The organism is Ruegeria sp. L12, assembly GCF_056531745.1.
Genome location: NZ_JBQFMH010000009.1, coordinates 1 through 110388 on the forward strand (window position 1 = coordinate 1; position 110388 = coordinate 110388).

The window sequence follows — 110388 nt, forward strand, 5'->3', positions numbered from 1 at the left end:
GCCGCGCGTTCCGCGCGGCGCCTTTTTTCTTGTGACACCGTTGCGATGAAGCCAACCGCGCCGCGCCTTGGCGCGGCGCCCGGCCCAACGCTGTAAACCCCCTCGTCAGAGGGGGCTTTCAGGGGCGGGAGCCCTTATGCGTTGACGATGTCCTCGGCCGCGACAAAATCGAGACCCAGCGCAACACCGACCGCTTCATAGGTCAGCTGACCTGCGTGGACGTTCAGACCTGCCAGCAGGTGCGGGTCGTCCTGGCAGGCTTTTTTCCAGCCCTTGTTTGCCAGTGCCAGCATGAACGGCATGGTCGCGTTGCCCAGAGCGATGGTCGAGGTGCGCGCAACCGCGCCCGGCATGTTGGCCACGCAGTAGTGCATGATGCCATCGACCTCATAGATCGGGTCTGCGTGGGTGGTGGCCTTCGAGGTCTCGAAGCAGCCGCCCTGGTCGATGGCGACATCCACCAGAACCGCGCCGGGTTTCATGGTCGACAGCTGTTCGCGGGTGATCAGCTTGGGTGCTGCCGCGCCGGGGATCAGAACCGCGCCGATTACCATGTCGGCATCCTGAATCAGCTCGGCAGTGGCGCCTGCGGTCGAGTACTGGCTTTTGAAAGTGCCGCCGAACACGTCGTCCAGATAGCGCAGGCGTGGCAGCGAGCGGTCCAGAACGGTGACATCCGCGCCCATGCCGGCTGCGATCTTGGCTGCGTGGGTGCCGACGACACCGCCGCCGATCACGATGACCTTGGCCGGACCAACACCCGGAACGCCGCCCATCAGAACACCACGGCCGCCATTGGCCTTTTGCAGAGTCCACGAGCCGACCTGCGGGGCCAGACGGCCCGCAACCTCGGACATCGGCGCCAGCAGCGGCAGGCCGCCACTGCGGTCGGTCACGGTTTCATAGGCGATCGCGGTGCAGCCCGAGGCCAGCAGGTCATGGGTCTGATCCGGATCGGGAGCCAGGTGCAGATAGGTGAACAGCAGCTGACCTTCGCGCAGCATCTTGCGCTCACCCGCCTGCGGTTCCTTGACCTTGACGATCATGTCAGCAGTGGCGAACACTTCTTCTGCGGTGTCGACGATGCTGGCACCCGCCGCTACATAGGCGTCATTGTCAAAGCCCGCGCCCAGACCGGCGCCGGATTGGATGATCACCTCGTGACCACGCGCCACCGCTTCGCCAGCGGCGTTCGGCGTCATGCCGACGCGAAATTCCTGGGGTTTGATTTCCGTTGGGCATCCGATTTTCATGTGAGATCTCCTCCGTTCACAATTTGCACAAATTATGGGCAAACCGCAGTGCAATTTTTGTGAAACCCCACTTGCCAAACGAGAAATATGTGGGAGATTATCCTAACTTCTTTCAATTCTATGCAATGGATGTGCGCAGATGACATTGGACGCGACCGATCGAAAGATTCTGGCGGCGCTACAGCGCAAAGGACGCATGTCCAATGCGGATCTGTCGGAACAGGCAAACCTTTCGCCTTCGGCCTGCCACCGGCGGGTGCAGCGGCTTGAGGCGGACGGCTACATCAAGGACTATGTCGCGTTGCTGGATGCGCGCAAACTGAACGTGCCGACAACCGTCTTCGTCGAGATCACCCTGCAGGGACAGGCCGAGGAGGTTCTGGAGGCTTTCGAGAAAGCCGTTGCGCGCATACCGGATGTTCTGGAATGCCATCTCATGGCAGGCACGGCGGATTACATCCTGAAAGTGGTTGCCGAAAACACCGAGGATTTTGCCCGCATTCACCGGCAATATCTGTCCCGTCTGCCGGGCGTGGCGCAGATGCAAAGCTCGTTCGCGCTGCGGACCGTGTTCAAGACGACCGCATTGCCGGTCTGATGGCTCAGGCCGGGCCGGGATAGGTAAACAGCAGCAGGTGCGCCATGTTGAATCCGAAATGCATCAGCACTGGCACCCATAGACGCCCGGTCGCGAAGTAACCCAGACCACAGGCAAACCCGAGAAGGGCGGCGAAGGCTACCAGCATTACGCCACCCGCCGCATGGGCGAGGCCAAACAGCAGACTGCTCGCCACAATGCCTGCCACGGGTCCAAGCCATGTGGCGATGACGGATTGTAGATAACCGCGAAAAAACGCTTCTTCGGTCAGGCAGGTCATAAACAGATTGGACAGTGCGAATACCAGCCACCACTCGGGCAGGCCGGGTTCGGGATCAACGGCTCCGGACACTACAGCCACGACCAGCAATATGGGCAACAGCCCCAGCCCGGCCAGAAGCGGCGCGATTTTGACGGCATGCCCGGCGCGCAGCATGGCGGGCCAGGCCAGCGCCACCGCGAAAAAGATCATCGGTTTGTCCAGATTGACATACATCGAGAACGGGCGACTCAGGGGGCCTGACTGCACCTGATCGAGTGCCAGCGGGTTGTGCACCCCGGGCAACACATGAAGGGCCAGAGCGATGCTCCACCCGATAAGGGCAAGATGGCCCGCCCAAAGCAGAGCGCCCTTCAGGCGGTACATCTGAGAGGCCCCGAGCAAGCCCGCAAGGATCATCAGCGCAGCGCCCCAGCTCAGCAGCCCCTGTGTCAGAGCCACCGTGCCAAATATCGCAAGCAGAGTGATCGCGATCTTGTGCCTGCCGCTTAGCAGGCTGATCTGGGCCGCAATCAACACCAGCCAGGGCCATAGCACGGGCAACAGGATTACAGCATGGCTCATGGCATCCTCCGATTACGATTGGCCATTGATGCGAATACCCGGACAGGAAAGACAAGTGCCGAAATTCCGGGCATCTTGGCCCAGATCCGGCATCCGTTCGCGTTGCGGCAATTCAAACGCTTGTAACCTGTGAGAGACCGCGCCAAAATCCGGGTTCCGGAGACCTCGCACGCCGTCGCACGTTTATTCAACAGTTGCAGCAGACGGTGACATCCGCCGGTTACACAGCCCAGATATTGTCCGGTCCCGGTGAATTGTAAGGAGCAGACCTTGGCCTACGAAAATGACCGCGCCCCCAAAGACTGGCTGGAAGCTGAGCTGGAAGACTCGCTGGACGAGGATATCGAGATTGAATTCAGTGAACCCATGCTGTCGATGGAAGTCCGCAAGATCTATAAGGATCAGCACCCCGATATGCTGGACCGCCAGGTGTATTTCCGCAACCTTCTGCGCCTGCAGGCCGAACTGATCAAGGTGCAGGACTGGGTTGTGCATACCGGGGCGAAGGTCTGCATCCTGTTCGAAGGTCGCGACAGCGCGGGCAAGGGGGGCGTGATCAAACGGATCACGCAACGCCTGAATCCACGTGTGGCACGTGTGGTGGCCTTGCCCGCTCCAAGCCGCCGGGAACAAAGCCAGTGGTATTTTCAACGCTATGTGCCGCACCTGCCAGCGGCGGGCGAGATCGTGTTCTTTGACCGGTCGTGGTACAACCGCGCCGGTGTCGAGCGGGTAATGGGGTTTGCCAACGAAGATCAGGTCGAGCAGTTCTTTCAGGACGTTCCCGAATTCGAGCGCATGTTGGTACGGTCCGGGATCATCCTGTTGAAATACTGGTTCTCGATCACGGATGAAGAGCAGCAATTGCGATTCCTGATGCGCATCCACGATCCGATGAAACAGTGGAAACTGTCACCGATGGATCTGGAATCCCGTATCCGATGGGAGGCTTATACCAAGGCCAAGGAAGACATGTTCTTCCGCACCAATATCTCAGAGGCGCCATGGTATATTGTCGAAGGCAACGACAAGAAGCGCGAACGCCTGAACTGTATCGAGCATCTGCTGACCAAAATTCCGTATGATGACGTTCCGCAGGAAAAAGTGACGCTGCCTGACCGGCGCTATAACCCGGAATATGAACGGCGCATCCTGCCTGACGATCTTTACGTACCGAAAATCTACTAACAAAAACAGGGCGCTTTAAGCAAAGCGCCCTGTTTTGATTCTGTCTGGCATTGACGAGGTCAGAAGATGAAGTCGCCTCGATCCAGATCCGACAGTGATGTATCCTCAACGACCAGATAGTTGCCCAGCCCATCGCCGATCACGACGTCGTTTCCGGATTCGTATATGTGGTTGTCTGTGAGGTCCCTGAAGCTGGAGATCGCGTCAGTCTTACGCAGATCAATCAGATCCGAACCACCGAAATCGGTGATGCGATCTGTTCCTGTGCTGAAAACAAACTGATCCGCGCTGTTGCCGCCGGTCAGAACATCATTCCCGGATCCGCCCGACAATTTGTCCCGGCCATCGCCACCATTCAGGGTGTCGTCGCCATCTTGGCCCCACAACTTGTCATGTCCAGAAGACCCCGACAACGTATCCGCATCATTGCCGCCTTTAATCCGATCGTCGTGCCTGCCTCCGTAGATCACGTCCTGGCCATCATTTCCGTAGAGCTCGTCTTCGCCGTCGCCACCGTACAGCCGGTCGTTGCCAGCGCCACCTTTGATATTGTCGTGCCCTGAGTTTCCGGACGCTCTGTCATCCCCTTGCCCGGAACGGAGTTTATCATTGCCAGCTTTGCCCGTCAGCGTGTCGTTGCCTTCTGAGCCGTGAAGTTGGTCGGCTTTTGAGGAGCCCGTAAGGATATCGTCTCCATCCCGCCCAACGAGCTTACCTGCGACTCCTTTTCGCAGAACCAGCCAGTCATCACCATCAGTCCCAGTTCTGTCTCCTGAGACAATGATTTCAACCGGATCGTCGCTGGCGGGTGGTTCGGAAGGACTCGGTGGCGGGGGCGTGTCGCCGCCGCTTCCGCCGCCTGAATCGCCCGTATCCAACTGAAGCGGTGCGGACGTGCGGGCGAAATTCTGTGTCACGATGATGGCGTCCCAGCCGTCAAAGTTCCCTGTTTCGATACCGATACCGATGACTGTCACATCCGGATTCAGGATGTTGGCGCGATGGCCGGGGCTGTTCATCAGAGAATCGTGAAGGTTCTGTACATCATCTGACAAGCCTGGCTCGCCCCGTATGCTTTGCCAGGCAATGTTTTCGGCCCAGGTCCAGCTGCCGCTGAACTGAAAACCCGCATCGCGCATGCGGTCCCCCGCGCTGGATCCTCCGGCGCCCGTATGGCTGAAATTGTCGGTTCGCAGCATCCAATCGCTATGATCTTCAGCCGATTCGTTGAGCCGGAGCTCCAGTTGCACAGGATTAAGGCCGCGCGAAGTGCGCTCGGCATTGATCAGTGCAAGCATCTGGCGCTCTAGGTCGCTCGCAATGGACATGAGTGGGTCTCCGGTAGGGTGGTGCTAAGTTGCAGCGACCTTAGTGGCGAAAATTTGGCGACAGAAAGTCACAATTTTGCCTTTAAGCGGCGTTGGCGGTTTGTCACCAATAGTTGATTGTGCTTGTGCAGAAAGCCGCGCATTCACCCGGTTTGCAGCAGGTGAATTGAGTGCATTTGGTTCTGACACCGTGCGGCGATACGGTGGCGCGAGGCAGACTTACTCCGCCTCACGCCCCAGTCAGTGATCAGCCGAAATCGAAATTGCAGTTCATCTCGACGAAGAAGACATTGTCGAAATCATCGGTTGTGTCTTCCACCACGGTTTCGACAATTTCCACCGTATCTTCGACAATATCGTTGCCCAGCATCAGATCGAAGTCATCCATTTCGGGCGTGGAGTCTGCCATTTGCGGTGGGGTCCAGTCGAACTGATCAAGACGAGCCTGCAGCGCGTCCACGAAGGCCTGGATTTCGGCCAGGAACGCCTGAACGTCAAAGTATCCGGGTGCGGGCAAGTCCTCTTCTGTGGTATCGCCCCCGGGCATTTCCGGCATCGGGTCTTCTACTTCGGTGACATCCGCCTCTGGCGCGTCGTCTTCGACGGGGTCTTCGACATCTGTCACATCGGTCTCGGGCGCCTCGGGTTCCGGGTCTTCCACCTCTGCCACCGGAGTCTCGGGCTCGGGTTCTTCCGTTTCGGTCACATCCGTATCCGGGGTCTCGTCCGCAGGCTCTTCGGTCTCGGTCACATCCTCGTTCGGCGTTTCGTCTGCCGGTTCTTCCGTCTCAGTGACGTCGGTGTCCGGGGTTTCCTCCGACGGTTCCTCGGTTTCCGTAACATCCGTATCGGGTGTTTCGACCACCGGTTCTTCGGTCTCGGTGACGTCGGTGTCGGGGGTTTCGGGTTCCGGCGGGGTGACAACCTCTTCCTCTGGCTCGGCAACCTCGTCGATCGGAGGGGTCACGGGCAGGGTGCTGTCGGTGGTATCCAGCATGACCTCAGCCTGAGTGGTGGCAAAGTTCTGGGTGACCATGACCGCATCGAAGCCCTGCATGTCGCCGGATTCGATCCCGATGCCGATATACCGGAAGTCAGGGTTCAGGATATTGGCGCGATGCCCGGGGCTGTTCATCAGGTTCTGGTGTAGCTGAGCCACGTCATCGCTGATGCCGGGCGCGCCGCGCTCCGACTGCCAGGCGATGTTTTCGCCGGTGCGCCAGCGACCTTCCAGATCGAACCCGGCCGCTTGCATGCGCTGGGTCGCGGTCGAACCGCCCTGACCCGTGTGGCTGAAGCGGTCGGTTTCCAGCATCCAGGCGCTGTGGTCTTCGGACGATTCGTTCAGTTGAGTCTCAAGTTGCAGGGGTTCCAGCCCGCGGGATGTGCGCTCTTGGTTGATCAGCGCCAGCATTTCCCGCTCGACCGTGCTTGCTGTCGACATCAGTGCCTCCGTTTTGTTGTGTCTGAGTGGACGGCCTCAGATACCGGGGGCAGGACTGACGTTGATAGAGGAGCAGGCCGGATAGGCGTTTTTCGGCGACGGAATGCAACCACACAGCGATTCGCTGCGCTGTAAAATGCCGACCGGGTGAGGCCCGCGAAAATCGGCGGGTTGTCGCGTTGGTCGTGCCGGGAAATCGGCGGAATCGCCCGCCCTGAAAACGACAAACCCCCGGGCAGGGCCTCGGGGGTCGTCAAATAGTGTCATCCAAAGCTGGACGAGTCGCGGTACGCTCTTAGAGCAGACCTTCGCGCTGGGCTTTCTTGCGTGCCAGTTTACGGGCACGGCGGATCGCTTCAGCTTTCTCGCGCGCTTTTTTCTCGGACGGTTTCTCGAAATGTTGCTTCAGCTTCATTTCACGGAACACGCCTTCGCGCTGCAGCTTTTTCTTCAGGGCACGAAGCGCCTGATCGACGTTATTGTCGCGAACACTAACCTGCATGTGGTTGTCACCACCTTTCTAGATAGAGTTGCAAGGAAATTGCAGGAAGTGGCCGTATAGCAAAGCGCCTCTAACTTGTCTAGTACTGGCCTTGGAACCCGGAGAACCGACATGACCGCCACTTATGAAGACACCAAAGCGCAGCTTCTGAACGCGATTCTGGACCATGTGCCGTTTGACGGCTGGTCGGAAACCAGCTTTTGCGCGGCGATTGCCGATTGCGATCTGGATGCTGGGCTGGCCCGCGCCATCTGCCCGCGCGGTGCTGTCGATCTGGCGCTGGCCTTTCATGCGCGCGGCGACAAGGCAATGCTTGAACGGATCAGGGCCGAGGATCTGAGCGGGCTGAAGTTCCGCGACAAGATCGCCGCCGCGGTGCGGTTCCGCCTGCAGGCGGTGGAAGACAAAGAGGCGGTGCGCCGGGGCGTGACCCTGTTTGCCTTGCCGATCCATGCCGCCGATGGGGCCAAGGCGGTCTGGGGCACCTGCGATCTGATCTGGAACGCTTTGGGCGACAGCTCGGACGATGTGAACTGGTACACCAAACGCGCGACGCTTTCTGGGGTGTATTCCGCGACCCTGCTGTATTGGCTGGGCGATGACAGCTCGGATTATCAGGCGACATGGGAATTCCTGGATCGTCGGATCGAAGGTGTGATGCAGTTCGAAAAGCTCAAGGCGCAGGTGAATGGCAACCCGCTGTTGAAGCCTTTCCTCGCCGTGCCCAACTGGCTGGCGGGGCAGGTGAAGGCACCAGCAAAAATGCCGGAAAATCTGCCCGGTTCGCTGTCCTCGGGAAAATAGCCTCGGCACGCGCACTTGTCGCTGGGCCTCTGCGCGACCGCCTGCTAGGCATTGGGCAAAGGAGAATTGCCCATGACCCAGACGATGCGCGCTGTCGAGATCACTCAGCCGGGTGGCCCGGATGTTCTGCAACTGACCGAACGCCCGATACCGGAACCGGCCGAAGGTCAGGTGGTTCTGAAGGTGGCTTATGCCGGTGTGAACCGCCCGGATGCGTTGCAACGGGCCGGGGCCTATGATCCACCTCCGGGGGCCAGCGATTTGCCCGGGCTGGAAGCCTCGGGCGAGGTCGTTGCGATCGGTTCGGGTGTGGAAGGTCCGGCCGTGGGCGATCAGGTCTGCGCACTGTTGCCCGGCGGCGGCTATGCCGAATACGTTGCCACACCCGCCGCGCATTGCCTGCCGGTGCCTGCGGGCATGGGCCTCAAAGACGCCGCCTGCCTGCCCGAGACCTTCTTTACCGTCTGGTCCAATGTCTTCACCCTTGGTGGCTTGAAACCGGGGGAGCGGTTTCTGGTCCATGGTGGTTCAAGCGGTATCGGTACGACTGCCATTCAATTGGCAAATGCCTTTGGTGCCCGAGTGTTTGCCACGGCGGGCTCGGCTGAAAAATGCGAGGCTTGCGTGAAGTTGGGCGCGGAAAAAGCGATCAATTACCGTGACGAGGATTTCGTGGCCGCGATGCGCGTCGAAGGCGGCGCGAACCTGATCCTCGACATGGTGGGCGGCGACTATATTCCCCGTAACATCAAGGCGCTGGCCGAGGATGGGCGGCTGGTACAGATCGCCTTTTTGCAGGGGCCCAAGGTTGAGGTCAATTTTGCCCTGATGATGGTCAAGCGTCTGACCCTGACCGGCAGCACCCTGCGGCCGCAAAGCGATCTGGCCAAGGCGCGGATTGCGCAGGACCTGCGCGAGGCCGTCTGGCCCCTGCTTGAGGCAGGGAAAGTCGCGCCGGTGATGGATTCCGAGTTCGATCTGGCCGATGCCGCCGCCGCCCATGCGCGGATGGAAAGTTCCGGCCATATCGGCAAGATCGTTCTAAAGGTCGCTGGCTGATCCTGCGTTCGGGCGGTCAGGCGACAGCCCGACGATACAGGTGCCATGTGGCATGGCCGAGAACCGGCATCACCACGATCAGCCCCAGCAGCATCGGCACCGATCCCAGCACCAGCAAGGCGGCCACGATGGCGCCCCATGTCAGGATCACGCGCGGGTTGTGCCGCAATACGCGGACCGAAGTGACAACGGCCACCGGCACGCCCACCTTCTTGTCCAGCAGCAGCGGAAAGCTGACCACGCTCAGCGCCAGTGCGACCAGCGCGAACAGGAACCCCGTGGCGGTTCCGATCAGGATCATCGCCCAGCCCGCGCCTGTGGTGAACACTTCGGTGAGGAAGATCATAAGCGAGGCCGGAGGCTCGGGCCCGAGTGTCTGCGCATAGATCGCCTGCGCGACCATCAGCCAGATCAGTAACAACATGACCAGATAGAACCCCAGCGCCAGAATGGCCCCGAAAGACGGGGATCGAAACACCCCGAACGCGTCCAGCCAGTGGACCTCGCCACCCTGTTCCCGCTTGCGGCTGATTTCATAAAGCCCGACCGCTGCAACCGGTCCGACCAGAGCAAAGCCCGCGATCAGCGGTGCCAGCAACGGTACCATGTCCTTGTTCAGCCCGATCCCGAACATCAAAAGCCCGGCAATCGGGTAGATCAGGACCACGAAAACCGCGTCCGCACGGGTTTCCAGAAAATCCTCGTAACCCGCCCTCAGGCAGGCACGCAGGTCTTGCAGGGTCAGCGTATGTACCACCGGCATTGCGTTGGTGTCCGCACTGCCGATTTCGCTGACCGATTCTGCAACGTGGTCGCTGGTGGCCCGCATCTGACGGGCGACCCAGCTGACAGGGTTACCAATTGTCTTGTCCATCATCATCCCCTCTTTGGCATGGGTGCGCCGCGGGATGTATCCGGTGTGGCGAAGGCTCGTGACCGGATCAGCCGGCAACGTCTTGTGATAGTATAGCACATCTTGCAAAAACTTGCCCGATCACCCTTGCGCGACCGCAAGGATTGCCCTGTCGCGCAGGCGTGTTAGCTTTGTTTCAACAGGCAAGGGAGGCAGTCATGCAGCAAACAGCACGCACCGTGGTCATACACGAAACCGGCGGGTCAGAAGTTCTGCGGGTCGAGGATCGCCCACTGAGTGAACCGGGTCCGGGCGAGGTCCGTATCCGGCATCACGCTTGCGGGTTGAACTTCATCGATGTGTATCAGCGCAGCGGGCTTTATCCGCTGGATTTGCCCCACGCTCTGGGCATGGAAGCTGCGGGTGTGATCGAGGCAGTTGGCGAAGGCGTCACCCATCTTGTACCCGGCCAACGGGCCGCTTATGCGGCCGGACCGCCGGGGGCTTATAGTGAAGCACGCGTGATGCCCGCCGCGCAGGTCTGTCCGCTGCCCGAAAACATCTCGTTCCGGACTGCCGCGGCGATGATGCTGAAGGGTATGACGGTGGAATATCTGTTTCACCGCACCACGCCGTTGCGGCGCGGGGATACGGTGCTGTTTCATGCCGCTGCGGGCGGGGTGGGGCTGATCGCCTGCCAATGGGCGAAATCCGAGGGGATCACCCTGATCGGCACCGCGGGGACCGATGAGAAATGCAGCCTTGCGCAATTCAACGGGGCCGCCCATTGCATCAACTACCGGACCCAGAATTTCGTGCAGCGCGTGGCCGAGATCACAGGCGGCAAGGGCGTGGATGTCGTGATGGACTCGATCGGCGCGGATACGTTCGAAGGGTCGCTGAATTGCCTGAAACCGCTGGGCATGATGGTTTCGTTTGGCAATGCCTCGGGGCCGGTTCCGCCTTTTGATCTGGGGATGCTGGCCCAGCGGGGATCACTGAAGATCACTCGTCCGACGCTGTTCACCCATATTGCCGATCATGCGGTCTGTCAGGCGATGGCGCGGCGGCTGTTTGGCAAGGTGGAAGGGCGTGAGGTCAAAATCCATGTCGACCAGCATTTCCCACTGGATCAGGTGGCCGAGGCCCATCGCGCCCTTGAGGCGCGTCAGACCACCGGCAGTACGATACTGGAGCCTTAAAAGGCTGAGCCCGGCAGCCGCGCCGGGCTCGATAGGCTGACCTCAGAACCGGTAGGCCACGCGCAGTTGGAACGTGGTGGCGTCCACATCCACTCCGTTTGAATTGAAATCGTCGAACTCGTGATACAGCAGCTCTCCGCCGACGCTGATATTGGGCGCCACGATCTGTTCATAACCTGCGCCGATGAACCAGCCGTTGTCACTGCCCAGCGTATCGGTATCCGCGTCTGCATAGCCTGCGGTCCCGTACAGTAACCCTTGCGGGTTCACCTTGTAACCGGCGCGCGCCTTGATGCGCCAGACGCTCTCGACCGTGGCGGCACCCGAAAGGTCCACATCGGTCCAGTCATAGTCGAATCCGCCCCCGACAACCCAGTCGCCCAGGTCATAATCATAACCCAGAATGATACCACCGATCACGCCGTCCCCGTCGACGCCGGACAGGTCGGTGTCGATATCGGCATAGCCCAGCTGGGCACCGCCATAAAACCCGGTCCAGTTGCCCGAGGCTTGCGCCATCGCCGATCCTGCCGCCAAGGTCGCGACAGTCGTGAACACTACCAGTTTAGCTGTCATCTTATTAGTCCTTTCGCTCAAGGTCCGGCCGCGGCGGGTCAGCCGCGCGGCCATATACCGACAGATACGACCCGGCCTTTGGACCGGATCATCACGTAATCATCTATTCCGAACTGAATGCGCGCAGACTGATGTGCCAGATGCCGCTGGCCCGTTGAAACCGGACACTTATCTGCTGTTTCAGATAGGTCCTGCGCTGAGGTCTTCAAACGGCAAACGGCGGCGGATGCGATCCGCCGCCGAAGCGCAGTAGTCTATGAGCGGTTTACTGCTCTTGCAGTTCCGCAGGGGTCTTGCTTGCGATTTCTTTCCAGTTGGCGTCAGCGCGTTCGTTGAAGCCCGGGATGTCGCCTTCCCAGCGTTCCTGAATGTCGGCCGACAGGTTCAGGTACAGCTTGTCGTCAACGATTTTCCAGTAGTTCGGGTCACCGTCGAACTTGAAGCCCATCGCGGTGCCGAAGGCGCAGTAGCCGCCATATGCGGGCAGGTATGCCTCTGGGTTCGCTTCGAAGGCTGCTTTGTTTTCTTCCGAAGCAAAGCGGTACAGTGCTTCATTGTGCAGCGCGGTGATCTTGTAGCTGCCTTTGGTGGCTTCGCCGACGGTGAAGTAGGCAACCGGGTCATAGCCCTGCAGCGCCAGACCGGTCGAGCTTGCGTTCAGTTCAACGCCAGCGGCCAGAGCGGTGCTTGCGACGGCAACGGACAGTGCGACACCGCCGATGAGGGATTTGAACTTGTTCATTGTGTTCACCTTTCGTGAATAGGCTCGCGTTCGAGCAACTCAATTTTGCTCCGGCGAACCGGATTTGTTTTTGCGAAGCCGGTAATTGGCTGTCACAGCACCCAATTGGGCAGTGCTCTGTTCACGTTCAAAGCAATCAATTGTGATTGTGCGCGCGCGAATAGAACCTGTTCATTCGCGCACGTCAGGGACCAGGGCCAGAACGAAGGCGGTCACCTTTTCGGCGGGCATCTCACAGGGGCGCAGCAGGGGGCCGCTGCGCTGTGTCAGATAGAGGTTCAGGCTGATATAGTCCGGCCCGCCAAGCTGATGCGCGACCAGTTTATGCGACTTTCCGCCCGCCATGATCTGATGCGACACCACATAACGCCGCTGCTCGGCGGTGCCCGTAAAGGTGCCCGCAGGCAGATGGGCCAGCGCGTTTGCGACGCGATCCGAGAGGGTCACGATTTTCCGATTTTGGGTTCGGTCCCGGCTTTGATCCGGGCCAGATTGGCGCTGTGCCGCCAGTAGATCAGCAGGGTCAGCACGATCCCGAGTATGAAAGTGCTGCCATCGGTCAGCAGCATAATCCATGCCGTGGACAATGCCGCTGCGGCCAGGGCACCAACAGATGAAATGCGCCAGATTGCGACGGCCACCAGCCAGGTTGCGCAGCAGGCAAGACCAACGCGCCAGTCCAGTGCCAGCCAGAGCCCGATGAACGTGGCGACGCCCTTGCCGCCCCTGAACCCCAGCCAGACCGGAAAGCAATGGCCGATGAAGGCGGTCAAAGCGGCGATCTGTGCCGCGTCCTCTCCGGCCAGCGCCCGTGCCAGCAACACTGCGACGGCCCCCTTTGCCGCATCCAGCAGCAGGGTCAGCGCCGCCGCTGCCTTGTTGCCGGTCCGCAGCACATTGGTTGCGCCGATATTGCCCGACCCGATATTGCGCAGATTGCCCAGCCCCATCACCCGGGCAATGACCATGCCAAACGGGATCGATCCCATGAGATAACCCAGAGCCGCCCACAGGATCAGTTGGGTCATGGTGCTGTCGATGAAGGGCATCAGGCTCTCCGGTAGATTTCTTTTCCGGCCACGTAGGTTGCGGTGACCTTACCCTGCATCCGCTGCCCGTCAAACGGTGTGTTCTGCGATTTCGATTTCAGGGCAAACCGGTCCAGCACAAAGGGCACATCCGGGTCGAACAGCACAAGATCGGCAGGCGCGCCCTCGGCCAGTCGGCCACTTTCCAGACCCAGCCGTTTCGCCGGGTTCAGCGCCATGGCGCGGAACAGGGTCGGCAGGTCAAGCTGTTCGGAATGATACAGCCGCAGCGCCGCGGGCAGCAGCGTTTCCAGCGCCACCGCGCCCGAGGCCGCCTCTTCGAACGGCAGGCGCTTGCTTTCCTCGTCCTGCGGGGTGTGCATCGAACTGATTATGTCGATCAGCCCGGTCCGCACAGCCTCGATCACGGCCTGCCGGTCATCCTCGGACCGTAGCGGCGGCTTGACCTTGAAGAAGGTGCGATAGTCGGCCACGTCCAGCTCATTCAGCGTCAGATGATGGATCGAGGTTCCGGCTGTGATGTCCAGACCGTTGCGCTTGGCACGCTCCAGCGCCGGCAGGGCGCGGGCGGTTGTGATCTGGTCTGCGTGATAGGCGGCCCCGGTCATTTCCAGCAGCGCAATGTCCCGGTCCAGACCCATCCGTTCCGCCATGGGTGAGACTGCAGGTAGCCCGCGCAGCGCGGCGAACTTGCCGCTGGTGGCGGCGGCCCCGGCGCTCAGCCCCGGTTCCTGCGGATGCGCAATCACCAGTGCGCCGCAGGACTTCGCATAGGTCAGGGCGCGGGATAACACCTTGGTATTGGTGACGACGTGGTCGCAATCGGTGAACGCCACGGCGCCTGCGTCCTGCAGGAACCCGATCTCGGTCATTTCACGCCCTTCGCGCCCCTTGGTCAGAGCAGCCATCGGTAACACGTTGACCGGCGCATCCGCCTGCGCACGCCGGGTCGCGAATTCCAGCGTTTCGGGCGTATCGACCGAGGGCAGCGTATCGGGGCGGGTGACGATGGTGGTGACCCCCCCGGCGGCTGCCGCAAGACCCGCTGATTTGTAGCTTTCCTTATGCCGCTCGCCGGGTTCGCAGACCTTGACGCCGATATCGACGATGCCTGGGGCCAGACAGTGCCCACCGCAATCAATGACCTGCGCGTCTGAGGACGGGGCTTCGCCGTCGCCGCGCGCCGCGATCCGGCCATCGGAGATTTGCAGCCAGCCCGTGCTGTCCGTGCCTGCCTCGGGGTCGATCAGGCGGGCATTGGTGAAAACTACAGAAGTCATGTCGAGGCCTCTCGGGCTTGGGTCAACGCCTTCAATGCGGCATCGGTATCGGATAGATGGTCAAACGAAAAAAGCGGGTGGCGGCTAAACGCGATCGCCCGGCGTGATTTTGAGAAATTCAGGAAAGGGCTGATTTTCAGATGTTTTGACCTGACTGATTTGTTGAACTCCCAAGCTTTGCTTGTGGTTACAACATATACACGTTGAGACCGGAGAAATCTGTCTGCCCAAAGGAAAAACACATATCCAACAGTGCAGAACAGAATTTTCCAGAAATCCTGAGGCGCCTCAATAATCCAGGGGCTGATGATCCAGACGATCAACAAAAGCGCAATCCCGGCCTTGTAGAGCAGAGCAAGACGAGGCGGAAAATACCCCTGATCAGATTGCCCGACCCACAAAACCTCTTCGGTTTCGGGTATGTTCCTGCGCCACCATTCCCCACTCATCCGATGACCCTTTCGATCGCGGCTTTGGCGGCGGCGGGGTTCGCCTGGTATTTGATCAGGTGTTTGTCACCGCTTTTGGTGACGATCTGGACAAAGCTGCCCATGATGTTGACGGATTGAATCTGGTTCAGCGCCACCTTGTGCGGACCGGGGCCAGAGAGGGTGGTGTCGGTCATTTCCCACGTTGCGGTTAGCTCTTCCGAGGCCAGATACCATGCGCGAATGCCGACAGCGGCCAGACCGGCAGGTGCGCCGGTCCAGACATAAGGATTGCCGATCAGCCAGAGCACCACCATCGCGCCTGCCATCGCAAAAGCGGCCAGCCAGGTATTGGTGCGAATATAGGACCCCTTGTCGGGGGTAAAAGTCACAGGATCAGCCACAGGGCACCTCCGACGGCGATCAGGATCAGCAGGGCAACCACGAATGAACCGATGCGGCGCGGTTGGTCTCCGACCAATGGGATCTGTTGGGCCGAGAACGGTTTGGCGCTGTCGGTCTCGATTGTGCCGCCAGTCCAGTTTGTGGCCTCTTCGGTGAACAGGCCGATCAGGCGCAGGCGCGGATCAAGCGACAGGGTTGCCGGTCGGCCACCAAACGCGGCGCTGCGCACGACCATCACCCAGCCGTCAACGGCCTCAAGCGTGGTGCGATCCAGTTGGTCCTCGGAGACACCGCAGCCTTCACTCAGATAGCCATAAAGCCCGAGGTCTTCGAGGTCGACCACAGGGAAGATGTCGATCTGCTCGGGGTCCAGCCCCTTAACGCCCAGCACCTGATCAGCGGCGCCCGGCTCGCGCAGGAAATTCGCCTCTTCCGGGCGCATGTCCAGCGCGAACAGGCGGATCACGCCGCGTTCATGGGGGGCGATGGTCAGGTCGCTCATGCGGGCTCTTGCAGGTTGCGCGCCAGCAGGTCCATGGCGGCCATGCGGACGGCAACGCCCATCTCGACCTGTTCCTGAATGACCGACCGGTTGATGTCGTCGGCCAGCGTGCCGTCGATCTCGACCCCGCGGTTCATCGGGCCGGGGTGCATGACGATGGCGTCCGGCTTGGCCAGCGCCAGCTTTTCGGCATTCAGCCCATAGCGGTGATAATATTCACGTTCGGAGGGGATGAACCCGCCGTCCATCCGCTCGCGCTGAAGGCGCAGCATCATCACGACGTCGACGTCCTTAAGACCCTCGTTCATGTCGTCATAAATCTCGGCCCCGAATTCGGCGAACTGAGACGGCACCAGCGTCGGCGGGCCGATCAGCCGGATGCGGTTTTCCATCTTGCCCAGCAGGATCAGGTTCGACCGCGCCACGCGCGAATGTGCCACGTCTCCGCAGATCGCGATGTTCAGGCGGTGCAGGCGGCCCTTGGCACGGCGAATGGTCAACGCGTCCAGCAGCGCCTGAGTCGGATGCTCATGCCGTCCGTCGCCCGCGTTCAGCACGGCACAGTTCACCTTCTGCGCCAGCAGATCCACCGCGCCGGAATGCGGATGGCGTACCACCAGCAGATCGGGATGCATCGCGTTCAGCGTCAGCGCCGTGTCGACCAGCGTCTCGCCTTTTTTGATCGAACTGGCCTGCATCGCCATGTTCATCACATCCGCACCCAGCCGCTTGCCTGCAATCTCGAAACTGGCCTGCGTGCGGGTCGAGTTTTCAAAGAACATGTTGATCTGCGTCAGCCCTGACAGCACGTCCGAATGCTTGGCCGATTGCCGGTTCAGGTCGACATATGTCTCGGCCAGATCAAGAATGGCGGTGATATCGGATTGCGACAGATGCTCGATGCCAAGAAGATGACGATGGGCGAAACGCATGGGCGGGCTCCTGTCTGACAATCGGACCGCTTATAGGAAGCCACGCGGGCAGAGGCAACCTAAGGTTCCGACCCTTCGGGCAGTTTCTCGCATCCACCCTCGGGCAGGCATTGTTCGCCGGGTTTGCACCATTTGCCATAGCCGCAGTCGATGGCCTTGATCGGCACACATCCCTGATGCGTTGAGCATTTGAAGCCCGGGCGGCATTGCGATCCGGTTTCTTCGCACAGAAACCATCCGGGGCGCGAGCATCCGCCCTCCGGCAAGCAGGATGAGCCGGGCCCACAGGTCCGGCCATCCGCGCATGTGGTGGCCGGGGCGGGCTCGAAGTCCGGTGTGGTGCGTTCGCATTCTCCGCGTCCGTTGCAGAAGCTGCCTCCGGGGCAATCCAGACGCGAGGTGCATTTGTTCACCCCCGCAGGCGCGCAGCGGGTGCCGCCCGCGACGCAACGTTCGAACGGGCCGCAGGTGCGCCCGCCGCCGCAATAGGTGTGGCCGGGCGGGATACAGCGGCCATCAAAGCTGCAGCGTTGACCAGCGGGGCAGCAATTGCGGCCGCATTGCAACTGACCGGCGCGGCATTGACCATGCCGGTCGTGAAAGCTCGCCTGCGCCGGGTCGCTGACGGGGGTCAGCAACAGTCCGACTATTAGGATTCGCAGGATCAACAGCATGAATATCCGCATGGTCGACCCGTGCAGGGGCTGTGGCAAGGTCTATTCGCTTTCCCTCGATCAAAAGCTGGTTAGATTGAGGGGTATGGAATCGGGCATGGACTATCATACCGCGCGGGCGCTGCTGGAATGGCAGATCGAGCTGGGCGCAACGGATGCGATCGCGGATGCGCCGATCGACCGCTACGCGTTGCCGGACAAAGCGCCGAAGGCAAAGAAGCCCGCTGCGGCCAAGGCGGCATCTGCACCCGAGGCGCCTGAAAAGGTCGATCCGGCAGAGGTTGCGCGACACGCAGCGAAATCGGCCGGGTCGCTGGGCGAATTGCGTGCGGCAATGGAGTCCTTCGGCCTGTGCGATCTGAAGCGCGGTGCGCGGCAATTGGTGTTTGCCGATGGCACCCCCGGTGCGCGGGTGATGATCATTGGCGAGGCACCCGGTCGCGAAGAGGATCGCGAGGGCAAGCCTTTTGTCGGGCGCGCCGGGCAATTGCTGGACCGCATGCTGGCGGCGATTGATCTGGATCGGCGCGAGAGTGTTTATATCACTAACGTCCTGCCGTGGCGGCCGCCGCAAAACCGCGACCCCAAGCCGGAAGAGATCGGCATGATGAAGCCGTTCCTCGAACGCCACGTGGCCTTGGCCAAACCCGAGGTGCTTGTGGTGATGGGCAATATCAGCTGTCAGGCCGTGCTGGGCAAACGCGGCATCACGCGGCTGCGGGGCAACTGGGATCAGGCGCTGAACCTGCCGGTGATCCCGATGTTCCACCCGGCCTACCTGCTGCGGCAACCGCAGATGAAACGTCAGGCCTGGGCCGATCTGCTGGACCTGCAAGCGCGGCTGAGGGCCGGGGCATGAGGGTTCTGGCATTCTCTGATCTGCACATGGCGCGCAGCCGGGCCGCCGATCTGGTGGCCGCCAGCACCGAGGCCGATCTGGTCATCGGGGCCGGAGATTTCTGCAACGGGCGACAGGGATTGGATGAGGCGATGGGTATGCTCTCGGGCATAACCGCGCCGCTGGTTCTGGTGCCGGGCAATGCCGAAAGCGCCGAGGAACTTGCAGCCGCCGCGCCGGATGGTGCGCATGTTCTACATGGGACGGGTATGACCTTGGACGGTCTGCGCCTGTTTGGGCTGGGCTATGGTGTGCCTGTGACGCCCTTCGGCGACTGGTCCTGCGATCTGACCGAGGGAGAGGCGGCAGAGCTGCTGGACCGCTGCAACGCTGCGGATATCCTGATCGTGCACTCTCCGCCGAAAGGCCATGGCGATACCACCTCGCAAGGACTGTCCGTAGGGTCGGTGGCGGTGCGGGATGCGGTGGAACGGCTGCAGCCCGACCATGTCTTTTGCGGGCATATCCACGACAGCTGGGGATATCGCGGCACAATCGGTCGCACCCAGATCGCCAATCTGGGCCCGAAAGTACATTGGTTCGAGGTGAGCATTTGATCGAAACGGTTACGCTGCTGGCTTTTATCCCTGCCGCGCTGGCGCTCAACATGACACCCGGCGCGGATATGATGTTCTGTTTTGGTCAAGGCTTGCGCGCGGGTCCACGCCCTGCGCTTGCCGCAAGTGCCGGGGTCTCCGCTGGCGGAATGGTACATGTTCTGATTGCCGGTCTCGGCCTTGGTGCAGCGGTGGCGACCCTGCCGTGGCTGTTCGATATGATCCGCTGGGTCGGTGTGGGTTATTTGCTTTATCTCGCGTGGGGTGCGTTCAGGAACGGTGCGATCTCGGCCGACGCTTCGAACCGACCCACGCGTTACGCGTTTCGGGATGGAATGCTGGTCAATCTGACCAACCCCAAGGTCATTCTGTTTGTGCTTGCCTTCATCCCGCAATTTATCGACCCGGAGAAGGGTTCGGTGCTGGCGCAGTTTTTGATTTATGGAATCATACTTGGTGTTGGCGGGTTTGTGGTGAACGGGCTCGTCGGCATTTTCGCCGGGGGTGCGGGACGGATGCTGATCGGCAATCCGCGCGCCTCGCGAATTCTGGGCTATGTCACCAGCGGGATTTTCACAGCCCTGGCTATCCGGCTCGCAATTATGGAAAGGTCCTGACGCCACATGTCACGCATTGACGAAAGCATGGAGTTCATACCCGTCCGTATCGCGGTTTTGACCGTATCGGACACCCGCTCGCTGGACGAGGACCGCTCGGGGCAGACCCTTGTCGATAGGATCGAAAAGGCAGGCCATTCGGTGGCCGATCGCAAGATCATCAGGGATGAACGCGCCGAGATTGCGGATCAGCTGCGCACTTGGGTGGCCGATCCGGGGATCGACGTTGTGATCTCGACCGGCGGCACCGGCCTGACGGGCCGCGATGTGACGGTCGAGGCGCATCGCGATGTCTATGAGAAAGAGATCGAGGCCTTTGGCACCGTGTTCACCATCGTGTCGATGGAAAAGATCGGCACCTCGGCAGTGCAATCGCGCGCCACGGGCGGCGTGGCGGGCGGGACCTATCTGTTTGCGCTGCCGGGCAGCCCGGGTGCCTGCAGGGACGCATGGGATGCGATTTTGGAAAAACAGTTCGATTATCGCCACCGGCCCTGCAATTTCGTGGAAATAATGCCCAGATTGGACGAACACCTGCGACGGAAGTAGACTGGTTCTGCGTTTAACGCATCATAACCGCTTTGTGGCTTGGCATTTTTTGCGACCCGGCTACCTTTGCGGTAGGCAGCATATGCGACCTGAGGGTAACGACCGATGCGATTTCTGCGGCAAAGCCTTGTTGGGGTGTTTCTGGCGTTTCTGACGCTGGGCCTGTTGCTTGTGGCCGCACAGATGATCTCGGGCGCGGTGCAGGATGTGCTGGCCAAGGACAAGCAACCTCCTGAGGCGCGGGAACGTATCTTTGCCGTCACCGTCCGCACCGCCGAACCGGAAACCGTCACCCCGCAACTGGAAGCGTTCGGCCAGATTCAAAGCCGCCGACGGCTGGAACTGCGTGCCGCTTTGGGCGGGCGTGTCGTGTCATTGGCGGAAGATTTCGAAGATGGCGGCACCGTGACAGCGGGTGAGCTTCTGGTTGAACTGGACCCTGCCGATATGCAATCGGCATTGGACCGTGCCAAATCCGATCTTCTGGATGCCCAGTTTGAAGAGCGCGATGCCGAACGCTCACTGCTGTTGGCGCAGGACGAGTTGAAATCGGCCGAGGCGCAGGCCGAACTGCGCGACCGGGCGCTGCAACGTCAACAGGACCTGCAGACGCGCGGCGTCGGGGCTGCTGCCAGCGTGGAAGAGGCGGAATTGGCCGCTACATCAGCCCATCAGGCGGTTCTGGCCCGCAGGATCGCTTTGGCGCAGGCCGAATCGCGCGTGGATCAGGCCACCACGCTGTTCGCCCGCGCCCGCATCGCGCTGGAAGGGGCCGAGCGCGATCTGGAAGACATGACGATCCATGCCGCGTTTAATGGGACACTGACCGGCGTCACGCTGGTCGAGGGGCATCTGGTGGCCGCGAATGAAAAGCTGGCGGAACTGGTGGACCCCAACGCGCTTGAGGTTGCCTTCCGGGTTTCGACCGCTCAGTTCGTGCGGCTGCTGGATGCGCAGGGTGCTTTGATCGCGGCACCGGTTACCGTCTCGCTTGAGGTCACCGGAGCGGACCTGACCGCCACGGGCCGGATCAGCCGCGACAGCGGTGCAGCGGGCGAAGGGCAGACCGGGCGTCTGATCTATGCCCGCCTCGACGACGCGCCCGGCTTCAAGCCGGGGGATTTCGTCACCGTTTCGATAGAGGAACAGCCGCTGGAGAATGTGGTGCGGCTGCCGTCCTCGGTTCTGGATGCCATGGGCAATGTTCTGGTCCTTGGCCCGGATGACCGGCTGGAGCTTTTGGCCGTGCAACTGATCCGCCGTCAGGCGGACGAGGTGTTGCTGCGCGGCGACGGTCTGGAAGGTCGGGAGGTGGTGGTCGGACGCACCCCTCTGCTCGGTTCCGGTGTGCGCGTGCGGCCCCTTCGGATCGAGGCCAGCGCCGAAATTGATCCGGGGCTGGTCGAGCTTTCGGATGAAAAACGCGCGCAGCTTGTCGCGCAGGTCGAAGCCAGCGATGCGATGTCGCAAGAAGACAAGGCGCAGGCATTGGGTCAGTTGAGCGCAGCAAAGGTTCCGGCATCCCTGGTGCGCCGTCTTGATGACAACCGGGCCGGGGGCTAGGCGTCATGATCCGCGACATTCCCAGTGCGGCGGGTGGTATCCTGAGCTATTTTACCCGGCACCGCACGGCGGCCAATCTGTTGCTGCTGGTCATGTTGGTGCTGGGCATCGCGGCGATCCCGAACATGAGGGCGCAGTTCTTTCCAGATGTGATCCTTGACCGTGTCGATGTGAATGTCGAATGGGAAGGGGCAGGCCCTGAGGATGTCGATAACGGCATCGTCCAACTGCTCGAACCGGCGCTGTTGGCAGTCGAAGGCGTGGCCAGCACTGAATCGACCTCGCGCGAAGGGTTGGCGCAAGTTCGGTTGGAGTTTGAGCCCAACTGGGACATGTCCCGCGCCGTCGAGGAAGTGCGGACCGCCGTCGACGGCGTCACCAATCTGCCTGAGGATGCTGAGGAACCGACGATCCGGCGCGGGGCTTGGCGCGATCGCGTCACGGATGTTGTCATCACCGGCCCCATCGAAGCCGAGCAACTGGCCAAGTTCACCGATGAACTGATCAGCCGCCTGTTCGCGGTTGGCGTCACACGCACCACGATCCGGGGTCTGGCCGCGCCGCGCGTGGTGGTCGAAGTGCCCACGGCGCAACTCATCGCCAATGATATCTCGCTTTCGGATATTGCAACGGCCATTGCTGCCGAAGTCACGGCAAACCCTGCGGGCGATGTCACGGGCGCCAATGCGCGGATTCGGACGGGGGTTGAAAAACGCACCCCGGAAGAGATCGAAGGCATCGCCCTGCGCAACTTCGACGATGGCTCGAAGCTGGTTGTGGGCGATGTGGCGCAGATCCGGATCGAAGGGGTGACGCGCAACCGCAGCTATTTTGTGGGCGACAATCCGGCGATGTCGATCCGCGTTGATCGCTCCAATCTGGGCGATGCCATCGGAATTCAAAGTGATGTCGAGGATGTGGTGGCCGAGATACAGGCCAGCCTGCCCGAAGGCATCACGGTCGAGCTGATCCGAACCCGCGCACAGGCCATCACCGACCGTCTGGATATTCTGGTGGACAATGGCCTGGTCGGGCTCGGGCTGGTGGTCTGCCTGCTGTTTTTGTTCCTCAACGCCCGGATCGCCTTTTGGGTGGCTGCCGGTATTCCGGTGGCGATGTCGGCGGCAATTGCGCTGATGTATCTGGGCGGGCTGTCGATCAACATGGTGTCGCTGTTCGGTCTGATCATCACGCTGGGCATCGTGGTGGACGACGCCATCGTGGTGGGCGAGCACGCCGATTTCCGCGCCCGCCGTCTGGGTGAGGCCCCGATGGTCGCTGCCGAACGCGCCGCCCGCCGCATGGCGATGCCGGTTTTTGCGGCGACCGTCACCACCGTCATTGCCTTCTTTGGCCTCACCGCAATCGGCGGCCGGTTCGGAGAGTTGATCCGTGACATTCCTTTCACCGTCATTGCGGTCCTGATCGCCTCGCTGATCGAATGTTTCCTGATCCTGCCGAACCACATGGCCCATGCCATCACCCATTCGGCCAAGGAACATTGGTATGACTGGCCCAACCGCATCGTTAACCGGGGCTTCCGCTGGGTGCGCGATCACCTGTTCCGCCCGCTCGTCGCCTGGGTCGTCTGGGCGCGCTATGTGGTGGTTGCCCTGATGGTGGTTATTCTGGCCAGTCAGCTTGCGCTGTTCATCCGGGGTGACGTGAACTGGCGGTTCTTCAACGCGCCGGAACGCGGCTCGGTCACCGGCAACTTCATCATGGTTGAAGGGGCCACCCGCGCGGAAACGCTGGAAATGATGCGCATGGTGCAGCAGGCCACCGAAGAGCTGGGGCAGGTCTACGAAGAACGTCATGGCCGCAACCCCATCGAATATGTTCTGGCCGAGGTCGGCGGCTCTGCCGGGTACGGCCTGCGCGCGGCGGACGGCAAGGATGGCGATCTGCTGGGCGGTATCTCGATCGAGCTGATCGACGCCGATCTGCGCCCCTATTCCAGCTTTGAATTTGTGGGTGAGCTGCAGGATTTCGTGCCGCGCCACCCGAAGGTTGAATTGCTCAGCTTCCGGGGCTGGCGCTCGGGTCCGGGCGGTGATGCGATTGATGTGGAGTTCTTTGGGGCGGATGTGAACACGTTGAAATCCGCATCCGAGGACCTGCAGGCGGCACTATCGAAATATCCCGAGGTCTCGGCGCTTGAGGATAATCTGGCTTACGACAAGGAAGAGTTCATTCTGGACCTGACCGCACAGGGCGAAGCGCTGGGCTTCCGGATCGAGGCGCTGGGCCGTGTGCTGCGAAACCGGTTGAACGGGATCGAGGCCGCGACTTTCCCCGACGGCCCCCGCAGCGCCGAAATCCGCGTGGAGCTGCCCGAAGGTGAGCTGACCGCCGATTTCCTGGAACGCACGCTGATGCGGACGCCCGATGGCGTCTATGTCCCACTGGCCGACATCGTTTCGGTCGAGCGCAAGTCGGGCTTCTCGACGGTCCGGCGTGAGAACGGGTTGCGGGTGATCTCGGTGAACGGTGACATTTCCGAGGACGATCCGGCGCAGGCCGCCGAAATCGCCCGTGCCATGCGCGAAGAGATTCTGCCCGATATTGCCGCCAAACGTCAGGTCGACTGGCGTATGGCGGGCCTGAGCGAGCAGGAGGACGAGTTCCTGTCCGAAGCCCGTACCGGTCTGATCCTGTGCCTGACCGGAATCTATCTGGTGCTGGCCTGGGTCTTTGCCAGCTGGACGCGGCCTTTGGTGGTGATGGCGATCATACCCTTTGGCCTCGTAGGCGCGATCTGGGGGCATTACCTGTGGGGCGTGCCGCTGAGCATGTTCACCGTTGTCGGCCTGCTGGGCATGACCGGGATCATCATCAACGATTCGATCGTCCTAGTGACCACGATTGACGGATATCAGCAGGAACGCGGGCTGGTGCCCTCGATTGTCGAAGGCACGGCGGACCGGTTGCGCCCGGTTATGCTGACCACTCTGACCACAGTGCTGGGTCTGACGCCGCTGATGTACGAAAGCTCGCAACAGGCGCAGTTTCTGAAACCGACCGTGATTACTCTGGTCTACGGGCTGGGCTTCGGAATGGTGCTGATCCTGCTGCTGGTGCCTGCGCTACTGGCCATCCTGAACGACATCTCGCGCCCGATGACATCGATGCGCCGCGCCCTGCGGGCACCGGATCGGGTGGTGCGTGTCGCTGTGCGCGCAACCGGCGCGGCACTGGCGATCTGGCTGGGCGTTTCGATGATCTGGCCTGCCGTAACCGGCGCGCCGATGGCGATACTGTCCCGCTTTTATCCTGCCGCCGAAGGTCCGGGCGTGTTGCAGATGGGCTTTGGTGTATTCGTGGCCGGTGGCGCGTTGATCCTGCTGTTGGCTATGGTGCTTTCCAGCCTGTTCTATGCGCGCCTGTCAGGGCGCGCCGAGGCCTGATTGCGCCATCGCGAGCTGCAGCAGATCGGGCACGCGGTCACTCATCGGAAGGTCTCCAGCAGCGATCTGATCGACGGGAAACCACTGCGCGTCCCGCGCGTCGTCAGCCGCTACTGGCGTGCCCGAGACATAACGGCACGCGACCCCGACCAACAGGTAATGCGCACGGATCAGCTCTGCGTCATCACGCAACAGCAGATCGAGATTGTCGAGATAGGCCGTCGGTTCGGCGATCACGCCGGTTTCTTCCCGCAATTCCCGGGCGGCAGCATCCAGAACGGTTTCGCCCCATTCCACGTGACCGCCGGGAAATCCCCACAGCCCCGCATCGGGCTGTTTGTTGCGCTGCACCAGCAACACCTGAGCGTCAAGCACGACCACGGCCAGAGCGCCGATTTTTGGGGTCTGACCCATCCGCTCAGCCCGCGCTGCAGCCTTGGATATCGACCGCGTGGTTGGCCCCGAGCACGGTGATCCGCACCTCGGACCGATCCAGTGCAAACGGCCCACCCGAGGCGCTGATGACCTCGGAACTTGCAATCAACGTGTTGCCCTGTCGGCGGGTCTCGGGCTGCGATGCCCAAAGCGTCGGGTTGCCCGGTTCGATCACGGCAAACTCGGCACCGCCCGCCGAGGGCATGGTGATCCGCGCCTCGATCTGCATTCCGTCCGCCGTGGGTGTCAGATGACAGGTTGCACCCGCCACACCGGCCTCACGCTCGGAAAACGGGCGTTGGGCGAGGGCCGCGGCGATGGCCGGATTGCGCCCGGCTGTGGCGTCCAATGTGTGATCGAAATCCAGCCGTCCCGGCACGCAGACATCCTTGCAGACGCCCAGATCCATCTCACCGCGCAGACGCACGGGTTTGGCGGGGTTTCTGGGCGTGATCTCGATCGGCAGGACCAGTTGATCCTCATACCCGACCGAGCGCAGCCCGTTCTGATCGAATACATGCGGCGCGGGCCATGTGATGGCGATATCCGCAACATTGCCGGACCTGTTCCAGTCGAATTGCGGCGGAATGCCCGCATCGCCCGGTGCACGCCAATAGGTCTTCCACCCGTCCTTCAGCGTGAGGCGCAATGCACCCTGATAGGTGCCCTTGGCGGTTTTGCCCCCATCCAGCACCTCAAGCTGCACCAGATTGTCGACCCCTTGCGCAACGGCAGGAGCACCAATGCAAAGGCAGGCGGCCAAGACTGCCGCAGTGGAGTTCCAAAGCGTTTTCATACCCAGAACATGCGCATTCCGGGCGTGAATGCCAAGTCACGTTCCGGATACCCGGCTGAAATGCACGGAAATCCCGGCTGATCCCTTGCCATTCCGCCTTCCGCAGGGTCATTCTAGGTTCATCCTATGGCGCAAGAGATGTTTGCTGATGGACCTTACGGGAAAACTGTTGATTGCGATGCCCGGCATGGGCGATCCACGATTCGAGCATTCGGTCGTTTATATCTGCAGTCATGGCGACGATGGCGCGATGGGCCTGATCGTGAACAAACCCTCGGACTTGCGGATCAAGACTCTGCTGGAACAGCTCGATATTCCTTGCCTCATTCCCGTGGTGGGCGAACGTCTGGTGCAGTTCGGCGGCCCGGTCGAGATGTCGCGTGGTTTTGTCCTGCACAGCTCGGATTACGAAGCGAACCTGCATTCGATGCGGATATCGGATGATTTCAGCATGACCGCAACGCTGGATGTGCTCGAAGATCTGGCCTCGGGCAAGGGGCCGCTGAATTCGATGCTGACGCTGGGCTATTCCGGCTGGGGCCCCGATCAGCTTGAGGATGAGATCGCGATGAACGGCTGGTTGACCACCGAAGCGACCTCGAAACTGGTCTTCGACGTGCCCGATGATGAGAAGTGGGAGGCCGCCCTGGCCACGCTCGGGGTTGATCCGCTGTCCCTGTCTGCCAGCGCTGGCCGCGCCTAGTCGCGCGGAGCCGCCGCGCGGCGCAGACGGTCGTTGATGGCTGCGCCCAATCCATGGTCCGGTATCGGCGACACAGCAATCGGCCTGCCGGTTTCGTTCAGCGTGTGCAGCGCTGCGAACAGATTGGCGGCAGCCTCGGGCAGGCTGCTGGTTTCCGACAGGTTCAGATCGCAGTCGAGCGGACCAAAGCCCAGCAACACCTCATCCCCTTGCCGCGACCCGGCGTTCAAACGGACCGGCGCATCCGGTGCGTAATGGGATTGCAACTGTCCCGGTGCGGTCAGCAGATCACCCGGCTGATGGTGGTGCACCTTCGTCTGTAGCATCTCTTCGATCTGTTCCAGAGCTACCCCTCCCGGGCGCAGCAGAGCCGGAGTGCCAGTCAGACCGACGATGGTGGATTCAAGCCCGACACCGCAGGGGCCATCGTCCAGAATGGCCGCAATGCGCCCATCCAGTCCCGCCCTGACATGCGCCGCCGTGGTCGGGCTGATCTGGCCCGAGGGGTTGGCCGAAGGCGCGGCCACCGGGCCATCGAACGCCGCCAGCAAGGCGCGGGCGGCGGGATGTGCGGGCACGCGGACGGCCAAAGTGTCCAATCCGGCGGTGACCAGCGATGATATCCCGTGGTCGGCGCGCAGCGGCAGCACCAGCGTCAGAGGACCGGGCCAGAAGGCTTGCGCCAATTGCTCGGCCTGATCTGTCCATTCGACGAACCGCTTCGCAGTCTCGGTCGAGGCGACATGGGCGATCAGCGGGTTGAAGCTGGGCCGCCCCTTGGCCTCATAGATCGCGGCCACAGCCTCGCCGTTCCGTGCATCACCGCCCAAGCCATAGACGGTCTCGGTCGGAAACGCGACCAGCAGCCCCTGCCGCAACAGGTCGGCGGCTTTGGCAATGCCATCGGCATCTGCGGAAAGGTCTTGGGTGCCGAGAAGGGTCATTAGTCGTGACGCCGCGTTTTGGTTGCTTGCAGTTCAGGTAACGGTAGGTAATCGTGCCAGCCCAGATGAATACCGGCGTGGGGTCGGGATTCCAACCCCATGCAACACACATGCCAGACTCAGAGGGAACCCATGCCCTATCGCGCCCCGATCTCAGACTATGAATTCCTGTTCCGCAACGTGATCGGTTTTGACCAGATCGCCGCGACCGAGAAGTTCTCGGACGCCAGCGAAGACGTGGTCAGCGCCATTCTGACCGAGGCCGGGAAGCTGTGCGAAGAAGTCATGGCCCCGCTGCAGCGCCCCGGCGATCTGGAACCCGCCCGGCTGGAGAATGGCGTATTGCGCACCTCTCCGGGTTATGCCGAGGGCTGGAAGGCCATCGCCGAGGGCGGCTGGATCGGCATCAGCGGCGATCCCGAATATGGCGGCATGGGTTTGCCCATGACCATGACCACTGCGGTGAACGAGATGATGAGCGCCGCCTGCCTGTCGCTGCAGCTGGCCCCGCTGATGACGCAGGGCCAGATCGAGGCGCTGGAGCATCATGCGAGCGACGCGTTGAAAGCGCTCTATCTACCCAAGATGATGGCGGGGGAGTGGTCGGGCACCATGAACCTGACCGAACCGCAGGCCGGATCGGATGTGGGGGCGCTGACCTCTAAAGCCGAGGATAACGGCGACGGCACCTATTCGGTGACCGGTCAGAAAATCTATATCTCCTGGGGCGATAACGACTTTACCGAGAATGTCTGCCATCTGGTTCTGGCCCGTCTGCCCGATGGCGTGCCGGGGACCAAGGGGATTTCGCTGTTTCTGGTGCCCAAGTATATCCCTGATGAGAACGGCAATCCCGGCGTGGCCAATGACCTGAAGGTGGTGTCGCTGGAGCACAAAATGGGCCTACATGGCTCGCCCACCTGCGTGATGCAATATGACGGGGCCAAAGGCTGGCTGGTCGGCAAGGAACATGGCGGTATGGCCGCGATGTTCACCATGATGAACAACGCCCGTCTGGGCGTTGGTGGTGAGGGCGTCGGCGTGGCCGAGGGTGCCTATCAGCACGCGCTGGCTTATGCGTTAGAGCGCAAGCAGGGCAAGACGCCCTCGGGTACGATCATCGACCACGCGGATGTACGGCGGATGCTGATGAGCATGCGTGCAGATGTGTTTGCCGCACGGGCGATCATGCTGGCCAATGCCGCCGCGATCGACATGGCGCAAGCCACGGGTGAGGCCGATTGGGCTGCACGGGCGGCCCTGCTGACGCCGATCTGCAAGGCGTTCGGGACCGAGACCGGCATGCGTGTGTCCGAGACCGGGGTGCAGGTACATGGTGGTATGGGCTTCATCGAAGAAACCGGCGCCGCGCAGTATTACCGCGATGTCCGTGTGACCGCGATCTATGAGGGCACCAACGGCATTCAGGCGATGGACCTGGTGGCCCGCAAGATGATGGACGGGGGCGAGGCGGCCTCGAACTTGTTGGATGAGATCGAGGATCAGGCCGAAAAAGCCCGTGCCACGATGCCGGAACTTGCCGGTCCGGTCTGGGAAGCCTCCGAGTCGCTTCGGGAAGCAACCGAATGGCTGGTCGCGCAATCGGACATGAACAATCGCTTTGCCGGTGCGTCGGCCTATCTCAAAGCTTTCGCGCGGGTGCTGGGTGGGCATTATCACCTGTCGGCGGCTCTGGCCGACCCCGATGGACCGCGCGCCAAACTGGCCCGTTACTATATCAACGCGCTGCTGCCCGAACACACCGGTCTGCTGGCGCAGGCGCAGAACGGGGCGGATGACCTCTATGCGCTCGGCGCCGATGAGTTGGCAGTCTGATGGACGGCGAGGGGCCTCAGGTGATGCGCTATCCGTGGCAGGAACCGCCCGCGCCCGGCGAATGGGTCGAGGTTGCGGAAGGGGTCCTGTGGATCAGGCTGCCCCTGCCCATGGCGCTGGATCACGTGAATGTTTACGCGCTGGATGATGGCGACGGCTGGACGGTGGTCGATACTGGCCTGTCGTCGAAGAAAACGCGCGGCATCTGGCAGGCCCTGATGGAAGGACCTTTGGCCGGTAAGCCCGTCCACCGGGTGGTTGTGACGCACCATCATCCCGATCATGTGGGCAACGCTGGCTGGTTTCAGTCCGAGCATGGCGCCGAACTGGTGACCAGCCGCACCGCATGGCTGTTCGCACGCATGTTGACGCTGGACGTGCAGGAGAACTGGCCCAAGGAAACACTGGACTACTATCGCAGCGCCGGGATGGATGCGGATGTGCTGGCGGGCCGGATGGCTGAACGTCCCTTCAACTTTGCCGACACCGTCTACCCCATGCCGCTGGGCTTTACCCGCATCAAGCAAGGCGATGTGATCCGTATGGGGGGCCGCGACTGGGATGTTCACATGGGCAATGGCCACGCGCCCGAACACTGCACCTTCTGGAGCCGCGACGACAATCTGGTGCTGACCGGGGATCAGATCCTCAGCTCGATCAGCTCGAATCTGGGCGTCTACGCTACTGAGCCGATGGCTGATCCGGTCGCCGACTGGCTGGAAGCCTGCGAGCGTCTGCAACCTCTGGCCCGGCCTGATCATCTGGTGCTGAGCGGGCACAAGCTGCCCTTCACCGGGTTGCCGATCCGGATGCGTCAGTTGATCGACAATCATCACGGCGCATTGGATCGTTTGCTGAACGACCTCGATCAGCCCAAAACCGCCGCTGACTGCTTTGCCCCGCTGTTCAAGCGCCAGATCAAGGGAGGTGAATACGGCCTCGCGCTGGTCGAGGCGGTTGCACATATGAACCATCTCTACCACATTGGAGCAGTCACCCGGACGCGCCGCGCGGACGGGGCGTGGGAATATCAGCGCAAAGGGTAGAGCGATGCAGGACCAGATCGAAACCTCAGCCGAGGCGGCGGAATCCGCGGCGTTGCCACGATGCTACGAAGTACACGCCAACCCGAATGCGGCCTCGGGCAACAAGGACCTGCCCAAGCCATTGCAAAAACCGGTCGAAACCAAAAGCCCGGCGCAATGGGCTTATGAGCGGCTGATCATGTATATCCAGAACTTCGAGAAAACGCTGGATGGCGATCAAGAGGTTGCCATGGGTTTCACCGGCGGTGATGCCGGTGTGATGCGGATCGAGGGCATGGGCTATTTCGACCCCGATGTCATCACCTTCTACGGCTCGGATGGCGGTGGGGCCAAAACGCAGTTGGTGCAGCATGTCAGCCAGTTGAACGTGATGCTGCGCGCCCTGCCCAAGACGGTCGAGGATAAACCGGCCAATCGCATCGGATTCCGGCTGGCGGCTGATCTGGAAGACAGCTAACGCGCACCCTTGCAATTCACGCTTTCGCAGCCTTGAATGAGATCACCATTCAGGAGGGTGCTGCGTGACCAATTTCTCAGCCGTTACAAACGCCTATCGCGGCGCATGGGCGCGGCGGCGTGTCTTTGTGCCGGTTTATCTGGCGGTGCGTTTGCTGCTGGTCGCGCTGATCACGCCGGGCATCGCCATCGCCGTCAATCTGGCCGTTTCCCTGTCGGATCAGGCGGCGCTGACGGATCAGGACATCGCCATGTTCCTGCTGTCGCCCGCGGGCTTCATCGCGGCGGTCGTGGTGCTCAGCCTGTTTCTGCTGGCCGAGGTCTTTGTCTTCTCGGTCATGGCCGGATCGCTGCGCATGGGTGAGAGTGACCCGTGGCGCGCGGGCAGTGCCTCGATCCGGCTGATCCTGACGCGCCTGCCTGCGCTGTTCGGCTTTGCGGCGCGTTTCATACTGCGCGTGCTGGTGCTGGCGCTGCCGTTTGTGGCGGTGGCAGGCGTGATTGCGTGGTGGACGCTGACAGAATACGACATCAATTATTACCTTACCTTTCACCCCCCTGCCTTCTGGGTAGCGGTGGTGCTGATTGGGATTGTCATGCTGAGCCTGGCCTGGGTGCTGATCCGCAGGCTCTCGGCCTGGGCGCTGGCGCTGCATCTGGTGTTGTTCGAAGGTTGCAAACCCGCCGAGGCATTTGACAGCAGCGCCGAACGCATGCAGGGCAGACGTGGCCGGCTGAAGATCGAACTGGCCCTGTGGCTGCTGCTGCGCGTCGCCATTGCGTCGTTTATCGCGCTTGTCGTCGGCGGGCTGTTCGGCCTTGTGCCATTGCAGGGGGCAGCCAATTTGCGGTTTGCCCTGATCTACAGCCTGATCATCGCAGGCCTCTGGTCGCTGGCCGGGCTGGTTCTTGCGGCGATAGCGCTGGGCGCGCTGGCGGTGCTGCTGGACGGTTTCTTCGACACTCAGACCCGCGAGGTGCCGCACCCCGAACCCGGCAATCTGCGCGCGCCGCTTTATGCGGTGGTCGGTGGTGCGCTTGTTGCACTGGTGATCGGGCTCTGGTCCGGGCAGGAACTGCTGGAACGCGTTCAGGCGCCGGATCATGCCGACGTCATAGGCCACCGGGGCGCTGCGGCGATACGGCCGGAAAACACTATGGCAGCGGTATTGAAAGCGATTGAGGATGGTGCCGATTGGGTCGAGATCGATGTGCAGGAGACCGCAGACGATGTGGTCATAATCGCTCATGACAGCGATTTCATGAAACTGGCGGGCGTGCCGCTCAAGGTGTGGGGCGCGACCATGGAGGATGTGGCCGAGATTGATATCGGCAGTTGGTTCGGCCCGGAATACGCCTCGGAACGCACGCCGACACTGCGCGATGTGCTGCAAGCCGCAAAAGGTAAGTCCAAGGTCATCATCGAGCTGAAATATTACGGCCACGACGTCGATCTGGAAAACCGCGTTGCCGAGATCGTCGAAGAGCTGGAGATGCAGGAAGACATCGCCACCATGTCGCTGAAATATCCGGCGGTGCAGAAGATGAAAGCGCTGCGCCCCGAGTGGCGGGCAGGGGTGCTGGCGGCGACGGCGATTGGCAATCTCTCGGGGCTTGAAGGCGATTTCGTGGCCGTAAACGCGGCAACGGTTTCGCCGGGCCTGATCCGCTCGGTCCATGAGGCTGGCAAGGATATCTATGTCTGGACGGTGAATGACCCGCTGCAGATGTCGGCCATGGCCTCGATGGGTGTTGATGGGCTGATCACCGACCGTCCGGCGATGGCCCGCGAGGTGCTGCGAGTCCGCGCCGAGATGGGTCCGGGCGAACGGCTCATGCTGTGGCTGGCGACCACATTCGGCCTGTCCGTCGATAAGCCCGAGATGCGCGATGAGAGCCCTTAAGTTTGCCGCCATTCTGGCTTGTTGCGCGCTGCCTGCTGCCGGGCAGGATCTGATGCGCGGTGTTGAAATACCCGCGCACCGGGCGTTGATGAGCTCGATCGAAGACGCTGATCTGACCCCGTTCGAAACGGATGGCTGTTCGGGCGGCTTGTCGTCAAGCTGGCGACTGGTGGCCGAGACCTTCCCCAAGTTCAGCCTGCTCTACGAGGCGCACCCGCCCTGGGAATATTGCTGCGTCACCCATGACCGCGCCTATCACAATGCAGGTGGCGCGTCGCAGGCCGAGGCCAGCTTTGACGCTCGCCTCGCCGCCGATGACGCCCTGCGCGCCTGTGTCAAAGATCATGGCGTGACCTATGCCGAGGAATATGCCGAACGCTACGACATGACACCGGATCAGATCCGATCCGTCCATTCGATCACCGCCGAGGCGATGTATCTGGCCGTGCGCTTTGGTGGCGGCCCCTGCAGCGGACTGCCATGGCGCTGGGGGTTCGGCTATCCCGGATGCTCGGTTTTTGCCTCACCTGTGCGCGAATGACGTCGTGACAGGCCCTGCATTTTGCATTATCCAACATCTCAAACACGCGAATTGGGATTCTTAGACACATGGCTGATCACAAGCACGGCGAGATGGACATCACCGTTCAGACCAAAACCTTTGACGGGTTCATCAAGTTCACCACCTGGTGTGTGGTGGCGATCCTCTTCCTTTGCATTTTCCTGGCTGTCTTCGCGTCGTAATCCCGGATTAAGGCGCCCGACCCGTGTTTAGGATTCTGTTAGCCTGCCTGTTGGCAGTGACCGTCGCAGGCTGCGCCGGATCGCAACGCCCGCAGGCCGATCCGTCCGAGATTGTCGCCCGATCCTATCGCGATCCGGGGCCATCGACGCTGACGCTTTATACGATGATCAATACGCGCACCGGCTCGGGTGCGCATACCTCGTTGATGATCAGCGGCAGCGAGCGGGTGATCTTCGACCCTGCCGGGTCCTTCCGGGCCGATGTGGTGCCGATCAAGGATGACGTGCTTTATGGCATCACTCCGAATGTGGAACGCGCCTATCGCAGCAGCCACGCGCGCGAGACGCATTACGCCCGCATCCAGACCATCCAGGTGACACCGCAACAGGCCGAAATTGCGCTGCAACTGGCCAAGCAGATGGGTCCGGTGGCAGGGGCATATTGTGCCAACTCGACCGCGCAGCTGCTACAGCAGGTGCCGGGGTTCGAGCAGATCAGCACCACCTTCTATCCGGTGAAACTGTCCGATCAGTTCGGTCATGTCCCGGGCGTTGTCACCACGGAATACCGCGAGAGCGACTCGGCTGATCTGCAGCAGGGGCTGGCGGAGAACAACGCGCGGCTCAATCAGCTCGAAGCGACCTCAACCAACTAGATAGAGCAGACCATAGAGCGTGGCGGCCCCGGTAAAGATCGCGGCCAGCACGTTCTTGGTGACATATCCCACCGAAAGCGCCACTGCAGCCGCCGCCATGCGCGGCAAGTCCGGCTGCCCATCGGTGGCCGAAGGCCAGACCACCAAGGGCGCGATCAGGGCGGGGATGATGGCCACTGCGGTATAACGCAGGTGGCGCAGCAGCCATGGCGGCATCGGGCGATCTCCGACCAGACCGATGAAGGTGAAGCGCAGAAGATAGCTGCCGATGGCCAGACCTATGATGATGATCCAGATGGTGATGGGGTCGATCTGCGTCATGGCTTGGCCCGCTCCAGCATCAGTTCGGCCTGTGCGCCCGCGACCATGCCCGCCGCACCCGCGATCAGCAGACCAAGATTGAATGGCACCGCAACGGTCAGCAAGGCCACCACGATGGCGACCAGCGCGGCAACCACATGGGCCAGCGTGCGCATCATCGGCCCGATCATGGCCAGAAACGTGATCGGCAAGGCAAAATCCAACGCCCAGCTTTCCGGTATTTGCGCCCCCAGAACCGCGCCCAGATAAGTGCCCAGAATCCAAAGCGGCGTGATCGGTGTGACGGTGCCGACGAAATAGGTCATGCGCTGGGGCACGGTCATGTCAGGCTCTTTCTCGAATCGAACGATCGAGCAGGCATAGGATTGATCGACGATCAGATAGGCCGCGCAGGCGCGCTGCCACAGCGGCGCCGCCCCCAGATAGGGCGTCAGCGAGGCGGAATACATCGCCACCCGCAGGTTCACCGCCAGCGCCGAGATCAGAACGATCACCGTAGGCGTGTTGTCCTGCAGCAACTGCAACGCGGTGAATTGCGCGGCACCGGCAAAGACGGTGGCGGAAAAGGCCAGGGTCTGCACGACATTCAGCCCGGCCTCGGTGGCAAAAACGCCGAACAGCAGGCCGAAGGGCATGGCGACGAACACGAACGGTGTGCCGTCCCGAAAACCTTTCCAGAAGTATGACTTGGATGTGGCAGAGGCCATGGCTAAATCCTATGGTGACGCCAGCAGCAGTAGACGTCTTGGGAAAGGGTTGCAATTGGCCACCGAAATCGACCTGTCAGACTACCTCATCGCGCCCGATCCCGGTGCCGCCCGCCTGACCCGTGCGGTCGAAGGTGTGGATCAGAATGGTGAGCACAGCCAGATCTCGGTGGTCGAGGAGCGCCCGCTGACGATTTTCCTGAACGCGCAAGAGATCGTGACCGCGATGACCATCGGCGATTATCCTGAGTATCTGGCGCTGGGCTTTCTGCGCAATCAGGGCATGTTGCTGGCGGATGATCAGATTACCCGCGTCGATTACGACGACGATCTTGAAACGGTGGTCGTGCGCACCGCGCGCGAGACCTCGTATGAAGACAAGCTGAAGAAAAAGACCCGTACCAGCGGGTGCGCTGTTGGCACCGTGTTCGGAGACATGATGGAGGGGCTGGAGGATGTGCGCCTGCCGCAGGTCCCGGTCCGGACCTCGTGGCTGTATGATCTGGCGGCCAAGATCAACCGCACCCCGTCGTTATATCTTGAGGCCGGGGCGATCCACGGCACGGTGCTGTGCCACAAGAACCGCCCGCTGGTCTACATGGAGGACGTGGGCCGCCACAACGCCGTCGACAAGATCGCCGGTTGGATGCTGTCCGAAGGGGAAAAGGCAGAGGACAAGATACTCTACACAACTGGTCGCCTGACCTCGGAAATGGTGATCAAAACGGCGATGATGGGCATCCCCGTGCTGGCGTCCCGTTCCGGCTTCACTGCATGGGGCGTTGAGATCGCCCGCGAGATCGGCCTGACCCTGATCGGCCGGATGCGCGGGCAGCGGTTCGTGTGCCTGTCGGGTGAGGACCGGCTGGTCCGCGACGTCGATCCGGCGACCGTGGCGGTCGAGGACAAGAAACATCGACGGAAGAGTGCTGATGTCTGACAGCGCGAGAAACCCCCTCGGCATCATCCTTGCAGGCGGGCTTGCCACCCGGATGGGCGGGGGCGACAAGGGGCTGCTGCGGGTCGGTGGCCAAAGCCTGTTGTCTCGTGTGATTGACCGGCTGGGTCCACAGGTGGGCGGGCTGGCGCTGAATGCAAACGGTGATCCCGCGCGCTTTGCCGATCTGGGCTTGCCGATTCTGCCGGATACGGTTGAGGGGTTCGCGGGGCCTCTGGCCGGAGTGCTGGCGGGCCTCGACTGGGCGGCGGCGCAAGGGGCTGATTGCATTGTCACCGCAGCCGCCGACACGCCGTTTTTCCCGCGCGATCTGGTGGCGCGGCTGACACAGGCTGCAGAAGGACAGGCGCATCCTCTGGTTCTGGCCACCACTCGGCGCACCGGAGAAGAGGCGCTGAGGTCCGGTGGGCGCAGCAAGGTCAACCGGCACCCGACTTTCGGCCTCTGGCCCGTGGCGCTGCGCGACGATCTGCGGGCGGCGTTGAATGACGGGTTGCGCAAGGTGGTCCTGTGGACCGACAAGCATGGCGGGCGCGAGGCGCTGTTTTCCGCCGACCCGTTCGATCCGTTTTTCAACATCAACACGCCTGAAGATCTGAGCCGGGCGGAAATGCTGCTGGAGCAGGCATGAGGGTCTACGGCGTCACAGGCTGGAAAAACGCGGGCAAGACCGGGTTGATGGAGCGGTTGGTGGCCGAGATCGCCGACCGTGGCCTTTCCGTGTCCACCATCAAACACGCGCATCATGCGGTCGATGTCGACCAGCCTGGCACCGACAGCTATCGCCACCGCATGGCGGGCGCGTCCGAGGTGCTGCTGGCCTCGGGGCAGCGCGTTGCATTGATGCAGGAGTTGCGCGGCGCGCCGGAACCTGCGCTGTCAGATCTGCTGACACGCCTCTCGCCGGTGGATCTGGTGCTGATCGAAGGTTTCAAGCGCGAGGCGCATCCCAAGATCGAGGCGTTTCGGGCTGAGGCGAACAACCCTCTGATCGCCCGGGACGATCCGACCATCCACGCGGTGGCGAGCGATATGCCATTGGATCTGGATCGCCCGGTTTTCGATCTGGACGATACTGCCGCCATCGCGGACTTTATCCTGAACGAGGTCGGATTATGAGCAAACCGGACATTACCCCGCCGCCGCTGCGCAACGACTGCTTTGCGCTGCCCGCCGGGGTGAACTGGACGCCGGTCGATGATGCCTTGGCCCTGTTGCGGGATCGGTTGACGGTGGTGACCGGGATTGAAACCGTGCCTCTGATGCAGGCCGCCGGTCGCATTCTGGCCGAAGATGTGATCGCCAGGCGGTCGAACCCGCCGCTGCCGAATACGGCGGTGGATGGCTATGGCTTTGCCGGAGCCGTGCCCGAGGGGCCTTGCATTCTGCCGCTCATCGAAGGCCGCGCGGCTGCGGGTATCCCGTTCGACGGGACAGTCCCGCAAGGCCATGCGATCCGGGTTCTGACCGGGGCCGCTCTGCCCAAAGGGGTCGAGACGGTCATTCTGGAAGAGGATGTGACGGTTCAGGACGGCCACATCGCCTTTCACGGTCCGTTGAAACAGGGTGCCAACGCCCGAAAGGCAGGGGAAGACGTGACCGAGGGGGACGTCGCTCTGGTCGCGGGGCGGCAGGTGACTCCGGCGGATCTGGCGCTGATGTCCGCGATCGGTGTTCGTGACGTCCCGGTCCGCAAGGTGCTGCGTGTGGGCGTCTTGTCCACAGGCGATGAACTGGTTGAACCGGGGGAGCACGCCGGTCCGGGGCAGATCTACGATGCCAACCGCCCCATGCTGCTGTCGCTGATCGCGCGTATGGGGTTCGAGGCGGTCGATCTTGGGCGTGTGCCCGATGACCGGGCCGCGCTGAAACAGCGGCTGGACAACGCGGCGGCGCAGGCGGATGTGATCCTGACCAGCGGCGGAGCGTCAGCGGGGGATGAGGATCACGTCTCGGCCCTGCTGCGCGCGGCGGGGGCGATGCAGGAATGGCGCATTGCGTTAAAGCCAGGGCGGCCTCTGGCGTTGGGCCTGTGGCAGGGGATGCCTGTGTACGGCTTGCCGGGTAATCCTGTGGCGGCGCTGGTCTGTACTCTGATTTTCGCCCGCCCGGCGCTGAGCCTGATGGCCGGGGCGGGATGGCAGGAGCCGCAAGGCTTTGACGTGCCCGCCGCGTTTGAAAAGCACAAGAAACCGGGACGTCGCGAATACCTGCGCGCCCGTATCCGAGAGGGCCGGGTCGAAGTCTTCCGGTCTGAAGGGTCAGGCCGGATCAGCGGCCTCAGCTGGGCCGAGGGGTTGGTCGAGATCGAAGATGGCGCGCGCCACATTCAGCCAGGCGATCCGGTGCGCTTCATCCCCTATGGCAGCTTTGGGCTTTAGTCGAACGTTCCTGCCACGCGACCGACCAGCATGAAGGCCCGCGCTGTGCGGGTTTCGCCCAGCGCAGTCAGTTCAGCGTCGCTGGCCTCGGGTTCGAAATCCGCGATCATGTGGTCGAAACGGCGCAGGAAGTGGTGGGCGGCATCACGAAAGATCGGGTCCTGTTTCATCCGCGCCGCCGTCAGTGCCAGCGATGACCGGTCGCGGATGCCACCCAACGTGGCCACCGCTCGTCCGCGCTCGCCATGCGCAAACTGCCGCCAGATCTCAGGGCGGGCCATGTCTGGGCGCAGGTCGTCCATATAGATCCCCTCCTGGCTGAGAAGGGTCAGAACATCCTGCGAGGCCTGCACCAGCTTTGCCGCCTTACGATCCTTCAAGGCAAGCCACAGGGCATTGAAGCCTTCCTTGTCATCCTGCGTTTCAGGAAAGTTCAGCGCCCGGATGAAGACATCCCGCGCCAGCGGCGGTGCAATCTCTTCGGCCAAGGTGCCCAACGCCAGCGAGGTCTGGTTGGCAGGCTCGGAAGACGACTTTCCGGCGCGCATCGGCTCGGCCCGATTGGTCGAGAAGGTTGCCAATGCGCTTTCGGTCTTTTTGGCGGTCTCGGCGATTTCGTCCAGCTTTTTGCCCACGGTCGGTTCATAGGTGCTGGCCGCGCGCTGTTGCTGGGTGACATAGCTGTTGCGGATGGCGTCGATCGCGGTCTGCAGCCGGGCGCTTTCCTCGCGCATGATCCGGCTGGCGCGCATCGCCAGAGCGGCGACCCAGATCATCGCCACCGGCAGGAACACCGCCAGCGCCGTGACGATAAATCCGCCCCGCCCATCACCGGGCAGCACCAGAAACACCACGGCCACGACCAGCCATAACAGGCTGAGCGCACCCGCCACGATCTCGATCATGGTCACCGAGGGGGCACTGGGCCGATCATAGATGCCCAGAGAGGTCGGTTTCTTGTCTTCCGGATCAGGGTCGGTGTCGGACATGACGACGCTCCGGGTCAGGCGTATGCGATGCTCAGAATTTCGTATGAGCGCACGCCGCCGGGGGTGCGGACCTCGACGCTGTCGCCTTCGTCCTTGCCAATCAGGGCGCGGGCGATCGGAGATTTGATGTTCAGAAGACCCGCTTCGATATTGGCCTCATACTCGCCCACGATCTGCCAGGTCTTTTCCTCGTCGGTGTCTTCATCGACCAGCGTGACCTTGGCGCCGAACTTCACCGCACCCGACAGCTTGGCCGGATCGATCACATCCACCAGCGACAGCACGCTCTCAAGCTCTTTGATGCGACCTTCGATAAAGCCCTGTTTTTCACGGGCCGAGTGGTATTCGGCGTTTTCCTTCAGGTCGCCGAGTTCGCGCGCCGAGGCTATCGCCTCGATGATCGCCGGGCGCTCGACGGATTTGAGGTTCTTCAACTCTGCCTCGAGCGCGGCATTGCCCGCAGGCGTCATGGGGATTTTTTCCATAGTCTTGTCGTCCACGCAGAAATTGTGACGCCCCAACGCAGGGGAGAAGCGTCGGGGCGAAAGATGGGTCGGCAATTACCTGACCCAAATGAGGCGTGAATTGCAAGAGGGCAGGCGCGCCTTCTGGCGCAACCTGCAACTTAGCGCCGTTTTGGCGGCGACGGCATTCGCCTATGACGGTGCCCCAGCAGGTCGCCGCGCCGCCAGCGATAGGCCTCGGCGCCCAGCCAGAGCAGTTCAATCATACTGAACCACTTCGAATTCGATGCCGTTGTCGTCGCGGAAATAGAACCTGCGGCCCGGCTCGTAATCGGCGTGATTGTGCGGCTCGAATCCGGCCTTTTTGACCTTTGCCTCGGTGGCGTCCAGATCCTCGACCAGCACGCCCACATGGTTCAGGCCGCCGACGATGTCATAGCTGCTGTTGGTCAGCGGCTTGGGGTCGCCAGGGTTGTAAAGCGCAAGATAGGTGTGTGGCCCGCCCACATGCACGGTATAGCCGCCCGAGATGGCCGGGCCTTCCCAACGGGTTTTCCAGTCAAAGACGTCCTGCATCCACGCCGCCGAGGCCTTGGGATCGCGGACGGTGAAATTGGTGTGTTCAAGCGTCGCCATCATGGGATCTCCTTTTCAATTTGAGGCTTGTCCCGACTCACCGTAATTTCTAAACCTAACTTTAGGTCAAGGAATTTTTTGCGAGGATCAAATGGCAGCTTCCGAAGGGCTTGCAATCGGCGCTCTGGCCCGGCGCACCGGTTTGGCGGTGTCGGCGATCCGCTACTATGAGGCGCAGGGGCTAATTGCACCTTGGCGTAATGCGGGTGGGCAGCGCCGGTATCAGCGGGCCGACATCCGGCGGCTGAGCTTTGTGATGATCGCGCAGCAGTTTGGCCTGACCCTGCCTGAAATCCGAGAGGTCCTCTCGGGCCTGCCCGGCAATCGCACCCCCACGCCACAGGATTGGAAAGATATCAGTCAAGGTTTGCGCGCTCATCTCAATGCGCGAATCGATACCCTGATGCGGTTGCGCGACAATCTGGACGGCTGCATCGGTTGTGGCTGCCTCAGCCTGCCCAAATGCGCTCTTTATAACCCCGATGACCGCGCCAAAACCCATGGTAGCGGTCCCAGATACCTGATGGGTGATGCGCCAGAGACGTGATGTGTCGAATAGCGCTCTTGTTACGCCGTGTTTCGATTGACCAAGGTCTTTCTGACCATGTAATCAGCCGTGAAACAATATTGCGCCGACCGCATGTGAAAAGCGCCAATTCGGAAAGTTAGCTAAGGAGCCCGCGATGGCCGAGATTGAACGCGAAGCGATGGAATATGACGTGGTGATCGTGGGTGCAGGCCCCGCGGGCCTGTCAGCGGCCATCCGTCTGAAACAGCTGGATGCCGACCTGAATGTCGTGGTTCTGGAAAAGGGCTCGGAAGTGGGCGCGCATATCCTGTCGGGTGCGGTGCTGGACCCCTGCGGTCTGGATGCGCTGATCCCCGACTGGAAAGAAAAGGGCGCGCCGCTGAACGTGCCGGTGCATGAAGACAACTTCTATATGCTGGGCGAGGCCGGTCAGATCCGCATCCCCAACTTCCCGATGCCGCCGCTGATGAACAACCACGGCAACTATATCGTCTCGATGGGCAATGTCTGCCGCTGGATGGCCGAACAGGCCGAGGAACTGGGCGTGGAAATCTTCCCCGGCATGGCCTGTTCGGAATTGGTTTATGGTGAGAATGGCGAAGTTAAAGGCGTGGTCGCCGGTGTCTTCGGTCTGGAAGCAGACGGTTCTTACGGCCCGAACACTGAACCAGGCATGGAACTGCACGGCAAATACGTCTTCCTGTCGGAAGGTGTGCGCGGTTCGCTGTCCAAGGAAGTCATCGCCAAATATGACCTGCAAGCCGGCAAGGACGTGCAGAAATACGGCGTCGGCATGAAAGAGATCTGGGAGATCGACCCGGCCAAGCACAAGGAAGGCAGCGTCACGCACACCATGGGCTGGCCGCTGGGCAGCAACGCAGGCGGTGGATCGTTCATCTATCACCTTGAAAACAATCAGGTCTATGTCGGTTTCGTGGTGCACCTGAACTACAAGAACCCGCACCTGTACCCTTACATGGAATTCCAGCGCTTCAAGCACCACCCGATGGTGGCCGAGCTGCTGAAAGGCGGCAAGCGCGTGGCTTATGGCGCACGTGCGATCACCGAGGGCGGTTATCAGTCGATGCCCAAACTGGTCGCGCCGGGCGTGGCGCTGCTGGGTTGCTCGGCGGGTATGGTCAACGTGCCGCGCATCAAGGGCAATCACAACGCGATGCTGTCGGGCAAAGCCGCGGCGGAAGCTGCCTATAACGCCATCAAGGCCGAGCGTTCGGGCGATGAACTGACCGCATATGAAACCGATGTGCGCGATGGCCCCATCGGCGCCGACCTGAAAAAGGTGCGCAACGTCAAACCGATCTGGTCGAAATGGGGCCTGACGGCCTCGCTGATGCTGGGCGGTCTGGATATGTGGACCAACACGTTGGGCTTTTCGTTCTTCGGCACGGTTGGTCACGGCAAGAACGACGCGGATTCGACCGAAGAGGCCAGCAAGCATCAACCGATCGATTATCCGAAACCCGATGGCACGCTGTCCTTTGATCGTCTGACAAACGTATCGTTTGCGGCCACCAATCACGAGGAAAGCCAGCCCTGCCACCTGCGGCTGGCCGACCCCGACATCCCGGTCAAGGTGAACCTGCCCAAGTTTGATGAACCGGCGCAGCGCTACTGCCCGGCAGGTGTCTATGAGATGGTCGAGGATGACGACGGTCCACGATTCGTCATCAACTTCCAGAACTGCGTGCATTGCAAAACCTGCGACATCAAGGATCCCAGCCAGAACATCACCTGGACCACGCCGCAGGGCGGGGATGGCCCGAACTATCCCAACATGTAAGCGAAAACACGGGCTCTGGCAGGGTCGTGAAGGCTCTGCCATTGCCTCTTGTCCACCGAAGCCCTAGCTTGTCGTACAGTCAATGACAGCAAGGCAGATATCGGTGGCTTCCCTGGTTCGACGCACGGCACTGGCCGTGATCCTCAGCTCAACACTGGCGCTTCCAGCGGTTTCGGATACGGGTTCGTATCTGGCCGGTCGGCAGGCGATCTATCAGAGCGATTATCCCGCGGCCGAACGCTATTACACGCGTGCGCTGGAAACCGATCCTGAAAACGCCAAACTGCTGGAAAATGTGGTGGTGGCGCGGCTTGCCCTGGGCCAGATCAAACGTGCGCTGCCCGTGGCACAAACCATCGAGGCGAACGGCCTGCCCAGCCAGGCGGCGCGGATGGTCATTTCCGCCAACCTGATCGCAGATGGCGCGCTCGAAGAGCTTCTGGCCCGTGACCCTCAGACGCAAGGAGTCGGCCCGCTGGTTGACGGGCTGATGATGGCCTGGGCCTATATGGATCAGGGCGCCATGACCAAGGCGATGGAGCAGTTTGATCTTGTTTCAACGCAGGAAGGCCTGAAGGAATTCGCATTTTATCACAAGGCGGTGGCGCTGGCGTCGATTGGCGATTTCGAAGGGGCCGAGGCGATCTTTGCCGCCAATAACGGCACCGTCGCCCGTTTCTCGCGCCGCGCCGCGCTGGCACGGGCCGAGGTTCTGTCGCAACTGGATCGAAATGACGAGGCGCTGCAGTTCCTTGATGATGTCTTTGCTGCCGGAAGCGACCCGACCATCGAAAGCTATGTTTCCCGCCTCAGCGATGGGCAGACGCTGCCCTTCACCCATGTGCAATCGGCGCAGGATGGCATGGCCGAGGTGTTTTTCTCGGTCGGTGCCGCACTCAGCGCCGAGGCATCGCCGGATTATGTCCTGCTCTATGCCCGCATCGCGATGTTCCTGCGGCCCGATCATATCGACGCGATCCTGCTGAGTGCCGAGCTGCTGGACGGGCTTGAACAATATGATCAGGCGGTGGACGTTTATCGTCAGGTACCGCCCGACAGCAGCGACTATCACGCCGCCGAGCTTGGTCGCGCCGAAGTGCTCAGCCGGTCTGACCGCAAGGATGCCGCCGCCGAAGTGCTGCAGAATCTGGCCGCCCAGAGCCCCGATCTGCCTGGCGTGCATGTGGCGCTGGCCGATCTGCGCCGCCAGCAAGAGGATTATGCCGCCGCCGTCACCTCATACGACCGCGCGATCGACCTGACCGAGGATGGCGTCAGCGGCAATTGGTTCCTGCATTATGCCCGTGGCATCTCGCACGAGCGGCTCAAGAACTGGGATCAGGCCGAGGCCGACTTCCGCCGCGCGCTGGAACTGAACCCCGATCAGCCGCAGGTGCTGAACTATCTGGGGTATTCGCTGGTTGAACGGCGCGAAAAGCTGGACGAAGCGCTTGAAATGATCGAACGCGCCGTCGCCGCGCGCCCGGACAGCGGTTATATCGTCGACAGTCTCGGCTGGGTCCTGTTCCGCCTTGGCCGCTATGACGAAGCGGTCGGCCATATGGAACGCGCGGTCGAACTGATGCCGGTCGATCCGGTGGTCAACGACCATCTGGGCGATGTCTATTGGGCCGTAGGCCGCGCGCGCGAGGCCGAATTCCAGTGGAAGCGCGCCCTGTCCTTCATTGACCCCGAAGACACCGATGGTGAGGCCGATCCTGAACGCATCCGCCGCAAGATCGAGGCCGGGCTGGACGTGGTGCTGCAGGAAGAAGGCGCCGAACCCCTGAAGGTCGCCAATGAAGGCTGAGGCGTTTGCGCCCGCCAAGATCAACCTGACCCTGCATGTGACCGGCCAGCGCGAAGATGGCTATCATCTGCTGGATTCGCTGGTCGTTTTTGCCGATGTCGGGGATCGCCTGACGCTGACCTCCGGGCCGGATCTGTCGTTGGATGTCAGCGGAGAGTTCGCCGATGGCGTACCCTGCGATGCGCGCAATCTGGTCTGGCAGGCGGCGGAAGCCGTAGGTTGGACCGGGCATATCCATCTTGAGAAACACCTGCCCCATGGCGGTGGGATTGGCGGAGGGTCCTCGGACGCCGCTGCGCTTCTGCGCTCCACGACTGCGGAGGTGCTTGAGATGACCGATGCTGTACCACTGTCGCTGGGTGCGGATGTTCCGGTCTGCATACACGCCTCGGCGGCCCGAATGCGGGGCATTGGCGAGCGGATCGAGCCGATCACTCTGTCACCCTTACCTGCGCTTCTGGTCAATCCGGGGATCGCGGTTCCAACCGGGCCGGTCTTCTCTGCGCTGCAGAGCCGGGACAATGCGCCGATGCCCGCCGAGCTTCCCGCATTCAAGGTGCCGGAAGACTGCGCCCAATGGCTGCAGGATCAGCGTAACGACCTGCAGGCGCCAGCGATATCCGTGGCGCCAGGCATTGCCGATGTCATTGACGCTCTGGACGGTACCCGAGACGTCCTGTTGACGCGGATGTCGGGATCAGGTTCAACCTGTTTCGCGCTTTATCCAACGCTGAAAGCGGCCCATATTGCCGCATATGAGATCGGCGCGGCGCATCCCGATTGGTGGTGCCGCGCGACGACGCTCAGTTGAGGCGTGAAACCACGTAATCCGCCAGATCGCCCAGCAGAGTGCGAATCTCATGATCCGGCAGCGCCGCCAACGCCGATTTGGCCTTGGCCGCCCAGCCAAACGCATCCGCGCGGGTGGCCTCCAGCGTTCCGTATTTGGCCATCAGCGACAGGGCATGATTCAGATCGCCCTCGTCCTGACGTCCACGACCGATGGTGCGCTCCCAATAGGCGTGTTCTTCGGCGGTGGCCTGCGCCACGGCCTTGATCACGGGCAGGGTCAGTTTGCGTTCGCGGAAATCGTCGCCGACATTCTTGCCGGTCGCCGCGCTATCGCCTTGATAATCCAACAGGTCATCCGCAATCTGGAACGCAATCCCCAGCGCGTCGCCATAATCATAGAGCGCTTTGACCTGCGCCTCGGTCGCGCCCGCGATGACGCCGCCAACCTCGGTTGCCGCCGAAAACAGCGCCGCCGTCTTGCCGCGCACAACCTGCAGATAGACGCCTTCATCCGTGCCCAGATCGGTGGCTGCGGTCATTTGCAGCACCTCACCCTCGGCAATGGTGGCCGAGGCATTGGCAAGGATGTCCAGAACCCGCAACGAGCCGGTTTCGACCATCAGCTGGAAACTACGGGAAAACAGGTAGTCACCCACCAGAACGCTAGATTTGTTGTCCCACAGCAGGTTCGCGGTGGGTCGACCCCGTCGCTGTCCGCTCTCGTCCACCACGTCGTCATGCAGCAGGGTTGCGGTGTGAATGAATTCGACCGTTGCGGCCAGCTTGACGTGATGATCGCCGGAATAGCCAAACAACTGCGCCGCAGCCAAGGTCAGCATCGGACGCAGACGCTTGCCGCCCGCTTCGACCAGATGAGCGGTCACTTCGGGGATGCGCGGGGCATGTTCGGACGCCATACGCGTCCGAATCAGCGTGTTGACCGCTGCCATTTCATTCGCCAGCATCTCTGCCAGACGCTCATGCGGTTTCGAGATTGTGCTGACTGTCATCACACTCCTGATACAAGGCTCGACATGCCTGTCACCTTGCCCTTACATCCATCCCCATGAAAGAACTATTGCGCAGTACCGATCCGACAATCCTGGCCTTTGCTACAGCTCTCCTTGAGGGCGAGGATATAGACTGCTTTCAGATGGACGTAAATATGAGCATCCTCGAAGGCGGTATCGGAATCTTCCCCCGCCGCCTGATGGTGCGCGCCGATGATCTCACCCGCGCCGAGCGGGTGATGCGCGACAATGAGATCCCGTTGGGGCGATGAGCAGTTTTTCCGACAGTGATCTGACCTGCAACGATTTTCTGGGCGGTCGCGTGCGCCTGTGGCAGCCGCGTTCGGGATATCGCGCCGGGGTCGATCCGGTCCTGCTGGCGGCATGTGTCCCGGCGCGCCAAGGTCAATCGGTGCTGGAGTTGGGTTGCGGGGCCGGGGCCGCGATCCAGTGCCTTATGGCACGCGTGCCGCAGATACGGGCAACGGGGGTCGAGCTGCAACCGGCTTACGCGGGGCTGGCCCGCCGCAACGCGCGCGAAAACGCCGCCCTGACAGTGGTCGAAGCTGATCTGAGTGCGCTACCGGACGATCTGCGTCAGCTGCAGTTCGATCATGTCATCGCCAATCCCCCCTATTACCGGGCCGGGGCACATAGCCCCGCAACCGATCCCGGTCGTCGGGTGGCGTTGGCAGAGGATACGCCGCTGCAGGATTGGATTGATGTCGCTGCAAGGCGGCTGGCCCCGCGCGGGTATCTGCACATGATCCAGAAGGCCGACAGGCTGCCCGATATGCTGGCGGGCTGCACGAACCGGCTGGGTTCGGTCGAGATACTGCCTTTGTCTCCCCGTTCAAATCGAGCCGCCGAACTGGTGATCTTGCGCGCCAGAAAGGGCGGGCGCGCCGCATTCCGGCTGCATGCGCCGCTTGTCCTGCATGCGGGGGATCGGCATGTCGAAGACGGCGAAAGCTATACGCCGCAAGTGTCGAGTGTGTTGCGGGATGGGGCTGCATTGACCGGACTGTTTGCCTGATCGGCGATGACCAGCCGAATTTGTCGGTTTTATGACAGATTCTGTGCGTCTGCAGCGTGACAGGCTGGAAATGATGTGATCAACTTCTTACGTGACACTCACCAACCAGAGAAGGAGGACCGCCATGAGCGTAAGCGCACATCTGACGGAGTTGAAGAAAAAACACGAAATTCTCGGTCTTGAAGTGGAAGAAGCGCAACGCTCACCTGGTATCGACGATCTCCATATCGCACAGCTGAAGAAACAGAAGCTGAAGCTTAAAGAAGAGATCGAGCGCCTGTCGGCTTAAGCCTTCAGGCTGGCGCGCGCCGCGATGGCAGCGCCCCCGGTGACAAACAAGGCCGCGATCGCCAATCCCCAGGACGGGGCGGCGATCCCGGCCAGAACCAAAACCAGCGTCGATAGCAAAGGTGCCGCGTAAGAGGCTGTGCCCAGGATTTGAATATCCCCGCGCTTGACCCCGATATCCCAGACATAAAACGCCAGACCTACCGGCCCCAGACCCAGCGCAAGGGTCGAGCCCCAGCCGATTGCGCCTTGCGGCCAGACCGTTTCTTCCACCGCGAAGTGCAGCGCCCATGACGCAATGGCCGTCAGGACACAGAACACCGCGACCGTACTTGTGGGCGCGTCCCCAAGCCGTCGCGACAGCACTGAATAGCTGGACCACGTCAGCGCGCACAGCAAAGCCAGCCCATAGCCGGGCAGGTGCTGTATCTGAAACCCGGAGCTGCCACCGCCGGTGATGATGACGGCGGCACCGGCAAAGCCAAGGCATGCCCCGATCAAATGACCCGGTTTCAGATGCTCTCCGGGCAGCAGGCCCGACAGCAGCACGATCAGCAAGGGCCAGAGATAGGCGATCAGGCCAGCCTCGGCGGCAGGAGCCATGCGCAGGGCCGAGAAATAGAGCGCATGATAGCCGAAAAGACCAACCGTACCAAACAGATAGGTCGTCCAGGGGATGGCGCGCAATTGGCCCAGACCGCCGCTGGCGATGGTCCAGATCAGCCCAAGGGTACCGCCGATGGTGAAACAGATCGCGTTCAGCAACAATGGCGGTGTGGGGGCCGAGCCCACCGTGAACAGGGCCAGCAAGGACCACAGCAATACGGCGACAAAGCCGATTGTGGTCGCAGCCATTTTGGTCATTCCACGGATACCTTCTCGACAGGGATGATTTCAAACTCATCCGATAAATGTGCGGTCTTTTCAATCTCGGCGACGAACCAGTCGCGGAAAGCCGCGATCTGAGGCCGCTTTTCCGCCCCCTGCAGGCACAGAAAACGAAACCGCCCGGCGGTCTCCAACGCCACCTTGAAGGGCGCAACAAGTCGGCCTTCGGTCAGGTCTTTCAGGATCATCGCCCGGCGTCCCAGCACCACTCCAAGGCCCGCCACCGCGGCATCAATCGCGTGATCCGCGTTCGAAAAATGCGCCCCGTGGGTTGGTGCGAAATCCAGCCCCACCGCGCGGAACCACGCAGGCCAGTCGCAGCGCGGTTTGAGGAAGCTGATCGAATCGTCATGGATCAAAGGAGCTTCGCGCAGCGACCCGGGCGTGGGGAATTGCTCGGCCAGTTCGGGTGTCATCACCGGCGTCAGCCATTCCTTGCGAACAGGGAGAGAATACAGCCCCTCATCAGGCCCGTATCCGAAACGGATCGCCACATCCACATCATCGCGTTCAAGATCCATATTGCGCAATGTGGCCGAGAATTTCAGATCAATCCCGGGATTGGCGCGGGCAAACTCATAAAGGCGCGGTGCCAGCCATTTCGCCGTCAGGGCAGGGCCAGCGGTGACCGTCAGGCTGGTTTCATCCTGCAGCCGCCGCGTTGCCTGCCACGCAGCTTGCAGTGCGGCGAAGCCATCCGCCGTTCCGGGCGCCAGCGTCCGTCCTGCCTCGGTCAGTTCGACGGCGCGGTTGAGGCGGCGGAACAGGGGGTGACCCAGATGTTCCTCCAACGATTTGATCTGAAAGGACAGGGCTGCGGGGGTCACATTCAGCTCATCCGCCGCCTTGGCAAACGACATATGCCGCGCGGCGGCGTCGAAGGCGCGCAAAGCGGTCAGCGGAGGCAGTCGGTCGGACATTTCGGTTAAATATTTCTGAACTGAAGGAGCGAAAACTCTCGTTTGTACAGTTTAAAATCAAAGGTCATGTTGAAAGCAAGACAAAACCACCTTGTGAGAGAAAGGGTTCAGCATGATCGAGATGACGACAAACCCGGCCATCCAAAGCGCCATTCACCGCGCGCATGAAGAGCGCGGCAAGGCAGTTATCGGGTTCTGGTCCTGGCTATTCGGTTCCCGCTGACCGCAGCGCGCGCGGTCTTACGGGATAAAAGAAGGGCCGGTCCTGCGTGGACCGGCCCGTTTTCATTCTTGATGTATCTGGCTCAGACGAAGAACTGCGCCCCGTTGGCCGAAATGGTCGAGCCGTTGATGAACTGCGATTCGTCCGACGCCAGGAAGGCAACGCAGCGCGCGATTTCTTCCGGTTCGCCCAGACGACCCGCCGGGATCTGGCCGATGATCGATTCGCGCACCTTTTCCGGTACGGCCATCACCATCTCGGTCGCGATGTAGCCGGGGCAGATGGCATTGGCGGTGATGCCCGCCCGCGCGCCTTCCTGCGCCAGCGATTTCACGATGCCCAGATCGCCCGCCTTGGTCGCGGCATAGTTCACCTGCGCAAACTGGCCCTTCTGACCGTTGATCGAGCTGATGACGATGACGCGACCGAACTTACGCTCGCGCATGCCGGGCCAGACCGGATGGACGGTGTTGAACACGCCGGTCAGGTTGGTGTCGATGACATCTTTCCACTGATCGGGGGTCATCTTGTGGAACGGTGCGTCGCGGGTGATGCCCGCGTTGGCGACGACGATGTCGATGGGTCCGACCTCGGCCTCGACCTTTTCGATGCCCGCTTTGGATTCGTCGTAGTCAGCAACGTTCCATTTAAAGGTCTTGATGCCGGTCTCTGACGTGAAGTTTGCAGCCGCTTCGTCATTGCCTGCATAGGTGGCCGCAACATTGTATCCTTCGGCCTTGAGCGCCTTGGAAATTGCTGCGCCGATGCCGCGAGAACCGCCGGTTACGAGTGCTGTACGTGCCATTTAGGACTCCTCCAAATTTAGTCGTCTTGGTAATTCTGTTACTCTGAGAGTTGATGTTGCGCAATATCGTTTCGTGATCGATTGTGCCTTTTTGTCCGGCGATATTGTCGCATCTAGGGGATAAGATCCGATTGTAACAAAAAAGGGCGCCCATTGGACGCCCTTTTCTATTTGGATGTCAACGCACTTAGTCGCGCTCCACACACAGGGCGACACCCATGCCGCCGCCGATGCAGAGGGTCGCCAGACCCTTCTTCGCGTCGCGGCGCTTCATTTCGAACAGCAGCGTGTTCAGAACCCGGCAGCCCGAGGCACCGATCGGGTGGCCGATGGCGATGGCGCCGCCGTTCACGTTCACGATCGACGGGTCCCAGCCCATATCCTTGTTCACGGCGCAGGCTTGTGCGGCAAAGGCTTCGTTGGCCTCGACCAGATCCAGGTCGTCTACCGACCAGCCCGCTTTTTCCAGCGCCTTGCGCGAGGCGTAGATCGGGCCGACGCCCATGATCGACGGGTCCAGACCGGCAGTGGCGTAAGATGCGATACGGGCCAGAGGCTCGATACCGCGCTTTTCTGCGTTCTCGGCGCTCATCAGCAGGGTGGCCGCGGCGCCGTCGTTCAGGCCCGAGGCGTTGGCCGCCGTGACCGAGCCGTCCTTGGTGAACGCCGGGCGCAGCTTTGCCATTGCTTCCATCGTCGCGCCGTGGCGGATATACTCGTCCTTGTCCATCACGATATCGCCCTTGCGGGTTTTGATGGTGAAGGGCACGATCTCGTCTGAGAATTTACCGGCGTTCTGGGCTGCTTCGGCCTTGTTCTGCGAGGCAACGGCGAATTCGTCCTGCATGTCGCGGCTGATCTGCCATTTTTCAGCAACGTTTTCTGCGGTCTGACCCATGTGATAGCCGTTGAAAGCGTCCCACAGGCCGTCGCGGATCATGGTGTCGATATATTTCATGTCACCCATCTTGTGACCGGCGCGCAGGGCGGCGGCGTGGGGTGACAGGGTCATGTTTTCCTGCCCACCGGCGGCAACGATCTCGGCATCGCCCAACTGAATGTGCTGCGCACCCAAGGCGACGGCACGCAGGCCCGAGCCGCAGACCTGGTTGATGCCCCAGGCCGCGCTTTCCTGCGGCAGTCCGGCATTGATATGTGCCTGACGCGCGGGGTTCTGGCCCTGGGCGGCGGTCAGGACCTGGCCCATGATGGTTTCGCTTACTTCGCCTTTGTCGATCCCGGCGCGGTCTACTACCGCTTCGAGGACCGCAGCGCCGAGGTCATGTGCAGGGGTGTTCGCAAACGAGCCACCGAAGCTGCCCACACCTGTGCGGGCGGCGGATGCGATTACTACGTTGGTCATATAGTCAATCCTTTACCGTCATGGTCCAGCGGGATATCTGACGGCACGGGCCGAGGGCTGCCCCTCGAGACCAAGAGCGCCTCGTGATCCCCCGCTCCAGTCTCTTTGCAATACCTCAATGCTGCATGTGCAGCAACGGTCAGCTTGTCTCAGCGTCAAGTTAAGAGGGTATTTGCGTGTTGCGCAGGAGTTCAACTTGCTGTTTTGGATTGATTTTCCGGCATCCAAGGCGGCGAGACCGACGGCGCGCCAAACAGGAATCCTTGAAGGCAATCGACGCCATTGGCGATCAGAAAGGCGGCATCCTCGGCGGTTTCGACCGATTCGGCGGTGATAAGGATTTCGAATTCCCGCGCGACGGCGATCAGCGCACGCACCAGCGCCTGGTTGTCGCGGTTCTGTGCGATTCCACGGATGAACTGTCCGTCGATCTTTGCGGCGTCGAACAGAAACTCCCGAAAGTGGCGAAAGCTGAAATTGCTGGCCCCGAAATCATCCAGCGCAAAGGCGATGCCGCGCGCCTGCTGGCGGTCCATGAAATCGACCACCAGCTCGGGCACCTGCATGGCCGAGCTTTCCGAGATTTCCAGGATCAACCGCTCACCCAGATTGCTGTCCTTTTTCAGGAACCTGTCCAACACGCGGGACCATCGGGCAAAGCCGATGGACCGGGCGGACATATTGACGGACAGACGTATGTCGGGGTTCCGGACCAGCGTGTGCAGCCCCATCTCAAGCGCGACACAATCGAGTTCCCGACCAATAGGTGTGTTTTCGACCTGCGGCATGAATTCGCGCGCAGGGATCACACGACCGGTTTCGTCCAGCACGCGAATGAACCCTTCGTAAAACGCGACTCCCTGCGGTGGCTGCGCCTGCATGACCGGCTGAAAGGCCAGTTTGCATTGTTTATGCTTCACTGCTTCGGTCGCCATTTGAACGACCGAACGATCCCGGGATGACACGGCCGCATTCAGCGGATTGTCCGAGCCTTCGGGCACATCTGCCAGTTTCTTGTCCCGCATATCCAAGCCTGTCCACTGAAGGAGTGGCCCTGATTTCAGGTCAAACAAGTGAATTTGCAGTTAAGAAATCAAAGATTTCTGCGAGCGCGGGTCAGCGAACCGATTGCCATGCGTATCCCGCGGCCCCGGCCACAGCACCGATCAGGCCAAATGCGGTCATCGCAAATCCAAGCGTCAACGCAACGGGGGACGCGCCCGTCGCCAGAGCCGCGAACATCGCCAACACCAACCCTGCAAGGCCGATAAAGGTAGAGATCGTGATGATGCGGGTCATGATGCCTCGGGCTGCTCGGATGCGAAACTTCTCCCCGATATGGAGGCTAGGGCCCGGAATTCAACTGCGCTTGCGGTATCCCGCCGATGTTCAGGCCTGCTCTGCCCGCGCTTTGGGCACCGGCGCGTCGAGATGTTCGAATCCGGGCGTTCCGCGATCTTCCGGATGACGAAGCAGGTGCTTGACCTTGATCTGCCGGGAACTGTCCCGGCTGCCATCATGGCTGTAGCCTGGCGGGGCAAAGCAATAGGCCAGCCGCTGGCGCAGGGTCAGTCCGGGTTGTGTCGCGTCGCGCCAGATGCCGACCCATTCATGGAAGGCCACGCGCAGTGGATTGAACGTGCCGATATTGTGCACCAGACCATAGTCGACTCGATCATCTTCCTGCTCGGGCACAAAGGTGCCAAACAGCTTATCCCAGATGATGAAGACGCCCGCATAGTTGCAATCCAGATAGCGCGCATTGCGGCCATGATGGGCGCGGTGGTGGCTGGGCGTGTTCATCACCGCCTCGAACCAGCGGGGCATTTTGGTGATAGCTTCGGTATGTATCCAGAACTGGTAGATCAGGTTCAACCCGCCCACGAACAGCACCATGGCCGGATGGAACCCCAGCAGGATCAGCGGCGCGCGCACCACCATCATGAAGGTGAACGTATATGTCCAAGTCTGCCGCAACGCCGTCGTCAGGTTGTAATGCTGCGAGCTGTGGTGGTTCACATGGCTGGCCCAGACCCAGCGAATGCGATGCCCGAACCGATGCACCCAATAGTAACGCAGATCGTCCAGCACAAAGCACAGGATGATCACCGGGATCGAAGTGCCCAGATTCAGCGGCGTGATCTGCCACAGCCACATGAAGAACGCATAGGCAATGAAGCCCAGCAGAAAACCCGACGCGATATTCCCGGCACCCATGATCAACGAGGTCACGGCATCGCGCGTTTCATACCGTCCGCCCCGGCCCTTGACGGCGATCCACAGGAACTCGGCCAGAATGGCGGCTATGAAAAAGGGTACGGCCCATTGCACCGCGTCGGGAAAGCTTATGTGATCGGTCATACAGGGTCCATCAGGTGTCGCCAGTGGCGGCGCTCGGTTTCGTCCAGGCACAGGATCACGCGCGGTGTACCGAATTCATGAAACTGGACCTCGATGCCGTCGGGATGATCCAGCCAGTCGAAATCCATCAGGTGCCGCGCCACCGTGTCGGCCCCAAAGGACCAGATCAGCCCGGCCCCCGTCTCGGTCCGCACAAAGGCTGCGTGGCCGTCATGGGCGATGGTCGCGTCGATCACCGTGTCGTCCGGGAAATGCCGCAGCCACTGATCCGATGCAGTCTCGGACGTCAGGACGCTGAGGCGCGATTTGCCGGTCAGATGCAGCAGCAGGGTGATCCCGGCAATGCCACCGACAACCAGCACCAAAAGTATTTCCAGCGGCATTCCATCCTCCTGCGATCAAACTGCAAAGCAGGAAGGCAGGTGTCAAAGGTGGCGTGGCGTCAGCCGTGTTCCAGATTGCCCAGAACCTCGTGCTGGACGACCCGTTCGACAAAGGGCACCAGACCTTCGGGCCCCGAGGCCCGATCCTTGAGGTGAATGCAGATATCCGGACGGCGCGCGGCGATGATGCCGACCATCTCACCCCTTATGGTGTCATCCAGACCGGCGCCCATGATGGCGCAGGCGATACGGGGTTCGGCGTCCAGTTGTCGCCGCACCTCATCGGGGTCATGCGCACCCAGCCACTGGATCGGCAAATGATCCAACTGCCGTGCAACGTCGCCGATCACATTCGGCAGACGCCCGATCAGCAATACTACTGGTTTCATCAGGGCCTCCATCAATGGGTTGCAAAGAAAAAACCGGCCCACGGGGGCCGGTTCAACTATAACATATTTTTGCTGGCTTAGTTGGCGATCGTATAGACGATTCCATCGCCCTTGCCTTTGTTCCGTACAAACTCGATCTGATTGCCGTTCATTTTGACCTTCAGGCAATCCTCTGGAAACTTTTTTCCTCCGGCAACAACGTTTCTGCACCAGAACCGTTTGTTCCAGACCCAGGCCCCGGTGATTTTGGCATTGTTTCGCCCCACGCCCTCGATTTTCCCATCTGGCGTAATGACCAGCCATGTGTCGCCAGAAACAAGCTTCTTACCGGCGACGTTCTCAATAAACTGGGTTTCTTTCTTGATGTCCTTGGCCTCTGCAGCCACGACAGAGCCAAGAACAAGACAGGTTGCTGCGGCAAATGTGACAAAACTCTTCATGAAAATTCTCCTGGTTAAACCAGTCGAGAGAGTAACATGATTCTAGAGGTTTACGGGTGATTTTCTCAGCTTTCGCCGCTAACGAGAGCCGAGATTATCGACTTCGCGCTTTCCGAGTTCCATTCCGCATCGCCGATCAGGCGCGCAATTTCCTGACCTTCGGGATTCAGAATGACGGTGATCGGCAGGGCGATCACGCCAAACTCGCGCGCAGCGGCAGAGTTGGGGTCCTGATGGCGCGGCAGGTTATCGATGCCGTTCTCGTCAAAGAACTTCTTGATCCCGGCAGGCGTGTTACGACCGGTGGCCAGGGTCAGCACCTGAAACTTGTCGCCGCCGAATTCCTCCTGCAGCTCGGCAATCTGCGGCATTTCCTTGCGGCAGGGGGCGCACCATGTGGCCCAGAAGTTCACCAGCACGTATTTGCCGGCATAATCTTCCAGCGTGCCGACACCGCCATCATCTTCCAACTGGAACTCGATGGTTTTGGCCTCTTTCGGTTCGTTGTGCAGGATCAACCGCTTCAGGGTTCCGTCACGCAGCGGGCCAAGCGTCTCGGCGTCGGTGGCCAAAGCGGCGTTTGCACCCAGCGCAAGGGCCATATAAAGGGGGATCAGACGAAATAGGCGCATATCAACTCCGGGTTTTCCAACATGACCGATCAATCCTCGAACCAGATGTGGGGCGGCCGCTTTGCCGCCGGTCCAGACGCGATCATGGAGGCGATCAATGCCTCGATCGGGTTCGATCAGCGGATGGCAGCCCAGGACATCGCAGGCTCGCGCGCCCATGCCGCCATGCTGGCCGCCACAGGCGTTATAACTGATAGTGACGCGCAGGCCATTCGGGAAGGGCTGCTCACCGTTTTGTCAGAAATTCAGAACGGGGACTTTCAGTTCTCGACCGCGCTGGAAGACATCCACATGAATGTCGAGGCGCGCCTGAAAGAGGTGATCGGCGAGCCCGCGGGGCGTTTGCACACGGGCCGGTCGCGCAACGATCAGGTGGCGACCGATTTCAAACTCTGGGTTCGTGATCAGTTGGACGCAGCGGAAGCCGGTCTGCTGGCCCTGATCCGCGCGCTTTTGGCGCAGGCAGAGGCCGGGGCCGATTGGGTCATGCCCGGTTTCACCCACCTGCAAACCGCGCAGCCGGTGACGTGGGGACACCACATGATGGCCTATGTCGAGATGTTCGGTCGTGACCTGAGCCGAGTCCGCGATGCGCGTGCCCGGATGAACGAATCCCCTTTGGGTGCTGCCGCGCTGGCGGGGACTTCGTTCCCCATCGACCGCCACATGACGGCGGAAGCCCTGGGCTTTGACCGCCCCGCCGCCAACTCGCTGGACGCCGTAAGCGACCGCGATTTCGCGCTGGAATTCCTGTCGACTGCCTCGATCTGCGCCGTGCACCTGTCGCGCTTCGCCGAAGAGCTGGTGATCTGGTCCTCGGCCCAGTTCCGCTTTGTCACGCTGTCCGATCGGTTCTCGACCGGCTCGTCGATCATGCCGCAGAAGAAGAACCCCGATGCGGCGGAGCTGATCCGCGCCAAGGTGGGGCGTATCTTCGGGGCCAACACCGCGCTGATGATGGTGATGAAGGGGCTGCCGCTGGCCTATTCCAAGGATATGCAGGAAGACAAGGAACAGGTCTTTGATGCTGCTGACAACTGGATGCTGGCACTGGCGGCGATGGAGGGCATGGTCAAGGACATGACCGCCAACCGCGACAGTCTTGCTGCGGCGGCGGGTTCAGGTTACTCGACCGCAACCGATCTGGCCGACTGGCTGGTGCGGGTGCCGGGCCTTCCGTTCCGCGATGCGCACCATGTAACAGGTTCGCTGGTGGCGATGGCCGAGGCCAAGTGCTGCGATCTGCCCGATCTGACCCTTGAGGATATGCAATCGGTCCACACGGACATCACCAATGACGTCTATTCTGTTCTTACCGTCGAAAATTCGGTAGACTCGCGCCAGTCTTATGGCGGCACCGCACCCGATCAGGTGCGGGCCCAGGTTGAGCGATGGAAGGCGCTGGTATGATGCGGATACGAAGCGTGGTGCTGTTGATTGCGACGGCAGCGGCCTTGGCCGGGTGCGGCGCCGATGGCGAACCGATCCAACCCACCATGAGCGCCAGTGTCGGCGTCGGCAGCAGCGGCACCTATGGGGGCGTAGGCGTTGGCCTCAGACGCGGCGGGCTGGGTGTTTATCTGGGGCTCTGACGCCCCGAGACTGCAATGCGCGAACGCACCTAAATTGTGATCTGCATCATGTTAGCTATCAGAGAATATTCATGAAAAGTTTCTGCCTAGTCCTCTGCCTTGCCGTGCTTGCTGCGTGCGAGCCGACCCACTCTCCGCGACCGGAACCAGCGGCCTCAAGCGGTGGCTCGGGGATCTCGATTTCAGGTTATGGTCGGGTGGGTGTGTCGACATCGAACTGAAGCCAACTGTCCTTGGTATGTAAATTCATGCGATCCCAAGAGGATGATTTTCGAGGCGGAATCGTGAATCTCCGAAACCCTGAGCTTAACAAATACCTCATAGCCCTGTTCCGCAGCATCTCCATCGGCCGCATTTCAAACAGAAGTTTTCTATAAGGATTTCGGCCTGATACTGACGCTGTGCCGTAAAAATGACCGATTCTCTACTTAAGAGTGTTCGCAAATAGGAAACAATGGAGGCCCGGTGTGACCGACGCGAGCGTACAAGATCATGGAATTCTCCTTCATGCACCAGAGCTAAAAACCAATGCTCCGATGGAGAAAATTATCCAGGTTGCAAGAGAGCATTCTGTTTCTCCTTTCCGTCAGTTCGGGCAGATGGTGCGATATAATTGGGCAGCAACGCGGGCGAGTTTGACCGAATATTATCAGCTCGGATTATTCGACAAAAATCTCACGCATGACGACAAACTGCGGTTCGTTGGCGAAGCACGGTGCAGTAAGATCAACGTTAAAATAAACCGTTTCGGCGTCGCCAGCATACGGCCGATTTTTCGCGACAAAATGCTGATGGAAATGGTCCTGCGTGGAACCGGCCATGCAATTTCCAAAACACGAGCCTTTGTGCATCCAACTCGGAAGGCAGGAGTGATTCCTAGCCTGTCCACCCGTCAGGAGATTCTGGATTTCCTTAGTAACGACAAGAACTTTCCTCTGTTCGGGAAACCACTTCAAAGCAGCTGGTCAGATGGTACTGTCCAGATCGATAGTGCCTCAGGTGGCGATCTGCACCTGGGCAACGGAAGAGTTGTGAAAGCGGAAGATCTGGTTTCTGAAATCCAAAATCGCTATCCACTTGGGTACCTGCTTCAGGAAGTGATACCTCAACACAACAGCATCAACACGCTCACCGGCGGATCGGCAGTCGGGACAATTCGCTTGGTCACGCTCGACACCGGTGACGGTCCACAGCTTTTCTACGCTGTCTGGAAAATTCCCGCTCAGGGAGCGATGGCCGACAGTTTTTGGCAGCCCGGCAGCGTTGCTGCGCTGTTGAATTCAAATGGTCAAGTCGAAGTGTGCCGGAAAGGGCGCGGTCTCGGCAGCGAGTTCGTGACCGAGCACCTGACTACGGGCAATCCTTTGATCGGATTTCAGCTGCCATATTGGCAGGAGGCGATCGAATTGGCCTGCAAGGTCCACTCGATTTTCCCCGGGATTGGGCTGGTGGGATACGACATGGCAATCTCAGAAAACGGACCAGTAATAATCGAAGCTAACCTGAACCCCGGCCACACCCTGTATCAGAATGCGACGGGTAAGCCTTTCATGTCCGATGCACACACAGGCAAGCTTGATGCCGCCGAAGAGCATATTTCGAAATTCTGGGAAACCTATAAGGAAGAGGCAAAACTGCATAGGTGATCCAAATCGGTCGCGTTTGAGCTTGCGTTCCTCTGGGTGTTGCATCTAGTCGATGATCCATGGATCACTTTCTCTACCGCGACGGCGCGCTTTTCGCCGAGGATGTCCCGATTTCCGAGATCGCAGCCGCGGTCGGAACCCCGTTCTATGTCTATTCGACGGCGACCTTGCTGCGGCATTTCAAGCTGTTTGATGATGCGCTTGAGGGCACGGATCATCTGGTCTGTTACGCGATGAAAGCGGCCAGCAATCAGGCGATCCTGAAGACGCTGGCGCAGGCGGGTGCGGGGATGGATGTGGTCTCGGGCGGGGAATATCTGCGTGCCAGGGCTGCAGGCGTTCCCGGCGACAAGATCGTGTTTTCGGGCGTTGGCAAAACGGCGGATGAGATTCGCACCGCCCTGACGGGGGGTATTCGTCAGTTCAACGTCGAATCCGAGCCGGAAATGCAGGTGATAAACGCGGTTGCGCTGGAACTGGGCGAGGTTGCGCCGATCACCGTTCGAGTGAACCCGGACGTCGACGCCAAAACCCACGCCAAGATCGCCACCGGCAAGTCCGAGAACAAGTTCGGCATCCCGATCTCGCGCGCGTCTGAGGTCTATGCGCTGGCCGCCAGCCTGCCGGGGCTGGAGGTGATCGGGATCGACGTCCATATCGGCTCGCAGTTGACCGAGCTGGAACCGTTTGAGCTGGCCTATACCAAGGTCGCGGAATTGACCGAGCGGCTGCGCGCCGAGGGTCATAACATCCGCCGCCTCGATCTGGGTGGTGGTTTGGGCATTCCTTACACCCGCTCCAACGATGCGCCGCCCCTGCCGGTCGAATATGGCGCGATGATCAAGAAAACACTGGGTCATCTGGGCTGTGAGATCGAGATTGAGCCCGGTCGCCTTATCGCTGGCAATGCGGGTCTGATGGTGTCCCGGGTCATCTATGTCAAATCCGGCGAAGACCGCGATTTCCTGATTGTCGACGGCGCGATGAACGACCTGATCCGTCCTGCGATGTATGAGGCGCATCACGATATCGTCGCGGTAAACGAACCCGCGCCGGGGGTCGAACAGCAACCCTATGATATCGTCGGTCCGGTCTGCGAATCCGGTGATACATTTGCCAAACAGCGCAACATGCCGCCGCTGCAATCGGGCGATCTGATTGCCTTCCGCAGCGCCGGGGCCTATGGCGCGGTGATGTCCAGCGAATACAACACCCGCCCCCTGATCCCCGAGGTTCTGGTGAATGGCGATCAATTCGCCGTAATTCGTGAACGCCCGAGCTTTGACGAAATCATAAACCGCGATACCATACCGGGGTGGCTCTGACGCGATAGGCGCGCGGGGCCTGATCAGGAGGCCCGCCTTGCGCGACAACCAGACCCTGCCGATCCCAAGACTGTCCCTGTGGCTGACCCACGGGGGTATGCTGGCTGAGCAGGTGCTGCGTGCCTTCTGGCCGTTTTTCTCGATCCTGATGGCTTTGCTGGCGGCGCTGATGCTGGGCCTGCAGGACTTTGTGCGCGTCGAAACCGCCTGGGTTTTTGCCGGTGTCGGCATGCTGGGGCTGATCGCGACCGCGATTCTCGGGGTCAGGCGTTTCCACCTGCCATCCCGCGCCGAGGCGCTGGTCCGGTTGGATGAAACCCTGCCGGGACGCCCGATTCAGGCGCTGATGGATAATCAGGCCATTGGTGCGATGGATGCGGAGTCAGTGGCCTTGTGGCGGGCGCATCAGGCGCGGATGGCGGCGCGCGCTGCACAGGCCGGGCCGGTGAAACCAGATCTGCGGCTGGCCTCGCGCGATCCCTATGCCTTGCGCTATGCCGCTTTGCTGGCGCTGGTGGTGGCCGCGCTGTTCGGCTCGTTCTGGCGGATCGGATCAGTGGCGGACATGACACCGGGCACGGCGCAGGCCGGGCAAGGGCCCAGCTGGGAAGGCTGGGTTGAACCACCGCGGTATACCGGGTTGCCGACCCTCTATCTGGCGGATCAGACCGATCCCACGCTGACGGTGCCCAAAGGCAGCCGCATCACGCTGCGGTTCTACGGAGAGGTTGGCGCGCACAGTCTGACGGAAACCTCGACCCCTCTGGGCACCGAGGCCGCGACCGAGCCGGAACAGGAATTTGTCGCCGAACGCTCGGGCCAGCTACGGATCGACGGCCCGTCCGGGCGTGACTGGCGCTTGGATATCCTTGCCGATACCGCGCCACAAATCGCGACCATGGGCGCGGCAGAGTCCGAGGCCGGTGGTCAGATGAAGCTGCCCTTCGCGGCGGCGGACGATTACGGCATTGTGTCCGGCACCGCCCGGATCGAACTGAATCTGCCTGCGGTCGATCGTCAATACGGTCTGGCGACAGCGCCGGAACCGCGCGGGACGATCACGGTGGAACTGCCGATGCCGATCACCGGCGACCGGACCGATTTCACTGAAGACCTGATCGAGGATTTCTCGCAGCACCCCTGGGCGCATCTGCCGGTGAAAATCACCCTCATGGCTGTCGACGCGGCGGATCAGGAAACGGTGGCAGAGCCCTATCTGACAGACCTGCCCGCGCGGCGGTTCTTTGACCCGCTGGCTGCGGCCGTGATCGAACAGCGGCGTGATCTGCTCTGGTCACGCGAAAATGCGCTGCGCGTCTCGCAGTTGCTGCGCGCGGTTTCGCATCTGCCCGAGGACCTGTTCCGTTCAGACACGGCCTATCTGCGCTTGCGGGTCATCCTGCGTCGGTTGGAGACCTTCGACCGCCACGGCGCGCTGAATACCAAACAGCAGGAAGAGATCGCTCAGGCCCTGTGGGATCTGGCGGTTCTGATCGAGGACGGCACGCTGGCCGATGCGCTGGAACGGATGCGCCGCGCGCAGGAACGTCTGACCGAGGCGATGCAGAACGGTGCCAGCGATGAGGAAATCGCCGAGCTGATGCAGGAACTGCGCGAGGCGACGCAGGATTACATGCGGCAGTTGCAGCGGCTGGCGCAAGAAAACGGTGAGACCCAGCAGGGCCAGCAGAGTCCCAACGGCGAAACCCTGCAGATGACGCAGGATGACCTGCAGCGGATGATGGACCGTATTCAGGAACTGATGGAACAGGGCCGCATGGCCGAGGCGCAGCAGGCGCTGGAAGAGTTCCAGCAGATGATGGAGAACATGCGCGTTACCCAAGGGCAGGGTCAGGGCGGCCAGTCCGAGGGCGAGCAGGCCATGGAAGGGTTGGCGGAAACTCTGCGCGAACAGCAGGGCCTCAGCGATCAGGCCTTCCGCGACCTGCAGGAGCAATTCAACCCCGGCGCACAGGCTGGTGAAAGTCAGGGCAACGAGGGGCGCAATGGTGGCCTGGGCCGTGGTCAGAGCCATGAAGGTCAGGGCGGACGTGGCCAGGGTCAGGATCAGCAGGGCGACGGCCAGCAGGGGCAGGGGTCGCTTGCTGACCGGCAGCAAGCGCTGCGCGATGAACTGGGTCGGCAGGAACAGAACCTGCCCGGCGGTGGCACGCCCGAAGGTGAAGCCGCGCGCGAGGCGCTGGGCCGTGCTGGCCGCGCCATGGATGAGGCTGAGGATGCCCTGCGCGGCAATGATCTGGCCGAGGCCATCGACCGCCAGTCCGAGGCGATGGAAGCGCTGCGCGAAGGTATGCGCTCGTTGGGCGAGGCGATGGCACAGAACCAGCAGAACCAACCGGGTCAGGGCACCGAGGCCGGTGATATGGAAGCCAACAACCGCGACCCGCTGGGGCGGACTCCGGGCGCAGCCGGGTCAATAGCCACCGATGACAACCTGTTGCAAGGCGAAGACGTCTATCGCCGCGCGCGCGAATTGCTGGACGAAATCCGCCGCCGTACCGGCGAGCAGGACCGGCCCCAGATCGAACTGGAATACCTCAAACGTTTGCTCGAGCGATTCTGAGTGCCCTAGTTCTGCGCGCCGCCGGTCTGGGCTTCCAGCCAAACACGGGCCTGATCAATCAATGAGACATAGGATTTCAGGACCGGATCGGCCTGCGGAACCGTTTCGCTGATCAGACTGGCATTGCCATAGATCAACAGCAGAATGACCCCGATAACGACGATCAGGGTAAAACCGCGCAGAAACCCACCGGATTTGCGGGCGGGCACAACGGCCTCGGTGTCGCCCGATGTCAGATCACTGCGCAGGCCCGAATTGATCGCTTCGACATCCGGCAACGCGTCTTTCTGACCAGCATCCGAGGCGGTCTCGGTCGCTGTGGGGCGTTTGGGTTTAACTTTGCTCTCTTCCGGCTGATCCAATGCCAGATCGGGCTGGCTTTCCAGATTGGTCCCTTCACGTTCGCGCAGCCCCGCCTCGCGTGCGGCTTCCTCCTTGAGGATATTTGCAACAGCCGGATCGACATTGCCTGTCGCGGCTTCGTCCGGTGCGGCCTCGGGCGTTGTCTCGGCAGTCTCAGATGTGACCGCTTCTTCCGCCTCATCAGCGGTATCCTCGACCGATGGTTCAGGCGCTGGCTGCGGGGCAGCAGCTGCCGGTTTTTTGGGCTGGAACCAGGTCTGTTCGCAGTTTGAACATTGAACGTCGCGTCCACCGTCCGGGATCACATCATCCGGAACCTCATACTGGGCACTGCAATTCGGACACGTTAAACGCATTCTGACTCCTGACCTGCCAAGTGGGCCTGTTAATAGTTTTTTCAGGGATGATATTCCGTTAAGACCCAACAGCAAAGCGCGTTTTCGTCATCACGGGCCAAGTGTCGCCAATTGGCCCCGCCGAGGCATTGAAACCGCCGCTGTGCTCGGGCAAGAGGTGAGCAGAACAATGGGGGCAGGCGTGATCGAGCTGGAAAACATCAGCTACAGCTATGGCGGCGGTGAATTGCTCAGCGATGTGTCGCTGCAATTGCAGCCGGGGTCGTTCCATTTCCTGACCGGTCCGTCCGGGGCGGGCAAGACCACATTGCTCAAACTCTGCTACGGCGCATTGTTGCCGACGTCCGGGCGGCTCAGCGCCTTTGGTCAGGACATCGCGCGGCTGGACCGCGATCAGATGGCATTGCTGCGGCGACGGATTGGCGTGGTGCATCAGGATTGCAACTTTCTGGATCATATGACCGTGGCCGAAAACGTCGCCCTGCCTTTGATGGTGTCGGGCCGTGCCGAAGCCGGTGAGCAGGACGATCTGACCGAGCTTCTGGGCTGGGTTGGTCTGGGTTCGCGGCTTGAGGGGCTGCCGCCCGAGCTTTCGGGGGGTGAGCGTCAGCGCGCCGCACTGGCCCGCGCCGTGATCCTGTCGCCCGATGTGGTGCTGGCGGACGAACCTACCGGCAATGTCGACTGGGAGATGTCGCAACGCCTGCTGCGCCTGCTGGTCGAGCTGAACCGGATGGGCAAGACCGTACTGATCGCAACCCATGACCTCAGCCTGATCCGCGCCGCCAAAAGTCAGGTTCAGGCGCGGGTCCTGCGGATCTCGCAACGTCGGTTGCAGCTTGCGGGAGCGGATCTATGAGCCAGGGGAATATCCGCAACCTTCTGCGCCGCGATGCGCGCGCCGACCGGGTGGTGCCGCCCACCGGGTTCACGGCGCAACTGACGCTGTTTGTCGCGGGCGCGATGGCATTTCTGGCGGTGTTCGCGCTGGCCTTGTCGCTGGCCTCGGGCCGATTGGCGGATCGCTGGGCCTCGGAACTGGCAGGCGCGGCGACGCTGCGGATCAACGCGCCCGCCGATCAACGCGCAGCACAGACCGAGGCCGCGCTGACCGTGTTGCAGCAAACTCCGGGCGTCGCTTCGGCGCGGGCATTGACCAGTGAGGAACAAGCCGCGCTGCTGTCGCCCTGGTTCGGCCCCGATCTGCCGCTGGATACGCTGCCCGTACCGCAACTGATCGAGATCATCGAAGGCCCGCCGGGTCTGGATGCCGCCGGGCTGCGCCTTCGGCTTGGGGCCGAAGTGCCGGGCGCGGTGCTGGATGACCACACCCGCTGGCGCGAGCCGCTGGTGGATGCGGCGATGTCGCTGCGGCGTCTGGGTTGGATCTCGATCCTGCTGATCGGCGGCGCGACCGCCGCCATGATCACCTTGGCCGCCAACGCCTCGCTGGCCGCCAACGCCCAGATTATCGAGGTTCTTCGTCTGGTCGGCGCACGTGACCGTTTCATTGCCGGGGCCTTTGTGCGACGGTTTACCTTCCGTGCACTATTCGGAGCTGTGGTCGGTACCTTGCTGGGCATGACGGGTGTGCTGCTGCTGCCCGAAGCCTCGGATACAGGTGGGTTTCTGACCGGTCTTGGATTTCAGGGCATCGGCTGGCTGCTGCCCGCCCTGATCCCCGTTCTGGGCGCAGCGGTTGCCTTTCTGGCCACTTGGTCTGCAGCACGGCGCAAGTTGAAGGAGCTTTCGTAATGTTCATGGCCTTCCAATGGGTCCGCTCGCTGATCTTCATGATTACGATCTACGCCTGGATGCTGATCCTCGGGATTGTCTTTGCACCTTATGCCCTGTTCACCAAACGCGGCGCGTTGCAGGCATGTAAAACCTATGCCCGCAGCACCATGTGGCTGGCGCGCTGGATGGTGGGCATCCGCTGCGAAGTGCGCGGGACTGTTCCTGAGACTGAGGTGGTCGTAGGCGCCAAACACCAGTCCTTTCTGGATATCATCATCATTTTTGCGGCTGTTCCCCATGGCAAATTCATCATGAAACGCGAATTGCTGTTTACCCCGGTGATCGGCATGTATGCGCGCCGTCTGGGCTGTATCCCGGTCAATCGCGGCAAGCGTGGGGCTGCGGTGGCCAAAATGGTGAAAGATGTCGCCAAGGAATTCAGCGAACCCGGCCAGCTGGTGATCTATCCGCAGGGAACCCGGGTCGCCCCGGGGGCGCATAAACCTTATAAAGTGGGCACCGCAGTTCTGTACGAAGGGCTAGGTTTTCCCTGCGTCCCGGTTGCCACCAATGCCGGAGTATTATGGCCGCGCACCGGTGTTCTTCGTAAACCCGGCACCGCGATCGTCGATTTCCTCGACCCGATCGAACCCGGCGTCGCCCGGGAGATTTTTTTGGAGCGGCTGGAAGACGTCATCGAGACACGTTCAAACGCATTGATGCGGGAAGTGGGGTTTGATCCTGATGGAGTACATTGACGATATCTCCACGCTGGAAGGGCTCTACGGCACGCCGGGGGCGCCTGCCATGCGAAAGGTAGCGCGGCAACTGACACCGCTTTATCGCAAGTGGATCATGGCCTCGCGGATTTGCGTGCTCAGCACGGTTGGGCCCGAAGGCGTAGACGGCAGCCCGCGTGGCGATGACGGCCCTGTGGTGCTTGAGCTTGACCCCGGAACCCTGGCCATGCCGGATTGGCGGGGCAACAACCGGCTGGACAGCCTGCGCAATATCGTCCGTGATCCCCGCGTTGCGCTGATGTTCATGGTTCCCGGATCAAACAACGTGGTACGCGTGAATGGCACCGCGCGGCTGACGGCGGATGACACCCTGCGCACCCGGTTTGAGAAAAACGGAAAACGCCCCGCGACGGTGATTGTGATCGAGATCGCCGAAATCTACACCCAATGCGCCCGCGCCCTGATGCGGGCCAGAGCCTGGACCTCTGGTGACGAAAGCGCCGACCTGCCAAGCGTCGGAGAGATTCTGGCCGAGATGACCCAGGGCGAAGAGGGTGGCACGCGCTATGATCAGGAATGGGGCGCCCGCGCCGCCCGCACAATGTGGTAGCCGCGCGGAGTTCTTAATCAGCCGATCACATCGCCGATAAGAAGCGTGGGCTGCACATTGGTAAAGTTGGGCAAATCTCCCATCACCGGGCCACTCGCCGCCATTGCGGCATCCATCGCATCCTGATTTGGAAAGACAATGCTGGCGATGGCATAGAAACCCGGTGGTGTGTCTGGCCCGCCTGCAACTCCTTTTGTTACCAGCGTCCTGTCGATAAACGTTCCGAGATGTTCCCCGACAATCTTCAGATGCGTATCGGTATAATAGTCATAGTCAAACTGGGTATCATCCGAGATCGGGTACATGACCTGAAGGGTAACGGGCATCTTCTCACTTCCTCTTTTTGCAACATCTGAAATTGTTTTGGATAAAAACTGCTGCTCATCATAGCGAAAGGCGACCATTTGGTCGCCTTCTATTTGTTCAGAGATGGCAAAGCGTCAGCTGTGAATCGGCCCATCGCCACAGGCCAGCGCCGCCTCGCGTACCGCTTCGGAATAGGTTGGGTGCGCGTGGCAGGTCAGGGCCAGATCTTCGGCAGAGGCGCCGAATTCCATCGCGACACAAACCTCGTGGATCAGATCCCCCGCAGCCGGGCCGATGATATGTGCGCCCAGAATGCGGTCAGATTCCTTGTCCGCCAGAATTTTAACAAACCCGTCGGCGGCAAAATTCGCCTTGGCGCGACCGTTGCCCATGAACATGAACTTGCCGACCTTGTAGGCGCGGCCCTGTTCTTTCAGCGTCGCCTCGGTTTCGCCCACGTTGGCGACCTCGGGCCAGGTGTAGATCACACCCGGGATGACGCCATAGTTCACATGGCCATGCTTGCCGGCAACCTGCTCGGCGGCGGCCATACCCTCGTCTTCGGCCTTGTGGGCCAGCATCGGCCCTTCGGTGACGTCGCCGATGGCATAGATGCCCGGCACGTTGGTCTGCCAGTCGCTGCCGACCTTGATCTGGCCCCGCGGTGTCATTTCGACACCAAGCGCGTCCAGCCCCAGACCATCCGAGTACGGTTTGCGGCCGGTGGCGACCAGCACTGTGTCGGCGTCGATCACATGCTCGCTGTCATCTTTCAGCAGTTTGTAGGTCACCTTGGCCTTGGTCTTGGTGGCCTCGGTCTTTTGCACCGCGGCGCCCATGACAAAGTTCAGGCCCTGCTTTTTCAGAATACGCTGGAAGGTTTTCTGCACCTCGGGGTCCATGCCCGGCGTGATTTCCTTGAGGAATTCGATCACCGTCACCTCGGCCCCCAGGCGGCTATAGACCGAGCCCAGTTCCAGCCCGATCACGCCGGCACCGATCACCACCATCTTCTTGGGGATTTTGCCCAGCGACAGCGCCCCGGTCGAGGTCACGACGACCTTCTCATCCACCTCGACACCGGGCAGCGCCGAGGGCTCGGAGCCAGAGGCGATGATGATGTTCTTGGCCTCGTGCACCTCGTCACCCACCTTGACCTGACCGGCGGCAGGGATCGACCCCCAACCTTTCAGCCAGTCGATCTTGTTCTTCTTGAACAGGAACTCGATGCCCTTGGTGTTGCCGTCGATCACCTCGTCCTTGTAGGCCTGCATCTGTTTCCAATCGACCGACGGAGATTTGCCCTTCAGGCCCATCTTGGCAAAGTTATGCTCGGCCTCGTGCAACTGGTGACTGGCATGCAGCAGCGCCTTTGACGGTATGCAACCCACGTTCAGGCAGGTGCCGCCCAGCGTCTCGCGCCCTTCGACCACGGCGGTCTTCAGACCCAGTTGGGCGCAACGGATCGCGCAGACATAGCCGCCGGGTCCGGCGCCGATTACGATGACGTCATAATTTGCCATTATATTCTCCTAAATCGACCGGATGATCCGGCAGGTCCCCGACCCGATTTGGCGGGTCAGGAATGTGTTTTGTCAAACGGGCTCCAGCAGCTTGATCGAGATATGGGCGATCCCGCCCCGCTCGTGATGCATCGCCAGTTCTTCGGACCCGAAAAAGGCTTTGGCCTTGTCCAGATTTACAACCTCGAACATCGCAATCGCATGGTCCTTCTGATCGGGATCACGCCAGACATGCAGGTCGCGGATACCTGCGGCCTTGCGCATCGGCTTGTCCTCGCGGAACACCTTCAGCCAGGCGTCGAAATCGGCCACATCGGCCTGCCAGAGTACATGTGTTGCCATGATTACAGATCCATCAACAGGCGGCGCGGATCTTCCAGCGCCTCTTTCACGCGTACCAGGAACGTCACGGCACCTTTGCCGTCCACGATCCGGTGGTCATAGGACAGGGCCAGATACATCATCGGGCGAATCTTGATCTCACCATTGATGACCATCGGGCGGTCCTGAATCTTGTGCATCCCCAGAATGCCCGATTGCGGCGGGTTCAGGATCGGCGAAGACATCAGCGAGCCGTAGACCCCGCCGTTCGAGATGGTGAAAGTGCCACCCTGCATTTCAGCCATCGAAAGCTTGCCATCACGGGCGCGCTTGCCCTTCTCGGCAATGGCTTTTTCGATCGCTGCGAAGGACATTGAATCCGCGTCCCGGATCACCGGAACCACCAGACCCTGAGGTGTACCGGCAGCGACGCCCATATGCACGAAGTTCTTGTAGACGATGTCATTGCCGTCGATCTCGGCATTTACCTCGGGCACTTCTTTCAGCGCGTGACAGCAGGCTTTGGTAAAGAAGGACATGAAACCCAGACGCACGCCATGCTTCTTCTCGAACTGGTCCTTGTACTGGTTGCGCAGGGCCATCACCTCGGTCATGTCCACCTCGTTGTAGGTGGTCAGGATTGCAGCGGTGTTCTGCGCATCCTTCAGGCGTTTAGCGATGGTCTGGCGCAGACGGGTCATGCGCACGCGCTCCTCGCGCCCGGCATCCTCAGCGGCGACCGGCGCGCGCGGGGTCTGGGCAGCGGGGGCCGGCACAGCTGCCGCAGGCGCTGGGGCCGAAGCCGTTGCAATCGCTTTTGCCACATCTTCCTTCATAATGCGTCCGTCGCGGCCGGTACCTGTGACTTGATCAGCGGACAACCCGGCCTCGGCCATGGCCTTTTCGGCTGATGGCGCGTTCGCTACATCCTTGCCGGTGCTGGCTGCTGCAGGAGCAGCAGCGGCGGCTGCCGGAGCGGGTGCAGCACCTGCCGCAGCGCCCGAAATAACAGCCAGTTTCGCCGTTGCATCCACGGTAGCCCCTTCCGGAGCTACGATTTCAGCCAGAACGCCCGCTGCCGGGGCCGGAACCTCGACCGAGACCTTGTCGGTTTCCAACTCGCACAGCATCTCGTCCTGCGCGACGCTGTCGCCCACCTGTTTGAACCATGTCGAAACGGTCGCTTCGGTGACGGATTCGCCCAACGTGGGCACCATCACATCGACGCTGCCACCCGAAGCTGCCGGGGCTGCCGCAGCGGCAGGCGCTGCCGCCGGAGCGGGTGCAGCGCCTTCGCCAGCCGCAATTGTGGCCAGCAGGGCATCGACACCTACTGTCTCGCCTTCGGCGGCGACAATCTCGCCCATAACGCCAGCTGCGGGCGAGGGCACTTCGACCGTCACCTTGTCGGTTTCCAGTTCACACAGCATTTCATCCACGGCCACGGCATCGCCGGGCTTTTTGAACCATGTTGCAACCGTGGCTTCGGTGACCGACTCGCCAAGCGTGGGAACACGAACTTCAATCGTCATCGTTTACTTTCCTTCAATGCTCAGCGCTTCGTTCACCAGCGCTTCTTGTTGGGCTTTGTGTTGGCTGGCCAGACCCGTCGCGGGCGAGGCCGAAGTTGCGCGACCGGCATATACCGGGCGAGTGTGTTTTGCGCCGATGCGGGTCAGAACCCATTCGATATTCGGTTCGATAAAGGACCAGGCACCCTGGTTCTTGGGCTCTTCCTGGCACCAGACCATCTCGGCCCCTTTGAAGCGCTCAAGCTCATTGATCAGCGAATGCGCCGGGAACGGGTAATATTGCTCGATCCGCATCAGATAGATGTCGTCGATACCGCGCGCGTCGCGTTCCTCCAGCAGGTCGAAATAGACCTTGCCGGAACACATGACGACCCGTTTGATCTTGTCATCCGCCACCAGCTTGGTGTCCGAGTTGCCCTTTTGCGCGTCATCCCACAGCACCCGGTGGAAGCTGGAGCCAGTGGTGAAATCCTCGGCCGTGCTGACGGCCAGCTTGTGGCGCAGCAACGATTTCGGCGTCACCAGAATCAGCGGCTTGCGGAAGGTGCGGTGCAGCTGGCGGCGCAGGATGTGGAAATAGTTCGCAGGCGTAGTACAGTTCGCCACGATCCAGTTGTCCTGACCGCACATCTGCAGGAACCGCTCAAGCCGCGCGGACGAGTGTTCCGGGCCTTGCCCCTCGAACCCGTGCGGCAGCAGCGTCACCAGACCGGACATGCGCAACCATTTGCTTTCGCCCGAGCTGATGAACTGGTCGAACATGATCTGCGCACCATTGGCGAAATCGCCAAACTGCGCCTCCCACAGCACCAGCGCATTAGGCTCGGCCAGAGAGTATCCGTATTCGAAACCCAAGACCGCGTATTCCGACAGCATCGAGTCGATCACGTCGTAATGTGACTGCCCGGCGCGGATATTGTTCAGCGGATAATACCGTTCTTCGGTCTCTTGGTTGACAAAGCCGGAATGGCGTTGGCTGAACGTCCCGCGTGTGGCGTCCTGTCCGGCCAGACGCACAGGGTAGCCTTCGGTCAGCAATGACCCGAAGGCCAGCGCCTCGCCCGTGGCCCAGTCAAAGCCGGTGCCGGATTCGAACATCTGTTTCTTGGCGTCCAGCAGGCGACCCACGGTTTTGTGCAGCGCGAAACCGTCAGGTGCTTTGGTCAGGGCCGTTCCGATCTCGGACAGTGTTTCGGGTGTAATCGCGGTTTCGCCGCGCATGTATTCTTCTTTGTTCTTGTCCAGATGGGACCAGCGCCCATCCAGCCAGTCCGCCTTGTTGGGCTTGTAATCCTTCCCGGCATCGAACTCTTCGTTCAGATGGGCCTGGAAGGCCGCCTTCATATCCTCGATCTCGCCCTCGGGGATCAGGCCGTCTTTGACCAGACGCTCGGTGTACAGCGATAGCGTTGTCTTGTGGGTCTTGATCTTCTTGTACATGATCGGGTTGGTGAACATGGGCTCATCACCCTCGTTATGACCGAACCGGCGATAGCAGAAGATGTCGATGACCACGTCCTTGTGGAACTTCTGGCGGAACTCGGTCGCCACCTTCGCCGCGTGCACCACCGCCTCGGGGTCGTCGCCGTTCACATGGAAAATCGGCGCTTCGACCATCAGCGCGATATCCGTGGGATAAGGGCTGGAGCGGCTGAAATGCGGCGCGGTGGTAAAGCCGATCTGGTTGTTCACCACGATATGCATGGTGCCGCCGGTCTTGTGCCCCTTCAGACCCGAAAGGCCAAAGCCCTCGGCCACTACACCCTGACCGGCAAAGGCCGCATCACCGTGCAGCAGGATGCCCATCACCTTGGTCCGGTCTTCGTCGTTCAGCTGATCCTGCTTGGCGCGGACCTTGCCCAGAACCACCGGGTTCACCGCCTCAAGGTGGCTGGGGTTGGCGGTCAGCGACAGGTGCACGCTGTTGCCATCAAACTCGCGGTCGCTGGAGGCGCCGAGGTGGTATTTCACATCACCCGAACCGTCCACGTCCTCAGGCTTGAAGCTGCCGCCCTGAAACTCGTTGAAGATGGCGCGGTAGGGCTTGCCCATCACGTTGGCCAGAATGTTCAGACGCCCCCGGTGCGGCATCCCGATGACGATATCGCTCAGGCCCAGCGCACCGCCGCGCTTGATGATCTGTTCCATCGCAGGGATCAGCGCCTCGCCACCGTCCAGACCGAACCGCTTGGTGCCCATGTATTTGACATGCAGGAACTTCTCGAAACCCTCGGCCTCGACCATCTTGTTCAGGATCGCCTTGCGGCCTTCCTTGGTAAAGGCGATTTCCTTGCCATAGCCCTCGATCCGTTCCTTCAGCCACGCGGCCTCTTCCGGGTTCGAGATGTGCATGTATTGCAGCGCAAACGTGCCGCAATAGGTCCGCTTCACGATCTCGACGATCTGCCGCATGCTGGCCATCTGCAGGCCCAGCACGTTGTCGATAAAGATCGGTCGATCCATGTCGGCATCGATGAAGCCGTAGGTCTTGGGGTCCAGCTCGGGATGCGTACTGGCTGCGCGCATTCCCAACGGATCAAGATCAGCGGCCAGATGGCCCCGGATGCGATAGGCTCGGATCAGCATCAGCGCCCGAAGGCTGTCCAGCACCGCGCGCTTGATCTGGTCGTCGCTGACCTCAACGCCCTTGTCTGCCGCCTTTTCCTTGATCTTCTTTCCAGCCGCCTTGGCATCGATCTCGGCCCACTCACCGGTCAACGCACCTGTCAGATCGTCCGCTGGCATCGGAGGCCAGTCGGTCCGCGCCCAAGATGGCCCCTCGGCCTCGCGCTGCACATCCGGCGCATCGTCGCCCATGGCCTTGAAGAACTCGACCCAGGCTGCGTCGACCGCACCGGGGTTCTTGGTGTACTGGGCATAAAGCTGCTCCAGATATTCGGCATTATGCCCCTGCATGAAGCTTGAGGCATGAAAGGCTGAGTTGGGCGAGTGTTCGGTCATGGGACTACCTCATATGGGTTGGGACCGTATTGGTTGGTGCCTGGCTGGCTGGGGCGGGAGAGCCACCACAGAACCAGGAGGGGCGACACAAACAGAACGATAAGTGTCGGAATGACGATAAGAAGTGTGGCGCGGGTGAACAGGATGTCGAGCGTGCCACCATGGAACTGACTGGCAAGGCCGATACCAAAGATCAGAACGGCGAGCGCACCAAGGATCAGCAGGATCGGCAGCAGAGCGTAAAGTCCGCTGCGCCCGGTGTCATGCATCCGCCGCCACGCGACGGCGAGGTGCGGGAAAAACACGATCAGGCTGACGATACTCTGTACCGGGCCCGTTGAGGTGGCCGCGACGGATTTGGACGTCTCGGTCTCGGTTACCGCGACCTGAGTGAAGAACTGCAGGTCAATGACCCCGGCGATGATGCTCCAGATCAAGATGAACAGGAAAAAGAACCAGTATTCAGGCCGCGAGGCACGACCCGAGAAGGTGAAGAATTTGGAGAAACAGGTGCGGATGGCGTCAGAGAAGGTCATCTTCATAACCCGCAAACTATGCTCGCGCGCTGATTGTCGCGCAACCTGTCAAGGAATGTCGGCTCCAACTCTGAAACAACCGGCGTATCGCCGCAAAGCTGCCTGCCAAATGTGAACAATGCATCCGAAGAAATCAGACTTGGATCATAGGACACGATGTTCGGATCGCTTGGAAAATCGACCAAGACCACTCTGACCCCGTCTGGTGCGTTTTCCTGAGCCAAGCGCTCTGGAAGCGACGCGGTCCAGAACAACAAGGCAAAAAAGCCGCCTAGAAGGCAGCACAGAAAGCCTATGATCTTGAGAAACCTCATCTCAGATGCCCCGCACGGCGGCAACGCCGGGCAGCGCCCGACTCTCCCCCCGGAGGGCGCTTGCAGCACCCACCCAGGGTCGGGCGCTGCCCTCAGCGCCTATGGAGGGTCGGTCAACTATCATCCAATCGCTTCCAGCACAGCCTCACCCAGCTGTGCCGGGCTTTCGGCCACAACGATACCGGCGGAGCGCATGGCTTCGATTTTGTCCTCGGCACCGCCCTTGCCGCCGGCAACAATCGCGCCCGCGTGGCCCATGCGGCGGCCCGGAGGGGCCGTGCGGCCTGCGATGAATCCGGCAGTCGGCTTTTTGCGGCCCTTCTTGGCCTCATCCGCCAGGAACTGCGCGGCTTCTTCCTCGGCCGAGCCACCGATCTCACCGATCATGATGATCGACTCGGTCTCGTCATCGGCCAGGAACCATTCCAGCACGTCGATATGCTCGGTGCCTTTGATCGGGTCGCCGCCGATGCCGACGCAGGTGGACTGTCCCAGACCCACATCGGTGGTCTGCTTGACGGCCTCATAGGTGAGCGTGCCCGAACGCGACACAACACCGACTGAGCCGCGCTTGTGGATGTGGCCGGGCATGATGCCGATCTTGCAGGCGTCGGGGGTGATGACACCGGGGCAGTTCGGGCCGATCAGGCGTGATTTGCTGCCTTCCAGCGCGCGCTTCACCTTCATCATGTCCAGAACCGGGATGCCTTCGGTGATGCAGACGATCACTTCCATCTCGGCATCAATCGCCTCAAGGATCGAGTCAGCCGCAAAGGGCGGCGGAACATAAATCACCGAGGCATTGGCTTCGGTCACATGCTTAGCCTCGTGGACCGAGTTGAACACGGGCAAGCCCAGATGCTCCATCCCACCTTTGCCGGGCGTCACGCCGCCGACCATCTTAGTGCCATAGGCAATGGCCTGTTCGCTGTGGAATGTGCCCTGCGAGCCGGTGAAGCCCTGACAGATCACTTTGGTATTTTCGTCGATGAGGACTGCCATCTGGCGTTCTCCTTTGTAGGGCGGGCGTCAGCCCGCCAAAATCTTGGGAAAGGTGGGCTGAAGCCCACCCTACGGGATGACACTCAGCCTTTGACGGCCTTCACGATCTTCTCGGCACCGTCTTTCAGGTTGTCCGCCGCGATCACGTCCAGGCCAGAGGTGTTGATGATCTCTTTGCCTTTCTCGACATTCGTGCCTTCCAGACGCACGACCAGCGGAACCTGCAGGCCGACCTCTTTCACCGCGGCGACGACGCCCTCGGCAATCACGTCACAGCGCATGATGCCGCCGAAAATGTTGACCAGAATGCCTTTGACTTGTGGGTCCGAGGTGATGATCTTGAACGCTTCGGTCACTTTCTCTTTGGTCGCACCGCCACCCACGTCGAGGAAGTTGGCAGGCTCGGCCCCGTACAGCTTGATGATGTCCATCGTCGCCATTGCCAGACCGGCGCCGTTGACCATGCAGCCGATCTCACCATCCAGCGCGATATAGTTCAGGTCGTATTTCGACGCTTCCAGTTCTTTGGGGTCTTCCTCGGTCGTGTCGCGCAGTTCTGCGATGTCAGGGTGGCGGTAGACCGCGTTGCCGTCAAAGCCGACCTTGGCGTCCAGCACTTTCAGGTCGCCGCTGTCCGAGACGATCAGCGGGTTGATTTCCAGCATCTCCATGTCCTTCTCAACGAAGGCATTATAGAGCTGGTTCATCAGTTTGACGCATTGCTTGACCTGTGCGCCTTGCAGACCCAGCGAAAACGCGATGCGGCGACCGTGATAAGCCTGATAGCCGGTCGCGGGGTCAACCGAGAATGAGAGGATTTTCTCGGGCGTGGCGGCGGCCACTTCCTCGATATCCATGCCGCCTTCGGTCGAGCAGACAAACGAGATGCGGCTGGTCTGGCGATCCACCAGCAGGGCCAGGTACAGTTCGCGCTCGATGCCGGACCCGGCCTCGATATAGATGCGGTTGACCTGCTTGCCTGCCGGACCGGTCTGATGGGTGACCAGCGTGCGGCCCAGCATCTTCTTGGCTTCCTCGGCGGCTTCTTCCACCGATTTGGTCAGACGGACACCGCCTTTTTCGCCCGCGTCGGTCTCTTTGAAGCTGCCCTTGCCACGTCCACCTGCGTGGATCTGAGCCTTGACGACCCAAAGCGGCCCATCCAGTTCACCGGCTGCGGTTTTGGCTTCCTCGGCGCGCAGAACCGCGCGACCGTCGGAGACCGGAGCGCCATAGCTGCGCAAAAGAGCTTTGGCCTGATATTCGTGAATATTCATCGAAACTGTCCCGTCTGACTACGATTACCCCGTTATAGGGGTGTCTAAGGGTCAAGTTTAAAGAGTTTTTTGACCTGTCACGGGAAATTGCCGAAGATTTTCAGTATTTGTGATCACAGGTTTTTGGGGTGTGATCACAAAGCGTACGGCGAGCGTAAGTTTGATTCGATTGTATGGGTTCGTACAAGGAAATCACATTCATAAGTGAGATTTGTGACGTTTGCGCCAACATCCTCGCACCCGTCGCGCGGGACCCAAAAGAAAACCGGCCCGCTCAGGGGCCGGTTTCAAATTCACATATGCTGACGATCAGGCCAGCGAACTGTCGATCCCTTTGCAGGCCTCGATCAGGCCTTTCACGGCGTTGACCGAGTTGTCGAAACCGGCCTGCTCTTCTTCGTTCAGTTTAATGTCGACGACACGCTCGATGCCGCCTGCGCCGATCACGGTGGGCACACCGACATACATGCCGTCAACGCCCAGTTCGCCGTTGCAATAGGCCGCACAGGGCAGAACGCGTTTCTGGTCTTTCAGATAGGCTTCGGCCATTTCGATCGCCGAGGTGGCGGGCGCATAGAAGGCCGAACCGGTTTTCAGCAGGCCGACGATTTCGGCACCACCGTCGCGGGTGCGCTGAACGATGGCGTCCAGTTTCTCTTGTGTGGTCCAGCCCATCTCGACCAGATCGGGCAGCGGGATACCGGCGACGGTCGAATAGCGAACCGAGGGCACCATCGTGTCGCCATGGCCGCCCAGAACAAAGGCGGTAACGTCACGCATCGAGACGTTGAACTCTTCCGACAGGAAATGCGCGAAACGGCCCGAGTCCAGAACGCCCGCCATGCCACAGACTTTGTTGTGCGGCAGGCCCGAGAATTCACGCAGGGCCCAGACCATCGCGTCCAGTGGGTTGGTGATGCAGATGACGAACGCATCCGGAGCGTTTGCGGCGATGCCTTCACCGACCGATTTCATGACCTTCAGGTTGATGCCCAGCAGGTCGTCGCGGCTCATGCCCGGTTTGCGCGGCACACCAGCGGTGACGATGCAGACGTCGGCACCGGCGATGTCTTCATAGGACTGGGTGCCTTTCAGCTTGGCGTCGAAGCCTTCCGAGGGACCGGATTCGGCGATGTCCAGCGCCTTGCCTTCCGGGGTGCCTTCGGCGATGTCGAACAGCACGACATCCCCAAGTTCTTTCATTGCAGCGAGGTGGGCGAGCGTGCCGCCGATCTGACCTGCGCCGATCAGCGCGATCTTGGGTCTGGCCATTTGGAATATCTCCGATGGGTTTTCAAATCGCGGATGTGCTAGTCGCAAAAACGACGTCGCGCAAGCCTCCTGCGGCGCGGCATGCGACCGCATACCGTTTGCGCCGCCCGCACCGATTGCGCTAAACCACCTGTGAGTCATGCCTATATCCGGAATGCCCGATGTTCGAAATGAACCTGATGTTTTTTGCCGTGGCGATCCCTGCGGTGATCTTTGCGGGTATCTCGAAAGGCGGCTTCGGCTCGGGCGTGGCCTTTGCATCGTCTTCGATTCTGGCGCTGATCCTGACGCCGGGGCAGGCGCTGGCGCTGATGCTGCCGATCCTGATGGTGATCGATCTGGCCACGCTGAAACCCTACTGGAAACGGTGGAGCTGGCCGGATTCCCGCCTTCTGATCCTCGGCGCTGTGCCCGGTATCGCGCTGGGCGCATGGCTCTATCGCGCCACCGATGACGACTTGCTGCGTCTGCTGATCGGAGGGATCTCGGTCGGTTTCGTGATCTGGCACATCGCCCAGACCAGCGGCTGGGTGCGCGGCTTTGCCAATCGTCTGCCGCCCCCGGCCGGGCTGTTTGCCGGGCTTGTCGCCGGGTTCACCAGCTTTGTCAGCCATGCAGGCGGCCCGCCTGCCGCCGTCTATCTGCTGTCCCAACGCCTGTCGAAGACCGAGTTTCAGGCCTCGACCGTTCTGGTTTTCTGGGTGATCAACGCCGTGAAATTCGTCCCGTTTGCGTATCTGGGTCTTTTCACATGGCACACCGCATTGGCCGATCTGTTGTTGACGCCGTTCGCAATCCTCGGGGCGTGGCTGGGCGTTCGGGCGCATTTCATGCTGTCCGAACGCGTGTTCTTCAACATCGCCTATGTGCTGTTGACCCTAACCGGAACCAAGCTGATCTGGGATGCTCTGACTTAAGCGTTGGGCGGCAAGGCTTCGGCCAGCGCCTCAAATGACTGGCCCGAGGCGATCAGGCAGGTCACACCTTCGGGCAGGGTCACAATAATGGTCCAGCTGCCGGTCTGGTCCGAGGCATACACCTCCATCACCGCACCCTGGCGCGCAATGCCGATGCCGCGGCGGGTCTCGCCATGGGTTTGGACCAATCGCTTGATCACATCCTCACGCGGTGCGCAGTACTGTGCGCTGACCTGTTGCGCGGCCAGCACCATGATGCCCAGCCCGATTGTCATTTTCAGCAATATCTTCCTCATCGGTCACCCCTTTCGATTCCTTCCTGAAAACAGCGTGCTGCAGCCAGAAAGAGATCGCGTTAAGGCAACGCACGTTGCGCCCTGCACTGGAATTGCTGCGCTGCGGCGATTTTGTCCTTGAACTTTCCGTCAAAAAATGCCCCATTCCGCGCAACATTATTACAAAGGGAGAGTCCCGTGGACACGCGCCAACGCCCCTATCGCTCGGTACTTTACATCCCCGGCTCGCGTGATCGCGCGCTGGAAAAGGCGCGCAGCCTGCCAGTGGATGCGATCATCTTTGACCTCGAAGATGCGGTCGCGGCCGATGAAAAGGAAAACGCCCGCCAGACGCTCAAGGCGGCCCTGGCCGCCGGAGGGTACGGCGCGCGGGTCAAGATCGTGCGGATCAACGGGCTGGACACGGAATGGGGCCGCGCCGATGCCGAGGCGGTGCGCGAGATGGATGCAGATGCGGTGCTGTTGCCCAAGGTATCCTCGGCCGCAGATGTCGATGCACTGGCCGCGATTACCGGGGACCTGCCGATCTGGGCGATGATGGAAACGCCGCGTGGGATGCTGAACGCCGCAGAAATCGCGGCGCATCCGCTGATGGCAGGGTTTGTGATGGGCACCAATGATCTGGCGAAAGAGCTGCAGACCCGTTTCCGCCCCGACCGCCTGCCGATGATGACCTCGCTGGGTCTGTGCCTGCTGGCCGCGAAGGCCGAAGGGCTGATCATCGTCGATGGCGTCTATAATGCGTTCAAGGACGAAGACGGGCTGCGGGCCGAATGTACGCAAGGCCGCGATATGGGCTTTGACGGCAAGACATTGATTCATCCTGCGCAGGTCGAGATTGCCAATACCGCCTTTGCACCGTCAGAGGATGAAATTGATCTGGCCCGCCGTCAGATCGCCGCCTTTGAAGAGACCGAAGCAAACGGGCAGGGGGTAGCTGTCGTAGATGGCAAGATTGTTGAGAACCTGCACGTTGTAACTGCCCGCGAAACTCTGGCAAAAGCAGAGGCGATAGTAGCTTTGCAAACGGGGTAAGCCAGCAATGGGCTTTGTTCTTCTGATTCTAGGTGTGGCGCTGTGGTGGGCCGCACATCTGTTCAAACGCGTGATGCCAGAACGCCGTGCCGCCATGGGGAATGCGGGCAAAGGCGCGGTGGCGCTGGCGCTGGTCGCGGCGGTTTTGTTGATGATCTTCGGGTATCGCATGACCGATTTCATCCATGTCTGGACGTCGCCGACCTTCCTGATCCACGTCAATAACCTGCTGGTCCTGATCGCGTTTTATATGATGAGCCCGGCGGGCCAGAAAGGGCGTCTGTTGAACGGGATGCGTCACCCGATGCTGGCAGGATTCAAGCTCTGGGCCTTTGCGCATCTGCTGGTGAATGGTGATCTGGCCTCGATCATGCTGTTTGGCGGCTTGTTGGCCTGGGCTGTGGTCGAGGTGATCGTGATCAACAAATCCGAACCCGAGTGGACACCGGGTGAACCCGGCACCTATGGCAAGGATGCGATGTTCTTTGTGGGCTCCATCGTGCTGCTGGGCATCGTGGGCTATATTCACGGGCTGGTTGGCCCGTCCCCGTTCGGTGGTTAAGGGGCTGATAAGATGGCGAAACTTTATCGTTTGTTGACGGAAGAAGACACCTCGGCCTTTTGCCACAAGGTGTCAGAGGCGCTGGCGAAAGGGTGGGATCTGTATGGTGATCCTGCTTACGCCTTTGATGCGGAAAACAACGTGATGCGCTGTGCGCAGGCCGTGACCAAAGAGGTTTCGGACGACTATTCCCCTGACATGAAACTGGGACAGCAATAATGGCAAAAACCAATCCGGGTAACTTTTTCGAGGATTACACGATCGGGCAGGTGCTGCACCACGCTGTGCCGCGCACCGTGACTGATGGCGAACGCGCGCTCTATCACGCGCTCTACCCGGCGCGCCATTCGCTTTATTCCTCGGACGAGTTCGCCCGGAATTGCGGTCTGCCGCAAAGCCCCATCGACGACCTGGCCGCCTTCCACGTTGTGTTCGGAAAAACGGTCCCCGATATCTCGCTGAATGCGGTGGCAAATCTGGGCTATGCTGAGGGTCGCTGGCTGCAACCGGTCTATCCCGGCGACACGCTGCGCGCCGAATCCGAGGTGATCGGCCTCAAGCAGAATTCGAACGGCAAAACCGGGGTGGTCTGGGTGCGCACGCGCGGGTTGAACCAGCGGGATGAGGCGGTGATCGAATATGTGCGCTGGGTGATGGTGCGCAAATCGAACCTCCACGCGCCCGCGCCCGAGACGGTTGTGCCCGATCTGAAAAAGGTGCTGGACGTCAGTGATCTGGTGATGCCGCAGGGTCTCGATTTCTCGAAATACGATTTTGTACAATCCGGCGAAAATCACCGCTGGGATGCGTACAACACGGGAGAAACGATAGATCATGTCGATGGCGTGACCGTAGAAGAGGCCGAGCATATGCTGGCCACCCGTCTGTGGCAGAACACCGCCAAAGTGCATTTCGACCTGACTTTCCGCCCCGAGGGTCGCCTGATCTATGGCGGCCACGTGATTTCGATGGCGCGGGCCCTGTCTTTCAATGGTCTGGCAAACGCGCAGATGATCGTCGGACTGAACGGCGGCGCCCATGCCAACCCGTGCTTTGCGGGCGATACGATCAAGGCGTGGTCCGAGGTTCTGGACAAGGTCGAAACCGCAACGCCCGGTGTCGGCGCCCTGCGCCTGAGGCTGGTTGCGACCAAGGGCGGAGAGCCGTTTGCCCTGCGCAACGAGGAAGGCAAGTACCTGCCAAACGTCCTGCTGGATCTGGATTACTGGGCCTTGATCCCCATGTAGGCATTGCCTTCTGGCTGCTGACATTGAAGTGATCACGGGCTGTTAAATCCGTGATACCTTTGACGCATGATGATGTTGCGTGCGCTCACCGCCAGCCTGTGTCTGGCCTCTCAGGCTAATGCCTGTGATCTGGCTCTGGCGTTGGCGGTGGATGTTTCGGGGTCGGTCGATACTGAAGAATACCGCATACAGATGGACGGCCTTGCGGCCGGTCTGCGGGACCCTGTCGTGTCCGAGGCTTTGGTGCGCGGACAGGCCCGGTTGCTGCTGGTGCAATGGACCGGCAGCTCGCGTCAGCGGGTCACCATTCCGTGGACCCGGATCGACAGTTTCGCAACCCTCGACAGCTTTGCCGAGCAGGTCGCAGCCGATCCGCGCGTCTGGCGCAACTTCTCGACGGCGATCGGGGAGGCGCTTGAGATGACCATCGCGCATTTCGACAGCGTGACGGATTGCAAACGCCACCTGATCGACCTGTCGGGTGACGGCGTTTCCAACGAGGGGGTCGAGCCGGCGACGCTGCATCCCTGGTTGCGTGATCGGGGGGTGACCGTGAACGCCATCGCCATAGAAGAGAGCGAACCGGACCTGACTGCCTATTTCTTTGAGAACGTCATCGTCGGAGAGGGCGCTTTTGTCGTCTCGGCCGCCGGGTTTACCGACTATCCGGAGCGAATCCGAAAAAAGCTGTTGCGCGAAGTGACGCAGCAAACCGCGGGTCTGAAATGAGCCGCGCATAGATTCGTGATCACATAGTCTTTCCATTGAAAACGCTAACATTGATGTGGTTGAATGCTATTTGTGATCACACAAAATAATCTCGTGATCACATTTTCGACTTATTGGAGGAATCGCGCTGAATTTAACCCTTTTTGCACCCGCAGCAGGTGACAGTGTCGCAAAAACCAGTAAAACGTTCGGTAGCCAACCGAAAAGGAGCCGCCATGGCCGATGTAAATCGGGGCAATCGCCCGCTTTCGCCGCATCTGTCGATCTATCGTCCGCAGCTGACGTCGGTCACATCCATCCTGACCCGTATCACTGGCAATGCCATGTTGGTGGCGGGCCTGCTGATCGTCTGGTGGTTTCTGGCGGCTGCAACCTCGCCCGACGCGTTTGAGCGCGCGAACTGGTGGCTGACCTCGGTTCTGGGTGATCTGGTCATGGCGCTGTCGCTGTGGGGTCTTTGGTATCACACGCTGGCCGGTGTGCGGCACCTGATCTGGGACAACGCGGTTGGTCTGGATATTCCCACCGCAACCAAACTGGGATGGGCCGTGGTCATCGGATCGGTGGTTCTGACCCTGCTGACCCTGTTGATCGTCGCGTAAAGGAGGTCCGACATGCGTTATCTTACCGACCGCAAGCGGGCCGCCGGCCTCGGTTCTGCGAAATCCGGAACGGCTCATTTCTGGCGGATGAAAGTCAGCTCGGTGGCTTTGTTGATCCTCGTTCCCTTGTTCATTTTCACCTTTGGCCCGGTTTTGGGTCAGCCTTATGACGTGGTGCTGGACTATTACGCGCGTCCGTTCCCGGCCATTGTCGCCGCGCTGACGCTGGCCGTTGGCTTCAAGCATTTTGCCGATGGCGCGCAGGTGATGCTTGAGGATTATGTGCATGGCACGGCAGAGAAGGTTCTGATCATCCTCACCACCTGTCTGTCTTATGGTGCGGCGGCTGCCGGCTTGTTCGCCATCGCACGCATTGCCCTCTAACCCCCGGAGCTGAAAGAAATGGCTGCATACGAATACGAAACGCACGAATATGACGTGGTCGTTGTCGGCGCCGGTGGGGCCGGTCTGCGGGCGACGCTGGGTATGGCAGAACAGGGTCTGCGCACGGCCTGTGTGACCAAGGTTTTCCCGACCCGCTCGCACACAGTGGCGGCACAGGGCGGCATCGCCGCGTCGCTGTCGAACATGGGGCCGGACAACTGGCAGTGGCACATGTATGACACCGTCAAGGGCTCGGACTGGCTGGGTGACACCGACGCGATGGAATACCTCGCGCGTGAAGCACCCAAGGCGGTTTATGAGCTGGAACATTACGGCGTGCCGTTCAGCCGCACGGAAGAGGGCAAGATTTATCAGCGCCCGTTTGGCGGTCACACCACTGAATTCGGTGAAGGCCCCGCCGTGCAGCGGACCTGCGCCGCAGCTGACCGGACCGGCCACGCGATCCTGCACACGCTCTATGGTCAGTCGCTGAAGAACAACGCCGAGTTCTACATCGAATACTTCGCCATCGACCTGATCATGTCCGACGATGGGCAGTGTCAGGGGGTTGTCTGCTGGAAGCTGGACGACGGCACGATGCACGTCTTCAATGCCAAGATGGTTGTGCTAGCGACCGGTGGTTACGGCCGCGCCTATTTCAGCGCAACTTCGGCCCATACCTGCACCGGCGACGGCGGCGGTATGGTGGCCCGCGCGGGATTGGCTTTGCAGGATATGGAATTCGTTCAGTTCCACCCGACCGGCATCTACGGTTCGGGCTGCTTGATCACCGAAGGCGCACGTGGTGAAGGGGGGTACCTCACCAACTCGGAAGGCGAGCGGTTCATGGAGCGTTATGCGCCCCAGTACAAGGACCTCGCGCCGCGTGACTATGTTTCGCGCTCGATGACCATGGAAATCCGCGAAGGTCGTGGTCACGGCGAGAATGGCGACCACATTCACCTGAACCTCAGCCACCTGCCTGCCGAAGCACTGGCCGAACGTCTGCCGGGTATCTCGGAGTCGGCACGCGTGTTTGCCGGTGTCGATGTCACTAAGGAACCGATCCCGGTTCTGCCGACCGTGCACTATAACATGGGCGGTATCCCGACCAACTATTGGGGTGAGGTTCTGAACCCCACCGCCGACAACCCGACTGCTGTTGTCCCCGGCCTGATGGCTGTGGGTGAGGCCGGCTGTGCCTCGGTCCACGGCGCGAACCGTCTGGGTTCGAACTCGCTGATCGACCTTGTGGTGTTTGGCCGCGCGGCTGCGATCCGCGCCGGTGAGGTTGTAGACGCTAAAGCACCGAACCCGGTTCTGAATCAGGCGTCGGTCGATAAGGCATTCGACCGCTTCGACGCGGTGCGCAACGCTAGCGGCGCCGTCCCGACCGCCGATCTGCGGCTTGAGATGCAACGGACCATGCAGGAAGACGCCGCCGTGTTCCGGACCTCGAAAACGATGGCGGAAGGTGTTGAGAAGATGACGGCAATCGCCGCCAAGATGGACGACCTTAAAGTCAGCGACCGTTCGCTGGTCTGGAACAGCGACCTGATGGAGTCGCTGGAGCTGACCAACTTGATGCCAAGCGCTCTGGCCACCATCGTCGGGGCCGAGGCGCGCAAGGAATCCCGCGGCGCCCACGCACATGAGGATTTCACCGAGCGTGACGACGAAAACTGGCGAGTCCACACCGTCAGCCGGGTTGAAGGCAACAAAGTTGAACTCAGCTATCGCCCGGTCATTGTTGACCCGCTGACCACCGAAGACGAAGGTGGCATCAGCCTCAAGAAAATCGCGCCCAAGGCGCGGACGTTCTAAGGAGAGGAACTTATGGTACAACTGACCCTCCCCAAGAATTCGCGCATCACGACGGGCAAGACCTGGCCCAAGCCGGATGGCGCGACCAATGTGCGGAAATTCCAGATCTATCGCTGGAACCCCGATGACGGCCAGAACCCGCGTGTCGACACTTATTTCGTCGATATGGGCACATGCGGGCCGATGGTTCTGGACGCGCTGATCAAGATCAAGAACGAGATCGATCCGACTCTGACCTTCCGTCGGTCCTGCCGCGAGGGGATTTGCGGGTCCTGTGCGATGAATATCGACGGGATCAACACGCTGGCCTGCATCTATGGCATGGATGAGATCAAGGGCGACGTGAAAATCTATCCTCTGCCGCATATGCCGGTGGTCAAGGACCTGATCCCCGATCTGACCCATTTCTATGCCCAGCACGCCTCCATCATGCCGTGGCTGGAAACCAAGACCAACCGCCCGGCGAAGGAATGGAAGCAGTCAATCGAAGACCGCAAGAAGCTGGATGGTCTATATGAATGCGTGATGTGCGCCAGCTGCTCGACCTCGTGCCCCAGCTATTGGTGGAACGGTGATCGCTACCTTGGCCCCGCCGCGCTGCTGCACGCCTATCGCTGGATCATCGACAGCCGGGACGAGGCCACGGGCGAGCGTCTGGATGAACTGGAAGATCCGTTCAAGCTGTATCGCTGCCACACCATCATGAACTGCGCCAAGACCTGCCCCAAAGGTCTGAACCCGGCGAAGGCGATTGCCGAGATCAAGAAGATGATGGTGGAACGCGCGGTCTGACCCAGAACGCAGCACTTGCCGGTTTGCGGCAAGTGCAATCCCCGTCTGCAAAATTGAACGATGCGCCTGCCTTCGGGCGGGCGTATGGTTTGGAGGGGGAGGAGTGACAGGACGACTACAGGATCACTCCGATGAGCACAGAAAACAAGAAACCCGACGCCGCCGAAGCACTGGAGCTTCTGGAGCAAGCTTGGGCTTACTATACGCCCGAACCCAAGCATCCGGTGTTTGAAGAGCAGCCTGGGCTGTTCGAATACGCCAACGCCGCTTAAAGCGCCTGTTCAACCTTGAAAATCGCTGGCCAATCGGCAAAGCAGAGGAATGCCCGTTCTTCTGCTTTTGCTTGCCGCCGGTGTCTTCGCTTATCTCTTCTGGCGATCCCGAACCACATCGCTGACGCGAGAGTGTCGGTGGCGGCAACACCGAGATGAGGGGCAGTGGCGCTGCAGTTTTTGCGGCGCGGTTTCGCAATCGGATGAAGAGCCGACCCGGTGCCTGAAAGGGCAGGGCTGACAGGTGCAAACTCTTTGGGCTTTTCCGCCAGTGCGAACTGAGCCAGTCTCGGGTCATGACAGAATCTCAGACCACCACTTGCCCGCCACATGATGCCGAGGCCCGTCGCGCCGTCGCTCCTGTTATCTGCTATCCCACTGACGGCCTACCAAAACCTGAGTTGGCACTGTATCAAGCCGCCCGCGAAACAGCGCAAAAGACCCATGAGGTGCTGGTACCCGCGCGTGATGCGCGTTGTTTCGAAGTTCCCGCCGGGCACTTTTTTCGCATCACTTCGGTCGAGGGGCCGCAGGTCGGGGACCTGAACCTGTGGAACCTGAACGACCTGTCCGAGCGGTTCTATTCCGGCAAGACACGGGCGCTGCACGGCACGCATCTGACGACGGGTGAACGGATGTGGTCAAGCTTTCCGCACTTGCGCCCGATGGCGACGATCACGGCGGATACCCTTGGCTGGTATGGTATCGATACGTTTGGCGGGTCGGTTCATGATGTGATTGGCACCCGCTGTGATCCCTATACTGGCAATCTGCTGTCGGGGACGCAGTACCACCATTGCTGCCATTCGAACCTGACCCGCGCCTTGGCGGATCACTTGAATATCCCTCTGGCCGAGGCAGAACCCACCGTCCATGACGTGCTGAACGTGTTCATGTGCACCGGGTTCACCCGCGATACCGGTCAGTATTTCATGAAGGCCTCACCGGTGCGTCCCGGCGATTATCTGGAGTTCTTCGCCGAGATTGACCTGCTGGGCGATCTCAGCGCCTGCCCCGGTGGCGATTGCTCGTCCGAGCATTCATCGGATACAGCGGCGTGCCATCCACTTCTAGTCGAGGTCTTTGCCCCCGCCGCAGGCGCGTTGGAAGGGTGGAGCAGCCCTGCGCGCAATGCCTATGATCGCACGCATGGGCGTTAGATTGGGGGTGCTACGAGGCCGAGAACGCCGCCTCAAGCGCGATTTCGACCATGTCGCCAAAGCTGCGCTCGCGCTCGGATGAGGGCAGCGCTTCGCCGGTCAGCAGGTGGTCGGAAACGGTCAGCACCGCAAGGGCACGGCATTTGTGGCGGGCGGCGAGGATATAAAGCTCGGCCGCTTCCATTTCGACCCCGAGAATACCGTGGCGTACCATCTGTTCGTTCAGGTCCGGGCGTTCGTCGTAGAACACGTCCGATGAATAGATGCCGCCCACATGGGTTGGTGTGCCTTTGGCCTGTGCCGCTTGCGCGGCGGCCTGCAGCAGACCCCAATCGGCGCAGGGGGCAAAGTTCATCTCTTTCATGATTCCGCGCGACGGCGTGCTGAGCGTGGTGGAGGTCATGGCCAGGATGACATCTCGCACATTGACGCTGTCCTGCATGCCCCCGCACGACCCGATGCGGATCAGGGTTTTCGCCCCATAGTCACGGATCAATTCATTGACGTAGATCGACAGCGACGGCATCCCCATGCCGCTGCCCTGGATGGTCACGGCATTTCCGTTCCACGTACCGGTAAAGCCAAGCATGCCTCGGACGTCATTGACTTGCCTGACGTCCTGCAGAAAGGTCTTGGCGGCCCATTTCGCACGATAGGGGTCGCCCGGCAGAAGAACGGTTTCTGCGATATCGCCCTTTTCGGCACCGATATGAATTGTCATTTTGGCAAAGACCTCCGCTCAGATTTCCAAATCAGCGATATCGGCCCCGGATTTCAGCGCGTCGTGCACCCATTTCGGTTTGCGGCCCCGGCCTGTCCAGGTCTGCGAAGAATCGTTTGGGTTGCGGTATTTTGGGGCTGTTTTACCGGTTTTTGCGGCTTTCCCGCTGTCCGGCGACAATTCGGACAAAGAAAATCCGAACTCTGCAGCGGCTTTCTCAGCCGCTTTCAACGCTTCTTTCCGCTCTCGCGATTCCGCACCTTTCAGCGCTTTTTCGACCTTATTTCGCAATTCAAGCAATTCCTTGCGCGACATTTTTTCAAGATCGATTGCCATTGTATTTCTCCAGACCGTTAATTCCCAACGCTGTGGCATTGGGAAATTGTGATTTCCGGCCCTGTCTATTCCCTTTTTAACAGAAATAGAAATGGAGATTTATAAAACTCTCGTGCGATTATTCCGCAGCCAATTCCTTTGGATCAGCCAGAGTGATGATATCGCCCATGATCGCGTTCAGCTCAAAGTTCTTGGGTGTGTAGATCTTGGCGACCCCTATTGCGCGCAGCGCCTCGGCGTCCTCGTCGGGAATAATGCCGCCAACCACCACCGGGATATGGCCCAGGCCTTCCTCTCCCAGGCGGGCCATCACGTCCTGCACCAGCGGCAGGTGACTGCCCGAGAGGATCGACAGGCCGATAACATGGGCGTCGTCTTCGCGCGCTGCTGTGACAATTTCTTCCGGTGTCAGGCGAATGCCCTCATAGCTGATGTCCATGCCGCAATCGCGGGCGCGGAAAGCAATCTGTTCGGCGCCGTTCGAATGTCCGTCAAGGCCCGGTTTGCCGACCAGGAATTTCAACCGACGTCCCAGCCTGTCGCTAACCGCATCGACCGCTGCGCGCAGGTCCTCCAGCCCTTCGGTTTTGTTGGACACCGATCCCGAAACGCCCGTCGGCCCCCGATAGGTGCCATAGGCTTTGCGCATTTCCTCGGCCCATTCACCGGTTGTCACACCCGCCCTGGCGGCGGCAATCGAAGGTGCCATCACGTTGGCCCCTGATTTGGCTGCTTCGCGCAAGTCCCGAAGCGCCGCTTCGACTGCGGCGTCGTCGCGGGCGGTTCGCCAATCATCCAAACGCCCGATTTGTTCCTGCTCGACGGCGGGATCAACAACCATGATGCCGCCATCCTCGGTCTGCAGGGGCGAAGGCTCACCCTCGGTCCACTTGTTCACACCAACGACAGTGGTTTCGTTGCGCTCGATCCGGTTCAGCCGTTCCGCGTTTGAATCCACCAGACGGGACTTCATGTACTCGATCGAGGCAACCGCGCCGCCCATCGACTCGAGGTTTGCCAATTCAGCGCGCGCGCCTTCCTTAAGTTCTTCGACCTTTGCATCGACTGCGGGGTTGCCATCGAACAGATCGCCATATTCCAGCAGATCGGTCTCATAGGCCAGAATCTGCTGCATCCGCATTGACCATTGCTGATCCCACGGGCGCGGCAGACCAAGTGCCTCGTTCCATGCGGGCAGTTGCACGGCACGCGCGCGGGCTTTCTTTGACAGCGTCACAGCCAGCATTTCGATCAGGATGCGATAGACGTTGTTTTCGGGTTGCTGCTCGGTCAGACCCAGCGAGTTGACCTGAACACCGTAACGGAATCGGCGGAATTTGGGGTCTTCGACACCATAGCGCTGTTGCAGAATCTCATCCCAAAGATCGACAAAGGCGCGCATTTTGCACATTTCGGTGACAAACCGGATGCCCGCATTCACGAAGAACGAAATCCGACCACACAAGGCCGGGAAATCCTCGGCCGGAACGCGGGGGCGCAGTTCATCCAGTACAGCGATGGCCGTGGCAAGCGCATAGGCCAGCTCTTGCTCGGGTGTCGCACCAGCCTCTTGCAGGTGATAGGAACACACGTTCATCGGGTTCCATTTCGGCACGTTAGTATAACAATACTCGGCCACATCCGCGATCATCTTCAGTGACGGTTTTGGCGGGCAGACATAGGTACCCCGGCTCAGGTATTCCTTGATCAGATCGTTCTGAACCGTGCCCTGCAGTTTTGATACATCAGCGCCCTGTTCCTCGGCCACCGCAATATAAAGCGCCAGCAGCCAAGGTGCTGTGGCGTTGATCGTCATCGAGGTGTTCATCTGTTCCAGCGGAATCTGATCGAACAGCATCCGCATGTCACCCAGATGGCAGATTGGCACGCCCACCTTGCCGACCTCGCCCCGCGCCAGAACATGGTCGCTGTCATACCCGGTTTGCGTCGGCAGATCGAAGGCCACGGACAGACCGGTCTGCCCTTTTGCAAGGTTGGCACGATAGAGCGCATTTGACGCTTGGGCCGTTGAATGACCGGCATAGGTTCGGATCAGCCACGGGCGGTCTTTCTGCATCTGCGTCATAAGTGGGCCTCATGATTTGAGTGAGCAACAAAATTACGTTCCATGGTGGTAAATCGTAATTTTCGACACATGTCAATTCGCTGCGTCGCGGCATAAGGCGGTTTCTTCAGATTGTGAGTGGTGGAAAATAATGGCACTGTGCGCCCATGACCCAGACCGTGGAACTTCCGCTTTGGCTTTTTGTGCTGATCGTGCTGTTTGCCGCGGTCACCTTTGCCTCGCATTTCCTGTTTCCGTCGGTGCGGTGGTTCTTTCGTCGCAGGCTTGAGCGCGCGGTCGCGCGGCTGAACAAGCGCCTTCAACGTCCGATCCAGCCCTTCAAGCTGGCGGGGCGGCACGACATGATTCAGCGGCTGATCTATGACCCGCAGGTCAGCAAAGCCGTGCAGCGCCATGCGAAAGAAGAAGGTCTGCCCGATGCGGTCGCGTCCGAACAGGCGCGGCGCTATGCGCGCGAGATTGCGCCATCCTTTTCGACCGTTGCCTATTTCAGCGTGGCGATCCGCCTTGCGCGAATGCTCAGCAATGCCTTCTACAACGTTCGCCTCAGCTATGAGAACAAGGCGGCGCTGGATGATATCGACCCTGATGCGACGGTCATCTATGTGATGAACCATCGCAGCAATATGGATTATGTGCTGGTCACCTATTTGGCTGCGGATCATTCCGCCCTGTCTTATGCGGTCGGAGAATGGGCGCGGGTCTGGCCGCTGAGCCGCCTGATCCGCGCAATGGGGGCTTACTTTATTCGCCGCAAATCGGGCAGCGATCTGTACCGTCAGGTGCTGGCCAGCTATGTGCGCCATGCGACCGAGGCGGGCGTTACCCAGGCCATGTTCCCCGAGGGCGGTCTGAGCCTGACAGGCAAGCTGGGGCGGCCCAAGCTGGGTTTGCTGAAATACATTGTGGACGCTGCTGATCCACAGGGCCGCGATGTGGTGTTCGTGCCGGTTGCATTGAACTATGACCGGGTTCTTGAAGATACAGTTCTGACTGCAGCGGCGAAGGATGCTGAACGTCGTTTCCGTGCCCGGATCGGGGTGATCACGCGCTGGACCCTGAAACAGCTCTGGCGGCGTGTGGTCGGGCGCTACAAGCGGTTCGGCATCGCGTCGGTTCGATATGCGACACCGATTTCGCTGCAGGACTTTCGCGCCACCCATGAACGGGACCTGATGACCGATCTGGCGCGTGAACTGATGCAAAGGATCGGTGCCGCGATTCCCTTCGCTCCTCTGCCTGCCGCATGCCGCCTGATCCAGCAAGAGGGTGAGATGGCCGAGCACGACCTCAAGGCCCGTTTGTTAGAATTGGGTCGTGATGCTTTGGACCCGGACACGGGTGAGGCCATTGACGATGCCATTAATCAACTGACCGAACGCCGGATTTTGTCGCGTAGCAACGGGATTTTGCGTCCCTCGGGTGAGCGTGCAGAGCTTCTGGCCTATTATGCCGCAGCGGCCGGGCCTGCCCCTCGCGACGGCGGCTTTGCAGGCGCAGAAAGAGTTTCTGCAACTGCTGGGTCATAAAATTACAAAATTAGCACCAAAAACTATTGCAATATTTCTTGGCCGCAAATATTCCAGTTGGTGAAAGCCGCGATTCTGCGGCGCGGCAATAGATGAGATAAAGGAGGCCAGCATGGCTTTGGACGTCGACAATGGCATCGCGTCGTATGAGGCGCCGGAAAAAGACCTCTATGAAATGGGGGAAATCCCGCCGATGGGATATGTCCCCAAGCAGATGTATGCTTGGGCCATCCGCAAGGAACGCCATGGCGAGCCCGACACGGCCATGCAGTTGGAAGTGGTCGATGTTCCCAAGTTGGACAGCCACGAGGTTCTGGTGCTCGTTATGGCGGCCGGGGTGAACTATAACGGCGTCTGGGCCTCGCTGGGTAAGCCGATCAGCCCGTTTGACGGCCACAAGGCACCTTATCACATCGCGGGGTCGGATGCTTCGGGCATCGTCTGGGCCGTGGGTGACAAGGTCAAGCGTTGGAAGGTCGGCGACGAAGTCGTGATCCATTGCAACCAGGACGATGGCGATGACGAGCATTGCAACGGCGGCGATCCGATGTATTCGCCCAGCCAGCGCATCTGGGGTTATGAGACGCCGGATGGGTCTTTTGCCCAGTTCACCAACGTGCAGGCCCAGCAGCTTATGCCGCGCCCCAAGCACCTGACCTGGGAAGAAAGTGCCTGCTACACGCTGACGCTGGCCACCGCGTACCGGATGCTGTTCGGGCACGAGCCGCATGACCTGAAGCCGGGTCAGAACGTTCTGGTCTGGGGTGCGTCCGGTGGTCTGGGCTCTTACGCGATCCAGTTGATCAACACGGCAGGTGCGAATGCCATCGGCGTGATCTCGGACGAAAGCAAGCGTGACTTTGTCATGGGTCTGGGTGCCAAAGGTGTTCTGAACCGGAAGGATTTCAACTGCTGGGGTCAACTGCCCACGGTGAACACTCCGGAATATGCGGAATGGTTCAAAGAGGCGCGCAAGTTCGGCAAGGCGATCTGGGATATCACCGGCAAGGGTGTGAATGTCGACATGGTGTTCGAACATCCCGGCGAAAGCACCTTCCCGGTGTCGACCTTCGTGGTGAAGAAGGGCGGTATGGTCGTGATCTGCGCTGGTACCACCGGCTATAACCTGACCTTCGATGTGCGCTATATGTGGATGCACCAGAAACGCCTGCAGGGATCGCATTTTGCGCATCTCAAGCAAGCGGCCGCCGCGAACCAGCTGATGGTCGAGCGTCGTCTGGATCCTTGCATGTCCGAGGTGTTCACATGGCAGGACCTGCCCGAGGCGCATATGAAGATGATGCGGAACGAGCATAAGCCCGGCAACATGTCGGTTCTTGTTCAGGCACCGCATACCGGTATGCGCACTCTGGAAGAAGTTCTCGCGGCGGGCGATTAAGCCAATTTGTCCTGATTTAGGGTTATTACACCCGCGCAGCATGCCATTGCCGCGCGGGTGTTTTGCGTTTCTGGAATGCATCTATACATATCAATGAGTTAGGCGGCATTCCCCCACTATTTTTGGGGAGTAGAAAGCAGTGAGTAGGCCGAAATAGTCTGCACATGTTATGGTTGTGTTAACTATTCGTTAACTATTTCGGGGACACCCTGATGGCGCAAAATGAGTGGATACTGGACGTATTGTCGGACCTCAACGCCTTTGCGGTGGCGAACGGGTTGACCGCACTTGCAGAACAGCTTGACGACACCAGGCTGGTCGCTGCGGCCGAGATTGCGTCCTTGAAGGATGAGGCTTGCGCGCCGACGAATGGCAACACAGTTCGATTTGAGCCAGATCCTCGAGGATTTGGAAAACACCAGCACGCTTGAAGAGCTGACCAGTGTCTCGGTCCAATTGCGCGACCGGCTTGAGTTTGATCACATCACCTATCACTGGGTTGACGGGGCTGGGGATCAATACGGTTTCACCACCTATTCCGATGACTGGGACGAACGGTACCGCGACAGAAGTTATCATCGCATTGACCCGGTCATTCTGGGCTGTTTTCAGCGGTTTCATGCGGTGGACTGGAAACAGCTGGATTGGTCCGGCAAGGCCGTGCGTGCCTTTCTGGAAGACGCGCTGGAACATGGTGTCGGCAATCAGGGATATTCCGTCCCCCTGCGGGGTCCAAGCGGTCAGTTCGCCTTGTTCACGGCGAACCACAATTGTGACGATCAGACCTGGCAGTCCTTCATTGCGACCTTTGGCCGTGATCTGATTCTGGTGGCGTATTTCCTGAATCGCAAGGCGCTGGAATTCGCCCGAGAACGGCAACCGGAAACCACGCGCGGCCTTTCGCCGCGTGAAATTGATGCCATGACGTTGCTTGCGCTGGGCTATAGCCGCGCGCAGGTGGCGCATTCCCTTTCGATCTCTGAACACACGCTACGGGCCTATATCGAAAGCGCGCGGGCCAAGCTGGGCGCGCAGAACACGACTCATGCCATCGCAACGGCGCTCAGCCGAGGTTTAATAGTCGTTTAACGACCGTACGTTGCTCTCACCGTAAATTAACCACGAGTACGTACCCCCTTTGTTCCATGTGGACGACAAGGGGAATACGTCATGTTGCGTTATCTGTACGCGGACGAGCTGTATAAACATCCAGTGCTTGCCAAAGGAATGTTTCGGGATCGTGCCGATCAGTTTAAAACCCGGCTGGGCTGGGACGTTAAAGTTAACGAAAAGGGGGAAGAGCGGGATCACTATGATGACTTGAACCCGCTTTATGTGATCTGGGAAGAGGCGGATGGCAGTCATGGCGGCTCGATGCGGATTCTGCCGACGACCGGGCCGGTGATGGTAAACGAGGTGTTCGGACATCTGACCGGAGGCAGCCCGATCCACAGCCCTCTGATCTGGGAGGTGACCCGCTTCTGCCTGTCACGTACCGCCAGCGCCCATACGGCGGGGGCCATCATGCTCAGCGGTGGCGAGGTGATGGAGGGGTTTGGCCTGACCCATATCGCGGGGGTGTTCGATGCGCGCATGATCCGGATTTACCGCATGATCGGGTCGTCTCCGGTGGTGCTGGGCTCGGAAGGGTCGGGTCGGGATCAAATCTCGGTCGGTCTGTGGCCGTATTCGGCGGACGATTGCAACCGGGTCGCCGCCCGCGCGGGCATCCCGCGTGAGCTGTCGCGCCTGTGGTTCAAGACGGCTTTCGGCATCACCGCCCAGCATCGGTTTGCTTTGTCTGCCTGAGGCTGGCCGATATCGCATTCCGTATCTGGTGGAGCACGGCGCGTCCCTGTAGGGTCGCGCCATGTCCTTGCCCCAGATTACCTTTTCCGAAGATCAGGCCGCCGCTTTCGACAACATTGCCGAAATGTTGCGCACGGCGGGTGTCGATCTTGAAGACGACGCCCTGTTGAAATTGCCGGGCGGCGGACAATCGGGCGTCATGGCTGTGATCGGCAAGGCAGGATCGGGCAAGACCCTGCTGCTGGCCGAGCTGTTCAAGGCATTGGCCGAGACGGGGGTCAATCTGATCTCGGGCGATTTTGAAAGCCGCAAATCCCGCGACAAGCGCAGCCTCGCCATCCTCGCCCCGACAAACAAGGCCGCCAGCGTTTTGCGCTTGCGCGGCGTGCCTGCAACGACCATTCACCGCATCCTCTATACCCCGGTCTACGACCCGGAATATGAGCGCATCGCCGAGTGGCTGGCCGGTAACGACGAACGGCCCGAGATCGAAGGGCTGACCGACGAAGCACTGGATCGTGCCGCTGCGTTCTATGCCAACAACAAATCCATCCCCGGCGCGCTGGCCGCTGCCGGATTGCGCGGCTCTGACTTCATCACCGGCTGGAAGCGCCGGGAAGAGCCTTTGGATATCGGCTTTGTTGATGAGGCCTCGATGCTGGATGATCGGCAATTCGATGATCTGAAAGAGATTTTTCCCACGCTGCTGCTGTTCGGAGACCCGGCACAACTGGCGCCTGTGAACCAATCCGGGTCGATGGTGTTCGACGCATTGCCCGAGCCGCGCAAGCAGATTTTGCATCGGGTGCACCGCCAGACAGCCGACAACCCGATACTTGACCTCGCCCATGCGCTGGCCGACCCGGCAATGGGGTTCGAGGATTTCGAACGCCTGATCGAGGATACCGCCCGCAAAGACGACCGTGTCGTCTGGGGCCAACGGGTCGAGGTCGACCTGATGGCGCGCAGCCCGGTTCTGGTCTGGCGCAATGCCACCCGTATCCGCCTGATCCAGGCATTCCGCAGCGTCCACGGCGCGCCCGAGACCGAGTTGCTGGAGGGCGAGCCGCTGATCTGCGATGGTATCGAGTTGCCTCTGAAACACCGCAAGAAGCGGCTGGATCTTGAAGCGCGTGGCCTGATCAAGGGGGCGCAGGTCATTTATCTGGGCCCCGGTCGCAAGCCGGGGTTTTCGCGTCTGCATGTGATGGGGGCCGAAGACCCTCAGGTCAGCGCTGCCTCGATTGTGCAGATCGAAAAACCGGACGAGGAAGAGCCGTTCATCCCCTACGCCGCCCGTATGGGGGCCACGTTCCTGCATGGTGCAGCCGTGACGATCCACAAGGCGCAGGGCTCGCAGTGGGATACGGTTCAAGTCTTTGCCCCTGATATCTACGCCGCCGCTCGTATGGGACGGACAGAGGCGGGGCAGCCCTTGTGGAAACGTCTGGCTTATGTTGCCATCACGCGTGCGCAAGAGCGGCTGATCTGGGTGGTCCGCAACCGGTTGTCCAAGCCAACGCATCCACTGCGCGTTGATGACCTGCGGGCCACGGCGGCGCCCGCGTTGACGTTAGAGGCGGAAGAGACATGAAGACGATCATCGTCACCGGTGCAAGCTCGGGCATTGGCAAGGCAACGGCTGAATTGTTTCTGTCCGAAGGCTGGGCCGTTGGTTTGCTGGCACGCAGCGCGGACAGGTTGCACGAGATGGCCTCAGGCCGCGACAATGCGGTCCCGTTGGTTGCGGATGTCACCGATCCTGATGCGGTGGAAACAGCTTTTTTCGAATTCATACAAAAGACCGGTCGGCTGGATGTCCTGTTCAACAATGCCGGTATTTTTGCCCCCGGCGGTACCATCGACGAGATTGCCTTGGACGACTGGTACAACTCGGTCAATGTGAACCTGAACGGCATGTTCCTGTGCGCCCGCGCTGCGTTCGCGGCGATGCGGACGCAACAGCCCCAGGGTGGGCGGATCATCAATAATGGATCGATTGCAGCCCATGTGCCGCGCCCGAATTCGGTGCATTATTCCGCAACGAAACACGCCATTACCGGCCTGACGCGCAGTCTGTCCCTGGATGGGCGTGCGTTTGATATCGCCTGCGGGCAGATCGACATCGGAAATGCCCGCACCCCGATGGTTCAGGAACTGGTCGATAATGCCATCGCGGAAGGCCACACGCCTGATCCGACCATGGATGTCGCTGATGCCGCCCGATCCGTGCTGCATATGGCTGGTCTACCGCCCGAGGCGAATGTGCAGTTCATGACGGTTCTGGCCACGACCATGCCCTATATCGGGCGGGGTTAGCGATTACTTCTCGCGCAGCAAACGGAACGCCGTCGACGCTCCCCAACCGGCGGCAATGGCGATGGCCAGCGACATCAGGCCGTACCAGATAGGCTGCTCGCGGGACAGATTATACAGGAACCGTTCAAGGCCCACCTTGCGCACGTCGATTGACGTTTCGAAATTCGAGACCACATTGCCGCCGCGGGTCAGGAAGATCCGCGCGGTGTAATCACCCTCGGTCAGGTCCGCCGGCATTTCGATCGACGTGCGGAACAAGGTCTGCTCATCCACAGCAACTGTGTTTTCCCGGATCGAATAAAGCCCTTCGTCTTCGCGAATACGAATGACCGCCGCCGAGAAATCCTGTGCGCCCTGAATGTTCATATCAGCACCGACCGACCGGATCGCGCGTTCGATCGAAACTTTGTTGCGCAGGTCTTCGGTGTTGCTGAGAACCTCATCGAACGGGGCGCTGGTTGCGACTGCATAAAAGCTGGGGGCAAGGTCGACGACAAGACTGTCCGTGTTGACCCAGATGCCAAACTTCTTTTCCTTGCGGCGCACGGTGACGGGTTCGGACGGGCCGACAACCGATACGATGACCTCAAGCGGAGGGCCCTCGGGGATCGGCGCTTCGCGTTTGACCGCACCGAAGACAAGAATCTCGGAGCCGTCGAAATTGGCCGTGATCGAAACCCGGTCCTGCGAAAGCCCCAGAACAACCTGTTCCTGGGCCGCTTGAACCGGCACGCAGAATAGACAGAGGGCGGCGATCAGACGCAACATCTCAGTGACCCCCCGCATCGCCCAGCGAATACAGCTCGGCCGGTTGCAAAAGCAGATCCAGCGCCAGTTTGCCACAGACCACCAGAACCAAAGCGGCCAGCAGGACGCGCAATTGCTCGGCTGGCATTCGCGCGCCGATCAGCGTGCCGATCTGAGCGCCGACCACCCCGCCGACCAGCAGCAGCACGGCGAGGACCACGTCGACCGTAAAGTTGGTGGTGGCGTGCAGCATCGTGGTGAAAGCGGTCACAAAGATGATCTGAAACAGCGAGGTGCCAACCACAACCTTGGTCGGCATTCCCAGCAGGTAGATCATCGCAGGCACCATGATAAAGCCGCCGCCCACACCCATGATCGCGGACAGGACGCCGACGAACAGCCCTACCATCACCGGCGGGATAACCGAGATATAAAGTCCCGAGGTCCGAAACCGCATCTTGAACGGCATCGCATGGACCCAGCCGCGCTGACGGCGTTTTGGGACCGCACCACCGCCCTTGCGGGATTTGCGCAAGGCATTCAGGCTTTCGACAAACATCAGGCTGCCGATCACGCCCAAAAAGACCACATAGCAGAGCTTGACCAGCAGATCGACCTGACCAAGGCTTTTGAGATAGTTGAACAGAACCACGCCGAGCGCCGCCCCGGCCAAACCCCCGATAAGCAACACCGTCCCCATCCGCAGGTCGACCGTTCTTCGCCTGAAATGGGCCAGAACACCCGAGAAGGACGAGGCGACAATCTGGTTGGCCTCGGTCGCGACTGCAACCGCCGGAGGGATGCCGATGAAGAACAGCAGCGGCGTCATCAGAAACCCGCCGCCCACACCGAACATCCCGGACAATATCCCGACCATGCCACCCAGCCCAAGCAGTAGAAAGGCATTTACGGATACTTCGGCAATCGGAAGGTAGATCTGCATGGCTTCTTCTAAACGGCGAGGGTCGCGCAGCGCGAAGCGGCGGAACCCGTGATAACGTAAGACTCAATAGACGAAACGCACGCAACAGCTTGGTTGGCGGGTGCCAGGGCTGCGGAACTGTGGCGGGGCAAGTCCATATCTCCTTAGAGCGGTTGCGGCATACAAAATCAACTCTGTATGCCGCTTTGCAGCAAACAGGACTGAGGGTCAGTCCTGAACTGGCCTTATCAGCGCTCTTTCACGTAGGGTTCACCACCCGCGCGCGGCGGTACGGCTTTGCCCACGAACCCGGCCAGGATCACCACGGTCAGGATGTAGGGCAGGGCGTCCATGACCTGTACCGGGATGACAACCCCGCCCAGATCGATGTTCTGGAATCGCAGGGCAATGGCCTGAAGCAACCCGAACAGCAAGCAGGCCCACATCGCGTGCCAAGGTCGCCATTTCGCGAAGATCAGCGCCGCCAGTGCGATGAACCCGCGTCCGGCAGTCATCTCTTTCACGAAACCCGCCTGCAGCGCAGTCGCCAGATAAGCGCCCGCAATGCCGCACAGCACGCCGCAGATTGCTACGGCGGCATAGCGTAGACCAACGACCGAAACACCGGCGGTATCCACCGCCGCCGGGTTTTCCCCCACCGCGCGCAGGCGCAGTCCGAACCGGGTACGGAACAGGATCCACCACGTCAGTGGCACCATCAGGAACGCCATATAGACAAGGATGGAATGGCCGGACAGCAGCTCGGAATACACCGGACCAACCAGCGGAACCCCTTCGACGGATTCGGCCAGCGGGAAGTTGATCGGTTCGAACCGTCCCCCTCCGAACAGTGACGGAGTGCGGCCGCCCTGCTGGAACCAGCTTTGCGCGACCAGAACCGTCATGCCAGAGGCCAGGAAGTTGATCGCAACGCCCGAGATCAGCTGGTTGCCGCGAAACGTGATCGAGGCGAATCCATGCAACGCCGACAGAACCAGAGAGGCCGCAATCCCGGCCAGCAGACCCAGCCAGACCGAACCGGTGACAGCAGCGACCGCAGCCGAGAAGAAGGCTGCCATCAGCATCTTGCCCTCGAGGCCGATATCGAAGATGCCTGCGCGTTCAGAATAAAGCCCGGCGAGACAGGCCAGCAGCAATGGGGTTGCCAGACGAATGGTCGAATCCAGAACCTGGATGAGGGTCAGAAACATATCCATCAGGCCGACCCCTTCCGCAGCATCAGGAACAGCTTTTCAAGCGGCATCCGAACCATGTTGTCCAGCGCGCCGGTGAACAGGATCACCAGTGCCTGAATGACCACGATCAGCTCACGCGGGATCGACGTCCACAGGGCCAGCTCGGCACCGCCCTGGTACAGGAACCCGAACAGGATCGCGGCGAGAAGTACACCAAACGGATGCGACCGCCCCATCAGCGCCACCGCGATGCCGATAAACCCGGCTCCTTCGGTCGAGTTCAGAACCAGCCGCTCGGCTTCGCCCATCACGTTGTTGATGGCCATGAGACCAGCCAGCGCGCCCGAGATCAGCATGGCGACGATGGTGATCTTGACCGGCGAAATGCCCGCATAAACAGCCCCGGTCTCAGAATGACCATAGGCGCGAATTTCATAACCCAGCCGGGTGCGCCAGATCAGCGCCCAGACAACGACGCAGGCGAGCAGCGCTACAAAGAACGAGATATTCGCAGGCGCGCCGCGGAACATCACGTTTTCGGCGGTCGAGAACATGGACTGGAAGGTCGGCAGATGCACCGCCTCTGGAAAACGCGCGGTCGCCGGGTCTTGCGACCCCTGCGGGCGCATCACGTTGACCAGCATGTAGTTCAGGAAAGCGGCGGCGATGAAGTTGAACATGATCGTGGTGATCACGATATGGCTGCCGCGCTTGGCTTGCAGATAGGCCGGGATCGCGGCCCAGGCCGCGCCAAAGATCATCGAGGCTGCGCAGGCGGCCAGCAGCGCGATGGTCCAGTGCGGCCATGGCACTGACAGGCAGACGATGGCAACGCCCAAGCCCCCCAGCATGGCCTGACCTTCACCGCCGATGTTGAACAGGCGCGCGTGAAAGGCCACGGCGACCGCCAGACCCGTAAAGATGAAATTGGTCGCGTAATACAGGGTATACCCCCAGCCATATGTCGACCCGAGGGCACCAGTGACCATCAGGTTCACCGCCTCGATCGGGTCTTCTCCGATGGCAAGGATGACGATTGCCGAAAGGATTGTGGCCAGCAGCAGGCTGATCAGCGGGATCAGCACCACATCGGCCCATTTGGGCATTTTTTCCATGGTTCAGGCGGCCTCTCCTGCAACACCGGCCATCAGCAGGCCCAGTTCTTTTTCATCCGTTTCGGCGGGCAGACGCTCGCCCATGATATGTCCGTCAAACATCACCGCAATCCGGTCGGACAGCGAGAAGATCTCTTCCAGCTCGACCGAGACCAGCAGGATCGCCTTGCCCTGATCGCGCAAGGCGACGATCTGTTTGTGAATGAACTCGATGGCACCGATATCCACGCCGCGCGTGGGCTGACCGACCAGCAGCAGGTCGGGGTTGCGCTCGATCTCGCGCGCGACGACGATTTTCTGCTGGTTGCCGCCCGAGAAGCTTTTGGCGGTCAGCCAGCCATTGGGCGGACGCACGTCGAATTTCTCGATCTTGGCTTCGGTATCGGCGCGCAGCGCGGCGTTGTCCATGAACAGGCCGCGTTTATAGGCAGGGTCACGGTGATAGCCGAAAGCCACGTTTTCCCACGCGTAGAAGTCCATGATCAGACCCTCGCGCTGCCGGTCCTCGGGTACATGGGCGATGTGCTGCGCGCGGCGGGCCTGCCCGTCCGAGCCTGCGCCGCTGAGGGCCAGAGGTTCGCCGTTCAGCTTGATGGAACCTTGCCCGGGCCGCATGCCGCCCAGAACCTCGAGCAATTCGGATTGCCCATTGCCCGCGACCCCGGCGATTCCAACAATCTCACCCGCGCGGACGGTCAGGTTGATGCCTTTGACACGCTCGACGCCAGCCGAATCTGTCACCCGCAGGTTTTCGATTTCCAGAACTGGCTTACCCGGTTGCGCAGGCACCTTGTCTACCTGCAACAGCACCTTGCGGCCCACCATCAGCTCGGCCAGCTCCTGCGGGTTGGTATCGGCGGCTTTGACTGTCGCCGTCATCTCGCCCCGCCGCATCACTGACACCGTGTCGGTGTTTTCCATGATCTCGCGCAGCTTGTGGGTGATCACGATGATCGTCTTCCCCTCTGACCGCAAACGGTCGAGGATGCGGAACAACTGATCCGCCTCGGCAGGGGTCAGCACGCCGGTTGGTTCGTCCAGAATCAGAATCTCGGCCTTGCGATACAACGCCTTGAGAATCTCGACCCGCTGCTGCATGCCGACGCCGATCTCGTCGATGCGTTTGTCCGGATCGACAAACAGCTCGTATTCTTCTTCCAGCGCTTTCAGTTCCTTGCGCGCCTTGGCCAGCGACGGGGCCAGCAGGCCACCATCTTCGGCGCCCAGAACGATATTCTCCAGAACAGTGAAATTCTCGACCAGTTTGAAATGCTGGAACACCATCCCGATGCCCGAGGCGATGGCCGCCTGGCTGTCAGGGATGTCGGTTTTTGTGCCGTTGATCCAGATCTCGCCTTTGTCGGCTTTGTAAAAACCATAGAGGATACTCATCAACGTGGATTTGCCCGCACCGTTTTCACCGATGATCCCGTGGATCGTGCCGGGGGCGACGCTGATGGAAATGTCTTTGTTGGCCTGAACCGGCCCAAAGGCTTTGGAAATCCCTTTGAGCTCAATGGCGGGGACGGTCATGTCTTGTCCTCAATTGCCGAAGAAGGGCCACCTGCCATTGGCAGGCTGGCAAAGTGGAAGCGGGACGGTAGGCATGCCCCCGTCCCGCATGATATCAGAACTGCAGCGCCGGGCAGCTGTCGTTCTCGTAGTAGCTGACCACCGAGACGTTGCCGTCGATGATGTCTTGACGCGCCTTGTCAACGGCGGCCTTCATGTCATCCGACACCAGCGCGGCATTGTTGTCGTCCATGGCATAGCCAACGCCATCTTCGGCCAGGCCCATGACGAATACGCCGGTTTCGACATCTTCGCCCGCGCTCATCGCTTCATAAACAGCGACATCCACGCGTTTCAGCATCGAGGTCAGAACCTTGCCCGGATGCAGGTGGTTCTGGTTGCTGTCCACGCCGATCGACAGGATACCTTCGTCAGCGGCAGTTTGCAGCACGCCGACACCGGTGCCGCCAGCAGCAGCGTAAACCACGTCAGCGCCCTGGCTGATCTGGGCCTTGGTCAGTTCCGAACCCTTCACCGGGTCGTTCCACGCCGCAGGTGTCGTGCCGGTCATGTTGGCGACCACGTTGATATCGGGATTAACAGCCTTTGCACCTTGCGCATAGCCGCAGCCAAAGTGGCGGATCAGCGGGACATCCATGCCGCCGATGAAGCCGACCGTACCGGTCTTGGAAGCCATGGCTGCCATCATACCCACCAGATACGAGCCTTCATGCTCGGCAAAACCCACCTGACGCAGGTTCGGCGCGTCCAGCCAAGTGACGTCGACCACAACGAAGGTTGTATCCGGATAGTCAGCGGCGACCGCGCTCAGCGGATCGGCCATGCCGAAGCCCATGGTGATGATCGGGTTCGAACCCGCCTCGGCAAAGCGGCGCAGGGCTTGCTCGCGCTGTGCCTCGGACTGCATCTCAATCTCGCGATAGGTGCCGCCGGTCTCTTCCGCCCAGCGCGACGCGCCATTATGTGCGGCTTCGTTAAACGATTTGTCGAACTTGCCACCCAGATCGAAGATCAGGGCCGGTTCGGCCAGAGCCGCGCCAGCGGTCAGTGCAACCGCAGCAGCGGCGCCCATCAGGGATTTCATTAGGGTCATTTGTTACTCCCGTTGGTTATAATCGGTCCGGGGCTTTAACGCCCCATCACCCACTCAGAGCGAGCATACCTGTTGTGATGGCGGGAATTAAGGCCGTATGCAACAGTCAGGGTCAACTGATTTTTGACCAAACAATAGAAAATTGCCACCTGCCGTCAGGGCAGAGCGCGCTCCATAACGATTGCGTCGCAGTTTTCCCCGGAGCTTCGGGTGTAGTAGCCTTTGCGCTGTCCGCAGCGGCGATATCCGCAGCGCTGGTAAAGCGTCAATGCGGGCAGATTGTCGGCGGCGACGTCCAGAAATGCTCGAGTCGCCCCCAGTTGCGCGGCTTTGGCATGCCATATGTCCATGCAACTTAGGCCCAGCCCCAGCCGCTGATGTGCGGGATGGGTCGCAATCGTCAACAGTTCGGCCTCATCGACGATGACCTGAAACAGGGCAAAGCACTTGGCGGTGCCGGTGACATGGGTGAACGGGTTGTCCAGCAACGCAGAAAACTCGGACGCGGTCCAGGGCCGTGATTGCGTGAACGCCGCAGCGTGGGTCGAGGCAAGCTCTTGCGGGGTCATTCGTCCAACAGCACTGGAGGCGTGTCGCTGGAAGGCGCGGCATCGGCGGGCCGGATGTAAAGTGGGGCCGGGGGCTGATCCGTTTTTTCCCAGCGACGTGCGGCGATCCGTGCGATGGCTTGTGCCTGCAAGGCGGGGTCGGAGCAAAGGAACAGCGCACCGAATGCCTCGGCCTCAACTTTTGGCAGGAGCCGCGCAGGCGTGCCCCCATGTTGCACATAGACCTGATCGCGTGGGGCAGAGATTGCCGGCAGAGTGCCTGCCGGAGCGATTTCGGCTAGCGCGTCGAACCCTGACACGCCGACAGCCGGGACGTTCAGGCCCAGAGCAAGCCCCCGGGCCGCAGAGACCGAGATGCGAATGCCAGTGAAATTGCCGGGTCCGACCCCAACGCCGATGGCATCCAGATCCGCCCAGGCGCAGCCCGCTTGTGCGAGCACCTCCTCAAGCAGAGGCATCAGGCGCTCGGCCTGCCCGCGCGACATGGATTCGGCGGCAGAAGCAATGATTTGACCGCCTCGCAGCAAAGCGGCCGCGCAATGCGCGGCCGATGTGTCAAACGCCAGGATTGTCGGGTCAGACGGCAACCGGGCGAACCTCGGTCACTTCGGGGATGTAGTGGCGCAGCAGGTTCTCGATCCCCATCTTCAGCGTCAGAGTCGAGGACGGGCAGCCGGCGCAGGCCCCCTGCATGTGCAGATAGACAACGCCGCGATCAAAGCCGTGGAAGGTGATGTCGCCACCATCCTGCGCCACGGCAGGGCGCACGCGGCTGTCCAGAAGATCCTTGATCTGGTTCACGACTTCAGCATCCTCGCCGGTATGCTCGGCGTGACCCGAGGCGGTTTGCGCATCGGCAGCCATGACTGGCTGACCTGACTGATAATGCTCCATCACCGCGCCAAGGATGGCGGGTTTGATGTGGTCCCACTGAACGTCGTCCGATTTCGTGACGGTGACAAAATCATTGCCGAAGAACACACCGGTCACGCCGTTCACTGCGAAAATCCGATTGGCCAGAGGCGATTTCTCGGCCGCTTCGGCGCTTGGGAAATCTGCGGTGCCTGCTTCCAGAACCGTCTGACCGGGCAGGAACTTCAGCGTTGCCGGGTTGGGTGTGGATTCAGTTTGGATGAACATGGCGCGACTCCGTTTGAGTTGCCCTTGATATGCGCGCCCGGGCACGGGAAGTCAAGATTTGGAACGATTCTAAATTGATGCGGCGTAGGAAATCGCATCAGCCAAACGATCATCGCCCCAGAACAGCTCATCCCCCGCCACAAAGCTCGGGGCGCCAAAGATGCCCAGTGCCTTGGCGCGGTCGACCTGTTTGAATAGGGCTGCCTTGATCTGCGGATCGCCCATTCGATCTATGTGCTCTGGCGCGACACCAGCAGCTGTCAGACACTCTGTCAGCACCCCGAGGTCGGAAATCTCCTTTCCCACGCCGAACTGAGCCGAATAGACGGCGCGGGCGAATTTCGCCCGTTGATCGGGGGCATCAATCGTCAGGGCCAGACGTGCTGCCTTGAGGCTGCTCTGGGGGAATGCACCGGGACGCTGAAAGGGCAGGTCCCGCGCGGCGCAAAGGCGTTCCATATCCCGCCACATGTATCGCCCCTTAGCGGGATAGAGGTTGAACGGAGAATTGTTCCACCCCTGATCGGCAAAGATCGGGCCCAGCAAGAAAGGCTGCCATTCAATGGTCAGGCCCTGATCCGATGCCAGCTGTCCGATTCGCATGGCGCTGAGATAGGAATAGGTCGAGGCGAAATCGAACCAGAATTGCAGCTTGGCGCCCATGGCATCGCCTCAGGTAATGGCTTCCAGCTTTTCCTTGCTCAGATCGCCGGGAACGATGGTGATCGGGATCGGCAGACTGCCGGAATTGCGGGTCAGTTGCGTGACCAGCGGACCGGGGCCTTTCTTGTCCGTTCCCGCGCCCAAGACAAGCACGCCAATTTCAGGGTCCGACTGGACATGGGCGATGATCTCGGGCACCGGGTCGCCTTCGCGGATGGTGAGTTCCGGTTCAATGCCCTGCTTGTCGCGCATCCATTTGGCGAACACCTCGAAATGCGCGTGGATACGTTCGCGCGCCTCTTCACGCATCACTTCGGCCACTCCGATCCAGTGATTGAACTCATCCGGGGGAATGACGGACAGAATCGTCACGCCTGCTCCTGTATGTGCCGCGCGCATGGCTGCAAAGCGCATCGCGTTCAAACATTCGCGGCTATCATCCAGAACGACCAAGAATTTGCGCATATATGTCCCCTGACTATTTTCGCGATCATGCCTGACCGGGAATGCGCTGGCAACTAGCGGTTGCTGCCAGCCCAGTCCCAGTACATCTCGCGGGCGCGCCGTGCAATCGGGCCAACTTGATATTGTGTGTCGTCCAGCGCGGTGACCGGGGTCACCTTGTTCATGTTGCCGGACATGAACACCTCATCCGCTTCGTGGAAATCGTCAAAGCTCAGCACCGTTTCATGCACGGTCACACCGTCGGTGCGCAGGTTTTTGATGTGACGGGCCCGGGTGATCCCCGCCAGGAAGGTGCCGTTGGGGATGGGCGTAAACACTTCGCCATCGCGGACCATGAAGATATTGGCGGTCGCGGTTTCGGCCACATGACCCATTGCATCCGCCACCAGCGCGTTCGAAAACCCTTTGGAGCGCGCTTCGGCCAGCATCCGGGCATTGTTGGGATAAAGACACCCGGCCTTGGCATTGACCACTGCGGATTCCAGCACCGGGCGGCGGAACCGCGTTGTCGTCAGCGTCACCGACGCTGTTTCGGGTGCCATCGGGATCGCTTCGAGGCAGATCGCGAAACCGGTGCTGTTTTCTTGTGGAACAATTGCAGTCTGGTCCCCGTGGATTCCCCAATACATCGGACGGATGTAGACAGCCGTGTCGGGTGCATAGGCCTCAAGCCCTTCGTGAACCAGTTCGACCATCTGTTCGGTGGTGACGGTTGGCGTCAGCATCAAGGCCTCGGCCGAACGATTCACCCGGTCGCAATGGGCATCCAAATCCGGAGTCAGCCCGTTGACGAACCGTGCACCGTCAAAAACCGAAGAGCCCAGCCATGCGCCATGGTCTGCCGCGCGCATGATCGGGGCGTCTCCGTCATGCCATTGACCGTCGAAATAGGTGCGGATGTTCGTGCCGACTGCCATTATGCTCTCCCTCAGCTCGGGGAAAACCTAGGTTGGGGCTGGCGCAAGGTCCAGCAGATTATCCGTGATCCAGCGGCAGCGCTTCGCGTTTGACCATGGTGCGCAGCGCGAAGTTCGATCTGAGGTTGCGGATACCCGGTATTTGCATCAGCCGGTTTTCCAGAAACGCATCAAAGGCGTTGAGGTCTTTTGCTACCACGCGCAGCAGAATATCCCGCGATCCGGTCATCAGGTAGCATTCCATTACCTCATCGCAGCGGCGGATTGCTTTCTCAAAAGCATCGATTGCGTTGCGATCCTGTTTCTCCAGTTCGACCGAGACGAAGATGGAGACGCCAAAGCCAAGCTGCTCGGGGTCAACCTGCGCGGTATAGCCGGTGATGATGCCATCGCGCTGCAGGCGGTCCAGACGCCGCGCGCAGGGGGTTGGCGACAGCCCGACATGCTCGGCCAGATCGATGACCGTCATGCGGCCATCCTTCTGTAAGGCGCGGATGATCTTGGCGTCGATGCTGTCCATGGAGAAATTACCTAACAATGATCTAATGTTTGGAGAATATAGCCAATCAACGCTAACTGCCAGCGATATTATGGCGGAAACCTCTCAGCCAAAGGTGGCAAACTCTCTGGGACATTCCGGAGGAGAGGCATGGATATCACCGAAATAGATGCGCCAGGGCATGAGCGCGTGGTTGAATTCAAAGAAAGTGCGCTGGGCCTGTTGGGCTATGTCGCCATTCATTCGACCCACCGTGGCCCGGCGGCCGGGGGCGTGCGGATGCGGCCCTATGGCCACGCAGCCGAGGCGCTGCAGGACGCACTGCGCCTGTCACGTGGCATGACGTTCAAGAACGCCGCCGCCGATCTGCCGCTGGGGGGTGGCAAGGCGGTCATCATCGGGGATCCGGGCATCGACAAGACGCCGGATATGCTCAGAGCATTCGGTCGTGTGGTGCAGAGCCTTAACGGGCTCTACTGGACCGCCGAGGATATGGGTATGACGCCCGCCGACATGGCGCATATCGGGGCACAGGCGGATTATGTGGCCGGTCTGGCAGATGGCGCGTTTGCCAGCGGTGATCCGTCGCCCATCACCGCGCGCGGGATTTTCA

Annotated in this window: 121 protein-coding genes (1 of these 121 only partly in view); 58 read left to right on the forward strand and 63 right to left on the reverse strand. The window is 60.7% G+C overall.

Translation table 11 applies throughout. From position 1 onward, the window contains the following. Nucleotides 1-134: 134 nt before the first annotated feature. A complete protein-coding gene (gene ald, locus ACR0K9_RS14510) occupies nt 135-1253 on the reverse strand; it encodes an alanine dehydrogenase (protein WP_480824205.1) in 1119 nt (372 codons plus the stop codon). Nucleotides 1254-1392: 139 nt separating this feature from the next. Here ald and ACR0K9_RS14515 point away from each other — a divergent pair, with 139 nt between their 5' ends. After that, nucleotides 1393-1851 carry an Lrp/AsnC family transcriptional regulator gene (locus ACR0K9_RS14515; RefSeq protein ID WP_480533410.1) on the forward strand — a complete coding sequence of 153 codons (459 nt, stop codon included), beginning with the start codon at nt 1393-1395 and terminating at the stop codon, nt 1849-1851. A 4-nt stretch (nt 1852-1855) separates the two neighbouring features. Here ACR0K9_RS14515 and ACR0K9_RS14520 read toward each other — a convergent pair whose 3' ends face one another. After that, nucleotides 1856-2695, reverse strand: a complete 840-nt coding sequence (locus tag ACR0K9_RS14520) for a CPBP family intramembrane glutamic endopeptidase (RefSeq protein WP_480824207.1) — start codon at nt 2693-2695, stop codon at nt 1856-1858. A 270-nt stretch (nt 2696-2965) separates the two neighbouring features. Here ACR0K9_RS14520 and ppk2 point away from each other — a divergent pair, with 270 nt between their 5' ends. Beyond that, nucleotides 2966-3883: a polyphosphate kinase 2 gene (gene ppk2 / locus ACR0K9_RS14525; RefSeq protein ID WP_480533406.1), complete on the forward strand. Its 918-nt coding sequence runs from the start codon at nt 2966-2968 to the stop codon at nt 3881-3883. A 59-nt stretch (nt 3884-3942) separates the two neighbouring features. Here ppk2 and ACR0K9_RS14530 read toward each other — a convergent pair whose 3' ends face one another. The 3 genes from ACR0K9_RS14530 to rpsU form a co-directional block, all read right to left on the reverse strand. Next, nucleotides 3943-5211: a CAP domain-containing protein gene (locus ACR0K9_RS14530; RefSeq protein WP_480824209.1), complete on the reverse strand. Its 1269-nt coding sequence runs from the start codon at nt 5209-5211 to the stop codon at nt 3943-3945. 247 nt (nt 5212-5458) lie between these two features. Next, a complete protein-coding gene (locus ACR0K9_RS14535; protein ID WP_480824211.1) occupies nt 5459-6655 on the reverse strand; it encodes a CAP domain-containing protein in 1197 nt (398 codons plus the stop codon). A gap of 295 nt (nt 6656-6950) precedes the next feature. Beyond that, nucleotides 6951-7157 carry a 30S ribosomal protein S21 gene (gene rpsU / locus ACR0K9_RS14540; RefSeq protein ID WP_005614280.1) on the reverse strand — a complete coding sequence of 69 codons (207 nt, stop codon included), beginning with the start codon at nt 7155-7157 and terminating at the stop codon, nt 6951-6953. 111 nt (nt 7158-7268) lie between these two features. On the opposite strand from rpsU, the gene ACR0K9_RS14545 reads away from it, so the two are divergent. Next, a complete protein-coding gene (locus ACR0K9_RS14545) occupies nt 7269-7961 on the forward strand; it encodes a COQ9 family protein (protein WP_480824213.1) in 693 nt (230 codons plus the stop codon). A 72-nt stretch (nt 7962-8033) separates the two neighbouring features. Beyond that, nucleotides 8034-9020 carry an NAD(P)H-quinone oxidoreductase gene (locus ACR0K9_RS14550; protein WP_480824215.1) on the forward strand — a complete coding sequence of 329 codons (987 nt, stop codon included), beginning with the start codon at nt 8034-8036 and terminating at the stop codon, nt 9018-9020. A 16-nt stretch (nt 9021-9036) separates the two neighbouring features. On the opposite strand, the gene ACR0K9_RS14555 is transcribed toward ACR0K9_RS14550, so the two are convergent. After that, a complete protein-coding gene (locus ACR0K9_RS14555) occupies nt 9037-9894 on the reverse strand; it encodes a DUF2189 domain-containing protein (RefSeq protein ID WP_480824217.1) in 858 nt (285 codons plus the stop codon). A gap of 197 nt (nt 9895-10091) precedes the next feature. Here ACR0K9_RS14555 and ACR0K9_RS14560 point away from each other — a divergent pair, with 197 nt between their 5' ends. Beyond that, nucleotides 10092-11075 carry a quinone oxidoreductase family protein gene (locus ACR0K9_RS14560; RefSeq protein ID WP_480824219.1) on the forward strand — a complete coding sequence of 328 codons (984 nt, stop codon included), beginning with the start codon at nt 10092-10094 and terminating at the stop codon, nt 11073-11075. A gap of 42 nt (nt 11076-11117) precedes the next feature. Here the strand turns inward: ACR0K9_RS14560 and ACR0K9_RS14565 are convergent, their stop codons facing one another. The 9 genes from ACR0K9_RS14565 to ACR0K9_RS14605 all read right to left on the reverse strand — a co-directional run bounded on the left by ACR0K9_RS14565 (nt 11118) and on the right by ACR0K9_RS14605 (nt 17702). Further along, the gene (locus ACR0K9_RS14565; protein WP_480824221.1) at nt 11118-11651 is read right to left on the reverse strand and encodes an outer membrane protein; all 534 of its coding nucleotides are present in this window, start codon (nt 11649-11651) and stop codon (nt 11118-11120) included. 265 nt (nt 11652-11916) lie between these two features. Continuing rightward, the gene (locus ACR0K9_RS14570; RefSeq protein ID WP_480824223.1) at nt 11917-12393 is read right to left on the reverse strand and encodes a YHS domain-containing (seleno)protein; all 477 of its coding nucleotides are present in this window, start codon (nt 12391-12393) and stop codon (nt 11917-11919) included. A gap of 171 nt (nt 12394-12564) precedes the next feature. After that, nucleotides 12565-12840, reverse strand: coding sequence for a hypothetical protein (locus ACR0K9_RS14575; RefSeq protein ID WP_480824225.1), 276 nt, complete (start codon nt 12838-12840; stop codon nt 12565-12567). Beyond that, nucleotides 12837-13442, reverse strand: coding sequence for a glycerol-3-phosphate 1-O-acyltransferase PlsY (gene plsY, locus ACR0K9_RS14580; protein ID WP_480824227.1), 606 nt, complete (start codon nt 13440-13442; stop codon nt 12837-12839). Before plsY ends, ACR0K9_RS14575 begins: the two co-directional genes overlap by 4 nt. Next, complete coding sequence (gene pyrC / locus ACR0K9_RS14585) at nt 13442-14722, reverse strand: dihydroorotase (RefSeq protein ID WP_480824229.1); 1281 nt, start codon at nt 14720-14722, stop codon at nt 13442-13444. The genes plsY and pyrC overlap by 1 nt, the downstream gene beginning before the upstream one ends. A gap of 445 nt (nt 14723-15167) precedes the next feature. Next, the gene (locus ACR0K9_RS14590) at nt 15168-15554 is read right to left on the reverse strand and encodes a hypothetical protein (RefSeq protein WP_480824231.1); all 387 of its coding nucleotides are present in this window, start codon (nt 15552-15554) and stop codon (nt 15168-15170) included. Beyond that, entirely contained in the window at nt 15539-16057 is a 519-nt protein-coding gene (locus tag ACR0K9_RS14595) for a hypothetical protein (protein WP_480824233.1), read from the reverse strand. The genes ACR0K9_RS14590 and ACR0K9_RS14595 overlap by 16 nt, the downstream gene beginning before the upstream one ends. Next, a complete protein-coding gene (locus tag ACR0K9_RS14600; RefSeq protein WP_480824235.1) occupies nt 16054-16989 on the reverse strand; it encodes an aspartate carbamoyltransferase catalytic subunit in 936 nt (311 codons plus the stop codon). The genes ACR0K9_RS14595 and ACR0K9_RS14600 overlap by 4 nt, the downstream gene beginning before the upstream one ends. A gap of 59 nt (nt 16990-17048) precedes the next feature. After that, entirely contained in the window at nt 17049-17702 is a 654-nt protein-coding gene (locus tag ACR0K9_RS14605) for a scavenger receptor class F, member 2 (protein WP_480824237.1), read from the reverse strand. 46 nt (nt 17703-17748) lie between these two features. Here ACR0K9_RS14605 and ACR0K9_RS14610 point away from each other — a divergent pair, with 46 nt between their 5' ends. From ACR0K9_RS14610 to ACR0K9_RS14635, 6 genes are all read left to right on the forward strand, one after another. Further along, on the forward strand, nt 17749-18522 hold the full coding sequence (locus tag ACR0K9_RS14610) for a uracil-DNA glycosylase (protein WP_480824534.1): 774 nt from the start codon (nt 17749-17751) through the stop codon (nt 18520-18522). Continuing rightward, nucleotides 18519-19118: a metallophosphoesterase family protein gene (locus ACR0K9_RS14615; protein WP_480824239.1), complete on the forward strand. Its 600-nt coding sequence runs from the start codon at nt 18519-18521 to the stop codon at nt 19116-19118. The genes ACR0K9_RS14610 and ACR0K9_RS14615 overlap by 4 nt, the downstream gene beginning before the upstream one ends. Next, nucleotides 19115-19735 (forward strand): LysE family translocator, encoded by a 621-nt coding sequence (locus tag ACR0K9_RS14620; RefSeq protein ID WP_480533373.1) that lies wholly within the window; start codon nt 19115-19117, stop codon nt 19733-19735. The genes ACR0K9_RS14615 and ACR0K9_RS14620 overlap by 4 nt, the downstream gene beginning before the upstream one ends. Nucleotides 19736-19741: 6 nt before the next feature. After that, a complete protein-coding gene (gene moaB / locus ACR0K9_RS14625) occupies nt 19742-20284 on the forward strand; it encodes a molybdenum cofactor biosynthesis protein B (RefSeq protein ID WP_480824241.1) in 543 nt (180 codons plus the stop codon). A gap of 105 nt (nt 20285-20389) precedes the next feature. Then, entirely contained in the window at nt 20390-21847 is a 1458-nt protein-coding gene (locus ACR0K9_RS14630; RefSeq protein ID WP_480824243.1) for an efflux RND transporter periplasmic adaptor subunit, read from the forward strand. 5 nt (nt 21848-21852) lie between these two features. Beyond that, nucleotides 21853-25254 carry an efflux RND transporter permease subunit gene (locus ACR0K9_RS14635; protein ID WP_480824245.1) on the forward strand — a complete coding sequence of 1134 codons (3402 nt, stop codon included), beginning with the start codon at nt 21853-21855 and terminating at the stop codon, nt 25252-25254. Here the strand turns inward: ACR0K9_RS14635 and ACR0K9_RS14640 are convergent. Next, on the reverse strand, nt 25234-25668 hold the full coding sequence (locus ACR0K9_RS14640) for an NUDIX hydrolase (RefSeq protein ID WP_480824247.1): 435 nt from the start codon (nt 25666-25668) through the stop codon (nt 25234-25236). The two genes, ACR0K9_RS14635 and ACR0K9_RS14640, sit on opposite strands and share 21 nt — an antisense overlap. A gap of 4 nt (nt 25669-25672) precedes the next feature. After that, a complete protein-coding gene (locus ACR0K9_RS14645) occupies nt 25673-26485 on the reverse strand; it encodes a protein-disulfide reductase DsbD domain-containing protein (protein WP_480824249.1) in 813 nt (270 codons plus the stop codon). 148 nt (nt 26486-26633) lie between these two features. On the opposite strand from ACR0K9_RS14645, the gene ACR0K9_RS14650 reads away from it, so the two are divergent. Continuing rightward, entirely contained in the window at nt 26634-27188 is a 555-nt protein-coding gene (locus ACR0K9_RS14650) for a YqgE/AlgH family protein (protein ID WP_480533361.1), read from the forward strand. Here ACR0K9_RS14650 and ACR0K9_RS14655 read toward each other — a convergent pair. After that, complete coding sequence (locus ACR0K9_RS14655; protein WP_480824251.1) at nt 27185-28132, reverse strand: L-threonylcarbamoyladenylate synthase; 948 nt, start codon at nt 28130-28132, stop codon at nt 27185-27187. The genes ACR0K9_RS14650 and ACR0K9_RS14655 overlap by 4 nt on opposite strands. Before the next feature lie 132 nt (nt 28133-28264). On the opposite strand from ACR0K9_RS14655, the gene ACR0K9_RS14660 reads away from it, so the two are divergent. The 7 genes from ACR0K9_RS14660 (at nt 28265) to ACR0K9_RS14690 (ending at nt 34774) form a co-directional block, all read left to right on the forward strand. Further along, nucleotides 28265-29968 (forward strand): acyl-CoA dehydrogenase family protein, encoded by a 1704-nt coding sequence (locus tag ACR0K9_RS14660; protein WP_480824253.1) that lies wholly within the window; start codon nt 28265-28267, stop codon nt 29966-29968. Next, nucleotides 29968-31014: an MBL fold metallo-hydrolase gene (locus ACR0K9_RS14665; RefSeq protein WP_480824255.1), complete on the forward strand. Its 1047-nt coding sequence runs from the start codon at nt 29968-29970 to the stop codon at nt 31012-31014. Before ACR0K9_RS14660 ends, ACR0K9_RS14665 begins: the two co-directional genes overlap by 1 nt. Nucleotides 31015-31018: 4 nt before the next feature. Next, nucleotides 31019-31471, forward strand: coding sequence for a DUF6173 family protein (locus ACR0K9_RS14670; RefSeq protein WP_480533353.1), 453 nt, complete (start codon nt 31019-31021; stop codon nt 31469-31471). A gap of 64 nt (nt 31472-31535) precedes the next feature. Continuing rightward, entirely contained in the window at nt 31536-33374 is a 1839-nt protein-coding gene (locus ACR0K9_RS14675) for a glycerophosphodiester phosphodiesterase family protein (RefSeq protein ID WP_480824257.1), read from the forward strand. Next, on the forward strand, nt 33361-33915 hold the full coding sequence (locus ACR0K9_RS14680) for a hypothetical protein (protein ID WP_480824259.1): 555 nt from the start codon (nt 33361-33363) through the stop codon (nt 33913-33915). The genes ACR0K9_RS14675 and ACR0K9_RS14680 overlap by 14 nt, the downstream gene beginning before the upstream one ends. Before the next feature lie 68 nt (nt 33916-33983). Continuing rightward, a complete protein-coding gene (locus ACR0K9_RS14685; RefSeq protein ID WP_480533347.1) occupies nt 33984-34118 on the forward strand; it encodes an aa3-type cytochrome c oxidase subunit IV in 135 nt (44 codons plus the stop codon). 23 nt (nt 34119-34141) lie between these two features. Next, nucleotides 34142-34774, forward strand: coding sequence for a hypothetical protein (locus ACR0K9_RS14690; protein WP_480824261.1), 633 nt, complete (start codon nt 34142-34144; stop codon nt 34772-34774). Here ACR0K9_RS14690 and ACR0K9_RS14695 read toward each other — a convergent pair. Next, entirely contained in the window at nt 34763-35095 is a 333-nt protein-coding gene (locus ACR0K9_RS14695; protein WP_480533343.1) for an AzlD domain-containing protein, read from the reverse strand. The two genes, ACR0K9_RS14690 and ACR0K9_RS14695, sit on opposite strands and share 12 nt — an antisense overlap. Continuing rightward, nucleotides 35092-35802 (reverse strand): AzlC family ABC transporter permease, encoded by a 711-nt coding sequence (locus tag ACR0K9_RS14700; RefSeq protein WP_480824263.1) that lies wholly within the window; start codon nt 35800-35802, stop codon nt 35092-35094. Before ACR0K9_RS14700 ends, ACR0K9_RS14695 begins: the two co-directional genes overlap by 4 nt. Between ACR0K9_RS14700 and ACR0K9_RS14705 the strand changes: the two genes are divergently transcribed. From ACR0K9_RS14705 to ACR0K9_RS14720, 4 genes are read left to right on the forward strand one after another with little or no spacing between them, the layout of a single operon-like run. Next, on the forward strand, nt 35801-36742 hold the full coding sequence (locus ACR0K9_RS14705; protein WP_480824265.1) for a formate dehydrogenase accessory sulfurtransferase FdhD: 942 nt from the start codon (nt 35801-35803) through the stop codon (nt 36740-36742). The genes ACR0K9_RS14700 and ACR0K9_RS14705 overlap by 2 nt on opposite strands. Further along, nucleotides 36735-37391: a molybdenum cofactor guanylyltransferase MobA gene (gene mobA / locus ACR0K9_RS14710; RefSeq protein WP_480533337.1), complete on the forward strand. Its 657-nt coding sequence runs from the start codon at nt 36735-36737 to the stop codon at nt 37389-37391. Before ACR0K9_RS14705 ends, mobA begins: the two co-directional genes overlap by 8 nt. Continuing rightward, nucleotides 37388-37879 (forward strand): molybdopterin-guanine dinucleotide biosynthesis protein B, encoded by a 492-nt coding sequence (mobB, locus tag ACR0K9_RS14715; RefSeq protein ID WP_480533335.1) that lies wholly within the window; start codon nt 37388-37390, stop codon nt 37877-37879. The genes mobA and mobB overlap by 4 nt, the downstream gene beginning before the upstream one ends. Next, nucleotides 37876-39141, forward strand: a complete 1266-nt coding sequence (locus tag ACR0K9_RS14720; RefSeq protein WP_480533333.1) for a molybdopterin-binding protein — start codon at nt 37876-37878, stop codon at nt 39139-39141. The genes mobB and ACR0K9_RS14720 overlap by 4 nt, the downstream gene beginning before the upstream one ends. Here the strand turns inward: ACR0K9_RS14720 and ACR0K9_RS14725 are convergent. The 3 genes from ACR0K9_RS14725 to ACR0K9_RS14735 all read right to left on the reverse strand — a co-directional run bounded on the left by ACR0K9_RS14725 (nt 39138) and on the right by ACR0K9_RS14735 (nt 41233). After that, entirely contained in the window at nt 39138-40130 is a 993-nt protein-coding gene (locus tag ACR0K9_RS14725; RefSeq protein WP_480824267.1) for a hypothetical protein, read from the reverse strand. The genes ACR0K9_RS14720 and ACR0K9_RS14725 overlap by 4 nt on opposite strands. Before the next feature lie 14 nt (nt 40131-40144). Beyond that, nucleotides 40145-40615 carry a transcription elongation factor GreA gene (gene greA, locus ACR0K9_RS14730; RefSeq protein WP_480533330.1) on the reverse strand — a complete coding sequence of 157 codons (471 nt, stop codon included), beginning with the start codon at nt 40613-40615 and terminating at the stop codon, nt 40145-40147. Between the two features lie 237 nt (nt 40616-40852). Beyond that, on the reverse strand, nt 40853-41233 hold the full coding sequence (locus ACR0K9_RS14735; protein WP_480533328.1) for a VOC family protein: 381 nt from the start codon (nt 41231-41233) through the stop codon (nt 40853-40855). Between the two features lie 88 nt (nt 41234-41321). Here ACR0K9_RS14735 and soxR point away from each other — a divergent pair, with 88 nt between their 5' ends. From soxR to ACR0K9_RS14755, 4 genes are all read left to right on the forward strand, one after another. Next, nucleotides 41322-41777 carry a redox-sensitive transcriptional activator SoxR gene (gene soxR, locus ACR0K9_RS14740; RefSeq protein ID WP_480533326.1) on the forward strand — a complete coding sequence of 152 codons (456 nt, stop codon included), beginning with the start codon at nt 41322-41324 and terminating at the stop codon, nt 41775-41777. Nucleotides 41778-41913: 136 nt separating this feature from the next. Continuing rightward, nucleotides 41914-43560 carry an electron transfer flavoprotein-ubiquinone oxidoreductase gene (locus ACR0K9_RS14745; RefSeq protein ID WP_480824269.1) on the forward strand — a complete coding sequence of 549 codons (1647 nt, stop codon included), beginning with the start codon at nt 41914-41916 and terminating at the stop codon, nt 43558-43560. Between the two features lie 82 nt (nt 43561-43642). After that, complete coding sequence (locus ACR0K9_RS14750; RefSeq protein ID WP_480824271.1) at nt 43643-45370, forward strand: tetratricopeptide repeat protein; 1728 nt, start codon at nt 43643-43645, stop codon at nt 45368-45370. Continuing rightward, entirely contained in the window at nt 45360-46181 is an 822-nt protein-coding gene (locus tag ACR0K9_RS14755; protein ID WP_480824273.1) for a 4-(cytidine 5'-diphospho)-2-C-methyl-D-erythritol kinase, read from the forward strand. Before ACR0K9_RS14750 ends, ACR0K9_RS14755 begins: the two co-directional genes overlap by 11 nt. Here the strand turns inward: ACR0K9_RS14755 and ACR0K9_RS14760 are convergent. Continuing rightward, nucleotides 46174-47172 carry a polyprenyl synthetase family protein gene (locus ACR0K9_RS14760; RefSeq protein WP_480824275.1) on the reverse strand — a complete coding sequence of 333 codons (999 nt, stop codon included), beginning with the start codon at nt 47170-47172 and terminating at the stop codon, nt 46174-46176. The two genes, ACR0K9_RS14755 and ACR0K9_RS14760, sit on opposite strands and share 8 nt — an antisense overlap. Before the next feature lie 56 nt (nt 47173-47228). Here ACR0K9_RS14760 and ACR0K9_RS14765 point away from each other — a divergent pair, with 56 nt between their 5' ends. From ACR0K9_RS14765 to ACR0K9_RS14775, 3 genes are all read left to right on the forward strand, one after another. Beyond that, entirely contained in the window at nt 47229-47444 is a 216-nt protein-coding gene (locus ACR0K9_RS14765; protein WP_008755664.1) for a putative signal transducing protein, read from the forward strand. Continuing rightward, the gene (locus ACR0K9_RS14770) at nt 47441-48208 is read left to right on the forward strand and encodes a tRNA1(Val) (adenine(37)-N6)-methyltransferase (RefSeq protein ID WP_480824277.1); all 768 of its coding nucleotides are present in this window, start codon (nt 47441-47443) and stop codon (nt 48206-48208) included. The genes ACR0K9_RS14765 and ACR0K9_RS14770 overlap by 4 nt, the downstream gene beginning before the upstream one ends. A 124-nt stretch (nt 48209-48332) precedes the next feature. Further along, nucleotides 48333-48497, forward strand: a complete 165-nt coding sequence (locus ACR0K9_RS14775) for a YdcH family protein (RefSeq protein ID WP_010443648.1) — start codon at nt 48333-48335, stop codon at nt 48495-48497. Here the strand turns inward: ACR0K9_RS14775 and yddG are convergent. The 11 genes from yddG to ACR0K9_RS14830 form a co-directional block, all read right to left on the reverse strand. Further along, the gene (yddG, locus tag ACR0K9_RS14780; protein ID WP_480824279.1) at nt 48494-49360 is read right to left on the reverse strand and encodes an aromatic amino acid exporter YddG; all 867 of its coding nucleotides are present in this window, start codon (nt 49358-49360) and stop codon (nt 48494-48496) included. The genes ACR0K9_RS14775 and yddG overlap by 4 nt on opposite strands. Beyond that, nucleotides 49357-50304 (reverse strand): transcriptional regulator GcvA, encoded by a 948-nt coding sequence (locus ACR0K9_RS14785; RefSeq protein WP_480824281.1) that lies wholly within the window; start codon nt 50302-50304, stop codon nt 49357-49359. Before ACR0K9_RS14785 ends, yddG begins: the two co-directional genes overlap by 4 nt. A gap of 305 nt (nt 50305-50609) precedes the next feature. Next, the gene (gene phbB, locus ACR0K9_RS14790; RefSeq protein ID WP_480533310.1) at nt 50610-51332 is read right to left on the reverse strand and encodes an acetoacetyl-CoA reductase; all 723 of its coding nucleotides are present in this window, start codon (nt 51330-51332) and stop codon (nt 50610-50612) included. Between the two features lie 187 nt (nt 51333-51519). Continuing rightward, nucleotides 51520-52695 (reverse strand): acetyl-CoA C-acetyltransferase, encoded by a 1176-nt coding sequence (locus ACR0K9_RS14795; RefSeq protein ID WP_480824283.1) that lies wholly within the window; start codon nt 52693-52695, stop codon nt 51520-51522. A gap of 191 nt (nt 52696-52886) precedes the next feature. Further along, nucleotides 52887-53720, reverse strand: coding sequence for an EAL domain-containing protein (locus ACR0K9_RS14800; protein ID WP_480824285.1), 834 nt, complete (start codon nt 53718-53720; stop codon nt 52887-52889). 91 nt (nt 53721-53811) lie between these two features. Next, entirely contained in the window at nt 53812-53994 is a 183-nt protein-coding gene (locus ACR0K9_RS14805; RefSeq protein WP_480533306.1) for a hypothetical protein, read from the reverse strand. A gap of 90 nt (nt 53995-54084) precedes the next feature. Beyond that, nucleotides 54085-55056, reverse strand: a complete 972-nt coding sequence (locus ACR0K9_RS14810) for a sterol desaturase family protein (protein WP_480824287.1) — start codon at nt 55054-55056, stop codon at nt 54085-54087. Next, nucleotides 55053-55439 (reverse strand): hypothetical protein, encoded by a 387-nt coding sequence (locus tag ACR0K9_RS14815; protein WP_480824289.1) that lies wholly within the window; start codon nt 55437-55439, stop codon nt 55053-55055. The genes ACR0K9_RS14810 and ACR0K9_RS14815 overlap by 4 nt, the downstream gene beginning before the upstream one ends. Nucleotides 55440-55498: 59 nt before the next feature. Next, nucleotides 55499-55828 (reverse strand): hypothetical protein, encoded by a 330-nt coding sequence (locus ACR0K9_RS14820; protein WP_480824291.1) that lies wholly within the window; start codon nt 55826-55828, stop codon nt 55499-55501. Nucleotides 55829-55905: 77 nt separating this feature from the next. Continuing rightward, the gene (locus ACR0K9_RS14825) at nt 55906-56268 is read right to left on the reverse strand and encodes a hypothetical protein (RefSeq protein ID WP_480824293.1); all 363 of its coding nucleotides are present in this window, start codon (nt 56266-56268) and stop codon (nt 55906-55908) included. Nucleotides 56269-56333: 65 nt separating this feature from the next. Further along, nucleotides 56334-56900 (reverse strand): TlpA disulfide reductase family protein, encoded by a 567-nt coding sequence (locus ACR0K9_RS14830; RefSeq protein WP_480533296.1) that lies wholly within the window; start codon nt 56898-56900, stop codon nt 56334-56336. A 21-nt stretch (nt 56901-56921) separates the two neighbouring features. Between ACR0K9_RS14830 and argH the strand changes: the two genes are divergently transcribed. The 5 genes from argH to ACR0K9_RS14855 all read left to right on the forward strand — a co-directional run bounded on the left by argH (nt 56922) and on the right by ACR0K9_RS14855 (nt 64047). After that, a complete protein-coding gene (gene argH, locus ACR0K9_RS14835; protein ID WP_480824295.1) occupies nt 56922-58310 on the forward strand; it encodes an argininosuccinate lyase in 1389 nt (462 codons plus the stop codon). Continuing rightward, nucleotides 58307-58492 (forward strand): argininosuccinate lyase, encoded by a 186-nt coding sequence (locus ACR0K9_RS14840; protein WP_480533292.1) that lies wholly within the window; start codon nt 58307-58309, stop codon nt 58490-58492. The genes argH and ACR0K9_RS14840 overlap by 4 nt, the downstream gene beginning before the upstream one ends. 467 nt (nt 58493-58959) lie before the next feature. After that, nucleotides 58960-60138, forward strand: coding sequence for a sugar-transfer associated ATP-grasp domain-containing protein (locus ACR0K9_RS14845; protein WP_480824297.1), 1179 nt, complete (start codon nt 58960-58962; stop codon nt 60136-60138). Nucleotides 60139-60197: 59 nt separating this feature from the next. After that, a complete protein-coding gene (gene lysA / locus ACR0K9_RS14850; RefSeq protein ID WP_480824299.1) occupies nt 60198-61463 on the forward strand; it encodes a diaminopimelate decarboxylase in 1266 nt (421 codons plus the stop codon). A 37-nt stretch (nt 61464-61500) separates the two neighbouring features. After that, nucleotides 61501-64047 carry a TIGR02302 family protein gene (locus ACR0K9_RS14855; RefSeq protein ID WP_480824301.1) on the forward strand — a complete coding sequence of 849 codons (2547 nt, stop codon included), beginning with the start codon at nt 61501-61503 and terminating at the stop codon, nt 64045-64047. A gap of 5 nt (nt 64048-64052) precedes the next feature. Here ACR0K9_RS14855 and ACR0K9_RS14860 read toward each other — a convergent pair whose 3' ends face one another. After that, nucleotides 64053-64766, reverse strand: a complete 714-nt coding sequence (locus ACR0K9_RS14860; protein WP_480824303.1) for a zinc-ribbon domain-containing protein — start codon at nt 64764-64766, stop codon at nt 64053-64055. Nucleotides 64767-64935: 169 nt separating this feature from the next. On the opposite strand from ACR0K9_RS14860, the gene ACR0K9_RS14865 reads away from it, so the two are divergent. Genes ACR0K9_RS14865 through ACR0K9_RS14880 form a run of 4 tightly spaced genes read left to right on the forward strand, consistent with a single transcriptional unit; the run spans nt 64936 to nt 67853 of the window. Then, nucleotides 64936-65625, forward strand: a complete 690-nt coding sequence (locus ACR0K9_RS14865; protein WP_480824536.1) for a cell division ATP-binding protein FtsE — start codon at nt 64936-64938, stop codon at nt 65623-65625. Further along, nucleotides 65622-66521 carry a cell division protein FtsX gene (locus ACR0K9_RS14870; RefSeq protein WP_480824305.1) on the forward strand — a complete coding sequence of 300 codons (900 nt, stop codon included), beginning with the start codon at nt 65622-65624 and terminating at the stop codon, nt 66519-66521. The genes ACR0K9_RS14865 and ACR0K9_RS14870 overlap by 4 nt, the downstream gene beginning before the upstream one ends. Further along, on the forward strand, nt 66521-67261 hold the full coding sequence (locus tag ACR0K9_RS14875) for a lysophospholipid acyltransferase family protein (protein ID WP_480824307.1): 741 nt from the start codon (nt 66521-66523) through the stop codon (nt 67259-67261). The genes ACR0K9_RS14870 and ACR0K9_RS14875 overlap by 1 nt, the downstream gene beginning before the upstream one ends. Further along, entirely contained in the window at nt 67248-67853 is a 606-nt protein-coding gene (locus ACR0K9_RS14880; RefSeq protein ID WP_480824309.1) for a pyridoxamine 5'-phosphate oxidase family protein, read from the forward strand. Before ACR0K9_RS14875 ends, ACR0K9_RS14880 begins: the two co-directional genes overlap by 14 nt. Nucleotides 67854-67870: 17 nt before the next feature. On the opposite strand, the gene ACR0K9_RS14885 is transcribed toward ACR0K9_RS14880, so the two are convergent. The 10 genes from ACR0K9_RS14885 to mdh form a co-directional block, all read right to left on the reverse strand. Then, nucleotides 67871-68257: an EthD family reductase gene (locus ACR0K9_RS14885; protein WP_480824311.1), complete on the reverse strand. Its 387-nt coding sequence runs from the start codon at nt 68255-68257 to the stop codon at nt 67871-67873. Nucleotides 68258-68293: 36 nt separating this feature from the next. Further along, nucleotides 68294-69682: a dihydrolipoyl dehydrogenase gene (lpdA, locus tag ACR0K9_RS14890; RefSeq protein WP_480824313.1), complete on the reverse strand. Its 1389-nt coding sequence runs from the start codon at nt 69680-69682 to the stop codon at nt 68294-68296. A gap of 72 nt (nt 69683-69754) precedes the next feature. Beyond that, a complete protein-coding gene (locus ACR0K9_RS14895) occupies nt 69755-70024 on the reverse strand; it encodes a hypothetical protein (protein ID WP_480824315.1) in 270 nt (89 codons plus the stop codon). A gap of 2 nt (nt 70025-70026) precedes the next feature. Next, nucleotides 70027-71535 (reverse strand): 2-oxoglutarate dehydrogenase complex dihydrolipoyllysine-residue succinyltransferase, encoded by a 1509-nt coding sequence (gene odhB / locus ACR0K9_RS14900; protein WP_480824317.1) that lies wholly within the window; start codon nt 71533-71535, stop codon nt 70027-70029. 3 nt (nt 71536-71538) lie between these two features. After that, nucleotides 71539-74496, reverse strand: a complete 2958-nt coding sequence (locus ACR0K9_RS14905; protein WP_480824319.1) for a 2-oxoglutarate dehydrogenase E1 component — start codon at nt 74494-74496, stop codon at nt 71539-71541. Further along, nucleotides 74493-75032 (reverse strand): DUF805 domain-containing protein, encoded by a 540-nt coding sequence (locus ACR0K9_RS14910; protein WP_480667259.1) that lies wholly within the window; start codon nt 75030-75032, stop codon nt 74493-74495. Before ACR0K9_RS14910 ends, ACR0K9_RS14905 begins: the two co-directional genes overlap by 4 nt. A gap of 2 nt (nt 75033-75034) precedes the next feature. Then, nucleotides 75035-75346 (reverse strand): hypothetical protein, encoded by a 312-nt coding sequence (locus ACR0K9_RS14915; protein ID WP_480824321.1) that lies wholly within the window; start codon nt 75344-75346, stop codon nt 75035-75037. A gap of 120 nt (nt 75347-75466) precedes the next feature. Next, nucleotides 75467-76348 (reverse strand): succinate--CoA ligase subunit alpha, encoded by an 882-nt coding sequence (sucD, locus tag ACR0K9_RS14920; RefSeq protein WP_152456828.1) that lies wholly within the window; start codon nt 76346-76348, stop codon nt 75467-75469. Nucleotides 76349-76431: 83 nt separating this feature from the next. Further along, nucleotides 76432-77625: an ADP-forming succinate--CoA ligase subunit beta gene (sucC, locus tag ACR0K9_RS14925; protein ID WP_480533266.1), complete on the reverse strand. Its 1194-nt coding sequence runs from the start codon at nt 77623-77625 to the stop codon at nt 76432-76434. 309 nt (nt 77626-77934) lie between these two features. After that, the gene (gene mdh / locus ACR0K9_RS14930; RefSeq protein ID WP_170353522.1) at nt 77935-78897 is read right to left on the reverse strand and encodes a malate dehydrogenase; all 963 of its coding nucleotides are present in this window, start codon (nt 78895-78897) and stop codon (nt 77935-77937) included. A 161-nt stretch (nt 78898-79058) separates the two neighbouring features. On the opposite strand from mdh, the gene ACR0K9_RS14935 reads away from it, so the two are divergent. Beyond that, nucleotides 79059-79814, forward strand: coding sequence for a sulfite exporter TauE/SafE family protein (locus ACR0K9_RS14935; protein WP_480824323.1), 756 nt, complete (start codon nt 79059-79061; stop codon nt 79812-79814). On the opposite strand, the gene ACR0K9_RS14940 is transcribed toward ACR0K9_RS14935, so the two are convergent. Next, nucleotides 79811-80110: a hypothetical protein gene (locus tag ACR0K9_RS14940; RefSeq protein ID WP_480824325.1), complete on the reverse strand. Its 300-nt coding sequence runs from the start codon at nt 80108-80110 to the stop codon at nt 79811-79813. The genes ACR0K9_RS14935 and ACR0K9_RS14940 overlap by 4 nt on opposite strands. A 177-nt stretch (nt 80111-80287) precedes the next feature. Between ACR0K9_RS14940 and ACR0K9_RS14945 the strand changes: the two genes are divergently transcribed. The 11 genes from ACR0K9_RS14945 (at nt 80288) to ACR0K9_RS14995 (ending at nt 88717) form a co-directional block, all read left to right on the forward strand. Then, nucleotides 80288-81145 (forward strand): HpcH/HpaI aldolase/citrate lyase family protein, encoded by an 858-nt coding sequence (locus ACR0K9_RS14945; RefSeq protein WP_480824327.1) that lies wholly within the window; start codon nt 80288-80290, stop codon nt 81143-81145. A 7-nt stretch (nt 81146-81152) separates the two neighbouring features. Continuing rightward, complete coding sequence (locus tag ACR0K9_RS14950; protein ID WP_480824329.1) at nt 81153-81707, forward strand: NnrU family protein; 555 nt, start codon at nt 81153-81155, stop codon at nt 81705-81707. 12 nt (nt 81708-81719) lie between these two features. Beyond that, entirely contained in the window at nt 81720-81926 is a 207-nt protein-coding gene (locus ACR0K9_RS14955; protein ID WP_480824331.1) for a DUF1737 domain-containing protein, read from the forward strand. Next, the gene (locus ACR0K9_RS14960) at nt 81926-82954 is read left to right on the forward strand and encodes a MaoC family dehydratase (RefSeq protein WP_480824333.1); all 1029 of its coding nucleotides are present in this window, start codon (nt 81926-81928) and stop codon (nt 82952-82954) included. Before ACR0K9_RS14955 ends, ACR0K9_RS14960 begins: the two co-directional genes overlap by 1 nt. 66 nt (nt 82955-83020) lie before the next feature. After that, complete coding sequence (locus tag ACR0K9_RS14965) at nt 83021-83683, forward strand: DUF1194 domain-containing protein (protein WP_480824335.1); 663 nt, start codon at nt 83021-83023, stop codon at nt 83681-83683. A gap of 215 nt (nt 83684-83898) precedes the next feature. Next, on the forward strand, nt 83899-84285 hold the full coding sequence (gene sdhC, locus ACR0K9_RS14970; protein ID WP_480533249.1) for a succinate dehydrogenase, cytochrome b556 subunit: 387 nt from the start codon (nt 83899-83901) through the stop codon (nt 84283-84285). A 12-nt stretch (nt 84286-84297) separates the two neighbouring features. Beyond that, a complete protein-coding gene (sdhD, locus tag ACR0K9_RS14975; protein WP_480533247.1) occupies nt 84298-84669 on the forward strand; it encodes a succinate dehydrogenase, hydrophobic membrane anchor protein in 372 nt (123 codons plus the stop codon). 18 nt (nt 84670-84687) lie between these two features. Further along, a complete protein-coding gene (gene sdhA, locus ACR0K9_RS14980; RefSeq protein WP_480824336.1) occupies nt 84688-86493 on the forward strand; it encodes a succinate dehydrogenase flavoprotein subunit in 1806 nt (601 codons plus the stop codon). A gap of 12 nt (nt 86494-86505) precedes the next feature. Continuing rightward, nucleotides 86506-87285 (forward strand): succinate dehydrogenase iron-sulfur subunit, encoded by a 780-nt coding sequence (locus tag ACR0K9_RS14985; protein WP_480824338.1) that lies wholly within the window; start codon nt 86506-86508, stop codon nt 87283-87285. 131 nt (nt 87286-87416) lie between these two features. Beyond that, complete coding sequence (locus ACR0K9_RS14990; protein WP_480533241.1) at nt 87417-87557, forward strand: hypothetical protein; 141 nt, start codon at nt 87417-87419, stop codon at nt 87555-87557. A 296-nt stretch (nt 87558-87853) separates the two neighbouring features. After that, a complete protein-coding gene (locus tag ACR0K9_RS14995; protein WP_480824340.1) occupies nt 87854-88717 on the forward strand; it encodes an urea carboxylase-associated family protein in 864 nt (287 codons plus the stop codon). 10 nt (nt 88718-88727) lie between these two features. On the opposite strand, the gene deoD is transcribed toward ACR0K9_RS14995, so the two are convergent. The 3 genes from deoD to ACR0K9_RS15010 all read right to left on the reverse strand — a co-directional run bounded on the left by deoD (nt 88728) and on the right by ACR0K9_RS15010 (nt 91860). After that, entirely contained in the window at nt 88728-89438 is a 711-nt protein-coding gene (deoD, locus tag ACR0K9_RS15000) for a purine-nucleoside phosphorylase (RefSeq protein ID WP_480824342.1), read from the reverse strand. An 18-nt stretch (nt 89439-89456) separates the two neighbouring features. Beyond that, a complete protein-coding gene (locus tag ACR0K9_RS15005) occupies nt 89457-89774 on the reverse strand; it encodes an H-NS histone family protein (protein WP_480824344.1) in 318 nt (105 codons plus the stop codon). 118 nt (nt 89775-89892) lie between these two features. Then, the gene (locus ACR0K9_RS15010) at nt 89893-91860 is read right to left on the reverse strand and encodes a methylmalonyl-CoA mutase family protein (RefSeq protein WP_480824346.1); all 1968 of its coding nucleotides are present in this window, start codon (nt 91858-91860) and stop codon (nt 89893-89895) included. A gap of 146 nt (nt 91861-92006) precedes the next feature. On the opposite strand from ACR0K9_RS15010, the gene ACR0K9_RS15015 reads away from it, so the two are divergent. The 6 genes from ACR0K9_RS15015 to ACR0K9_RS15040 all read left to right on the forward strand — a co-directional run bounded on the left by ACR0K9_RS15015 (nt 92007) and on the right by ACR0K9_RS15040 (nt 98916). After that, entirely contained in the window at nt 92007-93389 is a 1383-nt protein-coding gene (locus tag ACR0K9_RS15015; RefSeq protein WP_480824348.1) for a 1-acyl-sn-glycerol-3-phosphate acyltransferase, read from the forward strand. Between the two features lie 112 nt (nt 93390-93501). Beyond that, nucleotides 93502-94788 (forward strand): crotonyl-CoA carboxylase/reductase, encoded by a 1287-nt coding sequence (ccrA, locus tag ACR0K9_RS15020; RefSeq protein ID WP_480533231.1) that lies wholly within the window; start codon nt 93502-93504, stop codon nt 94786-94788. A 369-nt stretch (nt 94789-95157) separates the two neighbouring features. After that, on the forward strand, nt 95158-95877 hold the full coding sequence (locus ACR0K9_RS15025) for a helix-turn-helix transcriptional regulator (protein ID WP_480824350.1): 720 nt from the start codon (nt 95158-95160) through the stop codon (nt 95875-95877). 81 nt (nt 95878-95958) lie between these two features. Then, nucleotides 95959-96597: an acyl-homoserine-lactone synthase gene (locus ACR0K9_RS15030; RefSeq protein ID WP_480824352.1), complete on the forward strand. Its 639-nt coding sequence runs from the start codon at nt 95959-95961 to the stop codon at nt 96595-96597. A gap of 61 nt (nt 96598-96658) precedes the next feature. Next, nucleotides 96659-98191: an ATP-dependent DNA helicase gene (locus ACR0K9_RS15035; RefSeq protein ID WP_480824354.1), complete on the forward strand. Its 1533-nt coding sequence runs from the start codon at nt 96659-96661 to the stop codon at nt 98189-98191. Then, nucleotides 98188-98916, forward strand: a complete 729-nt coding sequence (locus tag ACR0K9_RS15040; protein WP_480824356.1) for an SDR family oxidoreductase — start codon at nt 98188-98190, stop codon at nt 98914-98916. The genes ACR0K9_RS15035 and ACR0K9_RS15040 overlap by 4 nt, the downstream gene beginning before the upstream one ends. Nucleotides 98917-98919: 3 nt before the next feature. Here the strand turns inward: ACR0K9_RS15040 and ACR0K9_RS15045 are convergent, their stop codons facing one another. The 13 genes from ACR0K9_RS15045 to ACR0K9_RS15105 all read right to left on the reverse strand — a co-directional run bounded on the left by ACR0K9_RS15045 (nt 98920) and on the right by ACR0K9_RS15105 (nt 109796). Then, nucleotides 98920-99684, reverse strand: coding sequence for a TIGR02186 family protein (locus ACR0K9_RS15045; protein WP_480824358.1), 765 nt, complete (start codon nt 99682-99684; stop codon nt 98920-98922). 1 nt (nt 99685) lies between these two features. After that, nucleotides 99686-100606 carry a sulfite exporter TauE/SafE family protein gene (locus ACR0K9_RS15050; RefSeq protein WP_480533219.1) on the reverse strand — a complete coding sequence of 307 codons (921 nt, stop codon included), beginning with the start codon at nt 100604-100606 and terminating at the stop codon, nt 99686-99688. A 227-nt stretch (nt 100607-100833) separates the two neighbouring features. Beyond that, nucleotides 100834-101802 carry an ABC transporter permease gene (locus ACR0K9_RS15055; RefSeq protein ID WP_480824360.1) on the reverse strand — a complete coding sequence of 323 codons (969 nt, stop codon included), beginning with the start codon at nt 101800-101802 and terminating at the stop codon, nt 100834-100836. Beyond that, nucleotides 101802-102896, reverse strand: coding sequence for an ABC transporter permease (locus ACR0K9_RS15060; protein ID WP_480824362.1), 1095 nt, complete (start codon nt 102894-102896; stop codon nt 101802-101804). Before ACR0K9_RS15060 ends, ACR0K9_RS15055 begins: the two co-directional genes overlap by 1 nt. Nucleotides 102897-102899: 3 nt before the next feature. Continuing rightward, entirely contained in the window at nt 102900-104429 is a 1530-nt protein-coding gene (locus tag ACR0K9_RS15065; protein WP_480824364.1) for an ABC transporter ATP-binding protein, read from the reverse strand. A gap of 94 nt (nt 104430-104523) precedes the next feature. Then, on the reverse strand, nt 104524-105522 hold the full coding sequence (locus ACR0K9_RS15070; protein WP_480533212.1) for a BMP family lipoprotein: 999 nt from the start codon (nt 105520-105522) through the stop codon (nt 104524-104526). A 155-nt stretch (nt 105523-105677) separates the two neighbouring features. Beyond that, nucleotides 105678-106091 (reverse strand): GNAT family N-acetyltransferase, encoded by a 414-nt coding sequence (locus tag ACR0K9_RS15075; RefSeq protein WP_480824365.1) that lies wholly within the window; start codon nt 106089-106091, stop codon nt 105678-105680. Beyond that, nucleotides 106088-106678, reverse strand: a complete 591-nt coding sequence (gene tsaB / locus ACR0K9_RS15080) for a tRNA (adenosine(37)-N6)-threonylcarbamoyltransferase complex dimerization subunit type 1 TsaB (protein WP_480824367.1) — start codon at nt 106676-106678, stop codon at nt 106088-106090. The genes ACR0K9_RS15075 and tsaB overlap by 4 nt, the downstream gene beginning before the upstream one ends. Beyond that, nucleotides 106668-107231, reverse strand: a complete 564-nt coding sequence (locus ACR0K9_RS15085; protein ID WP_480533206.1) for a NifU family protein — start codon at nt 107229-107231, stop codon at nt 106668-106670. Before ACR0K9_RS15085 ends, tsaB begins: the two co-directional genes overlap by 11 nt. Before the next feature lie 69 nt (nt 107232-107300). After that, on the reverse strand, nt 107301-107894 hold the full coding sequence (locus tag ACR0K9_RS15090) for a DsbA family protein (RefSeq protein WP_480824369.1): 594 nt from the start codon (nt 107892-107894) through the stop codon (nt 107301-107303). Between the two features lie 9 nt (nt 107895-107903). Then, on the reverse strand, nt 107904-108359 hold the full coding sequence (locus ACR0K9_RS15095; protein WP_480533202.1) for a universal stress protein: 456 nt from the start codon (nt 108357-108359) through the stop codon (nt 107904-107906). Nucleotides 108360-108412: 53 nt separating this feature from the next. Beyond that, complete coding sequence (locus ACR0K9_RS15100) at nt 108413-109276, reverse strand: branched-chain amino acid aminotransferase (protein ID WP_480824371.1); 864 nt, start codon at nt 109274-109276, stop codon at nt 108413-108415. A 58-nt stretch (nt 109277-109334) separates the two neighbouring features. Further along, a complete protein-coding gene (locus tag ACR0K9_RS15105; protein WP_480533198.1) occupies nt 109335-109796 on the reverse strand; it encodes an Lrp/AsnC family transcriptional regulator in 462 nt (153 codons plus the stop codon). A gap of 129 nt (nt 109797-109925) precedes the next feature. Here ACR0K9_RS15105 and ACR0K9_RS15110 point away from each other — a divergent pair, with 129 nt between their 5' ends. After that, nucleotides 109926-110388 carry the start of a Leu/Phe/Val dehydrogenase gene (locus ACR0K9_RS15110; RefSeq protein WP_480824373.1) on the forward strand. The gene runs 587 nt beyond the window's last position, so the window shows 463 of its 1050 coding nt (coding positions 1-463); the start codon lies at nt 109926-109928; its stop codon lies beyond the right edge, outside the window.

Bases quoted from the DNA above. Each gene is read 5' to 3' on its own strand.
- ACR0K9_RS14895 (WP_480824315.1), bottom strand. From the start codon at position 70,024: ATGGCAACACATGTACTCTGGCAGGCCGATGTGGCCGATTTCGACGCC.
- greA (WP_480533330.1), bottom strand. From the start codon at position 40,615: ATGGAAAAAATCCCCATGACGCCTGCGGGCAATGCCGCGCTCGAGGCA.
- yddG (WP_480824279.1), bottom strand. From the start codon at position 49,360: ATGACCAAAATGGCTGCGACCACAATCGGCTTTGTCGCCGTATTGCTG.
- ACR0K9_RS14725 (WP_480824267.1), bottom strand. From the start codon at position 40,130: ATGTCCGACACCGACCCTGATCCGGAAGACAAGAAACCGACCTCTCTG.
- odhB (WP_480824317.1), bottom strand. From the start codon at position 71,535: ATGACGATTGAAGTTCGTGTTCCCACGCTTGGCGAGTCGGTCACCGAA.
- ACR0K9_RS14800 (WP_480824285.1), bottom strand. From the start codon at position 53,720: ATGCGGGACAAGAAACTGGCAGATGTGCCCGAAGGCTCGGACAATCCG.
- sucD (WP_152456828.1), bottom strand. From the start codon at position 76,348: ATGGCAGTCCTCATCGACGAAAATACCAAAGTGATCTGTCAGGGCTTC.
- ACR0K9_RS14860 (WP_480824303.1), bottom strand. From the start codon at position 64,766: ATGCGTTTAACGTGTCCGAATTGCAGTGCCCAGTATGAGGTTCCGGAT.
- moaB (WP_480824241.1), top strand. From the start codon at position 19,742: ATGTCACGCATTGACGAAAGCATGGAGTTCATACCCGTCCGTATCGCG.
- ACR0K9_RS14700 (WP_480824263.1), bottom strand. From the start codon at position 35,802: ATGGCCTCTGCCACATCCAAGTCATACTTCTGGAAAGGTTTTCGGGAC.
- ACR0K9_RS14670 (WP_480533353.1), top strand. From the start codon at position 31,019: ATGCAGGACCAGATCGAAACCTCAGCCGAGGCGGCGGAATCCGCGGCG.
- ACR0K9_RS14645 (WP_480824249.1), bottom strand. From the start codon at position 26,485: ATGAAAACGCTTTGGAACTCCACTGCGGCAGTCTTGGCCGCCTGCCTT.
- ACR0K9_RS14665 (WP_480824255.1), top strand. From the start codon at position 29,968: ATGGACGGCGAGGGGCCTCAGGTGATGCGCTATCCGTGGCAGGAACCG.
- ACR0K9_RS14660 (WP_480824253.1), top strand. From the start codon at position 28,265: ATGCCCTATCGCGCCCCGATCTCAGACTATGAATTCCTGTTCCGCAAC.
- sucC (WP_480533266.1), bottom strand. From the start codon at position 77,625: ATGAATATTCACGAATATCAGGCCAAAGCTCTTTTGCGCAGCTATGGC.
- ACR0K9_RS14735 (WP_480533328.1), bottom strand. From the start codon at position 41,233: ATGATGGCGACGCTTGAACACACCAATTTCACCGTCCGCGATCCCAAG.
- ACR0K9_RS15025 (WP_480824350.1), top strand. From the start codon at position 95,158: ATGGCAACACAGTTCGATTTGAGCCAGATCCTCGAGGATTTGGAAAAC.
- ACR0K9_RS15105 (WP_480533198.1), bottom strand. From the start codon at position 109,796: ATGGACAGCATCGACGCCAAGATCATCCGCGCCTTACAGAAGGATGGC.
- ACR0K9_RS14600 (WP_480824235.1), bottom strand. From the start codon at position 16,989: ATGCGTTTCGCCCATCGTCATCTTCTTGGCATCGAGCATCTGTCGCAA.
- ACR0K9_RS14940 (WP_480824325.1), bottom strand. From the start codon at position 80,110: ATGAGGAAGATATTGCTGAAAATGACAATCGGGCTGGGCATCATGGTG.
- ACR0K9_RS15035 (WP_480824354.1), top strand. From the start codon at position 96,659: ATGTCCTTGCCCCAGATTACCTTTTCCGAAGATCAGGCCGCCGCTTTC.
- ACR0K9_RS14770 (WP_480824277.1), top strand. From the start codon at position 47,441: ATGAGCAGTTTTTCCGACAGTGATCTGACCTGCAACGATTTTCTGGGC.
- ACR0K9_RS14695 (WP_480533343.1), bottom strand. From the start codon at position 35,095: ATGACGCAGATCGACCCCATCACCATCTGGATCATCATCATAGGTCTG.
- ACR0K9_RS14685 (WP_480533347.1), top strand. From the start codon at position 33,984: ATGGCTGATCACAAGCACGGCGAGATGGACATCACCGTTCAGACCAAA.
- ACR0K9_RS14515 (WP_480533410.1), top strand. From the start codon at position 1,393: ATGACATTGGACGCGACCGATCGAAAGATTCTGGCGGCGCTACAGCGC.
- ACR0K9_RS14815 (WP_480824289.1), bottom strand. From the start codon at position 55,439: ATGCCGCTGGAAATACTTTTGGTGCTGGTTGTCGGTGGCATTGCCGGG.
- ACR0K9_RS14595 (WP_480824233.1), bottom strand. From the start codon at position 16,057: ATGAGCGACCTGACCATCGCCCCCCATGAACGCGGCGTGATCCGCCTG.
- ACR0K9_RS14910 (WP_480667259.1), bottom strand. From the start codon at position 75,032: ATGACCTTCTCTGACGCCATCCGCACCTGTTTCTCCAAATTCTTCACC.
- ACR0K9_RS14915 (WP_480824321.1), bottom strand. From the start codon at position 75,346: ATGAGGTTTCTCAAGATCATAGGCTTTCTGTGCTGCCTTCTAGGCGGC.
- ACR0K9_RS14875 (WP_480824307.1), top strand. From the start codon at position 66,521: ATGTTCATGGCCTTCCAATGGGTCCGCTCGCTGATCTTCATGATTACG.
- deoD (WP_480824342.1), bottom strand. From the start codon at position 89,438: ATGACAATTCATATCGGTGCCGAAAAGGGCGATATCGCAGAAACCGTT.
- ACR0K9_RS14865 (WP_480824536.1), top strand. From the start codon at position 64,936: ATGGGGGCAGGCGTGATCGAGCTGGAAAACATCAGCTACAGCTATGGC.
- ACR0K9_RS15030 (WP_480824352.1), top strand. From the start codon at position 95,959: ATGTTGCGTTATCTGTACGCGGACGAGCTGTATAAACATCCAGTGCTT.
- ccrA (WP_480533231.1), top strand. From the start codon at position 93,502: ATGGCTTTGGACGTCGACAATGGCATCGCGTCGTATGAGGCGCCGGAA.
- ACR0K9_RS15015 (WP_480824348.1), top strand. From the start codon at position 92,007: ATGACCCAGACCGTGGAACTTCCGCTTTGGCTTTTTGTGCTGATCGTG.
- ACR0K9_RS15040 (WP_480824356.1), top strand. From the start codon at position 98,188: ATGAAGACGATCATCGTCACCGGTGCAAGCTCGGGCATTGGCAAGGCA.
- ACR0K9_RS14775 (WP_010443648.1), top strand. From the start codon at position 48,333: ATGAGCGTAAGCGCACATCTGACGGAGTTGAAGAAAAAACACGAAATT.
- ACR0K9_RS14805 (WP_480533306.1), bottom strand. From the start codon at position 53,994: ATGACCCGCATCATCACGATCTCTACCTTTATCGGCCTTGCAGGGTTG.
- ACR0K9_RS14990 (WP_480533241.1), top strand. From the start codon at position 87,417: ATGAGCACAGAAAACAAGAAACCCGACGCCGCCGAAGCACTGGAGCTT.
- ACR0K9_RS15085 (WP_480533206.1), bottom strand. From the start codon at position 107,231: ATGTTCATCCAAACTGAATCCACACCCAACCCGGCAACGCTGAAGTTC.
- ACR0K9_RS15070 (WP_480533212.1), bottom strand. From the start codon at position 105,522: ATGACCCTAATGAAATCCCTGATGGGCGCCGCTGCTGCGGTTGCACTG.
- ACR0K9_RS15060 (WP_480824362.1), bottom strand. From the start codon at position 102,896: ATGGAAAAAATGCCCAAATGGGCCGATGTGGTGCTGATCCCGCTGATC.
- ACR0K9_RS14905 (WP_480824319.1), bottom strand. From the start codon at position 74,496: ATGACCGAACACTCGCCCAACTCAGCCTTTCATGCCTCAAGCTTCATG.
- ACR0K9_RS14680 (WP_480824259.1), top strand. From the start codon at position 33,361: ATGAGAGCCCTTAAGTTTGCCGCCATTCTGGCTTGTTGCGCGCTGCCT.
- ACR0K9_RS14640 (WP_480824247.1), bottom strand. From the start codon at position 25,668: ATGGGTCAGACCCCAAAAATCGGCGCTCTGGCCGTGGTCGTGCTTGAC.
- ACR0K9_RS14965 (WP_480824335.1), top strand. From the start codon at position 83,021: ATGATGATGTTGCGTGCGCTCACCGCCAGCCTGTGTCTGGCCTCTCAG.
- ACR0K9_RS14935 (WP_480824323.1), top strand. From the start codon at position 79,059: ATGTTCGAAATGAACCTGATGTTTTTTGCCGTGGCGATCCCTGCGGTG.
- ald (WP_480824205.1), bottom strand. From the start codon at position 1,253: ATGAAAATCGGATGCCCAACGGAAATCAAACCCCAGGAATTTCGCGTC.
- ACR0K9_RS14830 (WP_480533296.1), bottom strand. From the start codon at position 56,900: ATGCGCCTATTTCGTCTGATCCCCCTTTATATGGCCCTTGCGCTGGGT.
- ACR0K9_RS14555 (WP_480824217.1), bottom strand. From the start codon at position 9,894: ATGGACAAGACAATTGGTAACCCTGTCAGCTGGGTCGCCCGTCAGATG.
- sdhA (WP_480824336.1), top strand. From the start codon at position 84,688: ATGGCTGCATACGAATACGAAACGCACGAATATGACGTGGTCGTTGTC.
- mdh (WP_170353522.1), bottom strand. From the start codon at position 78,897: ATGGCCAGACCCAAGATCGCGCTGATCGGCGCAGGTCAGATCGGCGGC.
- ACR0K9_RS14550 (WP_480824215.1), top strand. From the start codon at position 8,034: ATGACCCAGACGATGCGCGCTGTCGAGATCACTCAGCCGGGTGGCCCG.
- ACR0K9_RS15100 (WP_480824371.1), bottom strand. From the start codon at position 109,276: ATGGCAGTCGGCACGAACATCCGCACCTATTTCGACGGTCAATGGCAT.
- lysA (WP_480824299.1), top strand. From the start codon at position 60,198: ATGGATCACTTTCTCTACCGCGACGGCGCGCTTTTCGCCGAGGATGTC.
- ACR0K9_RS14615 (WP_480824239.1), top strand. From the start codon at position 18,519: ATGAGGGTTCTGGCATTCTCTGATCTGCACATGGCGCGCAGCCGGGCC.
- ACR0K9_RS14545 (WP_480824213.1), top strand. From the start codon at position 7,269: ATGACCGCCACTTATGAAGACACCAAAGCGCAGCTTCTGAACGCGATT.
- ACR0K9_RS14795 (WP_480824283.1), bottom strand. From the start codon at position 52,695: ATGACCAACGTAGTAATCGCATCCGCCGCCCGCACAGGTGTGGGCAGC.
- ACR0K9_RS14820 (WP_480824291.1), bottom strand. From the start codon at position 55,828: ATGAAACCAGTAGTATTGCTGATCGGGCGTCTGCCGAATGTGATCGGC.
- ACR0K9_RS15050 (WP_480533219.1), bottom strand. From the start codon at position 100,606: ATGCAGATCTACCTTCCGATTGCCGAAGTATCCGTAAATGCCTTTCTA.
- ACR0K9_RS14985 (WP_480824338.1), top strand. From the start codon at position 86,506: ATGGTACAACTGACCCTCCCCAAGAATTCGCGCATCACGACGGGCAAG.
- ACR0K9_RS15095 (WP_480533202.1), bottom strand. From the start codon at position 108,359: ATGCGCAAATTCTTGGTCGTTCTGGATGATAGCCGCGAATGTTTGAAC.
- ACR0K9_RS14570 (WP_480824223.1), bottom strand. From the start codon at position 12,393: ATGAACAAGTTCAAATCCCTCATCGGCGGTGTCGCACTGTCCGTTGCC.
- ACR0K9_RS15065 (WP_480824364.1), bottom strand. From the start codon at position 104,429: ATGACCGTCCCCGCCATTGAGCTCAAAGGGATTTCCAAAGCCTTTGGG.
- ACR0K9_RS14995 (WP_480824340.1), top strand. From the start codon at position 87,854: ATGACAGAATCTCAGACCACCACTTGCCCGCCACATGATGCCGAGGCC.
- ACR0K9_RS15090 (WP_480824369.1), bottom strand. From the start codon at position 107,894: ATGGGCGCCAAGCTGCAATTCTGGTTCGATTTCGCCTCGACCTATTCC.
- ACR0K9_RS14705 (WP_480824265.1), top strand. From the start codon at position 35,801: ATGGCTAAATCCTATGGTGACGCCAGCAGCAGTAGACGTCTTGGGAAA.
- ACR0K9_RS14825 (WP_480824293.1), bottom strand. From the start codon at position 56,268: ATGAAGAGTTTTGTCACATTTGCCGCAGCAACCTGTCTTGTTCTTGGC.
- ACR0K9_RS14520 (WP_480824207.1), bottom strand. From the start codon at position 2,695: ATGAGCCATGCTGTAATCCTGTTGCCCGTGCTATGGCCCTGGCTGGTG.
- lpdA (WP_480824313.1), bottom strand. From the start codon at position 69,682: ATGGCAAATTATGACGTCATCGTAATCGGCGCCGGACCCGGCGGCTAT.
- ACR0K9_RS14720 (WP_480533333.1), top strand. From the start codon at position 37,876: ATGAGCAAACCGGACATTACCCCGCCGCCGCTGCGCAACGACTGCTTT.
- mobA (WP_480533337.1), top strand. From the start codon at position 36,735: ATGTCTGACAGCGCGAGAAACCCCCTCGGCATCATCCTTGCAGGCGGG.
- soxR (WP_480533326.1), top strand. From the start codon at position 41,322: ATGGCAGCTTCCGAAGGGCTTGCAATCGGCGCTCTGGCCCGGCGCACC.
- phbB (WP_480533310.1), bottom strand. From the start codon at position 51,332: ATGGCACGTACAGCACTCGTAACCGGCGGTTCTCGCGGCATCGGCGCA.
- ACR0K9_RS15045 (WP_480824358.1), bottom strand. From the start codon at position 99,684: ATGTTGCGTCTGATCGCCGCCCTCTGTCTATTCTGCGTGCCGGTTCAA.
- ACR0K9_RS14870 (WP_480824305.1), top strand. From the start codon at position 65,622: ATGAGCCAGGGGAATATCCGCAACCTTCTGCGCCGCGATGCGCGCGCC.
- ACR0K9_RS14655 (WP_480824251.1), bottom strand. From the start codon at position 28,132: ATGACCCTTCTCGGCACCCAAGACCTTTCCGCAGATGCCGATGGCATT.
- ACR0K9_RS15075 (WP_480824365.1), bottom strand. From the start codon at position 106,091: ATGACCCCGCAAGAGCTTGCCTCGACCCACGCTGCGGCGTTCACGCAA.
- ACR0K9_RS14530 (WP_480824209.1), bottom strand. From the start codon at position 5,211: ATGTCCATTGCGAGCGACCTAGAGCGCCAGATGCTTGCACTGATCAAT.
- ACR0K9_RS14760 (WP_480824275.1), bottom strand. From the start codon at position 47,172: ATGACAGTCAGCACAATCTCGAAACCGCATGAGCGTCTGGCAGAGATG.
- plsY (WP_480824227.1), bottom strand. From the start codon at position 13,442: ATGCCCTTCATCGACAGCACCATGACCCAACTGATCCTGTGGGCGGCT.
- ACR0K9_RS14880 (WP_480824309.1), top strand. From the start codon at position 67,248: ATGGAGTACATTGACGATATCTCCACGCTGGAAGGGCTCTACGGCACG.
- pyrC (WP_480824229.1), bottom strand. From the start codon at position 14,722: ATGACTTCTGTAGTTTTCACCAATGCCCGCCTGATCGACCCCGAGGCA.
- ACR0K9_RS14950 (WP_480824329.1), top strand. From the start codon at position 81,153: ATGGGCTTTGTTCTTCTGATTCTAGGTGTGGCGCTGTGGTGGGCCGCA.
- ACR0K9_RS14745 (WP_480824269.1), top strand. From the start codon at position 41,914: ATGGCCGAGATTGAACGCGAAGCGATGGAATATGACGTGGTGATCGTG.
- ACR0K9_RS14785 (WP_480824281.1), bottom strand. From the start codon at position 50,304: ATGTCCGACCGACTGCCTCCGCTGACCGCTTTGCGCGCCTTCGACGCC.
- ACR0K9_RS14750 (WP_480824271.1), top strand. From the start codon at position 43,643: ATGACAGCAAGGCAGATATCGGTGGCTTCCCTGGTTCGACGCACGGCA.
- ACR0K9_RS14635 (WP_480824245.1), top strand. From the start codon at position 21,853: ATGATCCGCGACATTCCCAGTGCGGCGGGTGGTATCCTGAGCTATTTT.
- ACR0K9_RS14960 (WP_480824333.1), top strand. From the start codon at position 81,926: ATGGCAAAAACCAATCCGGGTAACTTTTTCGAGGATTACACGATCGGG.
- ACR0K9_RS14565 (WP_480824221.1), bottom strand. From the start codon at position 11,651: ATGACAGCTAAACTGGTAGTGTTCACGACTGTCGCGACCTTGGCGGCA.
- rpsU (WP_005614280.1), bottom strand. From the start codon at position 7,157: ATGCAGGTTAGTGTTCGCGACAATAACGTCGATCAGGCGCTTCGTGCC.
- ACR0K9_RS15010 (WP_480824346.1), bottom strand. From the start codon at position 91,860: ATGACGCAGATGCAGAAAGACCGCCCGTGGCTGATCCGAACCTATGCC.
- ACR0K9_RS14885 (WP_480824311.1), bottom strand. From the start codon at position 68,257: ATGGTCGCCTTTCGCTATGATGAGCAGCAGTTTTTATCCAAAACAATT.
- ACR0K9_RS14755 (WP_480824273.1), top strand. From the start codon at position 45,360: ATGAAGGCTGAGGCGTTTGCGCCCGCCAAGATCAACCTGACCCTGCAT.
- ACR0K9_RS14650 (WP_480533361.1), top strand. From the start codon at position 26,634: ATGGACCTTACGGGAAAACTGTTGATTGCGATGCCCGGCATGGGCGAT.
- sdhD (WP_480533247.1), top strand. From the start codon at position 84,298: ATGCGTTATCTTACCGACCGCAAGCGGGCCGCCGGCCTCGGTTCTGCG.
- ACR0K9_RS14840 (WP_480533292.1), top strand. From the start codon at position 58,307: ATGATGCGGATACGAAGCGTGGTGCTGTTGATTGCGACGGCAGCGGCC.
- ACR0K9_RS14610 (WP_480824534.1), top strand. From the start codon at position 17,749: ATGGAATCGGGCATGGACTATCATACCGCGCGGGCGCTGCTGGAATGG.
- mobB (WP_480533335.1), top strand. From the start codon at position 37,388: ATGAGGGTCTACGGCGTCACAGGCTGGAAAAACGCGGGCAAGACCGGG.
- argH (WP_480824295.1), top strand. From the start codon at position 56,922: ATGACCGATCAATCCTCGAACCAGATGTGGGGCGGCCGCTTTGCCGCC.
- ACR0K9_RS14535 (WP_480824211.1), bottom strand. From the start codon at position 6,655: ATGTCGACAGCAAGCACGGTCGAGCGGGAAATGCTGGCGCTGATCAAC.
- ACR0K9_RS14560 (WP_480824219.1), top strand. From the start codon at position 10,092: ATGCAGCAAACAGCACGCACCGTGGTCATACACGAAACCGGCGGGTCA.
- ACR0K9_RS14810 (WP_480824287.1), bottom strand. From the start codon at position 55,056: ATGACCGATCACATAAGCTTTCCCGACGCGGTGCAATGGGCCGTACCC.
- ACR0K9_RS14765 (WP_008755664.1), top strand. From the start codon at position 47,229: ATGAAAGAACTATTGCGCAGTACCGATCCGACAATCCTGGCCTTTGCT.
- ACR0K9_RS14955 (WP_480824331.1), top strand. From the start codon at position 81,720: ATGGCGAAACTTTATCGTTTGTTGACGGAAGAAGACACCTCGGCCTTT.
- ACR0K9_RS15005 (WP_480824344.1), bottom strand. From the start codon at position 89,774: ATGGCAATCGATCTTGAAAAAATGTCGCGCAAGGAATTGCTTGAATTG.
- ACR0K9_RS14630 (WP_480824243.1), top strand. From the start codon at position 20,390: ATGCGATTTCTGCGGCAAAGCCTTGTTGGGGTGTTTCTGGCGTTTCTG.
- sdhC (WP_480533249.1), top strand. From the start codon at position 83,899: ATGGCCGATGTAAATCGGGGCAATCGCCCGCTTTCGCCGCATCTGTCG.
- ACR0K9_RS15055 (WP_480824360.1), bottom strand. From the start codon at position 101,802: ATGGATATGTTTCTGACCCTCATCCAGGTTCTGGATTCGACCATTCGT.